The organism is Burkholderia sp. KJ006, assembly GCF_000262695.1.
GTDB lineage: Bacteria > Pseudomonadota > Gammaproteobacteria > Burkholderiales > Burkholderiaceae > Burkholderia > Burkholderia vietnamiensis.
The window spans coordinates 2,006,840-2,122,182 of sequence record NC_017921.1 but is presented as its reverse complement, the minus strand read 5'-3'; the positions used below and the strand labels follow the sequence as shown (position 1 = coordinate 2,122,182).

Below are 115,343 nucleotides of genomic sequence, written 5' to 3'. Positions count from 1 at the left end.
GCGTCAATTCGGTGCTGCCCGGCTTCATCGACAGCTGGCCGGAGACGCCCGAGATCGTCGCGCGCATCCCGGTCGGCCGGTTCGGCAGGACCGACGAGATCGCGCAGACGGTGACGTTCCTGTTGTCCGAAGGCGCCGGCTACATCACCGGGCAGAACCTGCGCGTCGACGGCGGCATCGTGCGCGCGCTCTGAGCGGCCGCGCGAGCGCGCGCCGCGGGCGGCACCACGCGACGCCGCCGCGCGGCGCGCGTCAGTTGTGCCGTTCGCCGATCCGGTTTTCTTCCGGGCTCCACACGCTCAAGCCCTCGGTCGGATCCATCGGCCGTTCCCACGGCCGCGCGGCGATCGCCTGCATCGTCGCGTCGAAACCGGCCTGGCGGCGCGCGGCAATCCCGTCCGGCGTGAAATCGATGTCCTTCCACTGATCGTCGCCGTCGAGTCGCGGCGCCGCGAGCTTGATGACGCGCATCGTAGTCTGACAGCCCCATGCGGCGAGCGCCTGCACGTCCGCCGACGCGCGCTCCGGCTCCGGTACGCGCATCACCAGTTCGTTGATCACGTGACGCAGCCGGTGAATCTGCTGCTGCCGCGCGATGTTGCCGTCGGTGCGGCTCGCATACTGGATGTCCTTCTGCCGTTCCGACACCTGCCAGATGCTCTGCGGCTCGGGGCCGACCGGATTCCACATCTGCACCGAGAAGATGATCGAGCTGCGGCGCGGCGCATCGTCCAGCACGACCTCGACCGGCGTATTCGAATAGATGCCGCCGTCCCAGTACGGCGCGCCGTCGACGCGCACGGCCGGGAACGCGGGCGGCAGCGCGCCGGAGCTCATCACGTGGTCGAGGCCGAGCCGGCGCTCGCGGGAATCGAAATAGCGCATCGCGCCGGTGCACGCGTTGACCGCGCCGACGGTGACGCGCGGCCGGCCCGCATTCAGCAGCTCGACGTCGATCAGCGAAGCGAGCGTGTCGCGCAGCGGCTCGGCCACGTAGTACGACGCGTGCTCGACGCCGACGTGCGCGAGCGGCCCGAGCCACGCGGCAGGGTTCGGCCGAAAAAATCCGGGCAGCCCCGCGCCGATCACCGCGAACTCGGCGCCGATCTTGTTCCAGGTCGTCGGCAGGCCCGGCACGTTCACCGCGGGGCGTTCGGTCACGTGACGCCAGAACTGTGCGATCCGCTGCGCGCGCTGCGCCGGCGCGTTGCCGGCGATCAGCGCCGCGTTGATCGCGCCGATCGACGTGCCGATGACCCAGTCGGGCTGGATGCCCGACGCGTTCATCGCTTCGAACACGCCGAGCTGGTACGCACCCAGTGCGCCGCCGCCTTGCAGCACGAGCACGACCTGGCCGGGCAGTTTCGGGTGTGCGGGTTGACTCACCGTCATCGTTCGCCTCGCGGTCGGTGACGGCCGGCGGGCGCCGGCCGGATGGAAGCAGTGTAGGCGATGGCCGGCGGCGCCTGCGCTGCGCGGTGCGTTGCCCGATGCCGCGGCGTACGAAGGGGGCGAGCGCATTCGAGTGGCGGATGCGCGTTTCGCCGATGGCGCGAGGCGGCTTCGCATCGAAGTGCTTCCTGCTGCCGTCATCGGCATCGAAGCGGACCTGCGATCGCGATACGCCGAATGCATGCCGGCCGGCCACTTCGACGGGCGGATCGTGCGCGCACTGGCGAGCGCCACGTGGCTTCTGTCTGCGACGTTCAATGCGAAGCGAAAGCTGTCGCGCTGCGCCAACGTTTGCGACCGGTTCCGCGACCGGCAATGTGTTGCATGTCAATGTCCTGTAAGTGACACGTCACATTTGCGTCATGCCGGCCCGATAGCCTGCGACACCGAATCGTCACTCCGGAGCCCATGATGCCGAACCTCGCGGCAACGGAACCCCGCGCCGCGGCTCGCTGCCGCGCGTCCGCCGTTGGCGTCTGCCGACGGCCTGCCTGGGGCCACGCACGCTGACGCGGCCATCGGCTGCGCGCGCGGCCGCTCCCATCGATTTTCAATTCCACCCACACGCTACCGATGGATATCCGCTTCTTCGATCCGAATCGCACCGCCAATGCGTCCGCGTGGCGCGTGCTGCCCAACCGCTGGGACGCGGTCGCGTTTCCGCTGATCATCGGCATCCTCGCGATGGCGATCGTTGGCTTCCACGAAACGATGGCGCCGATCGCGACGCTGCAGACGCAGAAGATCTCGCTCGATCCGTCGAACCTGCCCGAATACGCGTTGCGCACCACGCTGCGGATGCTCGCGGCGATGGTCGCGTCGCTCGTGTTCACGCTCGGCTACGGCACGCTCGCCGCGAAGAGCCGCCGTGCGGGCATGGTGCTGATTCCGATCCTCGACATCCTGCAGTCGGTGCCGGTGCTCGGCTATATCTCGTTTACGGTCACGTTCTTTCTCGCGCTGTTTCCGGGCCGCGTGCTCGGCGCGGAGCTCGCCGCGATCTTCGCGATCTTCACGAGCCAGGCGTGGAACATGACGTTCAGCTTCTACCAGTCGTTGCGCACGGTGCCGCGCGATCTGAGCGAGGTGTCGCGCGGCTTCCACCTCACGCCGTGGCAGCGCTTCTGGAAGCTCGAAGCGCCGTTCTCGATGCCGGGCCTGATCTGGAACATGATGATGTCGATGTCGGGCGGCTGGTTCTTCGTCGTCGCGTCGGAGGCGATCACCGTCGGCAACCGCACGATCACGCTGCCGGGCATCGGCGCGTATCTCGCGCAGGCGATCGCCGACAAGAATCTCGCTGCGGTCGGCTGGGTGATCGTCGCGATGTCGGTCGTGATCCTCGCGTACGACCAGTTGCTGTTCCGGCCGCTCGTCGCATGGGCCGACAAGTTCCGGATGGAGAACACCGCGTCGGGCGACGCGCCGCAATCCTGGCTGCTCGACATGATGCGCCGCACGCACCTGATCCATCAGCTGCTGGTGCCGGCCGGCTGGCTGCTGTCGCAGGCGGCGCGCGTTCCGCTGCGCGCGCCGTCGGTGACGCTCGCGCGGTCGCGCGGCAAGTCGTCGCGCCGGTCGTCGCGCGTCGGCGACCTCGTGTGGGCCGCCGTCGTGATCGCGCTGACGCTGTATGTCGCGTGGCGTGTCGTCGGCTTTGTGGCGACCGGCGTCACGCTGGCCGAGGTTGGCCACGTGCTCGTGCTCGGGCTCATCACGCTGCTGCGCGTGCTGGTGTTGATCGCGATCGCATCGGTGGTGTGGGTGCCGCTCGGCGTGCTGATCGGGCTGCGTCCGAAGCTCGCCGAGAAGATCCAGCCGCTCGCGCAGTTCCTCGCCGCGTTCCCGGCCAACCTGCTGTTCCCGGTGTTCGTGATCGTGATCGTCCACTTCCACCTGAACGCGGACATCTGGCTGTCGCCGCTGATCGTGCTTGGCACGCAGTGGTACATCCTGTTCAACGTGATCGCGGGCGCGATGTCCTATCCGAACGACTACAAGGAAGCGACGAAGAACTTCCGCATCCGCGGCTGGCAGTGGTGGCGTCAGGCGATGCTGCCGGGCATCTTTCCGTACTACGTGACGGGCGCGATCACGGCCTCGGGCGGCGCGTGGAACGCGAGCATCGTGTCCGAATTCGTGCAGTGGGGCGACACGAAAGTCGTCGCGCACGGCCTCGGCTCCTATATCGCACAGACCACCGCGGCCGGCGACTTCCCGAAGATCATCCTGGGCATCGCGGTGATGTCGCTGTTCGTTACGCTGTTCAACCGTCTGCTGTGGCGTCCGATGTACGCCTATGCGGAATCCCGGCTCCGTCTCGATTGAGAGTAAGCGCGATGCAAAACCCCACCGTAATCAACGCCCCCGTCCAGACGTCCCAGCCGCTTCAGCCGCCGCGGCCCGGCGCCGAAATCCTGCGCGTCGACCACGTGAGCCGCGGCTTCAACAAGACGCAGGGCGAATTGCTCGTGCTCGACGACGCGAACCTGTCGCTGCGCGAAGGCGAAATCGTCGGGCTGCTCGGCCGTTCCGGCTCGGGCAAGTCCACGTTGCTGCGGATCATCGCCGGGCTGATCGAGCCGACCGGCGGCGAAGTGACCTATCTCGGCAAGCCGCTGACCGGCCCGGCCGAGGGCGTCGCGATGGTGTTCCAGACCTTCGCGCTGTTCCCGTGGCTGACCGTGCTGCAGAACGTCGAAGCCGGCCTCGAGGCGCTCGGCGTGGGCGCGCGCGAGCGCCGCGAGCGCGCGCTGGCCGCGATCGACCTGATCGGCCTGGACGGCTTCGAAAACGCGTACCCGCGCGAGCTGTCGGGCGGCATGCGTCAGCGCGTCGGCTTCGCGCGCGCGCTCGTCGTCGATCCGACCATCCTGCTGATGGACGAGCCGTTCTCCGCGCTCGACGTGCTGACCGCCGAGACGCTGCGTACCGACCTGCTGGACCTGTGGACGCAAGGCCGCATGCCGATCAAGTCGGTGCTGATCGTCACGCACAACATCGAGGAAGCGGTGTTCATGTGCGACCGGATTCTGGTGCTGTCGTCGAATCCGGGGCGCGTGATCGCCGAGATCAAGGTGCCGTTCAAGCATCCGCGCAACCGGCTCGATCCTGAGTTTCGCAAGCTGGTCGACGATATCTACGCGAAGATGACCGCGCGCCAGACCGGCGAGGCGACCAAGAAGGGGCTCGAACTCGGCAGCTGGTTGCCGCAGGTGTCGACCAACCTGATGGCCGGTTTGATCGAAACGCTCGCGATGGCGCCGTACCACGGCCGCGCCGACATGCCCGAAATCGCGCGCACGCTGCATCTGGAGATCGACGATCTGTTCCCGATCGCCGAAGTGCTGCAGTACCTGGGCTTTGCCGACGTGCGCGAAGGCGACGTGTTCCTGACGCCGCCGGGCCGCGTGTTCGCCGAATTCGGCACGCAGGAACGCAAGCTGATGTTCGCCGATCATTTGCTCAAGCACGTGCCGCTCGCCGCGCGGATCAAGAAGGTGCTGAACGAACGGCCGGGCCATCGCGCGCCGCGCGTGCGCTTCGAGCAGGAGCTGGAGGATTTTCTGCCGGACGACACGGCCGAGGAAACGCTCGACGCGGTGATCGACTGGGGGCGTTACGGGGAAGTGTTTTCGTACAACGACAAAACCGAGGTGTTCAGCCTCGAGGACGTCGAGAGCTGACGCTTCATCGCCGCTGATGCGCGGCGCCGCTCACTCCGGCAGGTCCCACCGGTCGGCATCCTGCGCGCCGCCGCCCGTACCGAGCCGCTCGATCTTCTCCATGCGCTGCCGCGCGAGTTCCGGCAGCCGGTTCGTGACGCCGATCACGAGCGCCTCGGCGAGCGCGAGCGCGGGCACGTTGGTCTGCAACATCGCGAACGGCCGCCCGAGGATGCGCAGCACGATTTCGGCGAACGCGCTGATCGGCGAGCGCCATTCGTCGGTGATCAGCAGCACGCGCACGCCGAGCGCGTGCGCAGCCTGCGCGAACCGGACGCTGTCCTTCTGATAACGGCGAAAGTCGAAGATCACGAGCACGTCGCCCGGCTCCATGTCGGCCAGCGACACCGACGCGACGTTTACGTTCGGCTCGACGTAGTGCACGTGCGGCCGCGCATACGCGAGCGTGAACGAGAACAGCGAGGCGAGCGGCGCCGTATAACGCCCGCCGCCGCAGAACACGCGCACCTCCGGCGCCGCGAGCAGCGCCACCGCGGCGTCGAACGCGGCCGCGTCGAGCCCGTCGATCGTCGTCGCGAGCGATTGCGACAGCCGCTCGAAGATGGCCGCATGACTGTCGCGCATGCCGGTTTTCGAATGAAACGCGTCCATGCGCGCGAGCGGCGAGTTCATCGCCGCGTCGATCTCGTCGTGCAGCGCTTGCTGAAACGACGAGTAATTCGGAAAGCCGATCCTGACGACGAAGCGAAACACGGTCGGGTCGCTCACTTCGGCTTGCTTCGCGAAGCTCGCGATCGGCCCGAGCCCGAGGCTCGGGTAGCGATCCAGCAGCGCATGCGCCACCTTCTGTTCCGACGGCGTGAAGCTGTCCATCTGCGATAGCAGCAACGCCCTGATGCTTGTCCCCATGGGCCCCCCGGCTGGCTCGTGGCTGAACGACGAACGGCAGAACTGCGTCTGCCGGCGAGCGTGCATGGTAGCCGATGGACGCCGCGCGAGGCGGGCGGCCCGACCGTTCCGACGCAAGCATCCAGACGACGCGCCGCTCCGCCGATCGTGTAACGAATCAAACATTCTCCGATCTCGCGCGCGGGTTTCGCGCAGAAAGCACGGTAAATCCCCTAGTTTTTGACGGAAAAATGCCGATGCTATGATCCCAGCCTTGCTGAAATGTATCGTTCATTACATTCGACCGGAGCCGGATCGGCCGGCCGCCCGGCGCATCGCGCATCCCGGCATCGCCGGTCAATCGTCTGGAGGATTCCGTCATGAGACGGCTCGTCGTACTCACCTTGTTGTCGGCCGTCGGCGCATGCGCGTTCGCGGCTTCGGAGCCCGCGGTGGAAGCCACCCACGGCATGGTCGTGTCGTCGCAGCATTTCGCGTCGCAGATCGGCGTCGACATCCTGAAGGCCGGCGGCAACGCGGTGGACGCGGCCGTGGCGGTCGGCTACGCGCAGGCGGTGACCAATCCGTGCTGCGGCAACATCGGCGGCGGCGGTTTCATGACCGTGCATCTGGTCGACGGCCGCGACCGCTTCATCAATTTCCGCGAGACGGCGCCGGCCGCGGCGTCGGCGAACATGTACCTCGACGCGAACGGCAACGTGATTCCGAACCAGAGCCTGTACGGCTATCGGGCGGTCGGCGTGCCGGGCACGGTCGCCGGCCTCGACCTCGCGCAGCGCAAGTACGGCAAGTTCACGCGCAGGCAGGTGATGGAGCCGGCGATCCGGCTCGCGCGCGACGGCTTCGTGCTGACGCGCGGCGATACCGACATCCTCGACACGACGATCGAGCGCTTCAGGAAGGACCCGGAGGCCGCGCGCATCTTCCTGCGCGCGGACGGCACGCCGCTGCAACCGGGCGACCGCCTGGTGCAGAAGGACCTCGCGCGCACGCTCGAGCGCATCGCGGAGCAGGGCCCGGACGCGTTCTATCACGGCGAGATTCCGAAGCTCGTCGAAGCCGCGTCGACGCGCGGCGGCGGCGTGATCACGGCGGCCGACTTCGCGTCGTATCGCGCGCAGGACATCGCGCCGCTGACCTGCACGTATCGCGGCTACGAGTTCGTGTCGGCGCCGCCGCCGAGTTCGGGCGGCGTGACGATGTGCGAGACGCTGAACGTGCTCGAAGGCTACGACCTGCGCAAGATGGGCTACCAGTCGGCGGCCGTCGTCCATTACATGACCGAGGCGATGCGCCACGCATACGAGGATCGCAACACGCTGCTGGGCGACCCGAACTTCATCGACAATCCCGTCGCGAAGCTGACCAGCAAGCAGTATGCGGCCGAGATCCGCAAGCAGATCAGCGACGACGCGGCGACGGCGTCGGTCGACGTGCAGCCCGGTATCGGCGTGCACGAGAAGCCGGAGACGACCCACTATTCGATCGTCGATCGCGACGGCAACGCGGTGTCGACGACGTACACCGTCAACGGCCGCTTCGGCGCGGTGGTGATCGCGCCGGGCACCGGCTTCTTCCTGAACGACGAGATGGACGACTTCACCGTCAAGGTCGGCGCGCAGAACCTGTTCGGGCTCGTGCAGGGCACGCGCAACTCGATCGCGCCGGGCAAGCGTCCGCTGTCGTCGATGGCGCCGACGATCGTGAAGAAGGACGGCAAGGTGTTCATGGTGGTCGGCTCGCCGGGCGGCTCCCGGATCATCACGATCACGCTGCAGACCGTGCTCAACGTGATCGACTACGGGATGACGCCGCAGGATGCGGTCGGCGCGCCGCGCATTCATCATCAGTGGCTGCCCGACGAGGTCTATTACGAAACCCGCGGCCTGTCGCCCGACACGCTGTCGATCCTGCGCAAGATGGGCTACAAGATGGTCGAGCAGACGCCGTGGGGCGCCGCCGAGCTGATCCTGGTCGGCCTGCCGGGCACCGAGGTGGCGAGCCGCCAGAGCTCGGGCAACGACGCGTCGGTGTCGGGCAACGTGCGCGTCGGCTATCTCTATGGTGTCAACGATCCGCGCCGTCCGGCCGGAGCCGCGATCGGGTATTGATCCTCGGTGTCGACACGTTTCTCGACATGGGGCGCTCGGTTACCACCGCGGTCGGAAGCTGGATCGCGAGTGAGGTGGTCGCGAAGGGGGAAGGGGAACCGATGACGGAGTCCGAGGCGCTTGTGCATGCCGCGCATTTCGACGCGGAACTCGAACGGCGCAACGGCGACGTCGGCTATGGAGGCGGGCGCGCGGCGTCGGTTTGAGCGGGAGGTTTGCGTTGGCGGTGGGCGGTCGCTGGTCGCTGGTCGCCGGGTGCCGCGAGCAGCACCGCGCGGTATCGCTTTCGGCGTTGCGTCCGCCGACCGCGCCGACGCCTATCGCCAGCCACCTTCGACGTAGACCCAGCCCGGCCCCTGGCGTCTCCAATAGCCAGGCACCCAGCGATGTCCCGGGCGGCGCGCGACCCAGCGTCCCGACACCCAGATGTATTGGCCGCGCTGCCAGCGCCAATACCCGTCGGTCCAGACGTAGCCATGCGGCTGAGGCGGCGGCGGCCGGCGATCGCGTCGCGGCGCCGGCGGCGCGAAGCGCGGGCGATCGGCGTAAGGCCGGCCGCCGGGCCCGTGATCGGGGCCGGGCCGGGGCGGAGGGCGATAGCCGGGCGGCGCGGGTTGCGCCGATGCGCCAGGCAGCCAGCCGCCGATGCCGGCCACGGCCGCGGTCAGTCCGATGGTGCGCAGCCACGAGCGTCGATTCATTTGCGGGTCCTCTTTATATGCAACAGAAGTGGGCCTTACCTTAGCGCGCAGCTTCGGTCCTCGGGTTACGGTGGCCGTTAAGGCTGTTACCGCATGTCACCGCCTCCTGCGGACCGCGGCCCATGGCCGATGCGGGTTTCGTTTGAGGACTTCGCCATGTTGATTGCCTCGCTCGAGGCCGTCTCGGAGTGTTTACCGTTCGATGGTTGGGTGTTTAGCCCCCGCAACCCCAATATTTGAGATCAGAATGGGTAAAAATTACCGTTTTTAGGTGTATCCACGGATTCCGTTTGTTGTTTCTATGCAACCGTCAAGACGATGACACGAAAGAATGATGGGATGAAAGGCTCCAAAAAGAAGTCGTCAAGAGGTCAAAAAAATCCTTTAAAACAAATACTTATGAAGTGCCCCCGATTTGATTATTTCTAGTTCAGGAAAAGGTTATTTCTTTATTTGCGGATCGCTGCCCTAGGGTACACCCCTAAACTCACGGTTCCCAAACGGGCAACTCTCCGGGCGCAGCCAGCAGGACCGATGGCGTTTCCGGGCGGTTGCAGACCGTTTATGAACAAGGTCGCGAGACCTGCCTCTTTTTAGAAGGGAGCTCCACGAATGAACAAGACTCTGATCGTTGCAGCAGCTGCAGCATCGTTCGCTACCGTTGCTCACGCGCAAAGCAGCGTCACGCTGTACGGCGTGCTGGACGCTGGCATCACCTACCAAAGCAACGTTGCAAGCAAGTCGCTGTGGTCGATGGGCTCGGGCGTTGACCAAAGCCGCTTCGGCCTGCGTGGTTCGGAAGACCTCGGTGGCGGCCTGAAGGCAATCTTCACGTTGGAAAGCGGCTTCGGCATCGGTAACGGCAAGCTGTCGAACAACGGCGGCATGTTCAACCGTCAAGCGTTCGTCGGTCTGTCGAGCCAATACGGCACCGTCACGCTGGGCCGTCAGTACGACTCCGTCCAGGACTACCTGGCACCGCTGACCGCAACGGGCACCTGGGGTGGTACGTACTTCGCGCACCCGTTCAACAACGACAACCTGAACACGAACGGCGGCTTCGCGTCTAACAACTCGATCAAGTTCACGAGCGCGAACTACGCTGGCCTGCAGTTCGGCGGCACGTACTCGTTCTCGAACGACGCGAACTTCGGCAACAACCGTGCATACAGCGGCGGTCTGTCGTACCAGTTCCAAGGCCTGAAGCTGGGTGCAGCGTACTCGCAAGCGAACAACCCGAACGCTACGGCGAACGGCGCGAACGCGGGTAACTTCACTGGCGCGTTCGGCGCACAAGAGCGCGTCCGTACGTACGGCGCGGCTGTCGGCTACGCATTCGGCCCGGCACAAGTCGGCGCAGCTTGGACGCAATCGCGTCTGGACAACACGGCTATTGCTGGCCAGTCGGTTCGCGCAGACAACTACGAAGTCAACGCAAAGTACAACCTGACGCCTGCTCTGGGTCTGGGTGTTGCTTACACGTACACGAACGCTCGCCTGTCGAACGTCATCGATGGTCTGAACAGCGTCCACTTCCACCAAGTTGGCGTGCAGGCAGACTACTCGCTGTCGAAGCGCACGGACGTCTACGCACAGGCTGTGTACCAGCGTGGCAGCGGTCTGAACGCATCGATCTACAACGGCGACCTCAGCACGCCGACGAGCTCGTCGATGAACCAAACCGCAGCAACGGTTGGTCTGCGTCACCGCTTCTAAGCGTGACGGCTGGGTAACCAGCTTCGCAGCATCGAAAAAGGCGCCTTCGGGCGCCTTTTTTTTCGCGTACGAGATGGGTGTACCGGAAGCGATCACGACATTGCGAAGCGTCGGAGCGTAAAAAAGCGAGGCGGTGGGCCTCGCTTTTTGCGTTGCTGCGGCCAGGATGTGCCGGCGGTCGGCGCGGGCCTCAGCGCATCGTCAGCGCGTGTATTCGCCGTTGGCTTCCGGCTGGAACACGATCGCGGCGACCTTCATCAATTTTTCAATACCGCTCGGCTGCATCACTTTCACCGACTGGCCGCGTTGCGTACCGAGCAGCGCCATGCCGACCGGCGAGAACACGTTCAGGCGCCCGAGTTCGAGATTGGCGGCATCCGGATAAACGATTGTCCAGGTGGTTTGCTCCTGCGACGTTTCATCCAGCAGCGTGATCTGTGAATTCATCGTGACGACGTTCGCTTTGACGGCGTTTGGCTGCACGATGTCGGCACGCTCGAGCAGCGTGTCGAGCATCGTCTGGAAGCGCGGGTTGTGCTCGGCGTGCTTCTCGAGACGAGCCACGTCGAGTTCGGTCAACTGATAAAGGCGAGGTTTCATGGTGGATCTCCAAATGATCGGCATGGGGCAGGCGTGGCGTGCCTATGAGGATCGCCCGGAGCCTGTCTGAACTGGCTCCGGAAGGAGGCCGAGCTGTCAGATCAGACGCCGGGCGAGGGCGAGCGGCGTCTGGGCCGTGCGTCGAACGCTGGGTCGTGTCGGATGGCCGGCGCGCGCACGCACGCCGGCCGGGCCGGATGGCGAAACGAACAGCAGCTCGGGCGCGTACATGATGGCGGGAAATAGACGGACGAAAAACCTTACGATTCTACAACACAACCTTTGAACTGATGGTTCTGCTGTCGGCAATTCGACAGCTATTGTTTCCGAAATGATCGAAGTGGCCGGGATCTCGATGCGCGTCGACCGCCGATTTTTTCCAGAAACGCAACGCTGTATGTTCAAACCAAGGGTTTCCCCTTGGTTCGGCGCGGCCTACACTTGATCCATCGCTTCGGACAAGTCCCACCGAAAGCGACGTCAAAACAGAACACATTTCGGAGGTCCATCATGAAGTCGATCATCTACGCAGCGATCGCTGCATCCGTTCTTGCCGCGCCGATTGCCTCGTTTGCACAGTCCGAGCAAGGCTTGACCCGCGCACAGGTTCGCGCCGAGCTCGTGCAGCTCGAGCAGAACGGCTACAAGCCGCTCGCGAGCGACGCGCAATACCCGCAGAACATCGAGGCGGCCGAGCAACGGATCCAGCCGAACCAGCCGGTGCTCGCGCAGGCCGATACCAGCGGCTACGGCGCCGTCGCGACCGGCGCCGGCCAGTCGGGCCGTCGTAGCACGCATGAAGCGCCGAATCCGGTGAACTCCGTCTACTTCGGCAACTGAACGATTCCGGGTCTGCCCGAGCACAGCATGTGACCGACGAGGCGCGCGCGAGGCGCGCGTCCTTGTCAGCAGAGCAGAACCTCCGTCGCCGCATTCCGGCGGCTTTCCAGCCCAGACGCTCGTGCGTTTGGGCCTTTTTTGCTGAGGTTGGTCAGGCGGACGTGATCGCCGGTGTGCCGTGGATATAGTGTTCGAGCTGGCTGATCGTGAACTGCTGATCGGCGATCACACTCTTGACGAGGTCGCCGATCGAGATCAGCCCGATGAGCTTGCCGCCGTCGAGTACCGGCAGGTGGCGCATACGGTGTTCGGTCATCAGCGCCATACACTCGTCGCTGGATTGCGATGGTTCGACGTAGCGCACCTTGGACGTCATGATTTCGTCGACGCGGGTGGCCTTTGACGACCGGTCCTGCAATACGACCTTGCGCGCGTAGTCGCGCTCGGTGACGATTCCCGCGATTTCGTCGCCCTCCATCACCAGCAGCGCACCGATTCCTTTTTCGGCCATCAGCTTGACGGCGTCGTAGACGAAATCGGCTTTGGTGACGGTGTAGATGGTGCGGCCGGAATCCGGCTTGGCTTTGAGAATCTGCGCGACAGTCGTGCTCATATGCTTCTCCGTGTGCGTGACGATGCAGGGAAGGCAGGGCGTGATGCGCGACACCCGACGGGCTCAGTATAGCGGCGCCCGCTGCGGCAGTCGCGTGACGTTTCCAGATTAGCGGTAAACTCCGGTCACGCACTATCCACACAACTCCTACATTCCTGATCGTTTCCACTGAATTCATGATGTCTTCGCGTCCCCAATCGCCCGTGCCGGGCAATGGCCAGGCCGACGAGTGCGTCACGCTCGTCGCCACCGCGACGCTGCCCACGCGCTACGGTACGTTCACGTCGTATGCATTCCGCGTATCGGGCAGCGATGCCGAACATCTCGCGCTCGTGATGGGTGACGTCGGCGGCGCGCAGTCGGTACTGACGCGTCTGCATTCCGAGTGTCTGACCGGCGACGTGTTCGGCTCGTATCGCTGCGATTGCGGCGAGCAGCTGGATCTCGCGCTGCGCTACATCGCCGCGGAGGATCGTGGCGTGCTGCTGTATCTGCGTGGTCACGAAGGGCGCGGCATCGGCCTGAGCAACAAGATCCGCGCTTATGCGCTGCAGGAGCAGGGGCGCGATACCGTCGAGGCGAATCTCGACCTCGGCCTGCCCGACGATGCACGGGAATACGATTCGGCCGCGGCGATCCTGCGCATCCTGGGCGTGACGTCGGTGCGGTTGATGAGCAACAACCCGAAGAAGTTCGATACGCTCGTGAAGCACGGGATTCCTATCTGCGAACGCGTGGCGCTCGCGGTGCCGATGCGCGAGGAAAACGAACGGTATATCCGGACCAAGCAGGTCAAGTTCGGGCATTATTTCGAAGAAAACGAGTAACACGATCGAGAGGCTCCGGGGAGCTGGAACCAACGAATCAAAAAATTGTAGATCGTGAAGCTTTCTCGAATTCCCGAACTTGACCTGCTTCGGTTCGTCGCCGCACTTGCCGTAGTGTTTTTTCACTTTGCATTTCGGGGCCATGCAGCCGACGACCTGACCATCATGCATTATCCGCCGCTGGAGCCGATTTCTCGGTACGGTTTCCTCGGCGTGCATCTGTTTTTCATGATCAGCGGGTTCGTAATCCTCATGACGGCCGGCGATGCGAGCATCAAAAAATTCATTGCGTCCCGTGCGGCTCGTCTGCTGCCGGCGTTTTGGGTTTGTTGCACGGTCACTTTCTTCGTGACGCTCGCAGTTGGCGGGAACAGGTTTACGGCGACATGGCCCCAATACATCGTCAACATGCTGACGCTCGGCGGCGGGTTTGGGGCCGATCCGATCGACGGCGCATATTGGTCGCTCGGTGCAGAACTGCGGTTCTACAGATTGGTCGCGATTCTGATCATCGTCGGCCAAATTGGCCGTTCAGAGCGATGGCTCTTTGTATGGTTGATCGGCACGGTGCTCGTGGAGATATTCCCGTTCATCAAGCTCAAGACTTTCCTGGTGACGGATTACGCTGGCTTCTTCATCGCTGGCGCGGCGTGCTTTCTCATTCGGGCGCACGGGCTATCGCGCTCACGTGTCGTGCTGCTGTGTGCCTCGTGGGCACTATCGCTGTATCACGAATTCCAGTTGCTGCCATCCTTTAGCGAACACTTTCGATTGGACCTGAGCCCGGTGGTCATCGGTATCGTGATGACGTCTTTTTTCGTGGTACTGCTCGGGCTCGCGCTTCGTCGAACGCCGATCCTTCACGGTTCGCGATGGGCCTGGTTCGGTGCAGTTAGCTATCCGCTTTACCTGATTCATCAGAACGTCGGTTACATGCTATTCAACTTGACCGACGCAACGGCGAATAGCGACGTGCTGTTTTGGAGCGTTATCGCGGCGGCCATCGCGTTTGCATTGATGGTGCATGTAGCCGTCGAGAAACCGCTCGCACGGCCGCTGAGGAGCGGAATCGTGCTTGGGCTTGATGCGCTTCGCAACTGGGCTTTAACTGCGCAACGGAGCCGAATGCGCCAGTAACGCTCTGCGTTTCTGCATGAGATTCATTTTGCCGCCTTCGGGCGGTTTTTTCGTTTACGGGGATTCGAGGCAAGACCACGAAAAGACGATTCTGGAATGGACCATCATCGGCACATTGATTGGTGTCGCGAAGGTGCCGGTCGGCAGCACGCAGCAGGATTCGGCTGGTTATGTGGCAGGGCGGCATTGAGGCCAGAAGGTGACTGATCGTCCTTTGGAGCGGCGTGAGATTTGGCTAGGTGTGATGTTCTACCTTTGAATAACAAGCCCGGCATTACTTCGAGGACAATGAATCCTGAAACGGTGGCGCAGTACGGCGGGACGGTTCAATCGACCAACATCACGGCCTATCGCGTCGACGGTGGCATATTGACCGGGCTTCAGGAAGGGCGGCTCGGACCGATCGGTGACGGTACTGCGCAGCTCATGCCGAAAGCGGTCGGTACTCCCGTCACGCTCGATGGTCAGAGCATCACGACTGTTGGCCGTCACTTGATGGGTGACGTGACGAACGGGATCAACCAGCAGGTCGCGACGGATCAGTTCGGCCTGGTTTCACAGATGAACTCATCTCACTGATGCGATACAAGAAAGCGATAACCGCCGGCGCGATTGCCGCACTCGTTGGAGTGACCTCACCGCTCTGGTGGTCCACTCAAGCCCAAGGGACCAACATGACTGGCTTCCAACGTTACGCACCGGAAGATTTCTTTTCGGGGCAGCAACTCACGTTGGCTCAGGCCATTCATGACGGCGATCTCGGCCGGGTTCAGCAACTCGCGCCGAAGACCGATCTGAATGCGCGCGGCGCGAAGAACACGACGCTGCTGTCGTACGCAGTGCAGGAAATCGTTCCGGTCAAGAACGATGCGTCTAATCCGCGGTACCAGATCATTTCGGTGCTCGTGAAGAGCGGTGCGGATCCGAAGGCCCCGGTTGGCAGCAGCGGTGGATCGGTGGTCGATGTCGCATTGCGGGCCGATACGCCCAACCTTCTGCGCGTGTTGTTGAACAGCGGACTCGATCCCAATTGGCTGTACAACGGCGACACGCCGATGATCTTCGCGGTTGCAGAGAACCGGCTGCTGCCCCAGCTGAAGCTGCTGGTCGAGCACAAGGCGAACGTGAATGCGCGCGACTCGCTCGGAAAGACCGCATTCTTCGAGGCGACGATGATTCAGCAGTGGGACGTCGTCGACTACCTGCTCGCGCACGGCGCCGATCCGAAGACTGCCAGCCAGCTCGGGGTGTCGTACGGGTGGGTGCTGCAGAACGAATTGAAGAACCATACGACCGCGGATTCGTCGGCGCGTACGCGTATCGAGGGGATTCGTCGCAAGATCGTCGCGGCCGGCGCGCCGTGGCCGCCGCTCGATCCGAAGGCGCAACGCGCAGCGATGCGCGCTCGCGGCGAGAAGGTCGTGACGCCGGCAGGCCAGACGGATTGAACGCACGCGGGACGGTTGAAGCGTCGCACGCCCGACTCTCATCGCTTTGCGAAGCTACAAAACCGCCACGCCGCGGGCAGCCGGACTGCATCCCCTCATCCGTCCCCATCAAAATATCGCAGGCAAGAAAAAGCCCGCTACTTGAGCGGGCTGAATCCATGCTTGGAGACATGGAGGAGACAGTTCGAACTTTAAGGGAAAACCCGAGGCCTGGCAAGCCCTAGTTGTAATTGTGCAACGCAACGTTCCCCGAGAACCCGCCGAACCGCTCCTGCGCGACCGGCACCGCGTACTTGTCGCGCATTTCCGTCTCGATCCAGGCGCAAGCTTCTCGCGCGCAATCGGTCAGTGCGTGCCGGGTCGCATGCCCATTGACGTCATAGACGAACCGTACGCCGACCTCGTCGTCGGCCACCTGCCGCTGCAACTGATTGAGGTGCAATTGCGGGCCGCGCTCCTGCGCCAGCGCATGCAACTCGTCGAAGTGATATTCGAGCCAGTCGGCGAAGAAGAGGGCGTCGCTGTGGCTGCGTAGACGGAACGCCGCCGAGCGCGACGGACGCTGCGCGGCATCCGTTACCTGTCCGTCGCCGCCCGGCGCGATCGCGGTGACGATAGCGGGGTCGATCGGCGCGAGCGGCTCGCGAATCCGACGGTACGGTTCGCGCTCGCGCAACGCGTGCCACAGCAGTTCGTCGCCGGCGGCGCCGGACGGCTGCATCGTCAGGTCGTGCCGGCCGTCGCCTGCAGCACAGACGTCGCGAATCACGAGGCGCAGCGAGCAGAGCGGCTCGTCCGCAATCAGCAGCGTGGCGGGGCGCGGCAGCCCGCAGACGAGCGGCGCGGCGCCGCTCGCGCGGAACACGAGCCCGCGCCGATCGAGCCGCACGAGCGGCAGCGTGCGCGGGAACAACGGGTACGCGAGCGTGATGCCGGCGCCGGCAGCGCCCGTCAATCCGGGCATCATCGCGCGAAAGACCTGAGACTGATCCACACTGATTCTCCTTTGTTACGATTCCGTCCGGCCGGACTACGCGCGTTCCGGCTCAGGCGGCGATGGCTTGCCGGGCAGCCCGTCCCGGCATAATTCCAAGTGCAGCAAACGTTTGCGGGTCGATATCGATCCAACATGCGACCACCAGACGGCCATCCACCTGTTTCGGCGGTCCGGCGCGGTGCGCGTGCACGCCGATCCGGCGGAACAGCCGCTCCATGCTCGCGAACGTCACGCCGATCAGCTGCCGCGCGCCGAGCTGCGCAGCACATTCGACGACGGCTGCCAGCATCGGCCGCACGGCCCAGTCGGCATTGCCCGCGCCGCCTTCGTCGCCGGTGGCCGCGAATCGCGACAGCTCCCAGACGGCCGCCGATTGCGGCAGGGCGACGTCTTCGGCGATGAGATCGGCGAACAGCGACTCCAGCAGATACGGACGCGTGGTCGGCAACAGGCGCGCACAGCCGCACACGTCGCCAGCAGCGTCCCTCGCGAACACGTAGACCGTATCGTCACGATCAAACTGATCATGCTCGAAACGCTCGTTTGCAGACGGAAGTGCCCAGCCGAGTTGCTCGATGAACACACGGCGCCGATAGCGCCCCAGTTCCGCTGCAAGCTCGCTTGGCAACCGCCCTTCCTCGTGAACGAAGGTCCGCATGGTGTCCTCGGATCGGTACTTTGGGATGCACGCATTACATCGCGCGGCCCGAGGAGGCTGTAACTGGTAACTCTTACAGGGTGGCGGCTTACCGGTATCATTCGACCGGTGGTAACGGTTTCTTGATCGGCGGGATTGAAATACGGGCGGCTTTTGCTTATAAAGAGCGCCAGTCTTGCGGAAAAGTCAGAGGAAAGCCGGGACGGTTGTCACTGGAGCGTGGGACCGGCATGATAGGCGTCGTTGCGACCCAGTACCGATGCAGCGACCGCGGCGGCCCAGTCGAGATCCGTGAGCCGGGTGGCGAGCGCGGCCGCGGTGCGGAACATGCCGAGATCGGCGCCCGTCGCGTCGACGGCCATGATGTTGCTGCGGACGTCGCCGTATGCGATCACGAAGGTGCTCGTCGCGCGGTCGAGATACCAGTCCCACCCGACCGTCAGGTATGCGACACCGACGCTCGCCGGGCGGTGCCATTCGGTATAGCCGGCCAGGCGCGCGTCGATGCCGCCTTCGCGCAATTCGTCGAGCAGCGAGGCATCGAGACCGCTCGCGACATGGTTGAGCGCGAGCGCGGCCAATGCGCTTGCGGACAGGCGCACGTAGCCGTCCGGAGACGGACTGCGGACCGGGTGCAACAAAGGTGAAGTCATGCGCGGAATGTATCAGCCCCCAACCGGTGCTGGCACCTGACAGGTATGACAGCGTGACGTTGTCGGAGAAAGAATGGAACTGCGCTGGCAGGATGCCTACCAACAATTCAGCGCCGCGGAAGACGAGCAGCAGCTCTTCCAGCGGATCGCCGCCTATTCTAAACGGCTCGGCTTCGAATATTGCTGTTACGGCATTCGCGTGCCGCTGCCCGTATCGAAGCCGGCGGTCGCGATCTTCGATACCTATCCGGACGGCTGGATGGCGCACTATCAGGCGCGCAACTACATCGAAATCGACTCGACGGTGCGCGAAGGCGCATTGAGCACCAACATGATCGTGTGGCCGGACGTCGACCGGATCGACCCGTGTCCGTTGTGGGAGGACGCGCGCGACTTCGGGCTGGCCGTGGGCGTCGCGCAGTCGAGCTGGGCCGCGCGCGGAGCGTTCGGGCTGCTGAGTATCTCGCGTCACGCGGACCGCCTCACGCCCGCCGAGATCAACATGCTGACGCTGCAGACCAACTGGCTCGCGAACCTGTCGCACTCGCTGATGAGCCGCTTCATGCTGCCGAAGCTGTCGCCTGCGGCGGGCGTCACGCTGACCGCGCGCGAGCGCGAAGTGCTGTGCTGGACGGCCGAAGGCAAGACCGCGTGCGAAATCGGCCAGATCCTCAGCATCTCGGAGCGCACGGTGAACTTCCACGTGAACAACATCCTCGAGAAGCTCGCGGCGACCAACAAGGTTCAGGCGGTGGTCAAGGCGATCGCTGCCGGCCTCATCGACACGCCCTGACGCGGCACCGCAGCCGCCTGCATGCCCGCATGCACGCGCGCATCGGGCGGCCGCCGCTCACTCCATCATCGGCTCCGCCTCCTTCGCGGTCCAGCTCACGCTTGAAATGCTCTTCTCCATACTGATCCGGCTCGCGATCTGCTCGAGTTTCTGCTGATCTTTCGGATGCAGCTTCAGCGTCGCGGTGACCTTCAGCCGGTCCGGCTGCTCGGGCACGTCCTCGCTCGTCAGGCTCTGGAACGACAGCGGCTTCGTGTACATCGCGTTCGACAGCAGCGTGCGGATGTGCACTTCGTCGGCGGCCAGGCAGATCACGGTGATCCGGTATTCGCGCACCAGATCGGCATTCGACACCGGCGTTGCGTTGATCGCCTGACTGACGCCGCGCAGCACCGTGTTGGCGAGCAGCACCACGCCCGTGCCGGCCAGCGCAGGCACGAAGTGGCCGGCGCCGGCGAGCACGCCGACGGCGGCCGAGCACCACAGCGTCGCGGCCGTGTTGATGCCCTGGATCGAGCCCTTGTCGCGCATGATCACGCCGCCGCCGAGAAAGCCGACGCCGGACACGACGTACGCGGCGATCTGCGTGACGCCGGCCACGCCGTTGCCGGTCAGCACGCCGAGCGTCACGAACAGGCAGGCGCCGCTCGCCACCAGCGTGATCGTGCGCAGGCCGGCCGTGCGTTGGCGCATCTGGCGTTCGAGGCCGATCGCGACGCCGCAGGCGAACGCGGTGAAAAGACGGAGTGCGAAATCGAGCGTCATGTTGGTCCTGCCGTGTAAAGCGCGCTTGCCGGCCCGCATCGCGGCGGCGCTGGGCGAGCGCGATGCGATGGCCGTCATCGCGCGGTACTGTACCGCGCGAATGCGTCATTCAGTGTGAAACGGGAAGCGTGCGGACTCGCGGAACGCGAGTCGCGGCAGGATGGCTGCGTGGGACAGGCGTTCAGGCGGCGAGCGGCGCACGCAGCGAAGGGCTGCAACTGTCCACGATGGTTCCTGAAGGAGGGATGGGCGGCATTCTAGTGGGCGGCTCGCGCGTACGTCAATCGCGTCGGCAGCGTCGGCGGACGGCCGCCGCATGCGGTAATGCTCATTGCGCCGCGTCGATCGTCTCCGTCATGAGCGCGGCCGCCGCCGCCCGCTCAGGTACGCCCGACGCGCGTCCCGTCGTGCCGCCCGGTATCTGTGTACCATCGGACATAGGGCGCGCGACGCCGGACACAACGTGAGCCGACGTCATGTTCACGTCCGGCGCGCGGCGCGCAATCGATATCCCGATCAGGACGAGCATTCCATGCGAAGTTTCTTTGTCCGATTCATTGCAATCGGCGTGCTGTTGCATCTGTATGTCGGGATGCGGATCATCCCCGACGCGTTCACGTCGCCGCTCGCGCGAACCGTAGCGGCGCTCGTGCTCGCGAGCTTCGTCGTGCTGATTCCAGTCGGCATGTTCTCGCGCCGCTTCGACGAGGGCTGGGCCGCCACGTTGTTCGGCTGGACCGGCGCGCTCGCGATGGGCTTCTTCTCGTCGCTGCTGGTGCTGACCTTGCTGCGCGAACTGGTGCTGCTCGGCGTGGTCGCCTGGCGGCAATTCGTGCATCCCGGCGCGTGGAGCGATGCGGCGTCCGCTACGGCGCTCGCAGTGTTGGCAGCCGCGGTACTGGTCAGCGCGATCGGTTTCGTGGGCGCGCGGCGCACCGCGGCGGTCAAGCGCGTGTCGATTCCCGTCGACGAGTTGCCGGCTGCGCTCGACGGGCTGACGATCGTGCAACTGTCGGACATTCACGTCGGGCCGACCATCAAGCGGCCGTTCATCGAGCGGATCGTGCGCGTGGTCAACGCGCTCGATGCGGATCTGGTCGTCGTGACCGGCGACGTGGTCGACGGCTCGGTCGAGCGGCTGCGCGAGCATACGGCGCCGCTCGGCAGCATGCGCTCGCGGCACGGCAGCTTTCTCGTCACCGGCAATCACGAGTATTACGCCGGCGCGCATGCTTGGATCGACGAGTTCCGGCGGATCGGCCTGACGGTGCTGCTCAACGAGCACGTGCTGATCGAGCGCGACGGCGCACGCGCGGTGCTCGCGGGCGTCACCGATTTCACGGCGGGCGGCTTCGATCCCGCGCATCGCAGCGATCCCGAACAGGCGCTCGCGGGCGCGCCGCCCGACGTCGCCACCAGGATCCTGCTCGCGCACCAGCCGCGCAGCGCGCAAGCGGCGAGCCGCGCCGGTTTCACCGTGCAGTTGTCCGGCCATACGCACGGCGGCCAGTTTCTGCCGTGGCCGCCGTTCGTGCGCCTGCAGCAGCCCGTGATCGGCGGGCTGAACCGGATCGGCGCGATGTGGCTCTACACCAGCCGCGGCACCGGCTACTGGGGGCCGCCGAATCGCTTCGGCGTGCCGTCCGAGATCACGTTGATCCGTCTGACGCGCGGGAGCTAGAGCGCGTCGAGCGTTAGGGGCGATGTCGTCCGGATCGACGCGTGGGATGTGCGCGAGCATACGTGCCGGTTCGGCATGCCTGGCGCCAACGACGCAGCTCGTGCGGATCGGGATGTTCGGCAGGGCTCACCGGTCTGCATGGCGACGCGGCCGCACGCTTGACATGGGCACCGCGACGATCGCGCATGGCGGCGCGAGGCGGCGTTGGCTACCATGCATGGATGATTCGCTCCCGTCCTTCGCTCTCTGTCTGATCCCGCCATGTCGACGCCCGATCTTTTCGCCGATACGCCGGCTCCCGAGGTGGACTGGTATCCGGACTGGCTCGCCCCGGCCGATGCCGACCGCCTGCTGGCCGCGCTGATCGACGAGGTCGCGTGGCGACAGGACACGATCCGCACGCCGCGCGGCCGCATTCCGCTGCCGCGGCTGACCGCGTGGCAGGGCGAGCACGATGCTGTCTACGTTTATTCGGGGATCCGCAACGTGCCGGCGCCGTGGACGCCGGCCGTGCTCGAGCTGAAGCGCGCGGTCGAGGCGACCAGCCGCGCGCCCTTCAACAGCGTGCTGCTCAATCGTTACCGCAACGGCCAGGACAGCCTCGGCTGGCATGCGGACAACGAGCGCGAGCTGGGCGAGGCGCCCGTCATCGCGTCGGTGAGTCTCGGCGCGATGCGCGTGTTCGACCTGCGTCATCGCGCGAGCGGCGTCACACATGCGTACCGGCTCACGCACGGTAGCCTGCTGGTGATGCGCGGGCGCACGCAGGCCGAATGGCTGCACCGCGTGCCGAAGGCGCCGGCCGTGCAGGGCGAGCGCGTCAATCTCACGTTCCGGTTCGTGACGCCGACCGCGCAGTAGCAGCCGGAGGCTCGTGCCGGAGTGCGGTCGCTGCGTTCGGGCACATCTGGCGCGCCCCGATTACGTATGTCGCGATTGGCTGGTCGTCGATGTGGCACGTTGACGCACGGCGCGCTGGCGCGCCGCGGAGGGCGGCCCGCGAGGCCCGTGCCGCTTGACTTGCGAACAGTTTCGATCGACTGGCCGGTTCCGATAGGCAAGTGTAAGCCCTGATGGTGCGTCGCAACATTCTTTGACTAGACTGGCGAATGGCAGGATCGCGTCGGGACTCGGCGCAATTTTTCGACATGCCCGGCGGCGCCGATGCGACGCGCAGGGCAGGAGCACAATCCGTGATCGTACTGGACTCATCCCTCGAACCCTCGCTGCACGTCTTCGAACAAGACGGCGGATGGCAATGGGCGCTGACGGTGAAGCGGACGTCCGGCGTGGGCGTGAAAGTCGTCGCGTTCAGCACCGAGGGCTACAACCGCGAAGCCGACGCGTACGCGGCCGGACAGCGGGCGCGCGCCGAGTATGACGACGCCGTGACGACGTGAGCGGCTGACGCTGCCGCGTCGGGCAGTATGCGGGCAGGCGTCCGTTCGTCGTCTCCGTTTTTTCTGCTTTCCCGATTTTCTTAGCTCTCTACCCCGCATCGCGCCAGACACCGGCGTGACCTCGGGCCGCGCGCCAATCGAGCCAAATAATCCGCACGCTTCGATACACCGCTGCAATACGCGGTGCTCGTCGCCGATTTCCTCCATTCGCTGCCACGCATTGCGTCACGCGCACGCGTGCCTCAGGCCGCCCGCGGTCCGACCGAAACGATCCGGACCCTTCGAATTTCCTCTGTTCCTCGCGACGCATCGCGTCATGCAACGACGTGGTGCCGGGGCATGCGTCGCCCGAAATGATTCGTAGCTTTCGCCACGCATCTGCCATACGTGCCGCTTTCCCCACTTTGCTGCGCTCCCCGTCACGCATTCGCGTCACTTACCGGCGTGATCCTGGCGCGTGCGCCGCCCAAAATGATCCGTACCTTTCGACACGTCCGTGCCATACGCTCCGCTTAACGTGCACGGGTGGCGTCCGCCATGGCGACGCTGCGCGACGCGTCGCGTGCCCGGCGCACGCCGCGCGGCGGCGACTCACCGACTCGAACGCAGCTCATGTGCGATGACAGAACCGACACTTTCCGCGCTGCTCGGGCATCGCGACGGGGCTTCACATTGATCGAGGTGCTGATCGCGCTGGCGATCGTCGCGGTGGCGCTCGGCGCCGTGATGCGCGCGATCGGCGCGCTCGCCGCGGATACCGACACGACCCGCATGCGGCTGCTCGCGCTCTGGAGCGCAGACAACGCGCTCGGCGAACTGCGCATCGCGTCGAGTTGGCCGGACGCCGGCACGCAGACGTTCGCGTGCCCGCAAGGCCGTTACCGGTTCGTCTGCCGACAGTCCGTCGCCACGCTGCCGAGCCCGCTCGTGCGGCGCGTGACGGTCAGCGTTTATCCGTCGGCATCGAGCGGCACCGTGCTCGCCGAAGTCGTGACGGTGATCCAGAATGAAGCACGGCGCTGATCGGCCCGCGCGCCTCCATGCGCGCGGCTTCACGCTGATCGAGATGCTGGTCGCGATCGCGCTGCTCGCGGTGATCGCGCTGCTGTCGTGGCGCGGCCTCGATGCGACGATTCGCGGCCGCGACGACATCGCGTCGAATCTGGCGCAAACGCGTCTGCTCGGCCGCTACTTCTCCCAGCTGCAGTTCGACCTGATGAACCTCGTGACGGCCGACGAGGTGTTCGGGCCGCCGCTGCGCATCCGGCCGAACGAGCTCGTGATGGTGCGCCGTCTCGGCGTCGGCAGCGGGCCGACGCACGTGCAGGTCGTGCGCTACCGGCTGAACGGGCGCGCACTCGTGCGCAGCGCGTCGCAGCCGCTCGCCACGCTCGCCGAGGTGGACGCGGCGCTGCGGCACATGGACGATTTCGCGCAGGTCGTCGTCAGCAGCGATGCACGCGCGATGCAGCTCGCGGTGTGGATCGCCCCCGGCGGCTGGACGACCAGCCAGGCCGCGATCGAGCAAGCCTACGCGCAGTTTCTCGCGCAGCACGGCATCAGCAATTCAACGTCGCTCGGGATGCCGCTGCCGCGCGGTGTGCGCTTCGCCGTGACGATCGGCGCGCCGCCGATCGAATACGTGAGGACGATCGCGATCGGTCAGTGACGGCGGCGGCAACGCCCTGCGGCGCCGGCACGGCCGCGGTCGGCCGCAGCCGACCGCGCGCTGCGTGACCCGGCAAAAATGGTCCGTAACTTTCGTCATACGGCTGTTATCGGGCGTCCGTTAGTCTCGTGCCGAACATGACCGCCGCGACCGGCCGCTTCGGCCCGTCGCCGGCATCGGCAAACGGGAAGGGGGCGAACGTGACGGTCGAGCACCGGCATGATCCACACGCGGGCGCGCCGGCGAACGGTGCGTCCGGGCAATGGCAAGCGGCGGCGCTCCTCGGCCGCGCGCAGCAATGGCACGGCGCCGGGCGCTTCGACGACGCGGCACGCGACTATCTTGCCGTGCTCGCGAACGAACCCGATCATCCGCAGGCGCTGCACCTGTACGGCGTGCTGCAGTTCCAGCGCGGTGCGGCCGATCAGGCCGAAGCGCTGCTGCGCCGCTCGATCGCGCTCGACGCGAGCGCACGCGCGTTGTCCGACCTCGGCGCGCTGGTAGGCGAGGAGGGACGCGTCGACGAGGCGCTCGACCATTTCGCGGCGGCGCTGCGGGCATCGCCCGACGACGTGCAGACGCTCGTGCGCCGCGGCAACACGCTGCTCGGGCTGCGGCGCTACGACGACGCGCTTGCGTCGTTCGATCGCGCGCTGGCGCTGTCGCCGCTCGTGCTCGATGCGCTGTGCAATCGCGGCGGTGCGCTGCGGGCGCTCGGCCGCTTCGACGAAGCGCTCGACACCTACGAGCGCGCGCTGATGGTCGACCCGCAATCGTGCGAATCGTGGTTCAACCGCGGGCTCGTGCTGCGCGAGCTGCAGCGATCCGTCGACGCGCTGCACTGCTTCGAGCGCGCGCACGCGCTGCGGCCGGGCGTGGCCGCGATCGAGGCCGAGCGCGGCCGCGCACTGGCCGATCTTGGCCGCGACAACGAAGCGCTCGCCGCGTTCAACGATGCGATCGCGGCCGACCCGGCGCGGCTCGACGTGCTGCGCGACAGCGCGGCCGTGCTCGAACGGCTCGGTCGCGCGGACGAAGCGCTTGCCCGCTGGGAGCGCGTGCTGGCGTCCGATCCGGATCAGGTGCGTGCGCTGGCGGGTGGCGGCAATGCATTGCCGCCACTTCGCCGCGACGACGACGCGCTCGACGGCCGCGCGAGGTCCTCGAACCTGGAACGAGCGCCACGCGCGAGCGCGCCGGCCGCGCCGCGATCGGCCGATGGCAGTCAGCACGATGGCAGCGCGTCGGTTGGTCATCAGCCAGATGCCAGGCGAGCCGATGCCGGCCGGTCCAATGGCAACCGGTCCGATGCGAGCTCGCCCGACGACAGCGCGCCCATTGGTAACCAGCCCGATGCCAGGCGAGCCGATGCCGGCCCGTCCAGTGGCAGCCGGACCGATGCGAGCTGGCCCGACGACAGCGCGCCCATTGGTAACCCGCCCGATGCCAGGCGAGCCGATGCCGGCCGGTCCAATGGCAGCCGGCCCGGTGCGAGCCAGCCCGATGACAGCGCGCCCATTGGTAACCCGCCCGATGCGAGCCGAGCCGATGCCGGCCCGTCCAATGCCAGGCAACCCAATCCCAGCGCCCCCGAAGCGCTCGCCCCCGACCAACTACTCGCCGGCGCACGCGCCGCGCACCGCGACGGCGCGCTGCAGCAGGCCGAGCACGCGTACGCCGCGCTGCTCGCAGCCGATCCCGACCATCCGGAAGCGCTGCACCTGCTCGGCGTGTTGCGTTTCCAGCAGGGACGGCTCGACGATGCCGAGCCGCTGATGCGGCGCTCGATCGAGCGCCAGCCGGCGCCGCTAGCGCTCGCGAACTACTCGGCGGTACTCGCTGGGCTCGGCCGCACACACGACGCACTCGCACGGCTCGACGATGCGCTCGCGATCAATCCGACGCACGCGCGCGCACTGTTCCAGCGCGCGGGCCTGCTCGCGGAACTTGGCCGGCACGACGAAGGCCGCATAGCCTACGACCGGCTGCTCGAACTTACCCCGGGCTTCGCCGACGGCTACGTGAAGCGCAGCGACACGCAGCGCGCGCTCGGCCACCACGCTGCGGCGGTGGCCGACTGCGATCGCGCAATCGCGCTCGCGGGCCGCACGTTCGACGCGATGCGCACGCGCGGTCTCGCGCTGCGCGAACTCGGCCGCCATCGCGACGCGGCCGACAGCTACGACCATGCGCTCGCGCTGGCGCCCGGCAGCGCCGACGTGCTGTTCCTGCGCGGCGTCGTTCATCTCGATCTGCACGATCCCGAGCGCGCGCTCACGGATTTCAACGCGGCGATCGCGACGAAGCCGACCTTCGTCGATGCGCTCATCAACAGCGCAATCGCGCTCGAGCAGCTTGGGCGCCACGACGAAGCGCTGCTGCGTTGCGACCGCGCGCTTGCGCTCGAGCCGCGCCACGCGTGCGCGCTCGCCACCCGCGGCAACGCGGCGAGCCAACTCGGACGTCACACGGACGCAATCGATAGCTATGCGCGCGCGCTCGACGCAGATCCGCTCAGCACCGTCGTGCTGTGCAACTTCGCCGATGCGCTGATGCGCGTCGATCGCCACGCCGACGCGCACGCGCTGTGCGAGCGCGCGCTCGAGCTCGACCCGCAGTGCGCGCCGGCGTGGTTCACGCGCGCACGCGTGCGGCTCGAAACGCATCGTTACGACGATGCGCTCGACGATCTCTCACGCGCAATCGCGCTCGCGCCGCTCGACAAGCTCGCGCACTTCCATCGCGGCCACGCGTTGCGCGCGCTGCGCCGGCACGACGACGCGCTGCACGCCTACGCGCGCGTGCTCGACATCGATCCGGACGATGCGGCCGCCCACTGCACGCGCGCCTTCCTGTGCCTGTCGACCGGCGATTTCGAAACCGGCTGGGCCGAGTACGAATGGCGCTGGCGCGACAGTCAGCTCGACGCCAGCCGGCGCGATTTCGCGCAACCGCGCTGGACGCGCGGCATGCCGCTCGACGGTCGCACGATCCTGCTGTATCCGGAACAGGGGCTCGGCGACACGCTGCAGTTCTGCCGCTACGTGCCGCTGGTGAAGGCGCTCGGCGCGCGCGTGGTACTGGAGGCGCCGGTCGAGCTGACGACGCTGTTCGCCACGCTCGACGGCGTCGACGTGCTGGTCGCGCGCGGCGAGCCGCTGCCGCCGTTCGACCTGCATTGCCCGCTGCTGAGTCTGCCGCTCGAATTCCGCACGAATCTCGCGTCGATTCCCGCGGGCGCGCCGTACCTGCGCGCCGATCCCGAGCGGGTCGAACGGTGGCGTGCGCGCCTCGGCGACAGCGGTCGTGCACGCATCGGCCTCGTATGGACCGGCAACCCGCTGCACCTGAACGATCGCAACCGTTCGATGACGCTGGCTGACCTGCTGCCGCTGCTCGACGATCGCTACGACTGGATCAGCGTGCAGAAGGTGATTCGCGACGACGATCGCGCGGTGCTCGACGCGAGCGCGATCCGTTTCGTGGGCGACGACCTGACCGATTTCGCCGAGACGGCCGCGCTGATCGGCGCGCTCGATGCGGTGATCAGCGTCGATACGTCGGTTGCGCACCTGGCCGGCGCGCTGGGCTGCCCGCTCGCCGTGCTGCTGCCGCACACGCCCGATTTCCGCTGGCTGCTCGATCGCGACGACAGCCCGTGGTATCCGCGCGCGACGCTGTTCCGGCAACCGGCCGGCGGCCAGTGGGTGCCGGTGGTCGAGCGCGTGCGCGCCGCGCTGCCGGCGCTGCTTGCGCGCGCGACGCGATGAGCACCGTGCCCGCGCCGCCGCTGCGGGCGGCCGTCGACGACGCGCTGCGACACGCGCGCGCGAAGCTCGCGCAGCGCGATTTCGCCGGCGCGGCGCGGCTCTACGAAGGTGTGCTCGCGATGCTGCCCGATCACGTCGAGGCGTTGCACCTGCTCGGCGTCGTGCATCTGGAACGCGGCGACCCGTCGCGCGCGGAGCCGCAGATCGCGCGCTCGATGCGCTTCGGGCTCGATCAGCCGTGGAATTTCACCAACCATGCGGCGGCGCTGACCGGAATCGGCCGCCATCGCGACGCGCTCGACGCGGCCGCGCAGGCGCTCGCGCGCGATCCCGGCCATGCGCGCGCGCATGCGGTGCGCGGCGACGCGCTGCTTGCGCTCGGCCGGCATGCGGAAGCGCTCGGCGCATACGACCTCGCGCTGCTGCGCGAGCCGGGGCGCGTCGCGACCTGGGTGCGGCGCGGCGAGGCGCTGCGCGTGCTGGGCCGTCCCGCCGACGCGCTGATCAGCGTCGAACGCGCGCTGCGGATCGACGCGCACGACGCGGACGCGCTCGCGCAACGCGGCCATGCACTGCGCGCGCTGGGGCGCGGCGACGAGGCCGTGCATTGCTTCCGGCTCGCGATGGTGGTGCGCGGCAAGACCGCCGAACTCGTCTACGCATGCGGCCATGCGCTGATCGAACTGGGCCGCCCGGCCGACGCGCTCGCATGCATCGACGAAGTGCTGACGCGCATGCCCGACGACGCCCAGCTGCTGTTCGTCAGCTGCGTCGCGCTCGATCTGCTGCATCTGCACGACGAATTGCTGAAGCGCGCCGACCGTCTGCTCGCGCTCGACCGCGACAGCGTCGGCGCGTGGCTCGGCCGCGGCAACGCGTTGCTCGGACTGCGCCGTCACGACGAAGCGGTGCGTGCCTACGACGAAGCGCTGGCGCGCGCGCCGGGCGACTTCGACGCGCTGCGCAATCGGGCGGGCGCGCTGCGCACGCTGGGCGCCTGTGAAGACGCGCTTGCCGATTACGATGGCGCGCTCGCCGCGCGCGGTCCGCATGCCGAAGTGCTGTGCAATCGCGCGATCGCGCAGCAGTTGCTCGGCCGTTACGACGATGCGCTCGCGAGCTACGCGGCCGCCGCCGCCGCGCCCGGCAGCACCGCGCAGGAGCTCTGCACGCGCGCGGTCGCGCGCCAGCAGCTCGGCGACTACGCGGGGGCGCTCGCCGATTTCGCGCTGGCCTGCCGGCACGACCCGAATCACGGCATCGCCCGCCGTTCCGACGCATTCTGCCGTCTGCTGACCGGTGACTTCGCCACCGGCTGGCGGCTGCACGAGGCGCGCTGGGACGCCGCCGACGTGACGTTGCACCGGCGTCATGCGGGCCGCCCGCAGTGGATCGGCGACGCACCGCTCGCGGGCCGCACGCTGTTGCTGCACGCGGAGCAGGGCTTCGGCGACACGCTGCAGTTCTGCCGCTACGCGAGCCTCGCGCACGATCGCGGGGCCACCGTCGTGATCGATGCGCCGGCTGCGCTGGCCGAGTTGCTCGGCACGCTGCGCGGCGTGAGCCGCGTCGTCGCCGCTGGGCAGCCCGCGCCGGCGTTCGACCTGCATTGCCCGATGATGAGCCTGCCGTTCGCGTTTCGTACGACGCTCGACACGGTGCCGGCCGACGTGCCGTATCTGCATGCCGACCCGCGGCGGCGCGCGGCCTGGCGCGCGCGGCTCGACGCGGCCGCGCCGTCGCGGCGCCTGCGCGTCGGGCTTGCGTGGTCGGGCAATCCGCATCACGCGAACGACGAGAACCGGTCGATGTCGTTGGCGGCGCTGGCGCCGCTCATGGCGCTCGACGCGACCTTCGTCAGCCTGCAGGTCGACGTGCGCGCGCGCGACGCCGCCGCGTTCGCGGCCGGCGGCGTGCTGTCGTTCGCGAACGCGTTGACCGATTTCGCGGAAACGGCCGCACTCGTCGACGTGCTGGATCTCGTGATCGCCGTCGACACGTCGGTCGTGCATCTGGCCGGCGCGCTCGGCCGGCCGGTGTGGGTGCTGCTGCCGCGCGTGCCCGACTGGCGCTGGCTGCTCGAGCGCGACGACAGCCCGTGGTATCCGCACGCGACGCTGTTCCGCCAGCGCCTGCCGGGCGACTGGCCGGCGGTGGTCGAGCGCGTGGCCGATGCGCTCGCCGCGCGTGTGCGCGCCCACGCGGCCGGCCGACTGTGACAAAAGCTACGGACCATTCGCGCGCGGCCGGAATGGTCCGTAACACCCGCCATGTCGCTGCCATCGGGCCTTCGTATGTTCTCGGGATTCCCGCGGCCGGGTTCCGGCCGACGCGCAACGACCAGGCGCGGCAACGGATCGGCGTCGTGGGCGGCGCGATCGTCGCCGAGCGCCATTTCATAGGATTCGGGGTGACGAATGGCAGCACGCGCACGTACGGCACGACAATCTGACGCGACGGGGTCGCGCTCGACCCTCAACTCGGAACTGCGGCCGCTGGTGCGCGCCGCTGCGCTGATGTTGCTGGCCGCGGCGTCCGCGCATGCGCACGCGGCCGGCATCATGAACCTCGGCGCGGCCACCGCGCGCGCCGCGGGCGGCGGCAGCGGCGCGGCCGGCGGCGTGCCGGGCATGCCGAACCTCGGCGTGTCGCCGCAGCAGGCGGCGCAGGCGAGCCAGCCGTCGATCCGCAACCTCGGCTACGCCGCGCATGCGATCGCGGCCCAGATCGCCGCGCAGCAGAACGCGGCCGCCGCCGCGGCGAAGCTGCCGTCGAGCGTGCCGAACGGGCTCGCGCCGGGCGGGCTGCAGGTGGCGGCCGGCGCGACGGCCGACACGAGCAACCCGGTGCTGTGGTTCAACGCGAACGCGCCGACGCAGAGCGTCGACGCGAACGGGCACGTGAACGTCGACGTCAAGCAGACCGGCCAGAATGCGGTGCTCACGTGGGAGACGATGAACGTCGGCCGTCAGACCACGCTGAATTTCGACCAGTCGGGCGGCACGCAGACCAACGGTGCGAACAACTGGGCAGTGCTGAACCGCGTCAACGATCCGAGCGGCCGGCCGAGCCAGATCCTCGGCAACATCGCCGCGCAGGGCGCCGTCTACGTGATCAACCGCAACGGCGTGCTGTTCGGCGCCGGCTCGCAGGTCAACGTGCATTCGCTGGTCGCGTCGTCGCTGAACCTGCTCGACATGAAGAAGCAGTTCGTGCCGACCGCGGACGGCATCGTCGCGAGCAACCTGCAGTTCCTGAGCGTGCAGCCCGGCAAGACGGGCGGCCTGGCCTATCCGCAATCGGGCAGTTCGAGCGGCGTGGCGGGCGCCATCGGCCGCCCGAACGAGGTGCTCGGGCTCGGCGGCCCGGTGCTGCTGAGCGGCGCGTATCAGGCGCCGGGCGACGTGACCATCGAGCAGGGCGCGTCGATCACGACGCACACCAACGGGACGGCGAGCGACGGCGGCTTCGTGCTGGTCGCGGCGCCGAACGTGACGAACGCCGGCAGCATTTCCGCGACGGCCGGACAGGTGGTGCTGGCGGCGGGCGTCGGCGTGAGCCTGCGCCCCAACACCGCCGGCGTGACGGCTAATCCGCAGGTGCTGTTGCCGGAGTTGAGCGGACAGATCGTCAAGACCGACCTGCAGACCGGCGGCACGATCGACGTCACGCCCGCCGGCACGCTGACCAACACCGGCATCGTCCAGGCCGCGCGCGGCAACGTGAACCTGCTCGGCAGCCGCGTCGCGCAGAACGGCGTGGTCGGCGTGACGACGAGCGTGAACACGCCGGGCACGATCACGATCTCGACCGCGGACGAATATGCGTCGAACGATCCGCTCGGCAATCCGTACCCCGGCTCGGGGCTGGTCTCCAGCGGGACCGGCGGCGCCGACAACGTCAATCGCGCGGGCCTGCTGAGCTTCGGGCCGCAATCGGTGACCACCGTGCTGGCGGACAGTGCCGGCCAGACGGCGACGTCGACGCCGGGCACGACCTTCACGCCGGGCGGCATCGCGATGACGGCCGGTTCGGTGTGGTTCCAGCGCGGCTCGCTGATCGAGGCGCCGGGCTCGAACGTGTCGGTGACGGCCTATGTGCCGTCCGTCGTGTCGAATTCGACGCCGGGGCAGAGCGCGGTGCCGGGCCGCATCTACGTGGACGACGGCGCGACGATCGACGTATCGGGGCTGGCCGACGTGCACGCGCCGATCTCGCAGACGCTGCTGACCATCGACCGGATCGGCCAGAACGAGCTGGCCGACTCGCCGTTGTTGCGCAACAGCTTCCTGTTCGGGCTGAAGGGCGTGGTCGTCGACAGCACGCTGACCGGCACGCGCAGCGACGGCGTGCAGTGGGTCGGCAGCCCGATCCTGAACCTGTCCGGCTACGTGAACCTGATTCCGCGCACCGTCGATCAACTGCTGACCAACGGCGGCACGATCACGCTGTCCGGCAACGAGGTGATGACCGCGACCGGTTCGTCGATGAACCTGAACGGCGGCTACGTGCATTACGACGGCGGGATGGTGAACACGACGCGGCTGGTGGACGCCAACGGCGCGATCGTGCCGATCGGGCAGGCGAGCCCGTACGAGCGCTATGTCGGCATTGCCGGGCAGTTCGTCGAAAGCCATCCGCGCTGGGGCGTGACGAAGTCGTGGTTCAACCCGCTGCAGACGGGCGCCGCGTACCAGGCCGACTACATCGTCGGCGGCAATGCGGGCACGCTCGACCTGTTCGCGTCGCAGGCGCTGGTGCTCGACGGCGACGTCAGCGCGCAGGCGTTCGGCGGCGCGAAGCAGACGCAGGGCAACAGCCTGCCGTCGGGCGGTACGTTCAACCTCGGCGCGGACCCGAAGCTGGCCGGCGGCGCGCTGGCCGGGATGGCGTGGAACGCCGCGGCCAGCACGTCGCTCACGATCAACGGCATCGCAGGCCTCGTGATCCTGCAGAACGAAGCGCCGCAGCTCGGCGCGTTGATGCCGGGCTTTTCGATCGACACGCGGCTCGACCCGAGCGCGTCGGCGGCGCTCGCCGCGAACGATCCGGACAATCTGCCGGCCACGCAGGTCGTGCCGGTGACGACGCTGAATCGCGGCGGCTTCGCGAGCCTGAACGTGACCGGCGACAAGAACGCCGGCAAGGGCATCGAGGTCGCGCAGGGCACGCAGCTGAACCTGCAGCCCGGCGGCTCCGTTTCGCTCGACAGCTCGGCGATCGGCGCGGACGTGAACATCGCGGGGCGTGTCTCGGCGCCGTCCGGCAAGATTTCGGTCACGAGCGGCGGCAATGTCGTGGTCGGCCCGCACGGCGCGCTCGACGCGGCCGGCCAGTGGGTGAACAACGACGTGCAGGCCGCGCCGGGCACCACGCCCGGCAACAGCCAGTTCGTCGACGGCGGCAGCATCTCGCTGTCGGCGATGCAGGGCTCGACGCGCGTGAACGGCGCCGACGTGGATGCGACCGGCTCGATCGTGCTGCAGCCGGGCAGCGTGCTCGACGTGTCGAGCGGCGGCGAGATGCTCGCGAACGGGCAACTGCTGATGCGCGACGGCGTGCCGGTCGGGCGCGGCGGCAACGTCACGTTGCAGACCTATGCGGCATCCGGCGCGACCAGGCAGTTCGGTCACACGCTCGACGGCGGTGCGCCGCTGCCCGCCACGCAGCCGAGCGCCGGCACGATCGCGATGGGCGGCACGATACTGAGCGAAGGCTTTTCGGGCGGCGGCACGCTGACGCTCGAGGCGCTCGGCTTGCGGATCGGCGGCGACCGCTCGGCCGCCTCGCCGTGGGACGTGTACCTGCCCGACAGCTTTTTCGCGCAGCAGGGCTTCGGCAAGTACGTGCTGAACGCGTACTACGACTCGGCCATCGCGCCGGGCGCGACGCTCGCGCTGACGCAACGCAACCGCATGCCGGACGCGCTCGCGCTGCAGCGCACCGGTTCGGGCGCGAATCTCGCGTCGGCGGGACTGACGACGATCGGGCAACTCGACGCCTATCACCGGCAACCGACGAGCCTCGTGTTGACGGGCGGCAACTATCTGACTTGGCAGAGCACGCCCAATGGCCCGCCGCCGTCCTATGCGGACGTGACCGGCGCCGTGACGCTGGCGTCGGGCGCGTCGATCCATGCGGATGCCGGCGCGAGCATCGGCTTCGGTTCGCCGCTGCAGGTGACGGTGCTCGGCTCGGTGGTCGCGCCGGGCGGCTCGATCACGCTGAGCGCCGATACGGGCGGCGGCCCGTTTGCGCAGCCGGGGCAAGCCACCGTGTTCACGCCGAGCGCCGGCCGCTCGGTGTGGCTGGGCGCCGATGCGACGCTCGACGCGGCCGGTGTCGCGTTGGCCGATCCGCTGGCCGCGCCGGTCAGGATCGGCGCGACGACGGTCACGCCGCATACCGGCAAGGTGTTGCCCGGCGGCTCGGTGACGCTGTCGAGCGATGCCGGCTACGTGGTCGCGCAAGCCGGCTCGACGATCGACGTCTCGGGCGCGTCGACGAACTTCGACCGCCCGCAGGCGAACGGCGCCTATGCGTCGCAACCGGTGTGGAGCGACGCCGGCTCGATCACGCTGTCGGCCGCATACGGGCTGTTCGCGGACGGCAAGCTGGCGGGCCACGGCGGCGCGTCGCAAGCGCGCGGCGGCACGCTGACGATCCTGCCGCACCAGAACGGCGGTTCGCCCGGCGCGACCGCGCTCGTCGTGCGGCAGAGCGGCACGTTGCTGCCCGCCGGGTTCGCGCCGGGCGCGGCTGTCCCGACGCCGGCCGATAGCGCGGCCGGCCAGCCGAGCGGCGTGATCGAGTTCGCCGCGGATCGCCTCGACGGTTCGGGGATCGCGAATCTCGTGTTGGGCGACAGCACGCCGTCGCCGCTTTCGGCGCCGGTGCCGACGATCGCTTTCGCGGGCAACGTGAGCCTCGCGCTGCCCGAGTCGGTGACGCTCAATGGCGGGCGCATCGCCGCGATCGGCATGGACCAGCTGCAGACGCTGCTGGCGACGCCGCAGCAGCCGGGCGCCGCCGGTTCGGCGCTCGACGCCCTTTTGTCGCAGGCGCCGGCTCACCCGCTCGGCACGAAGGTGACGATCGACGCGCCGTACGTCGCGCTGGCGGGCCCGACGGCAACGTCGTCGACGCCGCAGTTCGCGCCGGTCGAGACGCTGTCCGATGCGACGCTGAACGTCAATGCGTCGTTCGTCGATCTGCGCAACCAGATCCAGCTCAACAACTTCGGTCACGCGAACCTGAGCAGCCGCGGCGACATCCGTCTGAGCTCGACGAGCGTGTCTCAGCAGGGCAATGCGCTGCTGCCGGGCGTGCTGTACACGCCGGGCAACGTCACGTTCAATGCGGCGAGCCTGTATCCGGCCACCGGCAGCACCTTCATCGTCGATGCGGTCGGTCCCGTCGATCCGGTCACGGGCCAGCGTGCGCCGACCACCGTCACGTTCGGCTCGACCGGCGCGTCCGGCACGCCACCGTCGGCGGGCGGCACGCTGCTCGTCGACGCCACCGACATCGTGCAGGGCGGCACCGTGCGCGCGCCGTCGGGCGCGCTCGTGTTCGGCGTCGGCGATCCTGCGAGCGGTGCGACGCAGAAACAGTTCGGCACGCTGCCGCTCGTCGCGACCGATTCGGTGACGTTCGCGAACGGCAGCGTCACGTCGGTCTCGAACGGCACGTCGATCATTCCGTACGGCACGACGATCGACGGCGTCGAATGGCAGTTCAATCCGCTCGCCGGCGCGTCGGCGGGGGACCTGAACGCGCCGCCCGCGAAGTACGTGGGCGTGAACGGCGCGCGCGTCGCGCTCGGCAAGGGCGCGACGATCGACCTGTCGGGCGGCGGCGATCTGCAGGCCGCCGAATGGGTGCCGGGCACGGGCGGCACGCGCGACGTGCTGGCGCAATACAACGTGAGCTATGCGAGCGGCAACGGGGCAACGGCGGTGCCGGTCAACGCCGGCGCCGGGAACGTCTACGCAATCGTGCCGGGCGTCCAGTCGCCGGTCGCCGCATACGATCCGATGTTCGCGCAGACGCTGCAGCCGGGCGTCGCGAGCAACGGGACGCCGACGACCACGACCGCGACGCTCGATGTCGGCCAGGCCGGCTTGCACGACGCGATCGGCAAGGCTGTGTACCTGTCCGGCGTGCCGGGCCTGAAACCCGGCTACTACACGCTGCTGCCGGGCAAGTACGCGACGCTGCCGGGCGCGTACCGCGTGACGGTGTCGGGCACCGGCGGCAACGTCGTTCCGGGCGCGACGCAGGTGCGGCCGGACGGCACCGTGACGACGGCCGGCTACTTCGCCGACGCGGTCACCGGCGGCCGCAGCGCGACGCCGACGCTGTTCGACGTGCAGTCGGGCGCAACCTGGCAGCAGTATTCGCAGTACACGCTGAAGGGCGCGAACGATTTCTTCGCCGCGCAGGCCGCGAAGCAGGGCAACGTGACGCCGCCGCTGCCGGTGGACGGCGGTCAGCTCGTGCTCGCCGCGACCAAGGCGCTGGCGCTCGGCGCGACGCTCAACGCGGCGCCCGGTGCACTCGGCGCGCCGGCGGAGGTCGACATCGCGTCGCGCGACATCCAGATCACCGGCAGCGGCAGCGCGGCATTGGCCGGCTATCTGCAGATCGGCAGCGATGCGCTCGATTCGCTGAATGCCGGCAGCCTGCTGATCGGCGGCACGCGTGCGGCGACCGCGAACGGCGTGACGATCACGCCGATCGCGAACAGCGTGGTCGTGTCGAACGACGCAAGTTCGTCGCTGAAGGGCCCCGAGATCCTGATCGCGACGAGAACCGACTCGAGCGGTACGGATCCGAATGCGGCGAACGGCTTGCGCGTCTACGCCGGGGCATCGATCGCGGCGGCGGGCGACTACCCGGCGGCCAAGGATCAACCGATCACGATCGCAGGCGACGGCGCGCTGCTGCGCGTATCGAACGGCGCGATGGCGCCGCTCACGCGCAGCGGCGCGACCGGCGCCGGGCTGTTGACGGTCGGCGCGGGCGCGACGCTGTCGGGCGGACAGGCGCTGCTGCTCGATTCGTCCGGCACGCTGAAGGCCGACCCGAGCGCGCTGCTGTCGGCCAAAGCGATCACGGTGGACGGCTCGGCGATCACGTTCACGAATGCGGGCGGCGCAGCCGCGGCGGGCCTGCCCGGTTTCGTGATCGATCCGTCGGGCCTCGCGCAGTTCGCGAACGCCGATCTCGTGTCGTTGCGCAGCTATGGCGCGATGGGCTTCATCGGCGACGTGAATGCGACGTTCGGCAAGCACGTCGACCTCAGCGCGGGCACCTTCACGAGCGACGGCGGCCGCGTGACGCTGAACGGGCAGCAGATCGCGTTCACCAACGAGACGGGCGCGCCGAACGGCGCCGTCACGCCGGGCCGCGGCACGCTGACGGTCAACGCGCAGGAGATCGATTTCGGCGCCGGCACGAAGTCGCTGAGCGGATTCGCGTCGGCGAACCTGAGCGCGAGCGCCGGCATCGTCGGGCAAGGCACGGGGACGTTCGATTTCGGTGCGCTGCCGGTGACGCTGAACGCGCCCGTGTATCTGGCCGATACGCGTTCCGCGTCGACCGTGAAGACGGCCGGCGCGCTGACGTTGAACGGCGCGGCGGGCGCCGCGTTGCCGCAGACGCCGGTCGGCGGTGCATGGCACTTCGTCGGCGCCACGCTCGCCGACAACGGCGCGACGATCGCGGCGCCGGCCGGCAACGTGAGCCTCGAGGCGACCACCGGCAATCTGACGATCGGCAGCGGTTCGACGGTCAGTTCGGCAGGCGTGTCGAAGCAGTTCTTCGACGTGACGCAGTACGCGCCGGCCGGTTCGATCACGCTGACCGCCGATGCGGGGACGGTCGACCTGCAGCCGGGCGCGACGCTCGATTTCTCGGGCGCGAAGGGCGGCGGCGCGGCGGGCTGCCTGACGCTGTCGGCGCCCAAGCAGGTCGTGAACCTGAACGGCACGATCAAGGGCGGCGCGGCGAGCGGCTATGCGGGCGGCTCGCTGTCGCTCGACACGGCCGGTGCGGCCGACCTCGACGCGCTGGCGAAGACGCTCGCGTCGAGCGGCGTGAACCAGTCGATCGACATTCACACGCGCTCGGGCAACCTGACGCTGTCGGCCGGCAATGCGCTGTCCGCTCACGCGGTGTCGCTGACGGCCGACGGCGGCGCGGGCAACGCGTCGGATGCGGCGAACGGCAACGTCGACGTGCTGGGGACGATCGATGCGTCCGGCAAGGCGGGCGGGCAGATCAGCCTGTACGGCAAGAGCGGCGTCGATATCGAGGGCTCGCTGCTCGCGAAGGCAACCGATGCGAGCCAGCGCGGCGGCAAGGTCGCGATCGGCACGAGCGCGACGTTCGATCCGGCCGTCGCCGATCCGTACAACGCGAGCTACGGCTACGAGAACGTGTCGGCCGCGCAGTCCGGCGCGATCCGGCTCGGTTCGAATGCGTCGATCGACGTGTCCGGCGGTACGCCCGGCGGCACGCTGGACGGCACGGTCGATTTCCGCGCGCCGCTGCTGCGCGACGGCACGGTCAACGTCGTGCTCGACGGAAGCCGCGTGCGCGGGTCGCGCAAGACGACGGTCGAAGCGTATGCGGTGTGGAGCACCGCCGATGCGACGACCGGCTCGCAGCATTTCGACGGCCTCGTCGATCCGGCCGGCTGGTACGACGGCAGCGGCCATCTGCTGGCGGGCACGTTCACGGTGCCGGGCAGCACGCCGGCGACGTACAGCTATACGCCGGGCGGCGCGGGCGGCGGAACGCTCGTCAACGACGCGACCGGAGAGTCGACGGCGGTGACCGAGGATCAATTGCGCAACGGGATTTCCGGCAGCGGCTTCACCGGGCTGTCCGGCGCGTACTTCGCCGCCGCGGCCGCCAACGCCGATCATGTCGCGTTCTACGGGTATCGCGCCGACGCGTCCGGCGCAGCGCCGGGCACGCTGATGGCATTCGTCCAGCATGGACCGGATGGCGTCGCCGGCCAGTTCGCCGCTGCATCGCTGCAGAATTTCAGCGTCGCGCCGGGCATCGAGCTCGCCAATCCGGGCCATGCGGTCAACGGCGGCAATATCTCGGTGCTGTCGAACTGGAACCTCGGCGCGGGCGCACCGAACAACAGCGGCAGCATCACGCCGGATTTCCGCTATCGGTCGACGATCGCGCCGACGCTGACGTTCCGCGCGGCCAACGATTTCGATGCGTACGCAAGCATTTCGGACGGGTTTTATCAGAGCCAGGTGGCGTCGATCCTGGGCGGATCGGGGCCGGCTACGGCAACCGGCACTTATACGGACGCGAAGCAGCAATTCGACCAGTTGGTGTCGCTTGACGATCCGACGCAGGTGACCGTGACGTTTACGAACGGGGGAACGGCGGGCCTCACGTCGCTGGATCCGAATGCAATGCTGGTATCGCCGCTGACGGGGCAGACCGGTGGCTATTACTCGGCATATCTGTCATATACCGGCGCGTGGCAACAGGATATCGAAGCGTGGACGTCGCCGAATTCCTCATCGATTTACACCGGGCACATTCTGCCGGTCAGGCCGTCGGTTACGCCGGCGCCGGTACTGGCCGATCATTCGACCTACAGCGACTATCTGACGGCCTATTGGGGCTCTGACCTCACGAGCGGCCCCGCGCCCGGCACTTACATGAATGGGTACACCCCCAGGACGGTTACGAGTTTTGGCACACCTGCCGCACCGACTCCGCCGACCGGCCTGGCCGCGAACGCGACGTTGTCGGAGCAGCGTGCCTACCTTGCCGATTACGCGAACTATATGCTCGCATATTCACGCTATTTCAATCGTCGGCTCCCGAGCCTGTTCACACCGCCCGTACGTGCATACAACGTGTTCTATGCGCCCATTGCGCCTTCGTCGGTGCCGGATACCGGCGTCGTGAATATCGGCGCGCTACCCGGCAACGCGGCGGCGAACGTGCCGACCGCGAACAATCCGCTACCGGTCGCTTTCGCGACCTTGCTCGGCGGCGAAAGCTCGTCGTACCGGATCGTGTCCGGCGCCGATGTGTCGAGCGCGAACCCGCTCGCGTTGCAGCCGGCTTCGACGTCCACGAACGCAGCGGCGGCTTCCGCCAACCTCGGCAACGTGGTGCTGAGCGGGCACACGGGCTACGTGGACAGCAACGGCTTGACGCTCGTCGAACCGGTAACGATCCGGACCGGCAAGGGATCGATCGACGTGGCGGCCGGCAACGACGTGTCGTTGTTCGACACGTCGCGGGTCGCCGATCCGTCGACGCTGATCATTCCGGGCGTGATCTATACGGCCGGCGCGCCGGCGGCAGGCGCGCCGCCGGTCGGTTTGACGACCGCGATCGCGCATGGCAACGTCGCCGGCCTGCAGGACGTTCTGGTGACTTCGGCAGTGAATCCCGATTCGGCCGGCGACATCACGATTCATGCGCGACGTGACATCAAGGGCATGCAGAAGGTGATCGACGCGAACGGAACCGTGACCGGAAATGCCGGTAACTCGATCGACCAGTATTGGTGGCAGTGGATGCAGATCACCGGCGCGAAAACGGCCGACGGCAACACACTCGTTGCTCCGCTGGCCCGGACCTCGATCGATTTCGGCGCCTTCGACCAGGGCGTGATGAGCGTCGGCGGCAATGTCTCGCTCAGTGCCGGCGGGAATATTTCGGATCTCGCGGTGTCGTTGCCGACCACCTGGTACAAGGACGCAACCGGCCAGCCCGTCACCGTCGGCGGCGGCAATCTGTCGGTACGCGCCGACGGCGACATTTTGAGCGGCACTTACTTCGTCGCGAAAGGCGCGGGCGTGATCTCGGCAGGCGGCAGCATCGGCTCGGACATCGCGGTGCCGGTGTCGATCCCCGGGCAAGCTCCAGTAGCGGTATCGACGATCCTGGCGACCCAGGACGGCGTGTTCGACGTGACCGGCCGACAGGGGGTCGAGCTCGGCGCGGTGCTCGATCCGTCGTATGCGAGCGCGTTCCCTCAGGCAGGCGATTCGCCGACCCACCAGATCAACCTGCAGTACTACGGGCAGTACGCCGACAGCCAGGGCTACTCGCCGACCTCGTCGGTGAACGTGTCGTCGACGACCGGCGATATCCGGCTCGGCGCAATCGGCAGCCTGTTGACCGGTGCGAACGGCGTGCTGCCGGCCAGCGTCAATCTGACCGCATTCAGCGGCGGTATCGACGTCGAATCGGGCGGTACGCTGTTTCCGTCGGCGCGCGGACAACTGAACCTGATCGCGGATCGGTCGGTGCGCCTGTCCAACGCCGCGGCGTTGTCGGTCGGCAGCGACACGGCGCCGGCGACGCAATTCGGCCTGTCGGACGCCGATCCGTCGACGATGCCGTCGCCGACCAACCCGCTGCCGGTCGCCGCGATCCCGGCGCTGACCGACGCGACGCTCGCCGCCCATGCGCGCACGGCGCTGCACGGGGACGACGCGACCCCGGCGCGGATCTACAGCGTGAACGGCAGCATCGTCAACGGCGTCGCCGACACGTCCGCCGACGGCGACGGCTTCTATCGCAACCTCCTCACGCTGTCGATCGACAAGCCGTCGCTCGTGCAGGCCGGACAGGACATCGTGAACCTCGCGTTCTGGGGGCAAAACCTGCGCGGCTCGGACGTGACGCGGATCGTTGCCGGCCGCGACATATACGACACGCCGACGCCTCAGAACGGCAGCGGCGTGGTGCCGGTCCTGTCGGTCGGCGGCCCTGGCTGGTTCGATGTCCAGGCCGGCCGCAACATCGGCCCGCTGACGAGCCAGGCCGAGCTCTACAACCAGCACGCCAACACAGGCGGAATCGCGCACGTGTTCACGGGCATCGACGCGGTCGGCAACGCGAACAACCCGAATCTGCCGCACCAGAGCGCGAACGTCGACGTGCTGTTCGGCGTGGGCCCCGGCATCGATGTTCCCGGTTTCGTGGCGGCCTACGTCGCGCCGGGCAGTTCGGTCGCCGGCGTGCCGAGCGCGACGCCGGCGTTGATCGCGTTCATGGAGCAGTACGACGCGGGGCTGCGCGTCGATACGGGGCTGCAGGCCGACCACGACGCGGCGCTCGCGAACGTCGGCCGGCTGACGGCCGCCGAAGCGTGGAAGCAATTCCAGGCGTTGCCGTCGTATGTGCAGCAACGCTTCGCGCAGAAGGTGCTGTTCGGCGTGCTCGCGCAGGTCGGGGCCGACTACAACGATCCGTCGAGTCCGTACCGCGGCCAGTATGCGCGAGGCTATCAGGCGATCAACACACTGTTCCCCGGTTCGCTGGGCTATACGGCGAACAGTCTGGGCGGCGGATCGAACGGCGCGAACCGGCAGGTCGCGACCGGCAATCTCGACATTCGCAGCACGACGATCCAGACCCAGCAGGGCGGCGACGTGACGATCCTCGGCCCCGGCGGGCAGGCGCTCGTCGGCAGCACGACGGCGCCGCCGCAGATCGTCGACGGCACCGGGAGCGTGGTCGCCGGCCCCGGCACGATGGGGATCCTGACGCTCGAGAAGGGCAACGTCGACATCTTCACGGACCAGAGCGTACTGCTCGCGCAGAGCCGGATCTTCACCGAGCAGGGCGGCGACATGACGATCTGGAGTTCGAGCGGCGACATCAACGCGGGCAAGGGCGCGAAAACGGCGGCCGACACGCCGGCGCCGCAGTACGTGTGCGACGCGAACCATTACTGCACCGTCGACGCGCGCGGGCAGGTGACGGGCGCCGGCATCGCGACGCTGCAGAGCATACCGGGCGCGCCGAAAGGCACGGTGAATCTGATCGCGCCGCGCGGCACCGTCGATGCGGGCGACGCCGGCATTCGTGCGGGCAACCTGAACGTTGCCGCGTTGCACGTCGTGAATGCGGACAACATCCAGGTGACGGGCACCGTGAACGGCATCCCGCTCGTGCAGGCGGTGAACACCGGGGCGTTGACCGCCGCGAGTTCGGCCGCCTCGGCCGCGAGCCAGGCCGCGCAGGACATTGCGAAGAACAACGCGTCGGGCGTCGCGCCGCGTCGCTGGACGATCAGCGTGCAGGTCGAGGGCTTCGGCGACAACGGTCCGGATGGCGGATCGAAGCGGCGCAGGCCGGAGCAGGTCGGCTACGATTCGTCGAATTCGGTTTCGCTGCTCGGCTTCGGCGCGCCGGGGGCGACGCAGAAGACGCTGCTGAGCAAGGACGAGCTGGCGAAGCTGAACCGGTTCTGAAGCGCGCGTCGCAGCGGGACGCGCGCTGACGGGGCGGCGACGGGTGACGTCGGTCGCCGGCCGCGGAAAGTCGACATCGAGATCGACCATGTGACGCGCGTAGTGCTTGGCGGGATTTCATCGACGCTGGGGCAGTCGCAGACGCCGTGTGCTTCGGCCCCAGAGTGATCGGTTATCGGCTCACTGTGCCGCATCGGGCAGCGCCGTATCGCGCAGGCGCTCGGCTCTCTCCTTTCGGTTCGAACCCGATGCATCGCTTCACCACGGCTCGCGTGAATCGCTGCGCTGTCCGCAATGAAAAACCCCAAAGGTCGGCTTCCGACCTTTGGGGCTCCGTCCGTCACTCGACGCGCTTCATCCGCGCGCCGATTCGGAAGCGATCCGGCTTACCGGCCCGCGTAGCCACCCGAACCGCAGATGGTCGAGTCGTTGATGTCGAGGAAGTTGCCGCTCGAGTTGCTCAGGAAGTTCGCGGAAATCGCGGTCTGGAAGCTCGACGGAACGGTGTCGAAGCCGTTGCCGTGCACGACCGACGCGTAGCTCGCGTTCGTGTAGTGGTTGTTGAGGAAGTCGTGGATCGCCGTAGCCGCGGCGCCGTTCGCATAGCACTGGCTCAGGATGATCTGGCTCGTGCCGGAGACCGGATAACCGGATGCAGGGTTCGCCAATGCGGTATACGCCGAGCCCGACACCGGCACCCAGTTGGTCGGATCGCTGGCGGCAATGCCCGAAGGCGGAGCGATCGTGCCGAGCGCCGTCTTGGCGTTCGTATACGTCGGGGCGTAGTACGCCTTGGCCGCCGTGTTGTACAGGCTCGCGATCGGCAGTTGCAGCGCGCCCGACGACGTGACGACCGAGCTTTGCGACGCGAGGAACGTGTTCGTGTAGTCCGGGCTCAGATACGCGACGGCGGCCGTACCGGCAGCCGACAACGACGCGAGCGAAGCGCGCACGCCGCCGCTGCCCGACGCCGCGACGAAGTTCGCCGGCACGCCGGACGGGAATGCGACCGTGTTCGCGAACGTCAGCGAATCGACGAACGACACGCCGGTCTTGGTATTGGCCGTCGTGCAAACCGCGTGCAGATGGCGGGTCAGCAGTTCGGTCGTGCCGCTGCCGTCCGCACGGTAGACGACCGAGATCGCCTTGTTCAGCGGATAGGCCGAGCCGGTTTCCGGGTTGGTGACCTGGTTCCAGTTCGTCAGCTTGCCCGAGAAGATGCCGCACAGGTCGTCGTCGTTCAGCGCGACGCTGTGCGCCTGACCCGGCGTCGTTTGCGGCGTCGTCGTGCTCGTCACGGCCGGGCCGTTGACGACCGGCACCGTGATGGCCGTCACGATGTACGGGATCTGGATCAGCGGGCCGTTGGTGGTGCCGAGGCCCGTGTTGTTGTACGCGGTGACCTGAGCGGTCGTGAGCGCGGCATCGCTGTTGGCGAAATGCACGGTGCCGGTCACGCCCGAGCCGAAGAAGGTCGGCTGGTTGTTCAGGAACGCGTTCTGGCCGGCGCCCGAGCCGACCGAGTAGTACGTGAACGTGCCTTCGGACGTGCCGAACAGGCCGATTTCACCGGACGCCGGCGACACGGCGCCGATCGTCGGTGCGACGAGCGACGAGCCGCCGCCCTGAAGCACCGGGCCGGCGGCCATCGCCACCGATGCGCCCATGCCCGCGACGACGAGAGCCAGGACCTGACAGATCTTGCGCTTGCTGGATTTCATGAGAAATTTCCTTGGACGAAGATAAACGGGAACCCCTGCTACTGCGGTTGGAATACTTGTGGACCGCCGGGTAAATGTAGGTGTAAATCGAAAATGTCCGTGTGAATTTTTCATAACGAATGATGCGTAACATTTTGAGCGAATACGGCATTGCGTTACTGGAATTGGCGATGCCGTTATTTCGCCTGCGTTCGCTGCGGACCGGCGTCCCGGATGTTGGGCATCGCATCGACGCATCGTCGCAATGCTCGCCCGGGCGCCGCGCTTGCGCCGAGCCGGCGCACGGCAAAGCGCTAACCCAATGCCAAGTCGGTTTCATGTCGAATGGTGCGTAACATTTCACGCGTCGTCGCTTGAACGACGTTTTCGTCGGCATATTTAAATCGGCGAAACGTATTGAATCGAGTATTCGATCTACATTATAAGAGCGAGTGATTTAGAGATTCGGAGATTAAGGTGCGTGTTATGAAATCGTTTTTTTGTGAGGCGAGTTGAATCATATCGGCCGATAATCGGCCGCGATCAAAAAGGTAGCCCAACATCGGTCACAAATTTGCGCCGGTTTGCGCCTTAGTCTTGCGCGGGCGACGCGATCCGCCTTGCCGTCTCAAGTCATCGCGGGCGGTCGCGCACGTGACAGGAGAATCCCGGCATGTCGGCATTCCGCTACGAAGCGATCGATCCCACCGGCCGCACGCTGAAGGGCGTGCTCGAAGCCGACAGCGCGCGCGCCGGCCGCAGCCAGTTGCGCACGCAAGGCCTCACCCCGCTCGTCGTCGAACTGGCCGCGCAACGTCTGAACGGTGCGCGTCAGCGGCGTCTGTCGCTAGGCCGCAAGCTGTCGCAGCGCGAACAGGCGATCATCACGCGCCAGCTCGCGAGCCTGCTCGTCGCGGGGCTGCCGCTCGACGAATCGCTGTCGGTGCTGAGCGAGCAGGCGGAGCGCGAATACGTGCGCGAACTGATGGCGTCGATCCGCGCGGAAGTGGTCGGCGGGCATTCGTTCGCGAATGCGTTGACGCAGCATCCGCGCGACTTCCCCGACATCTACCGCGCGCTGGTCGCGGCCGGCGAACACACCGGCAAGCTCGGCGTCGTGCTGGCGCGGCTCGCCGACTACATCGAGCAGAGCAACGCGCTGAAACAAAAGATCCTGCTGGCCTTCACTTATCCGGGCATCGTCACGCTGATCGCGTTCGGCATCGTCACGTTCCTGCTGAGCTACGTGGTGCCGCAGGTGGCGAACGTGTTCACCAGCACGAAGCAGCAGCTGCCGACGCTGACGGTCGTGATGATGGCGCTGTCCGGTTTCGTGCGGCACTGGTGGTGGGCGTCGCTCGCGGCGACGGTCGCGATCGTCTATGCGATCCACAAGGTGCTGTCGCGCGATGCGCCGCGCCTCAGGTTCGACACGTGGGTGCTGACCGCGCCGCTCGCCGGCAAGCTCGTGCGCGGCTACAACACGGTGCGCTTCGCGAGCACGCTCGGCATTCTGACGGCGGCCGGCGTGCCGATTCTGCGCGCGCTGCAGGCGGCCGGCGAGACGCTGTCGAACCGCGCGATGCGCGCGAACGTCGACGATGCGATCGTGCGCGTGCGCGAAGGCTCGGCGCTGTCGCGCGCGCTGGCCCATACGAAGACGTTTCCGCCGGTGCTCGTGCACCTGATCCGCTCCGGCGAAGCGACCGGCGACGTGACGACGATGCTCGATCGCGCATCCGAAGGCGAGTCGCGCGAGCTGGAGCGCCGCACGATGTTTCTGACCAGCCTGCTCGAACCGCTGCTGATCCTCGCGATGGGCGGCGTGGTGCTCGTGATCGTGCTGGCGGTGATGATGCCGATCATCGAGCTGAACAACATGGTGCAGTGATGGGCGTGTCAGCGCGCGAACGCGTCGGCGTGCCCGGCCGCGGGCAGCGTGATCTCGCGGCGCAGCCCGTTGCGCTCGACGACGATCGAACGCGCGCGCACGTCGGCGAGCGTCGCGGTTGCGCCGATCGGCGCGCCGCGCGACACGACGCGGGCCGCGTCGCCGCCGACGCCGACGATCGCGGCCGCGCGGCGTGCGTCGAATGCGATCACGCCGAGCACCCGGACCGCATCGCGCCCGTCATCGGGCGGCGCGCCGAACAGCCGTGCGCCGGCCGTGACGTCGGGCGGTGCGGGCAGCATCGGCGCGGCAACCGGCGCTGCGGTCGTGCCGAGCACGCGCACCGCATACAGCGATACGGCGACGAGCGCGGCCGCGGCGGCCAGCGTCGCGACGACGGCGACGGGATCCGCGCGGGACGCGACGGTGTGGAGCAGCGTGAGCGGTTTCATGGCGATCGGGCGGTTCGGGCGGCGCTTTCCATTCTTTGACGCAACGGTGAATCCACGATGACGCGGCACGAAAACCCACGAACCACGGACGCGCGGCGGCCGCGCGCAGGCACGCAACGCGGCTTCACGTTGCTCGAGATGCTGGTCGTGCTCGTGATCGTCGGGCTGCTGGTCGCGGTCGTCACGCTCACGCCGTCGCGCAATCGCCGTACCGATCTCGCCGAGGAAGCGCAGCGGCTCGCGAACCTGCTCGAATCGGCGGGCGACGACGCGCAGGTGCGCTCGATACCGATCGCATGGCAAGCGGTCGGCGGCGGCTACCGGTTCGTCCAGCGCACCGACGGCGGCGGCTGGGCGCCGATGACGGACGACCTGTATCGCGCGCGCCGCTGGGGCGCCGCGGTGACCGGCGTCACCGTACGCTACACCGGCGGCGGCGACGCACCGTCGCCGGTCGTGCTCGGCAACGAGGGCATCGACGTGCCCGTCACGATCACGCTGTGGTCCGGCGACGTGCGGATGGCGGTGGTCGGCACCGGTATTGGCAACTTCGTCGTGCGCCGGCCGTGAGCGATGCGGCGCATGAGGCGGGCCGGTTTCGCGCGACCGCACGCTTCACCTGACTGTCACAGTGGCCGCTCAGAATCTGACGTTCGCTCGCGACGGTACGGCTGTCGGCGGGATGCGTTCCGGCACGCGGCGTGCAACTCCACTTCCGACCAGGGATTCATGACTCGTTCACGGGCGCCGACCGGTGTCGTGGCGCTCGTCGCGTGGCTCGTGTTCGTCGTGCCGTGCCTGCGCGGCGCGCTCGCGCAGGAGGCGGGTGTCGCGGGCCGCCCGCCGGGCAGCGTCGCGCACTTCGCGCTGCGCGCGCAGCCGCTCGCGAAGGCGCTGCAGGATTTCGCGCGCTTGACCGAGCTGCTCGTGCTCGCGCCGGCGCCGCTGCTCGACGGCCGCACGAGCGCACCGGTGCAGGGGGACTTCGCACCGCGCGACGCGCTTGAGCGGATGCTGACAGGAACGGGGTTGCGCGCGGAATTCGCGCGCCCGGACGAAGCGATCATCGTCGCGCAGCCGGCCGCCGACGCGGCGCCGTCCGCGGCCGACGCATCGGACGCCGCGCTGCCGATCGACGGGCTCGGCGAATCGGGCGAGCGGCGTGCGTTCGCGGGCATGCTGCAGGCGCATCTGATCGATGCGCTGTGCGCGCAGCCCGCGGCGGTGCCGGGCAGCTATCGACTCGTCGCGCAGGTGCGCATCGACAACAGGGGGACGGTGGTGGCAGTCAACATGGTGGCATCGAGCGGTTCGGCCGCCCGCGACGCGGCGGTGCTGCACGCGTTGCGCGCGCTGAAGCTGGACGATGCGCCGCCGGCCGACCTGCCGCAGCCGGTCACGATCCTGCTGCGGCCGGAGGGCAACGGCGTGCATTTTCGCTGTCCGCCGGCGGCGTCGCGAGGCTAGGGCGACATGTCCGATACGTCAGATACGTCCGACACCACGCGCGGCGGCCTCCGGAAGCTGCTGGCAGCGCGCTACGCGTACCTGGTCAGGCGTCTGGAGCGCGTGACCGGCTCGAAGGACGGCGCGACCGACGCACTGCACGAGACCTGGCTGCGTCTCGAGAACGCCAACGTGTCGACGCAGGTGACGAACGCGGACGCCTACATCCTCGGGATGGCGAACAATGTCGCGATCGACCAGCATCGCCGCGAGCGCCGCCATCTGCACGACGACGATGTCGAAACGCTGCTCGAGACGCCCGACGAGCTGGCCGACCCGGAGCGCATCGTTGCGGCGCGCCGCAAGGTCGACACGCTGAAGGACGTGCTGCTCGGCCTGCCGCCGCGGCGCCGTGCGATCCTGCTGGCCGCGCGCGTGGACGGGCTGCTGAACCGCGAGATCGCCGAGCAGTTCGGCATCTCGTTGCGGCTCGTCGAAAGCGAACTGAGCGCGGCGATGAAGTACTGCCTGCAACGCATGCAGGAAGACGGCGATTCGTACACGGGCTCGCGAGGCGGGCCGCGAAAATTTTGAGTACCCGGATGATGACGAAAGCCCAGGCAGAACCCGCCCACGACGCCCTCGACGAAGCGAGCGCGTGGCTGCTGCGTCTGCGCTCGGGCGAAGCGAGGCAGGCCGACGCCGACGCGTTCGAGCGCTGGTGCGCGCAGCGTCCGCAGGCGGCCGCGCTGCTGCGCGACACGTGGGGATCGTTGCGCACGGCGGCCGCCGAACTCGCGCAGGAAGAACGCACGAGCGCCGCGTGGGCCAGCGTCGCGAAGCGCGAGCGCACGATGCGCACGGGCCGCCGCGCGTTCATCGGCTTCGCGGTGGCCGCGGGCGCGTCGTGGCTCGCGGTGCGCCCGCCGCTGCAGCTGTGGCCGTCGCTCGGCGACCTGACCGCCGATTACCACACGGGCACCGGCGAGCAGCGCAGCGTCGCGCTGTCGTCGCGCGTGACGGTCGCGCTCAACACGCAGACGCGCATCGACATGCTGCCCGCGAGCGATGTCGCGCACGGTGTCGAAGTCGTCGCGGGCGAGGCTGAGATCGACGCGGCCACGCCGCCCGCCGGCCGCGCGACGCCGCTGCAGCCGGTGACCGTGGTCGCCGGCCACGGCCGCATGCAGGCCACGGTCGCGCGCTTCAACGTGCGGCGCACCGGTGCGCAGGTGTGCGTGACGTGCCTGTCCGGCACGGTCGCGCTCGCGCATCCGCGCGGCGCGCGCACGCTGAAGGCCGACGATCAGGTGGTCTACGACGATCGCGGCGTGCAGCCCGTAACGCGCGCCGATCCGGGCGCGATCAGCGCGTGGCGGCGCGGCATGCTGGTGTTCAACGACGTGCCGCTGTCGAGCGTCATCGACGAAATCAACCGCTATCGTCCCGGCCGGGTCGTGCTGCGGCGCACCGCGCTCGGCGCCAACCGGATGCAGGCGCAGTTTCCGATCGCGCGGCTCGACGACGTGATCGACATGGTCGGCCGCCTGTACGGCGCGCACATCACGCGCCTGCCCGGCAACATCGTGTTGCTGAGCTGACCGGCGCGTTCTTCGCCTTCTTTCTCCTTCTTTCTCCTTCCTCTGCCGCAACGGCCGGCGTGCTCGCGCTGCCGCGCGCGCGTTGCGGGTTACCGTCGTCCGATACGACCTGATCAATGAGGGCCGGCAAACGTCGGGCCGCCGTATGCGGCTGCCCGGTGGCGCGTGGTCGGATCCGGGGCGTGGATGGCGGGCGCCCCGGCCGTGCAGCGATGCGCGGCGCGGGGGATCGGTGTCGAGGCAGCTTCGGGCGGTGGCGTGATGATCGACGAATCGCAACGGGATGCGGATTCCGGCGACGCGCACGCGCGCGCCGACGCGATCCGCGAAGGCGCGGTGCGCTGGCTGCTGTGGCTGCGCACCGGCGAGACCACGGAACACGAACTCGACGCGTTCCGGCGCTGGCGCGCGCAGAGCGACGAGCATGCGCGCACCGTGCGCGAGCTGATCTGGATGTGGGCCGTGCTCGCGGCGATCGGCGGCCCGGAGCGGGGCGGCTCGACGCGTACGCATTGAGCGCTCGGTCCATGCGGCATGCCGGGCCGCGGCGGAATCGTTTTCGTCTGCGCGGCAGCGCGTCGTGCGCGAAATTCTGCGGGTTAGGCGCGCCCGCTTCGACCTTGTATACGAGAGAGCGAGGGGGCCGTGAAGCGGGACCGGAGGCCGATGCGGGCCTGCGGATCGCCGCCGCGTGGGGCGTGGGGTGTGGCGCAGTGAGCGGCCGGCCGCGGGCAGTCGTACGTGCCACGCCGCGCGGCGTCTAGCCGATCGTCCACGTCGCGTGGCGGTTCACACAGAAACGGGAAGCGTTCGAACAACGGGCGGATTCTTGCAGAGCAACGATATGGTCGACCATCCATTGCAGCAGCTCGCCGCCGTGCCGGACCTGCGCCGGGCGCCAGTCAGGCATCGTCGCGACGTGCGCGTAAGTGAAGTGCGCGTCACCGCGTGCGTCGATGGCGAACCGCGCGCCGCGATGGCAGGCGGCGGTGCGCGTTCGGTCGCTCGCGAGGCGGCTGCTGCGGCCCGGCAACGGCGAGCGTGCCGGGGCGAACGATACGGAGCGGCCCGATGACGCGCGCGGTGGTCGAACGCTTCGTCGAACAGAGCCCGATGGCGATCATGACGCGGCTCATGCTGCAATGCGCGCTGCACGACGACTGGCCCGATACGCGCGACGATGCAGGCGGCGAGCCCGACGACGAGCCGATCCGCGAGGCGCTGTTCGCGCGCGCGGTCGATGCGATCGCGGCGATCGCCGCACGGGCGCGCATGCGATCCGATGCGGGCGGCAGCGCATCGACCGGCGGCGCCGCGGTCGCCGCGCTGCACGACGCGATGAGCCGGCTGCGCGCCGGCTGGGGGCGTGCGCTCGTGAAGGACAGCGCGGAGCTGCTGCAGCCGATCGCGGCGGTGCGCGCGGACGAGCGCGGATTCGAGGGGATGCGGCTGCGCGTGCTCGAGGACGCGGACGACGGATGGACGCCCGCGCCGGATGCCGGCGATGGCGGCCGGCCGCGCGACGCTGCTGCGCGCGAACGCGCGCCCGACACCGGCGCGCGCGTGCTGCCCGTCTACGATCCCGATCTCGGATTGATCGTCGATCTGCTGCCGGTCGAACGCGGCCGGCAGAACGCGCGCGCGTTCGTCGCCGCGCTGCTCGAGACGGTGCGGCCCGGCGAGCTGTGGATCGTCGACGGAGGCTTCGATGCGGACGCGATCCTGTCGGGCTGGCCGCGCCGCGGCGGCGCGTTGATCTTGCGCGAACATGGGCGCGCAAGCGGATGCCGGCCGCTCGGTGCGTGGCGCGAGGCCGGCGCATGCGGCGACGGCCTCGTGTACGAGCAGCCGGTCGCGATGGCGGGCGGCGACGATGCGGCCGGTGCGTTGCGCCGCATCGAATGGCGTCGCGCGCGGGCGGACGGCGAGCTTGCGGGGACGACCACGCTGTTGACGGACTTGTCGCCCGCCCGGTTCGATGCGGTGCAGATCGTGCAGCTGTCGCGCCGACGCTGGCGCGACGCGCTGCCGTTGCCGCTCGCGCCGGTACGGGAAGGTGCGCCGTTCGGCGACGCGCCGGCGCGCGCGTCGCTGCTCGCGTGCGGTATCGCGGCGCTCGCGTACAACGCGTTCAGCATGATGACCCAGGTGATCGGCGCGGCGCTCGACCTCGACGCGCGCAATGCCGAACGTCTCCCGGCGCATATCGCCGACGGCGTCACCGCGGTCTACGCGGGGATGATGGTCGCGCTGCCGCCCGACTGGTGGCGCCGCTACGACCAGCTGCCCGCGACCACGCTCGGCCAGCTCGTGCGGCTGCTCGCCGTGCATGTCGATCCGCGCAGCGAGCGGCGCAAACGGCGCGACCGGCTGTCCGCGAAATCGCAGGCGCTGCTGCGCGCGGCGACGCTCGAACGGCTGCTGCACGACGACGGCGACGATGCGGCCGCGAACGTGTTCAGCCTGCGCACGATCGCGATGGGGACGCGCGACTTCAGCAGCAATCCGTCGAAGGCGCTGCGGCATGCGGGCGATGCGCTCGTGATGGTCACGAAATACAACCGGCCGATCGCGCTGCTCGTGTCGATCGACGACTGGAACCGCCTGCTCGGCGAAGTGCGGGAGACGAGCCTCACACGCTTGACGTTCGAGTGTGCGATGGCCCCGCAAGCGGCGCGCACGGTCGGGTTGACCGAGTCGTCGCCCGTCTAGCGCGGCGGCGCCTGCGCAACCAGCGCGGCCCGCTTCAACTCGCGAGCCGCCGCACCCAGATCACCGATGTCCACGTGAAGTTGCCGCTGCCGTAGCGCGCGATCAGCGTGTCGACGCGTGCGTTGATCCGCGCCGAATGCACGCGGCAATGCACGATGAAGTAGCCGCTGGTGACGCCCACGGCCGCGCCGTCGGGCAGCGTCGCGTTGCCGCCCGGCGCGGGCAGCAGATATTCGGCGATGTCGCCGGTGCTGACGAAGTACGCGGTGGCGCGCCGGTCGACGAGCCGCTTTGCCTGGCTTGCCGACAGCGTCGGAATCGCCGCGACGAGCACCGGCTCGGCCGCCGTGTTCGCATTCACCATCGTCAGGTCGGGCAGCACCGTCACGAACGGTGCGACCGCATCGATCGCACGTGCGTCGTAGCCGGGAATGCGGGCGAGATCGTCGACGCTCACGAGTTGCAGCGGCCAGCCGTCGGGGCCGTTCGTGTCGCGCAGCGAGCGCAGCATGTAGTCGGCTGTCGCTTGCGCGAGCGCGGCGTCGAGCCCGAGTGCGCCGAGCAGGCGCCGATACGCGAGCACGCCTTCCGCGTTGGCCTGCCACGGCTTGCCCGGCGCGACGCGCGACACGAGGTTCAGCAGGTTGAAGCGCGCCTGCGCGTCCTCGACGTTGCCGGCGATCGACGCGCGCGCAAGCTCCGCATTGACCGCGATCGCATCCGGCGGCAGCAGGTCCGACAGCCGCACGTCGGCGAACGGCGTCGACCACGGCTGGCCGACGAAGGTGACGTTCGACGTCGCGTTCTGCGCGCGCAGCAGCGCACGCGCCCATTCGACCGCGGCGCGCTCGACCCACATCGTCTGCGTCGCGAGCCGCTGGTTCTCGACGTCGCGCGTCGCCACCTGCTGGCGCCACAGCACGCTGGCCGCGAGTGTCGCCGCCAGCGCGACGACCAGCAGCACCGTCACGATCGCGATGCCGCGCGCGCGCGGCGCGCGTGTTGCACAGGATCTTCCGTGTCGATGCATTCGCGTGCCCCCGTTATGTGGTCGCAGCCGCGTTCAGATCCTGATTCATGCCTCGAACGCCAGCCATGCGTGAGCGATGCTCGCATGCGCAGATGACGTGACGCCGAACGTCGCCGCAAGCGCCGCGACCCAGCATGCGAGCGTCGCGGGGCGCAGGTCGCCGCCGTCGACGGCGAGCGGCCCGACCAGTGCCGCGATCGCATGCGAGCGCCACATCAGCAGCACGAACAGCGTGCAGCCGATCGCCGTCGCAACGAAGAACATGAACAGCGCGACCGTCGAGCGGCGCGTGAACGGCATGCGGTGATGGCGCTGATTCGCCGCGACGATCGCGATGCCGTTCGCGACGGGCACGATCGCGATCGCGAATGCCCAGAACATTGGCTGGTCGCTCGACGCGTTGACCAGCAGCAGCGCGCCGATCGACCAGACCGGCGGTGCGAGCAGCGTCAATGCGCACCATGACAGCAGTTGCCACGCGAGCCACGGCGCCCGCCAGCGCAACGGACGCGACGGACGCGGCGGCACGGCGCTGCGGGCGACGGCCGCGCGCTGCGGGTTCGGCGGTGCGGCCACGCCGGCGATTCGACCGGCGAGCCAGCGCACGAGCATCGTGGCGAATGACATGAAACGGACCCTTCGTCGGCGTGTTGTTCTCATTTGATTAAGACGGATCGGGGCGCGCGATACCGCAGCCTTTCACGATGCGTGCGCGATCGCCGTCGCTCTGGTGGATATCTTCAGCTCAATGTCACAAAAACTTCCCGATAGCATCAGACGATGGTCGGGCTGCCCGCATGGCGCGTCGCGCATCGCGCGATGCCCGTCGGGCGGCGTACGTTTGCCGACGCTGCAAGCAAGTGCAACGCCGTAGAGCCGTGATGGCCACGCAAACGATACGCATACGAAACCGGGGGCCACGCACATTCCTGCACGGCATCCCGCGCGAGCGCGCGGGCTTCCGCCGTGCGCGCATTGCAGGCCGCATGCCGTCGACGACGCTGCTGGAGCGGCGCCGTCGGCCGCGCGTATTCGCGGGCCGAGCGGCGGCTGCACGTGTTCGGCGTCGCGCCGGCCGCTCGCACAAAAAAGTTTGCGGCAATGCGTACTTCGTTCCGTCTAGGTAGGTGAGAGCGGCAAGCCGGTGCATCGGGCACGCTCGCGACGCGGTCGAATGCGATGCGGCCGCGTCGATGGTTGCGGGTTGTGCGATGACGATTCGTCCTTTCCGATTGACACGGTCGAGGCCGTTCGACAGTGCGACGGCGGCGACACGAACGGCGCCATCGTTCGATGCTACGGCTGCGGGTATCGGAAATCTCGGCAACGCACCGCGCAGTCCACGATAAGGATGGCGAACCAAGCGTCATCAAAGTGAAACAGGCATTTGATAACGGAGCGGGCGGCGCATGCAGCACGGCCGGTCCGGGAATCGGAACCACATAGGGGAATGGCGCATGCCGCCGAGAGTAGACCGCAAGTCACGCGAACGATGGCGGCTGAGATGCCGATGCCTCGCCGGCGCCGTAATGGCCGGCGGCCTGTGCGTCGCACCGGGCGTGCGCGCACAGCAAGCCGCCGCGGCGCCGGCCGCGAGCGCCGCCGCGCCGCAAGCGCCGGCGCCGCAGACGTTCGACGTCAACGCATTCGTCGTGCGCGGCAACACGACGTTGCCCGCGCTCGAGATCGAGAAGGCCGTCTATCCGTTCGAAGGGCCGGGCCGCACGCTGGCCGACGTGAACGGCGCGCGCGATGCGCTGCAGAAGGTCTATCAGGATCGCGGCTATCAGTCGGTCGTCGTCGAGTTGCCGCAGCAGCAGGTGAAGAACGGCGTGATCCTGCTGCAGGTGACCGAGGCGAAGGTCGGCCGGCTGCGCGTCGAAGGTGCGCGATACGACTCGCCGCAGAACATCCGCGACGCGGTGCCCGCGCTCGCCGAAGGCAAGGTGCCCGACTTCAACCAGGCGCAGCAGCAGCTCACGGGCCTGAACCGCTCGGCGGACCGGCAGGTGATTCCGGTGCTCAAGCCGGGCACGATGCCGCAGACGGTCGACGTGGATCTCAAGGTCGACGATCACAGCCCGCTGCACGGCACGCTCGAACTGAACAACGACAACAGCCCCGGCACGTCCGCGCTGCGCACGAGTGCGAGCCTCAGCTACTCGAACCTCTGGCAGCTCGGCCACGTGATCTCCGGCACCTACGTGATCGCGCCGCAGCATCCGAACGATGCGCGCGTCTATGCGTTTTCGTATCTCGCGCCGATCAGGGACACGCGCTGGAGCTTCCTCGCGACCGTCGTGCATTCGGACAGCAACGTCGCGTCGGTCGGCGGCACCAACGTGCTCGGCAAGGGCACAACGTACGGCTTCACCGCGATTTATGCGCTGCCCGGATCCGAAACCTACGCGCACACGGTCAGCATCGAGATCGACCGCAAGCATTACGACGAGAACGTGAGCGTGGTCGGCCAGACCTCCACCGCGCCGCTGACCTATGTGCCGGTGACGTTCTCGTACAGCGGCCAGCTGAGCCTGACGAACTCGCAGACGTCGTTCTCCGCGTCGCTGACGACCAACATCCGCGGCCTCGGCAGCGACTGGGGTGCCTGGGACAACAAGCGCTACAACGCGACGCCGGATTTCGTGTACGGCAAGTTCGACGTCAACCATACGCAGCGCTTCGCGAACGACATGCAGGCCAACGCGCACGTGAGCGCGCAGCTGTCGAACTCGCCGCTCGTGTCGAGCGAGCAGTTCGCCGCGGGCGGGATGAACAGCGTGCGCGGCTACATGCAGGCCGAAGACACCGCGGACAGCGGCGTGATCGCGTCGCTCGAGCTGCGCAGCCCATCGCTGTCGAAGTGGCTCGGCGGCGCGGTCGGCAGCCGCGTGAACGAGTGGCGCTTCCACGCATTTTTCGACGCCGCGCATCTGTGGCTGCTGAGCCCGCTGCCGGAGCAGACGTCGCGCTTCAACCTGATGAGCGTCGGCGTCGGCACGCGGCTGCAGCTGATGAAGTACGCGAGCGCGGATTTCGAGGCCGGATGGCCGCTGAAGGCCGGCGTCTATACGCGGCAGTACAGCCCGCGTTTCGATTTCTACGTACGGCTGGGGTTCTGACGGATTTTTTTTTGACCGTGCCGGGGCGCTGCGGCGAGCGCGGCGCCCGCACATTCGGGGAGTGGATCGTGAAGCGAGTCTTGTTTTTCCTGTTGGCGGCGATGCTCGGCGTGCTGCCCGGCATTGCCAACGCATGGTGGCAGAACGACTGGTCGTACCGGAAGGCGATCACCATCGACGCGAGCCCGAAAGGCGCGAACCTCGCCGAGTCGGCCGGCCGCGTGCCGCTGCTGATTCGCCTGCATTCGGGCAACTTCCAGTTCGACGGGCTGGCCGACAACGGCGCGGACATCCGCTTCGTCGCGGCCGACGACAAGACCCCGCTGAACTACCACGTCGAACAGTACGACCCGGTGCTCGGCGTCGCGCTGATCTGGGTCGACGTGCCGAAGATGCCGGCGGGCGCGGCGGAATCGATCTGGATGTACTACGGCAACAAGAAGGCGCCGGACGGCGGCAAGCCGGCCGACACGTTCGACGCCGACTACACGCTCGTGTACCACTTCAACGGCGCGCCGGGCACGCCGCCGAAGGACGCGACCGCGTACGCGAACAACGCGCAGAACGCGACGTCGCGCGCGATCGAGGACGGCATCGTCGGCAAGGGCGCGCGCTTCGACGGCAATGCATCGCTGACGCTGCCCGCGAGCCCGTCGCTGAACGTGCCGGCCGGCGGCAGCTTCACGTTCAGCGCGTGGGTCAAGCCGGCCGCGCTCGCGCCGAACACGCTGCTGTACAGCCGCCGCGACGGCGCGAACGCGTTGCTGATCGGCCTCGACAACGGCGTGCCGTTCGCGCAGGTCGACGGCGCGGCCGGCAGCGCGGCGCCGGTGCGCACGCCGACTGCGGCGCCGCTCGCCGCGAACCAGTGGGCCTATCTCGCGGTGACAGCCGACGGCAAGAACCTCACCGTCTACGTGAACGGCAAGCAGGCCGCGCAGGTCGCGGCGGTGCTGCCGGCGCTGAACGGCGCGGCGACGGTCGGTGCGGACGCGGCCGGCGCGCCGGCCGGCTTTGCCGCGTACAACGGCGCGCTCGACGAGCTGCGGCTGTCGAAGATCGCGCGCACGCCGGCCGCGCTCGCGCTCGATGCGCTCGCGCAGGGCTCGGAATCGAAGCTCGTCGCCTACGGCGCGGACGAGAAGCAGTCGGGCTTCGGCTTCGGCTACTTCGGCGTGATCGTGCAGTCGGTGACGGTGGACGCCTGGGTCGTGATCACGATCCTGCTCGGCATGGCGCTCGTGTCGTGGGTCGTGATGTGGACCAAGGCGCGCTACGTCGGCACCGTCGACAAGGCGAACCAGTACTTCGTGCAGCGCTTTCGCGAAGTGGCCGGCCGTCATCTGGTGGGCCTCGCGCACGTCGACGAGGCGAGCGCCGACGGGCGCCGGCTGTACCAGTCGTCGCTGTACCGCCTCTACAAGGCCGGTGTGCACGAGATCCACAGCCGCGTGGACGGCAACGGCCGCACGGTGATCACCAGCGAATCGATCGAGGCGATTCGCGCGTCGATGGACGCGACGCTCGTGCGCGAGAACCAGCGGCTGTCGAAGTCGATGGTGCTGCTGACCATCGCGATCTCCGGCGGCCCGTTCCTCGGCCTGCTCGGCACGGTGGTCGGCGTGATGATCACGTTCGCCGCGATCGCCGCGGCCGGCGACGTGAACGTGAACGCGATCGCGCCGGGTATCGCGGCCGCGCTGCTCGCCACGGTCACCGGGCTGTTCGTCGCGATTCCCGCGCTGTTCGGCTACAACTACCTGCTGATCCGCAACAAGAACGTGACCGCCAACATGCAGGTGTTCGTCGACGAGTTCGTCACGCGCCTCGCCGAAGCGCACCGCACGCCGGATCACGCGGTGCTGGCCGACTGAACGCACGCAGGAGACCACCATGCAGGTTCAGGACGACGACAAGCCGTACGACGACATCAACATCACGCCGATGCTGGACCTCGCGTACGTGCTGCTGATCATCTTCATCATCATGACCACCGCGTCGGTGCAGGGCATCAAGGTCGATCTGCCGAAGGCGAGCTCGTCCGCGAGCCTCGCGAAGCCGAAGACGAAGGCGATCACCGTGGCCGATTCCGGGCAGATCTTTCTCGACGCGTATCCGGTGACGATGGACGAGCTAGAGAGCCGGCTGCGCACCGAGAAGGCGACCAACCCGGAATTCCCGATCGTGCTCAAGGGCGATGCCGCCGTGCAATACCAGAAGGTGATGGACGTGCTCGACCTGCTGCGCCGCCTCGACCTGTCGCAGGTCGGCCTCGTGACGGGCAAGGCGAAGCAGGGCGGCTGACGCGATGGAAATGACCTACAACGGCGGCCCGCCGCACAAGGGCCCCGGCCGCTACGTGAAGCCGGTCGCGATCGCGCTCGCGCTGGCCGCGCTCGCCGCGCTGATCTGGCATTTCGCGGGCGATACGGCCGGCGTGAAGCGCGCGAGCGCGCCGCAGGTGACGACGGTGATCCCGCTGCCGCCGCCGCCACCGCCGCCGCCGAAGAAGCCGCCGCCCGAGAAGGTGAAGGACGAGGTCAAGACGCCGGTCGAGCGGCCGACGATCGCGCCGAAGCCGTCCGAAGCGCCGAAGCCGTCGGACGACCAGCCGAAGCAGATGACGATGAACGCGCCCGCGCAGGCCGGCACCGACAGCTTCAACATCGGCGCGGGCGACGGTTCGGGGATGGTCGGCAGCGGCGGCGGCGGCAAGTTCGGCAATGCGAGCTACGCGCAGTACATGGTGTACGTGCTGCAGCGCGCGATCGAGCAGGACAAGGGCGTGCAGGAAGCCGGCGGCGCGCGCTTCGCGGGTAGCCTGAACCTGTGGATGGACGCGTCCGGGCGCATCACGAAGGTGACGATCGCGCAGTCGACCGGCGACGCGAAGATCGACGCGGCGGTGCTCGCGGCGGTCGAGTCGCTCGGCCGGGTCGACGAAGCGCCGCCGCCCGCGACCGCGTATCCGGTGCTGGTGCGGCTGCAGGGGCGCAAGCCCGCATGACGCACCGCGCGCGAATGGCGAATCAATCCAAGGGGCAGCTCCGTCGCACGGATGCTGCCGCACAAGAAACGGAAATTGTTCGGAGTGCTTCGATGAGTCACAAGATGAATGGACCGGGCGCGGCGCCCCGCAGCGGGGCGCTGCCCGCGCGCCTGTCGCGCGTCGGCGCGGCGGTGCTCACGCTCGGGCTGGCCTGCGCGTCGACCGCGCACGCGCAATCGCTGGCCACGCAAGCCGCGGCGGGCAAGGCCGCGCCGACCGAGAGCGTGGTGATCAACCTGATCAACCTGCTCGTCAAGCGCGGCGTGCTCACGCAGCAGAACGCGAACGAGTTGATCAGCGAGGCGCGCAGCGAGGCCGTGCAGGCGCGCGCCGCGCGCGGCGCCGGCGTGCCGGTCGCGGCCGCGGCGGGCGTCGTGAACCCGCCGACGCAGCCGGGCGACGTCGCGGTGCCGTACGTGCCGCAGCTCGTGCGCGACCAGATCCGCGACCAGGTGAAGCAGGAGGTGATCGCGCAGGCGAAGGCCGAGAACTGGGCGCAGCCGAACACGTTCCCCGACTGGGTGTCGCGCATCAAGCTCGACGGCGACATGCGCGTGCGCGACGAATACCACTTCTACGGCAGCCGCAACGCGAACAACGTGACGAACTTCGCGGCGATCAACCAGGGCGGCGGCTTCGACATCAACTCGAACACCAACACCACGCAGCTGCCGACGCAGAACACCACGCAAAACCGCAACAACCTGCTGCGCTACCGTGCGCGGCTCGGCGTGACCGCGACGCTGTCCGACGAGATGATCGCCGGCCTGCAGCTCGCGAGCGGCAACGACAACGGCCCGGTGTCCACGACGGGGACGGCCGGCGGCGGCTGGGGCAAGAAGAGCATCTGGCTGAACAAGGCGTTCTTCGCGTACCGGCCCGCGCCGTGGCTGAACCTGACGGCCGGCCGTTTCGACAATCCGTTCTTCAAGTCGGACCTGGTGTTCTCCGACGACCTGATGATGGACGGCTTCGCCGCGAACCTGCAGCATGCGCTGCCGTGGAATCCGGACGTCACGCTGTTCGGCACGCTCGGCGTGTTCCCGATCCAGTACACGGGCGAGAACTTCCCGTCCAACAGCACCGACAAGGCCGGCAGCGATACCAAGTGGATGTTCGGCGCGCAGTTCGGCGCGGACTGGAAGATCGACGCGCGGAACCGGCTGAGGGGCGCGGTTGCGTACTACGACTTCCAGAACATGCGCGGCACGCTGTCGTCGCCGTGCGCGCTGTATCTCGGCGCGACCAGCTGCAGCACCGACAACGAGGCGCCCGTGTTCATGCAGGGCGGCAACACGCTGATGGCGCTGCGCAACATCGTGCAGAACCCGAACCTCGCACCGGGGATGACGCCGCAGCCGCAGCTGTTCGGTCTCGCGTACAACTACCGGCTGCTCGACCTGAAGGCGCAGTGGGATACGGTCGTCGCCGATCGCATCAAGCTGCGCCTGGACGGCGAATACGTGCGCAACCTCGCGTACAACGACAACAAGGCGTTCGCGGCGGCGTCGCTGCCGGTCAACAACTACGAGTCGACGTCGGTGAACGCGACGCGCGCCGACTATCGCAGCGGCCCGAACGGCTTCCTCGCGAAGGCGACGATCGGCGAGCCGGAGCTGCGCGAGAAGGGCCAGTGGAATTTCTCGATCGCATACAAGTACCTGCAGCCGGACGCGGTGCTCGACGCATTCAACGATTCCGACTTCCATCTCGGCGGCACCAACGCGCGCGGCTACGTGATCGGCGCGGCCTATGCGGTCGCGCGCGATACGTGGGTGTCGGCCCGCTACCTGAGCTCGAAGGAAGTGTACGGGCCGCCGGTGTCGATCGACGTGCTGCAGCTCGAGCTCAACGCTCGTTTCTGACCGGAGCCGCGCATGAACACGACCTATCGCACGATGCTCGCGGGCGTGCTGCTGCTGGCGGCCGGCGCAGCGCATGCGCAGAGCATCGACGACAAGCTGCGCAGCCAGCTGCGCTCGACCGTGCAGGAGTTGCGCCAGCTGCAGGACAACCAGGCGCAGTTGCAGGCCGACAAGGCGGCCGCTGAGAAGCAGCGCGACGACGCGCTCGCCCAGTTGAAGGCGGCGCAGGCCCAGCTCGCGGCCGCACGCGGCGACACGGGCGCCGAAGCGGCCGCGAAGCGCGCGCTGGCGGCCGAACGGGCGGCGCGCGAGCAGGATGCGCGCTCGCTCGCGAAGTACAAGGCGTCGTACGACGATTTGCTCGCCGTGTCGCGTACGCGCGATGCGCAGCATGTGCAGGCGCAGCAGGATCTCGCCGCGCGTGACACGCAACTGAAAACCTGCGAGGCCCACAATGCGGCGCTGTATCGCGTCGGGCACGAGATCCTCGACGCGTACGAGCATGTCGGCATCGGCACGTTCTTCGCGTCGCGCCAGCCGTTCGCGCAGTCGGCGCGCGTCAGGTACGACGAGCTCGCGCAACGCTACGGCGATGCGCTGTATGCGGGCAAGTACGACGCGGCCGCACGCGCGCCGGCTGCGGCGCCCGCGTCGGCGGCCGCCGCATCGGCCGCGAGCGCCGGTGCAAGTGCGAGCGGGCAGTGACCGCGAGCCGGCGCCGGCCCGAACCGATCGATTCGTTGAATACCGGGAACACAGACATGGAACATGAGCAAACCAACACCGCCGACGAACGCGCGGCACACGATGCGCCGATCGAAGCCGTCAGCGCCGAGCGGCTCGCCGAGATCCTGCGACGCGCGGGCTATCGCGTGACGGTGGCCGAACAGAACGGTGCGATGCAGCTGATGAGCGCGAGCCAGGGCGTCGGCTTCGCGGTGCGCTTCGGCAATCCGGCCGTAGGCGTGCCGCCGGCCATCGACGCCGCGCGGATCGTCTACCTCGACTACACGCTGTCCTGCGTGTTGCAGGTGCAAGGCGAGTTGCCGGCCGAACTGGTGGCGAACTGGAACCGGACCAAGCGCTTCGCGCGTCTCGCGAGCCACGGCGCGTTTCTCGCGCTCGAGATGGACGTGGTGGTCGCGGGCGGCGTGTCCGAGCGCCATCTGCGCTCGACGGTCGAGCTGTGGGACCGGCTGATCCAGGAATTCCTGCTGCATCTGCGCGACCGTCCGACGCTCGCCGAGCAGGAAGCGGCGGCCCGTGCGGCCGACGCCGACCGTCCGGATGCGCCGGCTGCCGTGACGGCGTCGTCCGGGGCCGCGGTGCCGTCATGATCGCCGCGAGCGCACGCGTGGGACGTCGGATCGGTGCCGCGCTGCGTGCGCTGCTGCCGCCGCATGCGCTGCCCGCTGCGAGCGACGCGGCGCCGGCCGTCTGGGTCGCGTATGCGGAGTGCGTGTCGCGGCGCCTGCAGGCGGTGCTCGACGGCGACGATGCCGTCGCGTGCCGGGTGCGCGCGGATGTCGGGCGCTGGGCCGATCGGCTCGCCGATACCGGCGACGACCGGCCGGTGCTGCCGATACGTGCGTGGCTCGACGGGCGCGGGCACGTGACGCGCGTCGATAGCGTGCCGGCCGGCGATCCTGCGGTCGATGCCGCGCTGCGCGACGCGCTCGTGGGCCGCGCGGTCGGCAGTGCGCCGCCGCACGGCATGACGCAGCCGATCGTGTTGCGCATGACGCTGTCGAGCGTGCGCTAGGGCGATGCGGCGATGAACGTGGCGACGCGCATGTCGTGCGACCGGCGGCGTGCGCACTTGAACAGCAACCGAGAGGGCGGTGCAGCGATGATGACGAAGATGAAGACGCGGGCGCTCGTGACGGCCGGCTTGCTGCTGGCCGCACCGCTCGCCGCGCATGCGCAGGACGACGTGATCGCGAGCGTCGCGCAGGCGTCGGTCACGCAGGCCGATATCGCCGGCGTGCTGAAGGCGGTGAACGCCGAAGGCCGCGAGCGGCTCGCTGCCGACCCGGCGGCGCTCGACCAGGTCGTGCGCGCGACGCTCGCGCAGAAGGCGGTGCTCGCCGAGGCGAAGTCGAAAGGCTGGGAGAAGGACGCGCAGGTGCAGGCGGCGATCGAGCAGGCGCGGCGCGACATCGTCGCGCGCAGTTATCTCGCATCCGTCAGTGCGCCGCCTGCCGACTATCCGTCCGATGCCGAGATCCAGTCCGCATACGAGCAGAACCGCACGGCGCTCACTACGCCGCGTGCGCTGCACGTCGCCCAGATCTACCTCGCGGTGCCGTCGAACGCGGACGCCGCGACGCTGGAAGCCGCTCGCAAACGGGCGGCCGATCTCGCGAACCGCGCGCGCAGCGGCGATTTCGCGGCGCTTGCGCGGGCGAATTCGCAGGACGCCGCGAGCGCGGCGAACGGCGGCGATCTCGGTTTCGTACCGGATTCGCTGATGCTGCCGGCCGTGCGGCAGGCGGCCGACGCGCTGAAGCCCGGGCAGGTGTCCGCGCCGGTTCGCACGCCGTCGGGTTTTCATGTCGTGAAGCTGATCGACGTGCGCGCGGCTGCGCCGCGTCCGCTGGCCGACGTGAAGGAGCCGCTGCGCACGATGCTGCGCGCGCAGCGCACGCAGCAGAATGCGCGCACGTATCTCGCGAACCTTGCCGCGAACGCGCCGATCAACGAAGACGCGCTGAAGAAAGCGCTCGCCGCTGCCCGGTAGGCCGCCATGGCAACTGTCCGTCCGACGCCGCCGGTCGCGGCTCCCGATGCGCGCACGCCGGAGCGGCGGCGCGCGGCCGTCGCGTCCGATCGTCCGCGCCTGCCGAAGGCGACGCCGTGGCCGAGCCGCCGCGGCGAATGGCCGACGCATTGTCCGCTGTGCTTCGGCGCGCTCGAGCCGCTGCCCGGCGCGGGCGGCTATGCGCGGCACCGCAGCGCGCGTTGCTCCGCGCAATGCGTGCTGACGACGCGGCAATATCAACCGGATGAGCTCGCGATCCGCGGGTCGCGCGATGTGGAGGTCGCGGCGCGTCATCGCGCGCGGTTCGTCGCGCGGTGGGCGTGTCATTACGCATCGATGCGGCATGTGTGGCCCGCGCTGACGATCGAGCGCTTCATCGCGGTGATCGCGTGCGCGGACGTCGCGGATCTGTGGTCGTACCGGATGTTGCGCGACGACGATCTGGCGGCCGTGCTGCTCGTGCTGGCGGGGTTTATGCGCGTGCCGGAGGTGGTGGGTGGGGATGCGGTGCGGGCGGATACAGCGGCTGGTGATGTGGCGTGTGCTGTTGCGCGGTTTGCCGATGCGTCGTCCGCTGTCACGCCGTCTTCTGGTGCGCGATTTGCCGATGCGCCGTCCGCTGTCACGCCGTCTTCTGGTGCGCGGTGTGCCGATACGTCGTCTGCCGTCGCGCCGTCTGCGGATACACCGTCTGCCGACACACCACCGGCCGTCGCGCGCGGCGCTGCCGCGCTCGCCCCGACGGCGCGCTGGGTGCGTTTCTGGTTCGACGCGAGCGTGCGTGACGTCGGCGATTTGTGGACCGCGGGCGGCGATGCGCCGCGGCTCTTTCGCGTCGACTATCGCGAGCCCGTCGTCACGCCGTATCCGACCGGCGCGCAGGTGCTCGCGTGGCAACCGATCGACGGGATGCGCGACGTCTGGGTGCAACGCGCGGATGCGCACGAGCCAGCGGTCGGCGCGGCCGAGCGCGCGGCGTTCGCGCGCTTTCTGGCGCAACCGGTCGCGCGCGCGGTGCGCGCATGAGCGCGCGGATGCAGGCGAACCGGCCACGATCCACGGAGGACGGATGAACAGAAGACTTGGAGTGACGATGACGATCGCATGTGTGCTGCAGGCCGCGGGCGCGCACGCGCAGGGCGGCGGCGCGGCGGCTGCCGAGCCTGGTTCAGCTGGGAAGCCGGTGTGCGTCGATGCGGAAGTCGACGGCAAGCGCGCGCTGTCCTATGACTGCCTGAGCCGGCAACTGAAGCCGGCGTCCGACGCGCAACCGGGCGGCGCACCGCAGACCGATGCCGAACGGCTGTCGAAGCAGCCGTCGAACCGCCTCGGCACGTTCAACCTGTCGACCGAACGCAACCGCTTCGGCTCGAACTGGGGCCGCTCGGCGACGCCGCAGCGGCCCGACGCGCCGGTCGCGGTGCCGCCGAAGCGATGATCGCGCGGTATCGGCGGCCGGCGCGCAGCGATGCCATGCGCATGCGCATGAAGGCGGGCCGCGCCACGTTGCTGCGAGCGCTGACGGGTGGGCTCGTGCTCGCGTGCGCGGGGATTGCGGCTATCACAGTTGGCAGGGCTGCCACGGTTGCCACGGCTCCGACGACTTCCACGACTTCCACGACTTCCGCGATTTCCGCGATTTCCGCGATTTCCGCGGCTTCCGCGGCTTCCACGGCTCCCACGGCCGCCACGACGACCGCGCCAACCGAGCGCAGCCCCATCGCCACGAACAACCGCACATCCGCAACCGTCGCACTGCCGAACTTCGCGGCGCTCGTGCGGCGCGTGGGCCCGACCGTCGTCAACATCAGCGTCACGCGCGAAGTCGCGCAGATGGGCATCCAGCTGCCGCCCGGCATCGCACCCGACCATCCGCTCGCGCCGTTTCTCGCGCGGCGCGTGATCGGCAACCGCGAGGAGGTGAGCCTCGGCTCCGGCTTCATCGTCGACGCGGACGGCGTGATCCTCACGAACCGGCACGTAGTCGGCGACGCAACGAGCGTCGACGTGAAGCTCACCGACAAGCGCGAGTTCACGGGCCGCGTGCTCGGCAGCGATCCGCTGTCCGACGTCGCGGTGATCCGTATCGACGCGCACAACCTGCCGGTCGTCGCGACCGGCGATCCGGCACGCACCGAGGTCGGCGACTGGGTGATGGCGATCGGATCGCCGTACGGGTTTGCCAATACGGTCACGCAGGGCATCGTCAGCGCGAAGTCGCGCTCGTTGCCCGGCGAGCGCGCGATTCCGTTCATCCAGACCGACGTGCCGATCAATCCCGGCAATTCGGGCGGGCCGCTGTTCGATCTCGACGGCCGCGTGATCGCGATCAATTCGATGATCTTCTCGAAGACGGGCGGCTATCAGGGGCTCGCGTTCGCGATCCCGATCGATATCGCGCTCGACGTGAAGGACCAGTTGCTGCGCACCGGCAAGGTCGTGCGCGGCCGGCTCGGCGTGGCCGTGCAGGAAGTGAGCCGCGCGCTCGCGCGCTCGTTCGGCCTCCCGGGCCCGGACGGTGCGCTGATCACGATGGTCGAGCCCGACGGCCCGGCCGCGCAGGCGGGATTGCAGGCGGGCGACGTCGTGCTCGCGGTGGACGGCAACGCGGTCGCCGAATCGGCGGATCTGCTCGGCACGATCGCCGGCATGCGGGCCGGGCGGCAGGTCGATCTGCTCCTGTGGCGCGCGGGGCGGGCGATGCATGTCGGCGCGACGGTCGGCGCGTTCGACAGCGGGGCGGCGCCGGCCGGCGTCGCGCGCGGACCGGCCCGCTTCGGGCTCGTGCTGCGCGCCGCGACCGACCGCGAACGGCGGCGGCTCGGCGTGGGCCAGGCGCTCGTCGTCGAACGGGCGAGCGGTCAGGCGGCGCGCGCGGGGTTGCAGCCGGGCGACGTCGTGCTGTCGGTCAACGGCGCGACGGTCGCGAGCATCGACACGTTGATGGCCGCGATGGACGCCGCGCACGGCAACGTCGCGCTGCTCGTGCAACGCGGCGGCACGCGGCTGTATGTGCCGATCGGGGCAGGATGAACGCGCAGGCCGACGCGGTGCGATGCGCGCCGTTCGCGCACGCGAGCGATACACATGGAACGGGAGGCGGGATGACGCGAACGCGGGTAGGGACGGTATCCGGATGGTTGCGCGCAGGCGTTTGCGCGGCGCTGCTGGCCGTGTGCACGTCGGTCGCCGCACAGACCACCGACGTGCCGCAGTCGTGGGTCACATATGCCCAGTTGGTCGGGCATCAGTTCGAGATGTGGCTCGAAGCGGGTGGAGACGCGTCGCAGCGGCTGCATCGTTATCTCGAAGCGCGCGGCCCGGATGTGAGCGCCGATGCGCCGTCGCCGATCGCGATACGCGCATGGATCGGTGCGAACGGCGTGGTCACACGAGTGGATTTCGCGACGCTCGGCTCGGCCGATGCGGACGCGGCGCTGCGTCAGTTGCTCGTCGCGCGAGCGCTCGCCGAAGCGCCGCCGCCGGACATGCTGCAGCCGCTGCGCGTGCGCTTGCAACTGATCGCGAATCCGCAAGCCGTGGCGGCGTCGGACACGCGTACGCCGTGACGAGACGTCGCGCGACATGACGAGCGCGGTCCATCCTGAGCAACACCGAAACGGCCTCCGCACGCGCCATCGATCCCGCCTCTGCGCTGCGAACGAATGTCGCATCGGCATCGTGCGGTGTGCGTACTAGAGTCGGACGGTAGCGTACCCACCGACTTCAGGACAACGCATCATGGCCAAGAAATTCGCGCTGCACCCGGCGCATCCGGAGCGGATCTGCTGGGGGTGCGACAACTACTGCCCGACGGATGCGATGCGTTGCGGCAACGGCTGCAGTCGCACGCAGCATCCATGCGAATCGCTCGGCGAAGACTGGTATCGCTACGGCGACTGGGGCATCGAATTCAGCGAAGGCGAAGCCGACGACGCGCCCGCCGAACCGGCCGGCGCGCAGTCATAGCGACAAGTTGTCCCACACGTGTGCTTTTTTGATCTGCGTCAGGGTGGCAGATGCTGCGCCGAAAGATCATGAAAAAGATGCATAAAGAACGCATCTTGAAGCGGGCGTAGCGCCCGGCGGCCGAAACACGATTTGCGGCGCCGACGCACCGACCCGCGTCCCCATGATCGACAAAGGAGAGCACCGTGTTTTGCTATCAATGCGAACAGACCGACCGGACCGGCGCACGGCCCGGCTGTGCAACGGCGAAGGGCAACTGCGGCAAGGACGAGACGACTGCCGACCTGCAGGATCTGCTGATCCATGCGGTGAAGGGCATCGCGCAGTACGGCGCACTCGCGCGCACGATGGGCGTGCGCGACCGCGAAGCCGACCGGTTCGTGCTGTACGCGATGTTCACGACGCTGACCAACGTGAACTTCCACGCCGCGCGCTTCGTCGCGCTGCTGCGGGAAGCGGCGCAGACGCGCGACCGCGTGAAGGCCGCATGCGACGCGCAGGCGCGCGCCACGGGCGCGGCGCTGCCGGCGCTGCAGGGTCCGGCAGCGTGGCAGCCGGCGGACGATCTGCCCGGTCTGCTGAAGCAGGCAGCGGCCGTCGGCATCGACGCGGGCCTCGATACGGTGGGCGCCGACATCGTCGGGCTGCGCGCACTGGTGCTGTACGGGCTGAAGGGTGTGTGCGCATATGCACACCATGCACGCGTGCTCGGCTACGAACGCGACGACATCTACGAAGGCATCGAAGCGGCGCTCGCGTTTCTCGCGACCGACCCGACCGACGTGAACGCATTGCTCGAGCAGGCGCTCGATCTCGGCCGGCTGAACCTGACGGTGATGGAGCTGCTCGACAGCGCGAACACCGGCCGCTTCGGCGCGCAACAGCCGAGCGCCGTGCGCGTGTCGCCGGTGGCCGGCAAGGCGATCCTCGTGTCGGGCCACGACCTCGGCGATCTGCATGCGCTGCTCGAACAGACGGCGGGCACCGGCATCAACGTGTACACGCACGGCGAGATGCTGCCCGCGCATGCGTATCCGGCGCTCAAGGCGTTTCCGCATCTGGTCGGCAACTACGGCGGCGCGTGGCAGGATCAGCAGAGCGATTTCGCGCACTTCCCCGGCCCGATCCTGATGACGTCCAACTGCATCATCGAGCCGCTGCCGCAATACCGGCAGCGGATCTTCACGACGGGGCCGGTCGGCTGGCCCGGCGTGCGGCACCTCGAACATCACGATTTCTCGACGCTGATCCGTGCCGCGCAGGCGCTGCCCGGCTTCCCGGCCACCGCGCCCGAGGAGACCATCACCGTCGGCTTCGGCCGTCATGCGGTGCTCGGCGTGGCCGACAAGGTGATCGACGCGGTGAAGGCCGGCCAGATTCGCCACTTCTTCCTGATCGGCGGCTGCGACGGCGCGGCGCCGGGACGCAACTACTACACCGAGTTCGCGGAGCAGGCGCCGGACGACACGGTCGTGATGACGCTCGGCTGCAACAAGTACCGCTTCAACCGGCACGCGTTCGGCGATATCGGCGGCATTCCACGTCTGCTCGACGTCGGGCAGTGCAACGACAGCTATTCGGCGATCCGCATCGCGACGGCGCTCGCGGACGCATTCGAATGCGGCGTGAACGACCTGCCGCTGTCGCTCGTCATCTCGTGGTTCGAGCAGAAGGCCGCGGCCGTGCTGCTGACGCTGCTCGCGCTCGGCATCCGCAACATCCGGCTCGGACCGACGCTTCCGGCGTTCATCACGCCCGGCGTGCTCAACGTGCTGGTCGATCAGTTCGGCATCCAGCCGATCGGCGACGCCAGTGCGGACCTCGCCGCTGCGCTGTCGCGCCAGGCAGCGTGAGCGGGATGATTCGATGAGCTATCGGATCGAGATCACGACGCGCGACGGCGAGCCGTTCGGCTTCGACTGCGAACCGGGCCAGGACGTGCTCGCCGCCGCTGCGCAGGCCGACATCACGCTGCCGTCGCAATGCCGGCGCGGCAGTTGCGGCGCGTGCCAGGCCACCGTCGTCGACGGCCCGTACGAGATGCAGGGGCACAGCGCCGACGCGCTTGCGGCAGGCCAATCCGGCGCGGTGCTGCTGTGCCGGACGACGCCGCTCGGCGATCTGCGGGTCGCCGCACCGTACGACCGCAGCAAGGTGCTGCTGCAGCCGGTGCCGGTGCGCACGGCGCGCATCGTGACGCTCGACACGATCGCGCGGGACACGATGCGCGTCGAGCTGCAGATCGAGCCCGACGACGTGTTCGGCGCGGCGGCGGAATTCGAGGCCGGCCAGTTCGCGGAGCTGGAGGTGCCGGGCAGCGGCCTGCGCCGCCCGTATTCGCTCGCGAATACGAGCAACTGGGACGGCCGCCTGGAATTCCTGATCCGGCTGCGGCCGGGCGGCTGGTTCTCCACCTATCTGCGCGAGCGCGCACGGCTCGGGGATGCGCTGACGGTGCGCGTGCCGATGGGCGGCTTCGGACTGTTCGCGGATAGCTTGCGGCCGCGCTGGTTCGTCGCGGGCGGCACGGGGCTCGCGCCGATCCTGTCGATGCTCAGGCGCATGGCCGAGTATCAGGAGCTCGCAGACGCGCGGCTGTTCTTCGGCGTCAATGAGGAAAGCGAGCTGTTCCTGCTCGACGAGCTGGAGCGGCTGCAGGCCGACTTGCCGCAGTTGCGGGTCGACCTGTGCGTGTGGCGGCCCGGCCCGCAATGGGCCGGACTCCACGGCACGCCGGTCGATGGATTGCGCGCGGCGCTCGCGCAGGCCGACGTGTCGCCGGACCTCTACGTGTGCGGGCCGCCGCCGCTCGTCGAGGGCGCGCGTGAAGCAGCCGCAGCGGCCGGCCTGCCGGCCGCGCAGTTCGCCAGCGAGCGCTTCACCGTGTGATGCGCGTACGTCGTGCGGTCCGGCAGCGGCTTGCCGGATTGCGCGGGCGCACGTACGCTGCGTCGATACCGAGGCTCTCGAGCAGGTGATCGACCATGCAAGCCCTTCCTTTACGTCTGTCTCCCGGTGACGATCTGCGCGCGTCGATCGAGCACGCGTTGCGTCGGCTCGATGTTCATGCGGCGTTCGTGCTGCAGGGCATCGGCAGTCTCAGCGTCGCGCGCGTGCGTTATGCGGGCGTCGATTCGCCGGCCGAGTTGCACGGCGACCTCGAAATACTGACGCTGGCCGGCTCGGTGTCGCCGGACGGCGCGCACCTGCACATGACGGTTGCCGACGCATCCGGGCGCGTGTCGGGCGGACACGTCGCGAGCGGCTGTGTCGTGCGTACGACCGTTGAACTGCTCGTTGCATCGTTGCCCGCGCATCGATTTTCGCGCGAACGCGATGCGCGTACCGGCTTCGACGAGCTCGTGATTCGGCCGGCGAGCGGTTGATCGGGTGGGGTGGCCGGCTGGGTCGATCGTGTGCGATACGGTGGGGCCGGGCCGCGCGCGAGCTGGTGCGGTCGTGCGCGACACGACACGACATGGCGCGGCCCGAAGCGGCACCGTGCTACACCGCGCATCGCGTGATCCCGCGGCCACGATTCAGCGCCCCGTCCTCCGCAGCACATGGCGACGGCAATGCTCCAGATACGCCTGCTCATGCGCGGCCATCAATTCGATGATGCTTCGCCACAGCCAGGACGGTGCGTCGACCGTCTTCGGACGCCGGCTCCGCAACTCGTTACGCCATGCCCGTTGCGTCGCGTCGTCCATCTGTATCGCATGTGCGTGTCCGACCACGCGCGCAAGATATCGCGCCGCGTCGATCGCGTCCGCTTCCGACAGGCGTTCGGCGTCCAGCTTCAGATCCTGCGGCATCAATTCGCGCATGACGACCGGGCGCCCGTCGAGGCGCGCCGCGCACATGCGACTTCCGAGCATCGGCGACACGTGCCGCGCGCCTTCGAGCACGCGCTGCGCGGCATCCTGCGGCATGCGTATGCCTCTCTGTTTCGGCGCGTCGGCCGTGGTGGCCTCCTTGATGTCGATCAGATAGGGGCGGCGCTCATCGGGACACCCGTCGTCGATCTCGAGCATCACCGCGAAGCGGCGCCGGCCGAGCGAGCTGCATCCCTTGACCCAGTAGGCGGCGTCGAGCACCGTCATGCGCGCGTTGGCGCAAGCCGCATGACTGAGCGCGGCGCTGACCGGAGACACCGGAGCCGATTCGAACAGCACGTGAATGGCGCGCCGCTCGGCTTCGGACAGCGGCCAGAAGCGCTTGCCGAGCGGAATGTGCGGCGCGCGTTTGCGCAGCGTCTGCCGCTCGAGCTTGCGCCACGATCGGTGCAGCGCCGCCTGCATCGCTATTTTCACTGCGGTCGGGCGCTTCGTTCGGGCGAGTTCGTCGCGACGCCGCGGATCGAACGCGAGCGCATAGCCGTCGATCAGCGCTTCCATCATGTGCCACGTGATGACGCCGGGCAGATCCGAGCTGCGCGCCGCGGTCGCCAGCGAGAAGCCGAGCCGCAGCAGGTCGTGCACCGGATTGCCGATCACGCTCTGGTCGAGGTCGCGTATCTGCACGGCGACTTCGCCCGTCTTCGCCGCGACCGGCCCGAGGTTGCCGAGATGGCAGTCGCCGCAGATCCACACCGCGGGGCCGTCGGGCAACGTGCCGGTTCGATGGTCGGCCAGCCACGCGTAGAAGCGTTCGGCGCTGCCGCGCGTGTACGTGTGGATCGAGCGCGCCATCTTGCGGCTGCGCAGGCGCTCGAGAGTGCGCGCGCGTTCGTCGCTCGCGGGCAGCCGCGCGGATGCTGCGCTTTGTTTCGCCACGATGCTTCCTCCTTCTTCCACACGGCGCCGGCCTGTCGGCAGGCAGGTCGGCGCACGAGACGTCCGCCGAGCGCGCCGGGATCGGCCTTGCGGCTCAGCCCGGCACGAACACGCCGGTGGCGGCGATCGCCATCGCGGCCGTCGCGATCCAGCCGCCCCAGGCCAGCACGCCCCGGACCGCGAACTCGCCCATGATGCGTCGGCTGCGCGCCATCAACATCATCACGATCATGATCGGCACGGCGGTCACGCCGTTGATGACCGCGCTCCAGTAGAGCGCGCGGATCGGATCGAAATGCATGAACGTGATCGCGACGCCGCCGATGATCGCCAACGCGATCACCGCATAGAACTCGGGCGCGACACCGACCTTCAGCGCGAGACTGTTGCGCCAGCGGAACGTGCCCGCGGCCGCGTAGGCGGCCGATCCGGCGAGTACGGGCAGCGCCAGCAGGCCCGTGCCGATGATCCCGAGCGCGAACAGGATGTACGCGAAGTGGCCGGCGATCGGTTCGAGCGCGCGCGCGGCATCCGCCGAGGTCTTCACGTCGATGTGATGCCGGTTCAGCGTGGCCGCGGCCGTGAGCGTGATGAAGAACGCGATGACGTTCGATACGCCCATGCCGACCCAGGTGTCGAAGTTGATTCGTTGCAGTTGCGCGGGCGCCTGGTGTGGCGCCCGCCGCAACGACTTCTGGTTCGGTTTCGCGCGCAATTCCTCGACTTCCTGCGACGCCTGCCAGAAGAACAGGTAGGGGCTGATCGTCGTGCCGAGCACGGCGACGACCGTGGTCAGGTACGCCGCGGTCAACTGGAACCGCGGCCGCACGAGCGCGCGGCCGACTTCACCCCAATCGACCGGCACGATCAGCGCGACTGCGACATACGCGAGCAGCGCCAACGCGGTCCATTTGAGCAGGCGCGCATAGCGGTCGTACGGCACGAAGATCTGCAGCAGGGCCGACAACGCGCCGAGGAAGACGACATAGAGTTCCTGCGGACCGTGCAGCAGCAGATTGACGGCTGCGCCCATCGCCGCGAGGTCGGCCGCGATGTTGATCACGTTCGCGACGATCAGCAGCACCACGGTGGCGTAGAGCAGCCACGGCGGATAGTGGGCGCGCATGTTCGAGGCGAGCCCCTTGCCCGTCACGCGACCGATGCGCGCGCTGACGAGCTGGATGGCCGTCATCAGCGGATAGGTGAGCAGCAGCGACCACAGCAGTTCGAGGCCGAATTGCGCGCCGGCCTGCGAGTAGGTGCCGATGCCGGAAGGGTCGTCGTCGGCGGCGCCGGTGACGAGACCGGGGCCGAGGCGACGCAGCCACGAGCCGCGATGCGGACGAGTTTGGGCGGAATCGAGTGAGTTGTTGTCGTTCATGTAGGTTGGCGGCCCGTGGGGATATGGCGATCGGGGAGCAATCGGTGTACCTGGGGTACGCGGTCGCTGCGAGGGGCTCGGGACGAGCGATGCGGTGGGCTGTCGACAACAAACGATGGGGATCGGGGACGCGGCGCGGCGGAGGCGCGTGGCCGTCGTGTTGTGAGCGTCGCGGGCGTTGGTTGCGGCGCGGAACGGCAGCGGCGGCCGTGTCGGCCGAGGGATGCGGCGTGCGTGTCTATCGACCGCGTCGGGCGCAGTAGGGTAGTGGGGCGAGTATCACCGCGATGTGGGTGTCGGCTCCATCAGTCGCAAGCCGCGGAAGCCGAAAGCCGAAAGCCGAAAGCCGGAAGCCGGAAGCCGGAAGCCGGAAGCCGGAAGCCGGAAGCCGGAAGCCGGAAGCCGGAAGCCCGAAGCCCGAAGCCCGAAGCCCGAAGCCCGAAGCCCGAAGCCCGAAGCCCGAAGCCCGAAGCCCGAAGCCCGAAGCCCGAAGCCCGAAGCCGACGAAAAGCGCCGATCGCTACTGAAGTCCGCGCGAGAGCCGCAGCGGACGCCGCGCACCGAACGTCAACGGGACGCGGTAGTCGCATCCATATCGGCGCGCCCGCTCACGAGGCATCCCGACATGAACGCCTCGCTTTGGCTGCCGGCAGCCGCGGCGCCGAAGCCGCGGCTGAGCGCGTCGTATTTCACCTGCTCGGCGCGCTGCGAGCACGCACTCGGCGTGGCGTCGCGGCCTTGCGCGTGCAGCAGCGCGCGATCGCCGATCAGGTATGCCAGCAGCGCAAAAAAAGCGATGTGCACGACTCGTCTCATGATTCGTCTCCTCGTTGCCCGAGCGTAACGCGGGCACGGCTCGCGCCGCACTTGGGGCTTCCCCCGGTAAACGTCTGCGGAAACGGCTGGCCGGAATCGGTCGTGTCCTTTTTTCACCGGCAGCGCAATCGGGCGCGATCGTCCCGGCAGCGGCGCGAGTGACGCGAGTTTGACCAATATCAGGATGCGCGCGCGGGCTGACGGTCGCGCGCGCGTTCAAAGCGATAGCATGAATGCATGTTTGTGGAACACGATGCGCGGGCGAGTGAGCGCGCAGCGGCTCCGCTCCGGGCACTGCGGTCATTCGTTGCACACCGCTATCGAAATGGTGAGGAATCCAAATGCTAAACGTCTCTTCCGTACTGATCAGCATGGCGCCGTTGTGGGTCATCCTGCTGGGCGCGTCTTCATTGGCAACCTATCTGCTGTTCGTCCGCAAGGTCATCAAGTAAGCACGCCGGCGCTGCGCGCACGCATACTCAGGCGCAGCGCAGCGGTGTAGACGGTGCGGTACGGCATCGCGTCCGTCACGGCGCATCGCCGCGCCGACTTGAATCGAAAGTCCAGCCGAATCCGGTCCACGACCGATTCGTCGCGCCGCGCACCGATGCTGCCGGCACAGTTCTCTTCAGCGGCTTATCGGACGGCCGTCACCGGCACGTTCGAGATCCGGACCAGCCGGCTCATCACGCTGCGGCGAAACATCGACAGCAGGGCATGAATCGGGTCGTGCCGCGGCGCGACCACGACGATCTCGTCGCAGCCCGTCTCGGCCGCTGCGGCCGCGATCGTGTCGGCCACCGGCCCGACCTTCTTCACCACGCTGTATCTGGCGCCGGCTTCCCGCAGCACGCGCTCGGCCATCGCCAGATCGTCGCACGCAAACCTGTCCTCGATCGAGCGCAACCGCGACAGCGGGTGAAACGCCTCCAGCCGTGTCGCTTCGAGCGGCGGCTGCACATTGATCAGCACGATTTCCGACGCACAACGTTCGCGATACAGAAAGGCCGCGTGGCGCACCGCGTGCAGCGAGCGGGGCGAATGACCGATCGGAACCAGCAGCTTGAGCATGGCGAGCGCCCGGAAGTGGTGACGGTTGCAGCGTAGCGCGCGCCAGGAAGGCACGCGCTAAAGAAAGCGGCCGGCCGCGTAAAAATGTCGTCAACGCCGGCCGGCTTGCCGCTCTTATTAGAGATATAAGAAATTTAAGTTTATGCGCATAAACGTTTTCACTGATCGCGGAGCGGGACGGGGATTTCAGTGACGTGGCGGTCGGTCGGTAGGTCAGTCCGGCGCTTCGTCGAGGCGGGGTACTGCGTGCGCCGAGCATCGCTGCGCACCGACATTCGTCGCATGAACGGTTCGGCGCGCCTCACTCAGGGCTGCGAGTCGTCCATGCGCAATTGAAGCTGCCGTATCGGCCGGTCGGTCGCCGCGTTCGAGATCACCCGCCGCGTCACCGTGCGCGGGCGCTTTGCAACGCCGATAGCAACGACGGCTTCGAGCCGCGACGTGCAACTTCGCGAATTTCCACGGCTACTCCATGCTGCCGCCTCTATCGACAGCGGGCGTGACGCCTGTACGGCTCAAACGCTAATGACTCTGCCGATCCACGAAATCATCGAGCCGGTTCCTCGCATCCGATTCGTGATGACTCGCATCGTGGCCCACGCCGGCGTCCAATTCGAAACCCTTCCGAACGTTGATTGAATTGCGCGCACTACCGGCGACGCGATTTGATGGATTCGATTGACTTATTTTATTCGACCGAATTCGAATCGCCGTCATAGTCTGGGTCAATTGAAGGAATAAATACTACCGATTGGCCGACGAATTCCCTACAAGATCACAATCCTCCCGCATTCCAACATTACGTTCAATTGTGGAGAGGTCATATGCAAAGAAATCGTATCGCAAAATCGGTGCTGGCTGCGGTCGCCGTTATCGCGATGAGCGCCGGTTCCATTTCTGCCCGCGCGGACGGAGCGCCGCGCGCGAATGGCTTCTGGTGGCCGGAGACGCTCGATCTTTCGCCGCTACGTCAGCACGATGTCGAGTCGAATCCGTACGGCAAGGATTTCGACTACGCGCAGGCATTCCAGAAGCTCGATATCGAGGCCGTGAAGAAGGACATCCGGACGACGCTCACGACCTCGCAAGACTGGTGGCCCGCCGACTACGGCAACTATGGTCCGTTCTTCATCCGCATGGCCTGGCACGGCGCCGGCACCTATCGCACCTACGACGGCCGCGGCGGCGCCGGCGGCGCACAGCAGCGATTCGAACCGCTGAATAGCTGGCCGGATAATGCAAATCTCGATAAAGCTCGCCGTTTGTTGTGGCCGATCAAGAAGAAATATGGCCAGAATATTTCGTGGGGCGACCTGATGGTTCTGACGGGCAATGTTGCGCTCGAATCCATGGGTTTTCAAACCTTCGGATTCGGCGGCGGCCGTGAAGACGATTGGCAATCGGATCTGGTTTATTGGGGCGCGGGGCCGAAATTCATGTCGAATAACCGCGACAAGAACGGCAAACTCGAAAAGCCGCTCGCTGCGACCCAAATGGGTTTGATTTACGTCAATCCGGAAGGTCCGAATGGCAATCCTGATCCCGTTGCGGCGGCGCAGGACATTCGCGAAGCCTTCGGCCGCATGGCGATGAACGACGAGGAAACCCTCGCCCTGATCGCCGGCGGCCACACGTTCGGCAAGGCGCATGGCGCGGCTTCCCCGGACAAATGCGTCGGCGTGGCGCCTGCCGGCGCGGGCGTCGAAGCGCAAGGTCTCGGCTGGGCCAACAAGTGCGGCACCGGCAAGGGCGCCGACACGATCACCAGCGGCCTCGAAGGCGCGTGGTCGGTCGATCCGGTGCATTTCACGATGCAGTACCTCGACAACCTGCTCGGCCACGACTGGGTGCTGACGAAGAGCCCGGCCGGTGCGCACCAGTGGATGCCGAAGGATGCGCAGAGCATCGTGCCGGACGCACACGATCCGTCGAAACTCCATCCGTTGATGATGTTCACGACCGATATCGCACTGAAGGTCGATCCCGCGTACAGCAAGATCGCGAAGCGCTTCGAGGAGCATCCCGACGAATTCAAGCTGGCCTTCGCCAAGGCCTGGTTCAAGCTGACGCATCGCGACCTCGGGCCGAAGGCGCGCTATCTGGGCAAGGACGTGCCCAAGGTCGACCTGATCTGGCAGGACCCGCTGCCCGTCGCCGGCTACCAGACGATCGGCGCTGCCGACATTGCGGATCTGAAGAGCCGAATCCTGGCATCGGGGCTGCCGAAGTCGGAGCTGATCAAGACCGCGTGGGCATCGGCGGCGTCGTTCCGCGGCACCGACTACCGAGGCGGCGCCAATGGCGCGCGCATCCGTCTCGCGCCCGAGAACGGCTGGGCCGTGAACGATCCGGCGAGCGTGGCGAAAGTGCTGAAGTCGCTGGAAGCCATCCAGTCCGGCTTCAACAAGGGCAGAACGGACGGCAAGCAGGTGTCGCTCGCCGACCTGATCGTGCTGGGCGGCAGCGCCGCCGTCGAGGATGCGGCCCGCAAGGCCGGTTACGACATCACCGTGCCGTTTGCGCCGGGACGCGTGGATGCGACGCAGGCGCAGACGGATGTCGCGTCGTTCGCCGTGCTCGAGCCGACCGCCGATGGGTTCCGCAACTACTACCAGAAGGGCAATGAGCGCTCGCCGGCCGAATTGCTGGTGGACCGCGCGAGCAAGCTGGATCTGACCGTGCCGGAGATGACGGTGCTGGTGGGCGGCCTGCGTGCGCTCGACGCGAACACGGGCCATTCGAAGCTGGGCGTCCTGACGAATCATCCCGGCACGCTGAGCAACGAATTCTTCGTGAATCTGCTGGACATGTCGACCGAATGGAAGAAGTCGCCGAGCGCCGACGGGACTTACGAAGGGCGCGATCGCAAGACGGGTGCGCTCAGGTGGACGGCAAGTCCGGTCGATCTGGTGTTCGGGTCCAGTTCCGAGCTGCGCGCCGTCGCCGAAGTCTATGCGTCGGACGATGCGCACGAGAAGTTCGTGCGCGACTTCGTCGCTGCGTGGACCAAGGTCATGAACCTCGATCGCTTCGATCTGAAGCGCATCTAATACCGTGATCGGACCGGCCGCGGAAGCGATTTCGTGGCCGGTCCATCGGAGGACGAAATGAAGAAAATCGGATGGCTGCGCCTGATCGCAGGTGCGGGGCTACTGGTATCGATGGGCGCGCATGCGGCCGACGTCGAGGTTCGGATGCTGAACCGCGCGTCGGACGGTCAACGGGGCTTCGAGCCGGCCCTCGTCCACATCGACGTGGGCGACAGCGTGCATTTTGTTGCCGCGGACAGCGGGCATGGCGTCGAAAGCATTCCCGGCATGGCGCCGGCCGGAGCCGGGGCCTTTTCCGGAAAGATCAGTGAAGATCTGACCGTGAAGTTCGACAAACCTGGCGTCTATGGCTATCGCTGCATCCCGCATTACATGTTGGGGATGGTCGGCTTGATCGTGGTGGGACACCCGACCAACGAGGCCGCGGCGCGCAGCGTCGCGCAGCCGCGCGACGCGAAGGCGCGTTTCGATCAACTGTTCGCGACGCTGGACCACGAGCAGCCCACGCAGAAGTAGCCGATGCATCGGCCGGGGGCGGGGCGCGCCAACCCGGCCGCGCTCGAAACGGTGTGGGGTGCCGGATCGATGACGGTTCGGTCGCAGCGAGCGCGCGCAGGCGTCGGACGCGCGATGGGCAGGATCGCTTGCCCGGCGTCGGATAGCCCGGCCGGCCATGCGGTCATGGCCGAGACGCATGCCGTCTGAAACACAAGCGCCGACGGGCACCGTATCGATGCGGCACGCCATGAGCCGTAGCCACTCACGCGTCGAGCAACCCGCGACGAGTCGCGTACAGTTGAGCGTCGGCCGCAGCGCGCCTCCATTCCGGCTGTCCGGAACGGAGCGCCGCCATCGCGCGGCCCTCGGCCCATCCCGATCCCAGGAGAACCCGCATGCCGCACCGCGCCCCGTATCTCGCTCCCGCCTCCATCCCCGTCGATCCGCTCGTGCGCCTGTCGGCCGGCGAGCTCGCGTCGGCGATCCGCCGCAAGGCGGTCTCGTGCGTCGAGACGATGCGTGCATATCTCGATCACATCGAGCGGGTGAACGGTGCGGTGAACGCGCTGATTTCGCTGCGCGATCGCGCGACCTTGCTCGCCGAAGCCGCGGAAAAGGACGCGGCGCTGGCCCGTGGCGAATACCACGGCTGGCTGCACGGGATGCCGCAGGCGCCGAAGGATCTCGCGATGACGAAGGGGCTGCGCACGACCTACGGCTCGCCGATCTTCCGCGATCACGTGCCGCAGGCCGATTCGATCGGCGTCGGCCGCATGCGGGCGGCCGGCGCGATCTTCATCGGCAAGACCAACACGCCGGAGTTCGGCCTCGGCTCGCACACGTTCAACGACGTCCATGGCGCGACGCGCAATCCGTACGACCTGACGCGCAGCGCCGGCGGCAGCAGCGGCGGCTCGGCCGCGGCGCTCGCGGCGCGCATGCTGCCGGTGGCCGACGGCAGCGACTTCGGCGGCTCGCTGCGCAATCCTGCGGCATTCTGCAACGTCTACGGCATGCGCCCGTCGCAGGGCCGCGTGCCGCGCTGGCCCGCCGTCGACGTGTTCATGCAGCAGCTCGGCACCGAAGGGCCGATGGGCCGCACGGTCGGCGACGTCGCGCAACTGCTGGCGATCCAGGCCGGCTACGACGCGAACGATCCACTGTCGCTCGCGGAGCAGCCGTTGGTGTTCGCGACGCCGCTGGACACGGATCTGCGCGGCCGGCGCATCGCGTGGGTCGGCGACTGGGACGGCTATCTCGCGACCGAGCCCGGCGTGCTCGCGCAGTGCGAACAGGGTCTCGCGACGCTGCGCGAGATCGGCTGCGACGTCGATGCCGCGCTGCCGGCCTTCGCGCCGGAGCGCATCTGGCGGCTGTGGCTCGCGCATCGGCATCTGCTCGCAGGCGGCGGGCTGCTCGCGCACTATCGCGACCCGGCGCGGCGTGCGCTGCTCAAGCCCGAGGCGATCTACGAGGTCGAAGGGCTGCTTGCGATGGGCGGCGCGGCCGTGTTCGACGCGAGCGTCGAGCGCACCGCGTGGCATCAGGCCGTGCTGCGCTTCTTCGATCGCTACGACTTCATCGCGGCGCCCAGCGCGCAGGTGTTCCCGTTCGACGTCGAGCTGCGCTGGCCGCAGGCAATCGCGGGCCGCCCGATGGACACCTATCACCGCTGGATGGAAACGGTCGTGCCGTGGACGCTGGCCGGCTGTCCGGTGATCAGCGTGCCGGTCGGTTTCAACGACGATGGATTGCCGATGGGGATGCAACTGATCGGCCGGCCGCGCGCGGATCTCGCGGTGCTGCAGCTCGCGCGCGGCTACGAGCAGGCGGCCGACTGGGTCGGCCGGCGGCTGCCCGGCTGGATGGCCGCGTAGTGAGTGCGTAGTGGGCGCGTAATGGGCACGTAGTGCGCGCCGCGCGATCGTCTCGCGAAGCCGCCGACCCGCGACATTGATGCGCGTGAGGAACGAATTCCGGCGATAGCGGCCCATCGCGCGGCCGCTGCCGACGAATGCGCGCGACCAACGGCACGCGCGGCGCAATTGCAAGCGATGGCCGCGTGCGATTTCGTTTCGATGTGTTTCAGTCGTTGCGGCGGCGCGCGACGCGCTTCGACAATATCGGCCTCAATCATTCGGCACGAGGGAAACTGATGAAGCACATTCGCGCGACGGGCAAGCAGCTGGCAGCGGCCGGCATCGCATTCGGCATGCTGCTCGGCATGAACGGTCACGCCGATGCGCAGCTCGACCTTCAGTCGATCGGCTCGGCGCTGCTCGGCGGCGGTCAGCAGCAGGCCGCGCCTTCGCAGGGCGGCATTGCGCAGCTGATGCAGGCCTACCTCGGCGCGAACCAGCAGGTGCTGGCCGGCCAGTCGTCGCTCGCGTCGGCGATGGGGCTCACCGGTGCGGCCGGCCAGGCGCAACAGGCCGCCAGCCTGCTGGGCGGCGGCAATGCGCTGACGCCGGCCGTGCTGTCGCAGATGGGCGGCGCGCAGCAGTCGGTGTCGCAGGCGCTCGGGCAGGCGTTCGCGAGCGGCGGCGCGACGCATGGCGCGGTCGACAAGCAGGCGTTCAGCAACGGCCTCGCGTCGCTCGGCCAAGGCCTCACGCAGTACTCGCAATTGCAGTCTGGGCTGAACGGCCTCGGTTCGACCAGCGCCGCGTCGCTGCTGCAGGCCGGGCTCGATCCGCAAAACATGCAGGCCGCGTCGTATATCGCGCAGAGCGCGCCGAGCCAGTTGCAGTCGCTCGCGTCGACGCTCAGCCAGGCCGTGCAGTTCGCGACGATCCAGGGCATTTCGGTGCCGCCGGTGGCGTCTTCCGCGCTGAAGCTGCTGCCGTAACGCCGGCGGCGCGCGCCGCCGCTGCGCGCGATGGCCCCGTGCAACCGGGGGATTTCGCGCGATGCTATCGTGACGTGTTCTCCGCTTCCGGTGCCGCTTCATGACTGACTCGTTCGACCTTTCGCGCTACTTCGCCCGCATCGGCTACGACGGCCCGGCCGAGCCGACGCTCGACGTGCTGCGCCGCCTGCATCTGCTGCATCCGCAGGCGATCCCGTTCGAAAACCTCAATCCGCTCACCGGCGCGCGCGTCGCGCTCGACGTGCCGGCGATCGTCGCCAAGGTCGTCGCGCGCCGCCGCGGCGGCTATTGCTTCGAACTGAACAAGCTGTTCTACACGGCGCTCACGACGCTCGGCTTTCGCGTCACGCCGCTGATCGCGCGCGTGCGCTGGATGCGGCCGCCCGAGGCCGTCACCGCGCAGACGCACATGCTGCTGCGCATCGATCTGGACGGCGCGGCGTGGCTCGCCGACATCGGCTTCGGCAGCGCGACGCTCACCGCGCCGCTGCGCTTCGCGCCGGGCGAGCGGCAGCTGACGCCGCACGGCGCGTTTCGCGTCGTCGACGCACCGGTCGACGGCGAGTTCGACATGCAGTTCGAGATTCCCGACGGCTGGCAAACCACCTACCGTTTTTCGCTGAAGCCGGCCGAGTGGATCGATTACGACGCCGCGAACTGGTTCACGTCGACCTATCCCGAATCGATCTTCGTGAACGACCTGATCGCGTGCCGCGTGCTGCCGACCGGCCGCGCGGCGCTGTTCAACACCGTGCTGACGCTGCGCGACGCGGCCGGCGCCGGGCGCACCGTCACGTTCGACGACGCGGCCGCGTGGGGCGCGTGCCTGCGCGACACGATCGGCATCGACACCGCCGGCTTCGATCTCGACGCGCTGTTCGCGCGGGTCGCCGCGCGGGCCGGCAATATCTGAACGCGGATTGCGCGGCCGTGGGGCCGCGCCTCCGCGTTTGACTTTTGCTATTTTGCTAGCACGCTGGCAAGCATGAACGACGAAGAAGGGAAGCAATTCAACGTGTACCTGCCGCTCAGCCTGATCCGGCGGGGCAAATTCCGGGCCATCGAAGCGCAGCAGTCGTTGTCCGCGCTGGTGGCCGACGCCTTGCGCGCCTATCTGGCCGCGCCGCAGCCGGGGCGGCCGCCTACCGAGGAGGAATGACGTGTCGTCCGAGCGAATCGAAGCGGCGTATCTCACCACGCACAACTGGGGCAAGTCGGCGAAGTTCTTCCAGGCGCCGGCGTTCACGCTGGAATTCGAGACCGATCACAACATCTCGCTTGCCGGCGCCGCGCCAGCCGGCCGCGTGAGGGGACGGCGATGAGCGATTGCGAAGCAGCACCCGACAGCACCGCCGCGCGCGTCGCGCTGTGGCGCGCGCTGCACGTCGAACTCGACGCGCCGCCGCACGTGCTCGCCGACGAAATCGGCTTGCGCCTGCTCGCGCCGGCGCCCGGCTGGCAGCAGCGCGGCGACATGGACCCGCAGTTCACGCGGCCGTTTCGCGCGTCGATCGTCGCGCGGGCGCGCTTCATCGAAGACCTCGTCGTCGAGCAGGCCGCGCAGGGCGTGAGCCAGTACGTGATCCTCGGCGCGGGCCTCGACAGCTTCGTGCAGCGCCGGCCGGAGATGGCGTCGCGCGTGACCGTCTTCGAAGTCGATCCGCCCGCGCCGCAAGCGTGGAAGCGCCGCCGGCTCGTCGAGCTCGGTTTCGGCGTGCCGGACTGGCTGCGCTTCGTGCCGGTCGACTTCGAGGCGAAGCAGTCGTGGCGCGACGCGCTGGTGCGCGCCGGTTTCGACGCGGGCAAGCCGGCGGTCGTGGTGTCCACCGGCGTCAGCATGTACCTGACGCGCGAAGCGAACGCGGCGGCGTTGCGCGAAGTCGCGTCGCTCGCGCCGGGCACGACGTTCGCGATGACGTTCCTGCTGCCGCTCGAGCATGCGGACCCGGACGTGCGGCCGGGGCTCGAGATGGCCGAGCAGGGCGCGCGCGCGAGCGGCACGCCGTTCATCAGCTTCTTCATGCCGGACGAAATCCGTGCGCTCGCGACGGCCGCCGGCTTCGCGCGCGCCGAGCACGTGTCGGCCGACGCGCTCGCGCGCCGCTATTTCGCCGGCCGTGCCGACGGCCTGCGGCCGCCGAACAACGCCGAAGAGCTGCTCGTCGCAACGGTCTGACGCCCGTCGCGTTGCCGCCCGTCACGCGCGTTCGAGCACCGCGATCTCGCGCACGACGACGAGCAGCACCGCGAGGCTCGCGCCGCCCGACGCCCGCAGATCGGCGAGCAGGTGGTCGTAGCGCTGCAGCGCGGCGTCGCGCCGCTCGCGCCATGCGTGGACGATCGTCTCGGGTGCCGTCGAGTCGGCCGATTCGGCGAGCGCGCTGGTCGCGAGCGTGCGCTTGAGCCGCGCGATCTCGGCCAGCGCGGCGGCGCGCGCGAGCATGTCCCAATGCGTCGGTGTGGGCAACGTGGCGGCCCGTTCGGCGATCCAGCCGTAGTTCAGCAGCGTGCCGAGCGAGAAGTACACGCCCGCGACCAGTTCGAGACTGCGCTCGCAGGTGGCCGCCACTTCGGCGATGTCGAGCAGCGCGGCCGAGATGTCGCCGCTCGCGACGCGGGCGGCGAGCGTGCCGTCGACGCCCGCGTCGACCAGCACGCGTTGCCGCTCCGACAGCGCGTCGAGGTCGCTCGCCGGCAGCAGCGACGGCAATTGCGGCGCGATGCGCTGCACCGCGTCGCGGCAGCGCGCGATCAGCCCGGCCACGCTGCCGTCGGCCACCGCGCCCGACTGCAGGTGCCGCAGGAACCACAGCGCCGCGCGTTCGAGCAGCCGCGCGACGTCGACGAACATGCGCGCCTGCACGTCGTCGGCGACGCGGTTGTCGAGCGCGTCGATGTCGCGCCACACCGCATCGAGATCGAACACGTCGCGCGCCATGATGCACGCGCGCACGATGTCGCCCGGCTTCGCGTCGGTTTCCTCCATCAGCCGGTGCACGAACGCGCAGCCGACCCGGTTGACGAGCGCGTTGGTGAGATGCGTCGCGAGAATCTCGCGGCGCAGCGGGTGGCGCTGCATCGGCTCGCTGAAGCGCTGCTGCAGCGGCTTCGGGAAATAGTCGACCAGCATCGCGGCGACGAGCGGATCCTCGGGCACGTCCGACTCGAGCAGCGCGTCGTACAGCCACATCTTGCTGTACGCGAGCAGCACCGCGCGCTCGGGCGACGTCAGCCCCTGTTTCGCCGCGTGGCGTTCGGCGATCTCGTCGTCGGTCGGCAGGAATTCGATCACGCGGTTCAGCCGGCCTGCGCGCTCCAGCCAGCGCATCAGCCGCGCCTCGGCGTCGAGCAGCTCGACGCCGTAGCGGCCCGCGATCGACAGCGCCTGCGTCTGGTAGTAGTTGTCGCGCAGCACCAGCAGCCCGACTTCGTCGGTCATTTCCGCGAGCAGCGCGTTGCGCTGCTTGTCGGTCATTTCGCCGTCGCCGACCACGAGCCCGAGCAGGATCTTGATGTTGACCTCGTGATCCGAGCAATCGACGCCGGCCGAGTTGTCGATCGCGTCGGTGTTGATGCGCCCGCCGCGCTGCGCGAACTCGATGCGGCCGAGCTGCGTGCAGCCGAGGTTGCCGCCTTCGCCGACCACCTTGCAGCGCAGCTCCGCGCCGTTCACGCGCACCGCGTCGTTCGCGCGGTCGCCGACCTGCTGGTGCGTCTCGTGGGTCGCCTTCACGTAGGTGCCGATCCCGCCGTTGTACAGCAGGTCGACCGGCGCCTGCAGGATCGCGCGGATCAGCTCGGTCGGCGGCAGCGCGTGCGCGTCGATGCCGAGCGCCGCCTGCACGGCGGGCGACAGCGTGATCGTCTTCGCGGTGCGCGGGTAGATGCCGCCGCCCGCCGAGATCGTCGACGCGTCGTAGTCGGCCCAGCTCGAACGCTCGAGCGCGAACATCCGCTGGCGTTGCGCGAAGCTCGCCGCCGGATCGGGATCCGGATCGAGGAACACGTGCCGGTGATCGAACGCGGCGACGAGCCGGATATGCGGCGACAGCAGCATGCCGTTGCCGAACACGTCGCCCGACATGTCGCCGATGCCGACCACGGTGAAGTCGGTCGCCTGCGTGTCGACGCCCATCTCGCGGAAATGCCGCTTCACCGACTCCCACGCGCCGCGCGCGGTGATCGCCATCTTCTTGTGGTCGTAACCGACCGAGCCGCCGGACGCGAACGCGTCGTCCAGCCAGAAGCCGTATTCGTGCGAGATCGCGTTCGCATAGTCGGAGAAGGTGGCCGTGCCCTTGTCGGCCGCGACGACGAGATACGGATCGTCGGGATCGTGCCGCACCACGTCGGGCGGCGGCACGATCGCGTTGCCGGCGAGATTGTCGGTCAGGTCGAGCAGCCCGCGCAGGAACGTCTGGTAGCACGCGATGCCTTCGCGCAGCCATGCTTCGCGATCCGTCGGCGGCGGCGGATTCTTGACGACGAAGCCGCCTTTCGAGCCGACCGGCACGATCACGACGTTCTTCACCATCTGCGCCTTCATCAGCCCGAGCACCTCGGTGCGGAAGTCCTCGCGCCGATCGGACCAGCGCAGGCCGCCGCGCGCGACGCGCCCGCCGCGCAGATGCACGCCCTCGACGCGCGGCGAGTACACCCAGATCTCGAACATCGGCTTCGGCTCCGGCAGGCCGGGCACCTTCGCGGGGTTGAACTTGAACGACAGGTAGGGCTTCGCTTCGCCGTCGCCGTCGTGCTGGAAGTAGTTGGTGCGCTCGGTCGCGTTGATCACGCCGAGGAACTGGCGCAGGATGCGGTCTTCGTCGAGGTTCGGCACCTGGTCCAGCGCCGTCTCGATTGCCTTCAGCATGCGCTCGACCTGCACCTCGCGCGTGCCGCCGGTCGCCGGGTCGAAGCGCAGCAGGAACAGCTCGACGAGCTGGCGGGCGAGCGCCGGGTTGCCGGTCAGCGCGCGCTCGATGTACGCGTCGCTGAACGTCGAGCCGACCTGACGCAGGTATTTCGCGTACGCGCGCAGGATCGTCACTTCGCGCGCGCTCAGATGCGCGCGCAGCACGAGGCGGTTGAAGTCGTCGTTCTCGATCCGGCCGCTCCAGATGCGGTCGAACGCGTCCTCGAACAGATCCTTCACGCGCTCGATGTCCAACTCGGTCTCGTCGGCGAGCTCGAGGCCGAAGTCGTGCACCCACGCATGCGCGCCGTCCTGCGTGTGGATCCGGTACGGGCGCTCCTCGTCGACGCGCACGCCGAGATGCTCGAGCATCGGCAGGCTGCGCGACAGCGCGATCGGGTCGCCCGCGCGATACACCTTGAAGCGGAACGCGCGCGCGCCGGCCTCGATCGGCCGGTACAGGTTCATCGCGAGCCGGCCGGACGCCTTCACGCGCTCGATCAGCTCGATGTCGCGCACGGCGGTGCGCGCCGGATAGTCGTCGCGATAGCCGGCCGGGAACGAGTCCGCATAGCGCTGCAGCAGCCGGTTGCCTTGCTCTTCGCCGAACGCGTCGAGCAGCGCATCCGCGAGGTCGTCCTGCCAGCGGCGCGTGACCTGCACGAGCCGCGTTTCGAGCTCGCGCGTGTCGACGTCCGGCATCGTGCCCGGTTCGGCATGGACGACGAAGTGAATCCGCGCGATCGCCGATTCCGACAGCAGCGGCGTGAACTCGACGTTCACGCCGTTGTACGCGTTGACGAGCAGCTTCGCGATGCGGCGCCGCAGGTCCGTGTTGTACTTGTCGCGCGGCACGAACGCGAGACAGGACACGAAGCGGTCGAAGCGGTCGCGCCGCACGAACAGGCGCGTGCGCTGATGTTCCTGCAGTCGCAGGATGCCGAGCGCGATGTCGTAGAGCTCGTCTTCGTCGGCCTGGAACAGTTCGTCGCGCGGATAGGTCTCGAGCACGGTCACGAGCGACTTGCCGAGATGCCCGTTCGGCAGGAAGCCCGCGCGCTGGACGATGTTCGCGCATTTGCGCCGCACGATCGGGATGTCGGCGTACGAACCGAAATAGGCGGTCGACGTGTAGAGGCCGATGAAGCGGCGCTCGCCGCTGACCTTGCCGTCAGCGCCGACCAGCTTCACGCCGACGTAGTCGAGATAGCCGGGGCGGTGGACCGTCGCGCGCGAATTCGCCTTCGTCACGAAGATCGGCCACGCGCCGGTGATGATCTCGGCGGCGGCCGGCGGCAGCGGCGTCACGTCGGTTGCGCCGGGCGGGCGCAGCGATTCGCGCAGCAGGCCGAAGCCCGAGCCTTCGACGCCGCGCAGCGCGAAGCCGTTGCCGTCGGCCACGAGCGCGTAGTCGCGCTGGCCGAGGAAGGTGAAGTGATCGGCGACCATCCACTCGACGAACGCGCGCGCCTCGAGGTCTTCCGCGCTCGATTCGCGCGCCTTCATGTCCTTGATCGTCGCGCGGGCGATGTCGACGATCTTCGGCCAGTCCTCGACCGACGCGCGCACGTCGCCGAGCACGCGCGCGATGTCGTTGCGCAGCGTCTCGAGCAGCGTCGCGTCGCCGCAGCGATCGACCTCGAAATGGATGAACGACGCGAGCTGCGAGCTGCCGTCGCCGGGCGTCGCGCCGCCGGCGTCCACGCGCTCGATCGTGCCGTTGCCGCCGCGCCAGATACGGAACACCGGGTGCAGCGCCGAGTGCAGTGCGAGGCCGAGGCGGTTCACTGCCATCGTCACCGAGTCGACCAGAAACGGCATGTCGTCGTTGACGATCTCGATCACCGTGTGATCGGAATGCCAGCCGTGCTGTTCGAGGATCGGGTTGTAGACGCGTAACCGCTCGCTGCCAGGGACGAATTTCTGCGCGGTCTGCCAGTGCGCCATCGCGGCGCCGTAGAGATCGGCGATGCTGCGGTTCTGCAGATCGTCGGCGTCGACGAAATCGTAGTAGTGGCGCAGGAACGGCTCGACGATCCGGAACGTGGCTTCGGGCAGGCGGGCGCGCGCGAATTCGACGACGTCGGAGAGCAGATGTGCGACCACTTCCTCGTTCTTCGCTTCCATGGCGGTCTCCTGGACGGGTGGCCATCGGCTGCTGCGGGTGTGTTCGGCATTATGCGCCGATTGGTGTGCCGATCGCGTCACCGCGCAATGTGCGGACGCACAACGGCGGCCTGCGCAGAGCGCCGCATGCTGCGTGCCGGCCGATAGGGTCACGCGGCCGCGCGGCGACTGTCAGCGCGCGTCGCTCGACAGCCGAGATCGGGCCGCCACGCTTCACGGCGTCAGGACGGTGTGCGAACGACGACATCGGTTTCTCCGAGGGGGAAGCGCCGCGCGACGGCCACCGTGACCCACGATGCGAGCGCGAACGGCGCGGTGAGCGCGACGAGGCCCGCACGCATCGCGAGCCACTGGAGCAACGCGGCGAGCGCGGCTGCGGCGAGCGCCGTGCGGGTGCCGCGCGACATCAGCGCGAGCGCCGCGAGTGCGCCGTTGACGCCGAGCTGGCCGGCGTCGAACGCCGCGCCGCTGGCGCCGAACGCGACCAGCAGCACGCTCGACACGATCGCGCCGCCGAGCGCGAACGCCGCTGCGCGGCGCGATGCGGCCGCGATGCCGGCGACGATCAGCGCGGCGGGCCATGCGCCTTGCGCGAAGGTGGTCTGCGCCATCCCTGACGACAGTGCGCACGCGATCGACGCAGGCGTCAGCGTCGCGCTCGTCGCCGCGTCGATCGGGTGTTGCACCGCGACAAGCGGCATCCATAACGCGGTGGCCGCGATGTACGGGGCGGAATACGGGCACTGCCGCCATTTGGCGAGCGGCGTGCGCAGCGCACGCTGCACGAGCGCTGCGCCGAGCGCGGCCGACGGCGCGAGCGCGAGCGCCGCGAGCGGAGCAGGCGCAAACGAAACGGCCGCCAGCGCGGCCAGCGCGCCGTTGAAGCCGTGCCGGCCCTGTTCGACGTGGCAATGCGCGGCGCCGCTCAGCGCCGCCGTCAGGTTCGCGACGGCCGCGCCGACGAGTGCCGCGCCCGCGAGCCGCAAGTCGGTCAGCGCGAGCGCGGCGATCAGCATGACTCCGGTGAACGCGTTGGCCTGCAGCACGATCTGCCCGATGCTGCGCAGCAGAATGCGCAGGGCGGTCGACGGGCTGGCTGGATGGGCGGTAGGCATGGCAGCGGACGAACAGGGCGAGCCGCGAGCATAGGACACCAACCGCCGCTTCGGAACGGGGTATTCCGGATACCGGGAATTTGTCGTCGAGCACAGACGTGGCCGATTACGACACGCCTGGCGGCACTGAATTGCCGCTACCGCTCATCGTCCGCCGGTGCGCCCCTGCGCCCCCTTATGCGACCGTGGCCGCGCGCTTTTCATGCATGGTCGCGAATCGGTCGATCCGCGCCGCGATCAGATCCGGATGGCGCAGCACGACCCAGTGCGCGCCGTCGATCTCCTCGCGCACGTACTCTGCGAGCCAGCGATCGAGACCGACCGACATCTCGGGCGTCACGTAGCGATCGCGCACCGGCACGAGAATCTGCACGGGCGCCTGCGCATATCGCTCGCGCGGCCGTCGCGCCGTGGCGATGAAGTTCGCGCGGTACAGCTGCAAGCCGTTCAGCGCATTCTTCAACTGCGCGGGATCGCGCGCGGGCCGCACGCGCTCGGTCAACTGCAGCCAGCGCGGCCACAGTGCGGCGCCGCCGAGCCGCCACACCAGCGACGGCACGACCGGCAGATGAAAGAACGCGATGTACCACGATTTCAGGCTTTGCTCGAGCCGCATCTTCGCGCGGAACACGTGGTCGAGGCATGGCCCGGAGATCGACGTATACGACGCGATGCGGCCGCGCCACGCCGGATCCGTGACGGCTTCCCAGCACTGGATCGAGCCCCAGTCGTGTCCGACCAGATGGAACGGCCGGTCGCCGCAGGTCGCGGCGGCGACGGCTTGCAGATCGTCGGCGAGTCGCGCGAGCGCGTAGTCCGCGCGCCGGCGCGGCGCATCGGACGCGCCCGCGCCGCGTACGTCATAGGCGATCACGCGGTAGCGCGTCGCGAGCCGCGCGCGCACCGGCGCCCATACGGCCGCGGAATCGGGATAGCCGTGCACGAGGATCAGCGGCGGCGCGCGTCGCGGGCCGCTGACGTAGACGGCCAGTTTCACGTCGCCGGAGCGAACGGTCAGCATCTCGCTTGCGCGCGCCATCGCGTCATGCCTGTGCGGCCGGGTGCAACGGCACGCGGCGCGGCGCGGCCTGCGCCGAGTAGCGCGCATTGGTCGCATCGATGTTCGCGAGCAGCGTGTCGAGCCCCTGCAGATACTGATGGTTGTCGTGGTCCCACGGATGGAAGCCCGGCCGGAAGTAGTCGAGCCATTCGCGCGCGATGCTCGGGAACACGCCCGTTCTCGGGCCGTACAGATACTTGACGAGGCGGCCCATCCCGCCGAACCGCCCGTGCTTGCGACGGTGCGCGAGCATCAGCCGCACGTGGAAGTCGAACACGATGGTCCAGAACATCGCGGTGGTCAGCAGCATCGTGCCGGTGCGCAGCAGGTAGCTGCCGATTCCCGGCTTCATCACCGCGTTCCATACGTCGTACGACACCGCCTTGTGCTCCGTTTCCTCCATCGCGTGCCACATCCACATCTGCTGATAGCCTTCGACCGAGCCGTCGATCCGGTGCTCGTGGCCGGACAGCAGCTGGTTCGCGAGGATCGCCGTGTAGTGCTCGAGCGCGATGGTGATCGCGAGCTGCATCGAATGCGGCAGCACCTTCTTGAAGAAGCCGAGGATCGCCCACAGCCGCTTGTCCAGCTTGTGCGCGGGCAGGCCGGCCGACTGCAGCAGGTCGTTGTACTCGATGTGCTCGCGCGTGTGCATCGCTTCCTGGCCGATGAAGCCGAGCACCTGCTTCTTCAGCTGCGGATCCTCGATGCGATCGCGGTAGTTGCGCACCGAATCCATGAAGAAGCGCTCGCCGGCCGGAAACAGCAGCGACAGCGCGTTCATGAAGTGCGTGACCGGCACGCCCTGCACGTGCCAGTCCTTCGCGCGTTCGGGCGGCAGCGCGAAACGGATGTCGCGCCGCACCGGCATCATGTTCGGGGTCGTCATGATTGTTCTCCTCCCTGATTGCCTGCGTTGTTGTAAGTCGCGTTCAGCGGCGCGCCGGCCGCGGCGCCGTAGCGGGCCGCCGCGCGGCGCGCCTTCGCGGCCTCGCGGCGCGTCGCGAGCACGACGAGTGCCTGGTATGCGGCCGGCAATACGCGCGCCATCCAGTCGGCGGCCTTCGCGTCGCGGCCGATCAGCACGCGGCGCTTGTTGCCGCGCACGCCCGCGAGGATCGTGCGCGCGGCGTCGTCCGCGGTCGTGATGAAGAACTTCTCGAAGCTGTCCTTGCCTTGCTGCTCGCTTTCGACGATGAAGCCGACCATGTTCTTCGCGACGCGGCTCGACTGCGCGATGTTGGTGCGGATGCCGCCCGGATGCACGCAGGTGGCCGACACGCCGCACTTGATCATGTCGAGCTCCTGGCGCAGCGATTCGGTGAAGCCGCGCACCGCGTACTTCGTCGCGTTGTAGCCGCTCATCCCCGGCTGCGCGAAGATGCCGAAGATGCTCGACGTATTGATCACGTGGCCTTCGCCCGACGCTTTCAGATACGGCAGGAACGCCTTCGTGCCGTGCACGACGCCCCAGAAGTTGATGTTGACGATCCACTCGAGGTCGGCGTAATCCATTCCGTCGATCGTGCTCGATAGCGCGACGCCCGCGTTGTTGAAGATCAGGTTGACCTTGCCGTGTTCCTGCGCGGTGTCGGCGGCCCACGCGTACATCGCGTCGCGGTCGCCGACGTCGAGCACGCGCGTCGACACGCGCACCTTCGGCGCGATCGCGCGCACGATCCGCTCGGTTTCGGCGAGGCCGACGGCGTTCTTGTCGGCGAGCGACAGATGGCAGCCGGCCTGCGCGAGCTGCACCGCGAGCGAGCGGCCCATCCCCGAGCCCGCGCCGGTGATCGCGGCGACCTTGTTGGAGAAATCTCTCATGTCGGTTGCTCCTTGTCTGTCTCAGGCCGCTTCGGCGGAAGTGGATGCGGAAGTGGATGCGGAAGCGGCCGGCGCTGCTGCGGGCCGCGCGCCCGCAGCGTGCTGCGGCGCGCGGTACGCGTGGTAGTCGGCGATCGAGAAGTGCGCGGTCGCCTGCCGGAAGCGCCACGTGAAGCCTGGCCACAGCGTCGTGTTCTTGCCGGTGCGTGGATCGAGGTACCAGCTCTTGCAGCCGCCCGTCGACCAGATCGCCTTCTTCAGCTTGCCCTGCAGCGCGCTGTTGTACTGCGCCTCGACGAGCGGGCGCACCTCGATCGCGTCGGCGCGTTCGCGCTGCATCGCGCGCAGCGCGCCGAGGATGTACTCGATCTGCGATTCGATCATGAACACCATCGAGTTGTGGCCGAGCCCCGTGTTCGGGCCGACGATCATGAAGAAGTTCGGGTAGCCGGGCAGCGTCGTGCCGAGATACGCATGCGCGCCGTCGCGCCACGCATCGACGATGTCGAGGCCGCCGCGGCCGATGATCGCGCCGCGCGGATACGGGTCGGCGACCTGGAAGCCGGTGCCGTAGATCAGGCAGTCGACCTCGTGCCGCTTGCCGTCGGTCGTCACGACCGCATCGGCTTCGATGTGGTCGATGCCGGCCGTGATCACGTCGACGTTCTTGCGCGACAGCGCCGGGTAGTAGTCGTTCGAGATCAGCACGCGCTTGCAGCCGAGCGTGTAGTTCGGCGTGACGGTCTTGCGCAGTTCCGGATCGGGGATCTGCTTGCGGATGTGCCGCAGCGCGAGCTTCTGCACGTTCTTCATCAGCGACGGATGGATCGCGAAGCCGAGCACGCGCGATTCGAGCATCCAGTAGATGCCGCTGCGCACCAGCTTCTGCGTGAACGGCAGCGTGCGGAACAGCCACTTCTCGACGCGCGTCAGGTTGCGGTCGGGCTTCGGCATGATCCACGGCGGCGTGCGCTGGAACAGCGCGAGGCTTTTCACGCGCGGCGCGATCTGCGGCACGAACTGGATCGCGCTCGCGCCCGTGCCGATCACCGCGACGCGCTTGCCTTCGAGCGGGTAAGCGTGGTCCCACTGCTGCGAGTGGAACGCGCGGCCCTCGAAGGTTTCGATGCCGGCGATCGCGGGCAGCGCGGCGCGCGACAGGCCGCCCATCCCCGACACCAGCACGCGCGCCGACAGGCGCTTGCCGTTCGCGAAGGTCAGGCGCCAGCGCTGCGCGGCTTCGTCGTACTCGGCGCGCTGCAGCTCGTGGTTCATTCGCAGATGCGGACCGATGCCGAAACGCTGGACGCAGTCTTCGAGATACGCGCGGATTTCCGGCTGAGGCGCGAACATGCGCGTCCAGCGCGGGTTCGGCGCGAACGAGAACGAGTAGACGTGCGATTGCACGTCGCAGGCACACCCGGGGTAATGGTTGTCGCGCCACGTGCCGCCGACCGACGCGGCCTTCTCGAGGACGACGAAGTCGGTCGCGCCCGTCTGCCGCAGGCGAACGGCCATCCCGAGACCGGCGAAGCCGGTGCCGATGATGGCGATGTCGGTGGTTTCGTCCGGGCCGTCTTGACCGTCATGGCCGGGCGGGCCGAAAGGCAACGTGCGAGCATTCATCCGGGTGTCTCCGATCTGGCTCATTTTTGAATGTTACATTGGTTGATGTAACGATAGGGCGTGAACCGGGAAACCGCAAGCGCCTAGAACGCTCGCTCTAATGGCCGGAAGCCGCGTGGCAGAAGGGTTTTCGCCGTTTGGAACGGTATGGTGTTGCGGCGGTGCGGGAGGGCCGCAAGCACCCGCCGGCGGTGTTCGGCCGCGCGGCCAGATGAGAGCCGGTCGGCGGCCGCCCGTTTGAAACACGCTCAGGGCCGGATCGTTGCGCCCGTCGTCTCATGGAAAACCCCGGCCACGATCGTGAGCTGCGCGAGCGCATAGAGGCCCCAGATCAGCAGCTCGATACCCGGAAACACGCCGATGAAGCGGCCGACGCCGATCAGCGTGTCCGAGCCGACGAAGATCAGGCTACCGAGCGCGACCAACGGCCCGCGCGTGCGGGCCGCGAGCGCGAGGCTCGCCATCGTGCACAGCGCCAGCATGTAGACGGCCACCGGTACGAGCAGATCGCCGAGGTGTGCGAAGAACGCGACGTAGCAGGCGGCCGCCGCGATCCACAGCGCGATCGAAGCGCCGACGCGCCAGCCGCGCGGCCGCGCGCGCCAGCGCAAGAACAGCGCGCAATAACACAGGTGCGTGAGCAGGAACGCGCCGAGGCCCAGCACGAACGACGGCGGCCACGCGGGCAGCGCGAGCAGCACGTCGCCGAGCACGGCGGTGGCGAGCGCCGCGCACAGCCACGCGCGCTCGCGCGGCGCGGGGCACGCACTGCCCGCGGCGAGCAGCAGGATGCCCATCGCCGCTTTGGCGACGGGTTGGCCGGGATAGGGCGCGGTGACCAGCGACAGTCCGTACAGCAGCGCGGCGACGGCGGCGAGCGGCCAGAGCCGGCGATAGGGGGCGGGAAGCGTGGCGATCAACGCGGTGTCTCCGGATCGTGGTGGTCTGCGATGGTTTGCGATGGACGGCGCGCGGGCGAGCGCGCGGCTGCACGCATTATCGGGAACAAACGGCGCGCGAAAACCGGCGAATCCTTCTAGGAAACGACGGCGCGCGAGCGGCGTGACCAAGCGGTTTTTTTGCACGTTGCCCCGGTCGCGCCGGGGCAAGGGTTGCGGTCCGCCTTGCTATGCTCGCTTCCGGTATTGACGTTGTCCCGCCCGGCCGTGCGTAGCGATGCGCGCCGGTGCGAGCCCGATGAACCCGTGCCCGGCCCGCGCCATTGCGCAGGACGGCCTCCACGCATTCCACGCATGACAGGTTCCACCATGACCGAACTTCTGCATGGCGACGGCGCGATCCGTCGCACGACGCCGTACGGCTCGTCGATCGAGAACACCTACGCGGGCGTGCTGTCGTTCATGCGCCGCAACTATTCGCGTGTGCTCGACGGCGTCGACGTCGCGATTTCCGGCGTGCCGCTCGATCTCGCGACGACCTATCGCTCCGGCGCGCGGCTCGGGCCGGCCGCGATCCGCGCGGCGAGCGTGCAGCTCGCGGAGCTGCATCCGTATCCGTGGGGCTTCGACCCGTTCGACGATCTCGCGGCCGTCGACTACGGCGACTGCTGGTTCGACGCGCACAATCCGCTGTCGATCAAGCCGGCGATCGTCGAGCATGCGCGCACGATCCTGCGCTCGGGCGCGAAGATGCTCACGCTCGGCGGCGATCACTACATCACGTATCCGCTGCTGGTCGCGCATGCGGAGCGCTACGGCCGTCCGCTGTCGCTGATTCATTTCGACGCGCACTGCGATACCTGGGCCGACGACGAACCGGACAGCCTCAATCACGGCACGATGTTCTACAAGGCGGTGAAGGAAGGGCTGATCGATCCGGCGACGTCGGTGCAGGTCGGCATCCGCACGTGGAACGACGACTTCCTCGGCATCGAGCGGCTCGATGCCGCGTGGGTGCATGACCATGGCGCGCGCGCGGCGGTCGAGCGCATCGTCGGGATCGTCGGCGCGCGGCCCGCCTATCTGACCTTCGATATCGACTGTCTCGACCCGGCGTTCGCGCCCGGCACGGGCACGCCGGTTGCCGGCGGGCTGTCGTCCGCGCAGGCGCTGGCGATCGTGCGCGGGCTCAGCGCGGTGGATCTGATCGGCGCGGATGTGGTCGAGGTCGCGCCGGCATACGACCATGCGGACATCACGGCGATCGCGGCCGCGCACGTCGCGTGTGATCTGCTGTGTCTGTGGCGGCAGAAGAAGGTGGCTGGACGCTGAGGTGGCGCGTCGTGCGCGCGTCGCGCAGCCGGCAAGGTCGGTGGCCGCGAGCGTTCGCCGATGGCGGCTTGCGTGCGACGTCCGCACAGCAGACGCAGAGCGCGTGTATCGCAGCGCGCGGCACCGATGAAGCACGAAGGCCGACGGGCAGCGCGCCCGTCGGCCTGATTCGAGCGGATGCCGCCGCGTGTATTACTTCGCCGCCAGCGCGCCTGCCACCCGCTTGTCGGTCCACGCATTCTCCGCCACGCTCAGCTTCTGCGGAATCAGCTTCGCTGCATAAAACGCGTCGGCCACGCGCTGCTGCACGGCCACGATGTTCTCGTCGATCGGCACCGCGCCGAACGGTACGCGCTGGATCCACGTCTGCACGAGCGGCAGCGGCAGGCCGACCTTCGGGGCGATCAGCGCGGCCGTCTCGGCCGGATGGCCGTTGACCCACAGGCCCGTCTCGCGCACCTGCTTCAGGATCGTGCCGACCACGTCCGCGTGTTGTTCGGCGAACGTGCGCGTAGCTTCGTAGAAGTTGTACGCGGGCGTGAGGCCCGTATAGTCTGACAGCGTGCGCACCTTCAGCGAATTCTGGGCGGCCGCGTAATACGGGTCCCACACGGCCCATGCATCGACGTTGCCGCTTTCGAATGCGGCGCGCGCGTCGGCAGGCGGCAGGTAGACGGGGCGAATCTCGTCGTAACGCACGCCGGCCTTCTTCAGCGCTTCGAGCAACAGATAGTTCGCGCTCGAACCCTTCTGCAGCGCGACCTTCTTGCCGCGCAATTCGGACAGCGAGCGAACCGGCGAATCGGCCTTCACGAACACCGCTTCGTTGTGCGGCGACGGCGGTTCGGCGGCGACGTACACGAAGCGCACGCCCGCGGCCTGCGCGAACACCGGCGGCGGTGCGCCCGTATAGCCGAAGTCGATGCTGTTCGCGTTCAGCGCCTCGAGCAGTTGCGGGCCGGCCGGGAATTCGAACCACTGGACGTCGTAGCCGAGCGGCTTCAGCCGCGCCTCCAGCGCGCCCTGGCTTTTGAGCACCGACAGCAGGCCGGCCTTCTGATAGCCGATGCGTACGACCTTGTCGGCGCTGCCTTGCGCGAGCGCCGATGTCGCGGCGGCGACGGCGAGCGCCGTCACGGCGATGCGGGCGATCCAGCGGGTGAAACGAATCATCGAACGGACTCCATGCGAGACGTCTTCGGAAAGCGGCGTGTGCCGCTCGGTTGGAAGAATCGTCGCACGGGCGACCGGGCCCGCAAACCAAGCATTGCCGATATGAATATGACCGCGGCGGTCCTATGCTTTGTCGCCGTTGCCTTTCTTGGGCGAGTGGCCGGCGTGCTCGGAGCGGGCGGATGCGCCGGCCTGTCGCGCGGCTTCGTCGCTGAGCTTCTTGTCGAGGATCGTCGCGACGCGGCCGCCCAGATAGGCGCTGGCCGCGTTCTCGAGCGCGCGGTTGGTCTCGGCTTCGACGAACACGGCCGCGAGCGGACGCAGCCGCCAGATGGCGTCGACGAGCGCCGGCACGTCGGTGACCGGCGGCAGCGTGCCTTCGTCGTAGCGGTCGAGCCGCTTCACGACGAGATCGACGAGCAGCCGCGCGATCGCATCGAAGTGCGGTCGCGCGACGCTGATCACGTCGAGTAATTCACGCGGCGGGATGCCTTCCTTCGTCATCGCGGCCGCTGCCTCGAGCAGCGCGGGGCTTTTGGCGACGAACGACAGGCCGTGCCGTTCGAGCAGCCCGAACTCGGTTACGCGCGACAGCTGGGACGCCGTCTGCGGGCCGAACATCTGGGCGAGCGCGGCCAGCGAGTAGGTCTTGGGCCGTTCGTGCGACCACCGTCCGCCGATCGCGGTTTCCAGCCCGAGGATCGAGCGCAGGTCGTGGCCTTCGTCGATCGCCATGATCAGATCCTGGATGTTCGACAGCGTGTAGCCACGCGCGAGCAGGTGGTTGATCAGCTTCAGGCGGGCGACGTGGGTGTCGTCGTAGATGCCGACGCGCCCGCGCTTCTCGGGCGGCGCGAGCAGCCCGCGATCCTGGTATGCGCGGACGTTGCGCACGGTCGTGTCGGATACGCGCGCGAGTTCGTCGACCGTGTACTCGTTGCGGGAATCCGCTGCGGCCTCGTCAGGCGTGTTGGGAGTCTGTTTTGGCATGCGGCCATTCTAGCGCGACGCGCCGGCGTCGGGCGTCGCGGGGAGCGTGCGCGCGCCGTCGCCGAGCGCGCGTTGCAGCAGCGCGGTATCGATCCAGCGGCCATGCTTGTAGCCGACCGCCTTCAGCACGCCGGCCGGCTCGAAACCGAATGCGCGATGCAGCGACGTCGAGCCGCCGGTGCCGCCGTCGGCGATCACGGCGATCATCTGCCGCCACGGGCCGGCCTCGCAACGCGCGATCAGCGCGGCGAGCAGCGCACGGCCGATGCCGCGGCCGCGCTGCGCGTCGTCGATGTAGATCGAATCCTCGATCGTGTGGCGGTACGCGCTGCGCGTGCGATACGGCGTCGCATACGCGTAGCCGGCCACGCGGCCGTCGCATTCGGCGACGAGATAGGGCAGGCCGTGGCGCAGCACCGCGTCGCGGCGTGCGCGCAATTCGGCGACGTCGGGCGGGGCTTCCTCGAACGACGCGACGCTGTGGCGTACGTGGTGCGCATAGATCGCGTGAATGGCGTCGAGATCGGCATCGGTCGCGTCGCGGACGGTGCAGGCGGGAGCGTCGGGCATGGCGGCAAGGCGGGCGGATGAAAACGCTACTATGCCGGCCGTCGGGCGGCGCGGTAAAGGCGGTGGTCAGCGGGCGCGCTGCGTGCGGCGCCGGCTCTACAGATGGCCATCCGCGTCGCGGACCGCTTCAGCGATCGCATCGGCGACGCGTTGCACGCGTGGCGAACGGCGCACGTCCGGGTGGACGACCAGCCAGATCTCGCGCTCGATTTCGCAGCGCGGGGCGGATGTCAGTTCGATTAGGGCGGGTGCGTGGGCGGTGGGGCGATTGGTTGAAGTGGTTTTGGTGATCGAAGCGGTTGTCGCGATCGAAGGGGGCGAAGTGGTCGAAGCAGGTAAAGCACCCGAAGCACCCGAAGCACCCGAAGCACCCGAAGCACCCGATGCACCCGATGCGCTCGATGCGCTCGAAGTGGTCGAGGCGGGCGGCGCAGTCGAAGTGATCGAAGTGCCAGGCGCACCCGAAATGCCCGAAGCGACCGAACCCGCCTCCATCCCCGGCAAATCGACGAGAAACCGCGGCAGCAGCGCGATGCCAGCGCCCGCCACACACACGCGATGCAGCGCGGCGAGATCGTTCGAGATGAACGCGAAACGGCGCCCGGCCGCGAAGCGTTCGAGCCACTGCTGCTGCGGCATTTGCGCGAGCGCGTCGTCGTAACCGACGAACGCCCACGTATCGGGCGGCGCGGCGGCCCAGTCGGGCGACGCGCACAGTGCGAAGCGCATCGTGCCGAGCCGGCGGGCGGCCAGGCCCGGCTCGCTCGGCCGCGACAGGCGCACCGCGAGGTCGGCTTCGCGCGCGTACAGGTTGGCCGCATGCATGTCGCCGATCAGGTCGATCCGTAGCGCCGGCCACGCGCGCTGCGCGCGGGCGAGCCGCGGTGCGAGGAAATGACTTGCGAACACCGGCGACGCCGACACGCGGACGACGCCGTCGAGCGTCGCCGCGCCCTGTGCGGCGCGCGCGAACGCATGCACGTCGGCCTCGACGCGCGCCGCATGCTCGGCCAGATGCAGACCTTCGTCGGTCGGCGGCCAGCCGCGCGGCAGCCGGTCGAACAGCCGGATGCCCAGCGCCGACTCCAGCGCGTCGATGCGCCGCGCGACCGTCGAATGCTGGACCTGCAGTGCGCGTGCGGCGGCGGACAAGCTGCCGCCGCGCATTACCGCGAGGAAGTAACGCAGATCGTCCCAGCTCATCGCCGGCGCGGAACCGCTGGATGGATCGGTCGAATTTTGCACAGGAAGTGGGCGGGAAATGGGAATTCCGCTCGATTATGCACGATGGGATGATCGCGTCACTTCATACGAACGCGAGGAATGCCATGACCCGAACTGAAACCGCGATCCGCATCGGAATCGACCGCTACGGCGACGCCGGTGCGCTGCGCCGCGTCGATGCGCCCGTCGCGCCGCCCGGCCCCGGCGAAGTACGGATTCGCCAGACCGCCGTCGGCGTGAATTTCGTCGACATCTATTTCAGGACGGGCGCGCATCCGTTGCCGGCGCTGCCGGCTGCGCTGGGCGTCGAGGCCGTCGGCGTGGTGGACGCGGTCGGGCCGGGCGTGGACGCCGTCGTCGCCGGCCAGCGGGTCGCCTATGCGGGGTTGCCGACCGGCAGCTACGCGAGCCTGCGCACGCTGCCCGCCGAGCGCGTGGTGCCGGTGCCAGACGGCGTGAGCGACGAAACGGTGGCCGGCGGCCTGTTGAAGGGGATCACCGTCTACATGCTGTTGCACCGCGTGCGGCAGGTGGCGGCCGGCGATAGCGTGCTTGTCCACGCGGCAGCGGGCGGCGTCGGCCTGCTGGCGACGCAGTGGGCGCACGCGCTCGGCGCGCGCGTGATCGGCACGGTCGGCTCGGCGGCCAAGGCCGCGCTGGTGCGCGCGCATGGCGCGCAGGCGGTGGTCGATTACCGTGACGAGGATTTCGTCGCGGCCGCCCGCGCATTCGGCGGCGGCGCGGGCGTCGACTACGCGATCGACGGGATCGGCGGCGACGTGCTGACCCGCACGCTCGGCGCCATCCGCCCGTTCGGGATGGTGGCGAGCATCGGGCAGGTGGCCGCGATCGGCGCGCGACAGACGATCGATCTCGACGAGCTCGGCCCGGCGCGCTCGATCGCATTGGCGCGGCCGAGCGTGCTGGGCTTCATCGCGCGCGACGTGGCCGGCTATCGGGACGCGGCGCACGCGACGCTCGAGCGGTTCGCGCGCGGGATGCACGTGGAGGTCGCCGCGCGGCTGCCGCTAGAACAGGCTGCCGATGCGCACCGCCTGCTTGAATCGAGGCAGACGACCGGCGGCGTGGTGCTGGTGCCGTGAGCGCGGGCGGCAGGGCTGCCGCTCGAATAGGCCGCCGACGCGCATCGCTTGCTCGAATCGAAGCAGACGACCGACGGCGTAGTGATGCTGCCGTGAGCGCGTGCGGCGCGACTGCCGCTCGACCAGGCCGCCGCCGCGCACCGCTTGCTCGAAATGCAGCAGACGACCGGCGGCATGGCGCTGATGCCGTGAGCGCGGCAGGCGCGGTTACCGCTCGACCAAGCCGCCGACGCGCACTGCTTGCTCGAATCGAGGCAGACGACCAGCGGCGTGGTGCTTCCGCCTCGCGCACTTTCCCGCCTCGCGCGCCGCCACCGCCGATTCAACGCCGCGTCCGCAGCGGCGCGCGCTCGACGAACCACGCGAGCACGAATGCGATCGCGATCACGCCCGTCGCTGCGAGGTACACACCGTGCAGCGAGCCGGCGAACGCATGCAGGTACGCGTCGCGCACGGCGGCCGGCAACTGCTGCACGGCCGTCGGCCCGAGCGCGGCCGGCAGCGTCACGTCGGCCGGCAGCGCTTGCTCGAGCCGCGACTGCAGCCCGTGCGAGAACAGCGCGCCGAACGCGGCCACGCCGAGTGAGCCGCCGATCGAGCGGAACAGCGTCGCACCTGAGGTCGCGACGCCCATGTGCCGGAATTCGACGGTGTTCTGCACGGCGAGCGTCAGCACCGGCATCACCATGCCGAGCCCGATGCCGAGCAGCGCCATGTACGCGTAGATCGTATGCAGCGACGTGTCGAGCGACAGCGTCGACAGCAGCGCCATCGCGACACCGCCGAGCAGCGTTCCGGCGATCGGAAACGGCCGATAGGTGCCGAGCCGCGCGATCAGCCGGCCGCTCGCGACCGACATCGTCAGCATCCCGCCCATCATCGGCAGCAGCTGCAAGCCGGCCTGCGACGGCGTCGAGCCCTTGACGACCTGCAGATAGAGCGGAATGAACGTGACGGAGCCGAACAGCGCGATGCCGACGACGAAGCCGATCAGGCTCATCAGCACGAAGGTGCGCTGACGGAACAACTCGAGCGGCATGATCGGCTCGGCCGCGAGCCGCTCCTCGTAGACGAAGCCGCCGATCGCGATCGCGCCGAGCACGAGCGTCAGCCACAGTTGCGGCGACGACCACGGCAGCAGCGAACCGCCTTCGCTGGTGAACAGGATCACGCAGGTGAGCGCCGTCGCGAGGAACGCGGCGCCCATGTAGTCGATCCGGTGCTTGACGGGCGCCGCCTGCGGGCGGAACGCGACGCCGATCACCGCGAGCGCGAGCGCGCCGAGCGGCAGGTTGATCGTGAAGATCCAGCGCCACGACAGGTGCTCGACGAGGAAGCCGCCGAGCAGCGGCCCGACGATGGTGGCGAGGCCGTAGACGCCGCCGAACATCCCCTGGTAGCGCGCACGGCGATCGGGCGGCGCCAGGTCGCCGATCGCCGCCATCGTGACGACCATCAGCCCGCCGCCGCCGAGCCCTTGCAGCGCGCGCAGCACGATCAGCTGCGGCATGTCCTGCGCGATGCCGCATAGCGCGGAGCCTGCGAGGAACAGCGCGATCGCGGCCTGCAGCACGACTTTGCGGCCGTAGAGGTCGCCGAGCTTGCCGTACAGCGGCAGCACGACCGTCGACGACAGCAGGTACGCGGTGACGACCCACGACAGCCGGTCGAGGCCGCCGAGCTCGCCGACGATGGTCGGCAGTGCGGTCGACACGATCGTCTGGTCGAGCGCGGACAGCAGCATGACCAGCAGCAGCGCGGCGACGATCGGCCCGCTCGGCGCGTCGCGGCCGGCCGCGGCGGTGGGCGGGACAGCAACGAGAGTATTGGTTTCCATTGAAATATCTGCCTTGGCAGTGAATCGGTCGAAATATAGGCGTATTCCGTTGTCCGATCAATGATCGTCGTGGCTCGAATTGTTGCAGCGGTAACGGGAGATTTCAGGTCAGATGAATTGACCGAGATCAGTGTGCAAGCACACTTCGCACTCAAGTTTTTTGCAGGGAAACCGTAATAAAGAATGCCGCGGTCCGATTGCCGCGGCATTTTTCATCGCTCACTCCCGACATGATGAACCTGAACGCCCTGTTTTCCCGCTTTTCGATCCGTACGCGGATCTTTTCCACGCTCGGTCTGGTGGCCGTGCTGCTCGTCGTGTCGGGCCTGATCGGCCTTGCCGGGATGCAGAGTTCGAACCGCGCGCTCGACGAGGCCTATACGCGCCAGATGGTCGCGAAGACGGCGCTGTCCGCGGCGAACCTGAACCTGATGATCGTGCGCACCACGCTCGACCGCGCGCTCGTGCATCCGGACGCGCCGGAGGTGCCCGATCTCGTCGGCAAGGCCGAAGGTTATCTCGCGAAAGCCGACGCGGCGTGGCGCACCTACGCGGCGATGCCGCACGACGGCGACGAAGCTCCGCTCGCGAGCCGGCTCGACGCCGCCCGCCAGGCGCTGATCGGGCAGGCGCTGAAGCCGATGATCGACGCGATGCGCGGCGGCCGCCGCGACGACGCCGACCGGCTGCTGATGACGGTCGCGCCGCCGCTGTCGGTCGCGCTCGCGCAGGCGACCGATGCGCTGGACGCATACCAGGCGGCGCGCGGCAAGGACGTCTACGACACCGCGCAGACCTATTACGGCTGGATGCGCATCGGCGCGCTCGCCGGCATCGCGTTCGGGCTGGCCGCCTGCTTCGGCTGCGCGGTCGGGCTGCATTTCGCGATCACGCAGCCGGTGAACCGGCTGCTCGCGCATTTCCGCCGCCTGTCGGACGGCGATCTGACGGCCGAGCTGCACTGGTCGTCGCGCGACGAGATGGCCGAGCTGGTCAAGGGCGTGACGGGGATGCAGCGCAGTCTCGCCGATACGGTGCGCCAGGTCAGCCGCGGCTCCGAATCGATCTCGACCGCCACGCACCAGATCGCGGCCGGCAACACGGACCTGTCGCAGCGCACCGAGGAGCAGGCGTCTGCGCTGCAGCAGACGGCCGCGAGCATGGAACAGCTGACGGCCACCGTGAAGCAGAACGCCGATCACGCGGTCGAGGCGCAGGCATGCGCGGACAACGCGAGCGAGATCGCGACGCGCGGCGCGACGGTCGTCGGCGAGGTGATCGGCACGATGAACGAGATCGACCAGAGCTCGCAGAAGGTCGCCGACATCATCGGCACCATCGAAGGCATTGCGTTCCAGACCAACATTCTCGCGCTGAACGCGGCGGTCGAAGCCGCGCGGGCAGGCGAGCAGGGCCGCGGCTTCGCCGTGGTCGCGGGCGAGGTGCGCACGCTCGCGCAGCGCTCGGCGTCGGCCGCGAAGGAAATCCGCACGCTGATCGGCGAGTCGGTCGAGCGCGTCTCGACGGGCTCGAAACTGGTCGGCGTGGCCGGTGCGACGATGCAGGACATCCAGCAGGCGATCGGCCGCGTGACCGGCATCATGACCGAGATCGCGGCAGCGTCGAACGAGCAGCGCGACGGCATCGAGCAGGTGAACCGCGCGGTGTCGCAGATGGACGAGGTGTCGCAGCAGAACGCGGCGCTGGTCGAACAGGCCGCGGCCGCCGCGGCGTCGCTCGAAGAGCAGGCGGAAGGTCTGCGTCGGGCGGTGGGGACGTTCCGGGTCGCGTGACGCATCGGGCGCCGGCGCATGCAGCGGCCGGCGCGGCTGCCGGCGTGCCGTTGTTGGCGTCGCCGGGGTCGCCGGGGCAGCCGTGCGTCAAGCGGCCGGCAGTTGCGCAGCCGCGCGCGCCGACGCGACGAGCAGCAGCTTCATCGTCGCGCGGGTCGCGCCGACGAACAGCTTGCGGGCCGCGCGCGCATCGAGCGTGTCGAAGTCGACCTCGGTGAGGATCACGCAGGGCGCCGATTGCCCCTTGAACCGGTAGATCGAATCGAGGAGCACGTCGCCTTCGCGGTATTCAGGGTTGCCGAACAGGTCGTACTTCCCCGTGAACCGTTTCAGCCGGTGCGGGCCGAGCTGGTCGAGCCGCGCCAGCACCGAGCTCTCGCGGCCGCGATACGACAGCACGGCGATGTCCTGCTTGCGAAAGCCGAGCGACAGCGCGTGCGTGATCGCGCGCTTGGTCGCGTCGATGCACGCGTCGGCGAGCGCGTCGTCGGACGCGCCGGCTTCCCCGTATGACGACACGGCCGGATCGGAACCGTCGAACGGGCTGCCGGAGCGCAGCTCGGCCGCGAGTGGCTCCACCCGGCCGACGACGTCGCGCACGAATTCGAGCAGGTCGCGCGGGCTGCGATAGTTGGTCAACGCCTTCAGCGTGACCCAGCCCGGCAGCGCGACGGGCTCGCGCAGATACAGGTTCTGCAGCGGATCTTCCAGCCACCACCAGGCGCCGTTCGGCGCGAGCAGGCGCTCGAGGGCCGTCGCCCATGGCGCGTGGAAATCCTGACCTTCGTCGACGATCAGCACGTCGAAGCGCCAGCGCTCCGTCACGGGCGTTTCGGCGAAGCGCGCCTCGAGCCGTTCGAACGCGCCGGGCGCGTCGAAGTCGGGCGTATAGCCGCCGTCGCGGGCGACCCAGTCGCACAGCTGATGGTAGTTCGCGATCGTCGCGCCGGGCGGCGCGATGCGTGCGATGTAGTCGGCGAGCGGCCGGTTGAAGCACACGTAGAGCACGCGCTTGCCGGCCGCGAGCGCGTCGCGCATCGCCTGCACCGCGAGCTGGGTCTTGCCCGAACCGGCCGTGCCCGTCACGCGCAATCGGAACGGCGTGAACTCGAGCTGGCGCGCCCATGCGGCGAGCCCGCCCGACAGCCGCGTGACCAGCGTGCCGGCCTGGCCGACGAGCGCGCTGGTATCGGGTGTGAGCGCGAGCTCGTCCGCGAAGAAGTGATGCAGCTTCGCGGCGTTCGGCAACGGCGCGTCGTCGTCGGGGAGAATCTGCTGGATGACCTGCGCGAGCTGCGCCTTGCGCGAGGCATCGACGATGCGGTCCGCCGGGACGCCGGCGATCGCCGTGTCGCGGATCGCGTAGTCGGGGCAGTACAGCAGCGCATCGACGCCGTAGACGCCCGCGCCGAGCGCGGCCGTCAGCCGCCGGTGCAGCGTTTCCTGCGTGCGCGCGAGCTGGATCGGGACGTTGCGCTCCTTCTGCAGGTAGACCTTGACGAGGCCCTTCGGCGTTTCGCGCAGGAAGCCTGCCTTCTGCTCGATCAGCAGCACGCGGCCCGCTGCGCTGACGACCACGAAGGCCGCTTCGCCGAACACCGAGAAGCCCTGGTCGGCGCGCGTCCAGTGGACGCCGTGATAGACGGTGTAGGTGTCCGGCAGCGCGTGTTCGAGTGCGGCGAGCGTCTCGCGCTCGCGTTCGGCCGCGCCGGTGGCGGCAAGGCTTTTCCAGTCGTCGGGAATCAGGCGGGCCATGAGGTCGGGCGGCGAAGGCCGGTCGTGAACGGAATCCGGCCATTGTACTGACGAACCCGTGCGCCACCGCCGAGCGGCCTGCGCCGGCTGCCCGTCAGCGCAGGCCGGCGCTCAACTGCGGGCTAGCCGCTTCGCGAGATCGGCGCTGAGAATCGCCATGCGCGCGGGCTTTTCGTAGCAGACGACGTCGAACGCGCGGATCACTTCGCTGATGTCCGCCTCGCTCGCGCGGCCGGTCAGCAGGTCGCCGGTCAGCACGAAGATCGGGGCGCCCGGATTGTCGGACGTGCGCACCGCCTTGATCGCGGTGGCGGCCGTGCCGTCGTCGAACCGCCATTCGGTGACGACCGCATCGAACGCCTGGCCCTGCAGCGCGTCGACGAACGGCGCGAGGCCGTCGAACGCGGCGGTGGCGAAGCCTTGCCGTTCGAGATAGCGGCACAGTTCGGTCGCGCTGACGCGGTCGGGATCGATCACCGCGACGATCAGCTTGTCGCTTTCGGCGCGGCGCGGATATATCTCGATCTTGTGCACGTCGTACGCGTTTTGATACAGCACGCCGGTGTGGCGCAGCACGCGCCAGCGGCCGTTCTGTTCGTAGGCGACGAATTCGGGGCGGGCGCCCGCTTCGAGCGGCGCGCCGATCCACGCGGTGCATGGAATTTCGGCGACGCCCGCATAGAGCACGGCTTCCTGTGAACAGGCGCCGACCATGCCGGGGTCGAGCGTCTGCGCGCCGAACAGTTGGGCGGCGGGCTCGCCATAGGCTTCGGCGACTTTCTTGATCTGCGAGAGCGTCCAGGGGCTGCTGCCGCGCAGTTTGCGGTGACCCTGCGAAAAACTCAGGTCGAGGATGCGGCACAGCTCGGTGGTCTGCTGGCGCTTGCCGATGCCGTTGCGGGTCATCAGCTCGCGCACGCGCTCGGCAACCGCGAGGGAATCCGTGGTGATTGCTTCAGTGGTCATGCTACGGGAACGGATCGTGACGTTCAGAACGACGCCTTGCGGCAGTCTCGGCGGACAGTCTTGAGGACGTCCAGGGGCGAGCCGACCGGCCACGCGCGGAAACGATAACTTTACCGCAAAACTGCGGCCATTCCGTGGCCGAAAAGATGGGTTTCTGTGAAAGGTGTGTCACGACGTTACGCGATGCGCACCGCTTCGGGGCATGCATAACGGTCGGCGCCGGGCCCGGGTGCGCCGCGTAGGCCTCGGCGCGCAGCGGCGCAGCATGCGGCCCTTTTTCGATGAAATCCTCTAGCGCAACCGATGAAGTTACAGTTGTCGGGCGCTGCCTGCACGAGCCGCACGCCATGCTACGATTTCGCTCGTCTCAAAACAGATCGAAGCGATGCAGAGAAAGTTTGTGATGCGCGGGTATGAGATGAACTGCGAGCCGCGCGTGACCGAGAACGGCAAATATGCCGCGCAAGTCGAGGTGACGAAGCTGGGTTTCAGCCGCGAGGCCGCATTCCGCAAGCTGGGCGAATTCGACACCGAAGCCGAAGCCGTCGCCTACGCGAAGAAATTCTCGGAAGAATGGTTGAGCCGCTACGCATAGCGTGCCGACGGGTTGCGGAACCCTCGGGCAGTACGCTCTCCTGACAGCCGAACGCGTTCAACGAAGCCAGCCATGCCAGGCGTGCCACGTGCGATCGCCTTGATTCATTCCATATGGTTGCGAATGGCGACGTAAATTTGTAGATTGATCGGATGAATCGCCGGTATCGGCCGATGATTGGTAGAACGACACGCAACGGGAGACCGTCAATGTCAGCCTTGTGCATGCAGACCATCGTTCACGGCAGGACCGTCCAGGTCGTGCTCTCACCCGAGCGGCGAACCGCCAGGATCCACATCGTCGACGACGAATCGGGCAGCTATCCCCCGCGCACGATCAGCATCGAACAGTATTTGAGCGCCGGGATGACCGACGAGCAGATCGCGCGGCATGTTCTCGAAGTCGTCACGATGTCGGTCGAGCAACTCGCCAGATTGCAGCCGTTCGACCGCGCGAGCGGAAACTGCAACCGCACGCGCCATAGCCACTGATTCGGGTCGCGCCCGACTGCCGGCGTTTGCCGCCGGAGACCCTTTCCACGATTCATGCGCATCGCCGTATGCGGCACCGCATACGGCGAGCATTGCCGCGACTATCAGGTCTGCGTCTGCGGCTGCGCGCTGCCGGCATCGGCGGCCGCCGCGCCGAACCATTGACCGCACTGCGCGTATGGCTCGTCGCGGTCGTGCGCGAGCGCGGGCGGACGACCGCTCGTGCGGCGGCGGCGGGCGCCACTCGCGCCGAACGCGTCGAGCATCGCGAGCCCGCGCGGCGTCAGATGCGCGCGCCGATCGCCGTCGGCGCGGTGTTCCAGCATGATCAATTGGCGTGCGAGCAGCGTGTCGATTTCGGCACGGCCGTTGTCCAGCTGATCCGGCGCATGACGGATCAGCATCAAGGTCGCGAATTCGTGTGGACTCAGCATGTTCGTCTCTCATGTCAAAGCATCGCCTGGCGGCAACCCGATGCGCGACGAACCGGTGCGCTACCGTGCCGTTGCCTGCCTGGCCGATAACCCATCGAAGCACGCAGCGCGAGAACCGCGACTGCGTCGAGCGACACCTAAAATAGGTCACGCGTTGCGAATTTCAAGGGGCCGGCCGCTTTCGAAAGAATGGGAGGTTTCATGGACCTTTTCGACATCGTGAACGAGCAGATCGACGCCGTTCGACTGCCGCTCTATGCCGTGACCGTGACCGCCGCCGCACGTGCCGACACGCCGTTGATCGCGATCCTGCACTGGCATGGCTTGCTGCGCGAAACGCCGCTCGCGCTGCCCGGCATCGACGTGCCGCCGCGCCCGGTGCCCGGCAGCGCGATCCAGTTCGAGCGCCCGGGGCCGGCGCTCGAATCCGTCGAGGCGATGCTGCTCGACGCGGCATGGCGGTTGGGCGCATGGGAGCTCGAGCGCGTCGAGCGGCGCGCGTGCAATACGCTCGGCGCGTCGGCCGGCGAAGCGCTCGCGTGTCGCCAGGCGTTGGGCGACTACGGCGATTATGGCGACGACGCGTGCGCCGAACGTCATCTCGTCGACGGCGCGCCGGAGCGCGACGCGCTGATGCAGCTGGCGGCGCGCAAAGGCTACGCACGCTGGATGTTCCGTCCGGTCAAGGGCGGCCTCTGGCGCACGCTCGACGAACCCGACGACACACTCGATGCGGACGGCGGCCGACAGCCGCCGTGCCCGATCTTGCCGCGGCCATAGCGGCCGTCGCTGCAGCGCGCGGCGCCTGTTCGCTACCGGCTGGGCGAGGTGCGCCGCATCCTGATCCGTTGAAACATTTTGTTACAAACGCATCGTGCGCGCGGGTCTTGAAGCGCGTTCGCTCGCCACTATTTCGCTTTTCGCCGATCGACGGCACGACAGCGCATCGCGGCTTTCGCCGGTGGCTGCGCTGCCGGATTCCCTTATTCAGGTGATCTCATCGCTCAGGAGATGAAAATGCAGATTCGTCCCCTCTACGACCGGGTTATCGTCAAACGAATCGAACAGCAGCGGACGACGGCCTCGGGCATCGTCATTCCCGATTCCGCCGCGGAAAAGCCCGAACAGGGCGAAGTCATTGCAGTCGGCAGCGGCCGGCTGCTGCAGGACGGCTCGCAGCAGCCGTTGCAGCTCAAGGTGGGCGACCAGGTTCTCTTCGGCAAATATGCAGGCCAGACCGTCGAGGTGGACGGCGAGGAACTGCTCGTCATGCGCGAAGAGGACGTGATGGGCGTGCTCGAACCGGCATCGCCGGCTGCCCGCAAGGCGGCCTGAAGCGCGATGCGTCCGCGCCGCGCCGGCAGGCGGCCGGTGAGCGCGGCATTCCGTTCAACGACTTTACCCGGAGCAACGAAATGACTGCAAAAGACGTGAAATTCCGCGACGGTGCGCGTAGCCAGATCGTCAAGGGCGTGAATGTCCTCGCCGACGCGGTGAAGGTGACGCTCGGCCCGAAGGGCCGCAACGTGGTGATCGAACGCAGCTTCGGCGCGCCCGTCATCACGAAGGACGGCGTGTCGGTCGCGAAGGAAATCGAGCTGAAGGACCGCTTCGAGAACATGGGCGCGCAGATCGTCAAGCAGGTCGCGTCGAAGACGGCCGACGTGGCCGGCGACGGCACGACGACCGCCACCGTGCTCGCCCAGGCGATCGTGCAGGAAGGGATGAAGCACGTCGCGGCCGGCATGAACCCGATGGACCTGAAACGCGGCATCGACAAGGCCGTCGGCGCGGTGCTCGATGAGCTGCGCACACTGTCGCGGCCGATCTCGACGCACAAGGAGATCGCGCAGGTCGGCGCCATTTCCGCGAACGCGGACGACGCGATCGGCAAGATCATCGCGGACGCGATGGAGAAGGTCGGCAAGGAAGGCGTGATCACGGTGGAGGACGGCAAGTCGCTCGACAACGAACTCGACGTCGTCGAAGGCATGCAGTTCGATCGCGGCTACATCAGCCCGTACTTCATCAACGATCCGGAGAAGCAGGCCGCGTATCTCGACGACGCGCTGATCCTGCTGCACGACAAGAAGATCTCGAACATTCGCGACCTGCTGCCGATTCTCGAGGCGGCGTCGAAGGCCGGCAAGCCGCTGCTGATTGTCGCCGAAGACGTCGAAGCCGAAGCGCTCGCGACGCTCGTCGTGAACGCGATGCGCGGCATCCTGAAGGTGGCCGCGGTCAAGGCGCCGGGCTTCGGCGACCGGCGCAAGGCGATGCTCGAGGACATCGCGATCCTGACCGGCGCGACGGTGATCTCGGAGGAAACCGGCAAGCAGCTCGACAAGGCGACGCTCGACGATCTCGGTAGCGCGAAACGCGTCGAGGTGCGCAAGGACGACACGATCATCATCGACGGCGCCGGCGACGCCGCGCGTATCGACGCGCGCGTGAAGTCGATCCGCGTGCAGATCGACGAAGCGACGAGCGACTACGATCGCGAGAAGCTGCAGGAGCGTGTCGCGAAGCTCGCGGGCGGCGTCGCCGTGATCAAGGTCGGCGCGGTCACCGAGGTCGAGATGAAGGAGAAGAAGGACCGCGTCGACGATGCGCTGCATGCGACGCGCGCGGCGGTCGAGGAGGGCATCGTGCCGGGCGGCGGCGTCGCGCTGCTGCGTGCGCGCGCGGCGCTGACCGACCTGAAGGGCGCGAACGGCGATCAGGATGCCGGCATCCGCATCGTGCTGCGCGCGCTCGAAGCGCCGCTGCGCGTGATCGCGTCGAACGCGGGCGACGAACCGTCGGTGGTGATCGCGAAGGTGCTGGAAGGCAGCGGCAACTTCGGGTACAACGCGGCGACCGGCGAGTACGGCGATCTGGTGGAGGCCGGCGTCGTCGATCCGACCAAGGTCACGCGCACCGCGTTGCAGAACGCGGCGTCGATCGCCGGCCTCGTGCTGACGACCGATGCGACCGTCGCCGACGCGCCGAAGGACGAACGCGCTGAAGCCGCGCCGTCCCCCGAGCTCGGTTACTGAACGCGCCGACACTGGCGCCGCCGCTGGCCGGCGCGGCACGGTTCGGTGCGCGCGATATGCGCGCGCACCGTCTTTTTCATGTTGCAGAGACCGATCATGAAACTTCAGCTGTCGATCGATTCGAAGCCGCTGCACATCGAGATCGACGATGTCGTCGCGGGGCTGCTCGCCGCGCGGCTCGGCCTGCCGCCGGACGGCGACCACCGCGATGCGCTGGCCCGCTACCTCGGCGACGCGGCCGGCCCGTGGACCCTCGACGACGCGCACATGCGCAAGCGCGTGATGCGTCGCCTGATTCTCGACGTCGCGGATCCGACGCTCGTCATTCGGTACCTGATGGCCGACCAGTCCGAGCAAGGCGCAGCGGGTGCGTGATCGCGACGCTCGGCGCCGTCAGCGTTTCGCCGGCGCGTCGGTCTCATCGCGGGCGAGATAGGTGCGCACGACGCCCGCCATGTTGTGTTCGAGCCACGCGGCCATCGCCTGCTCCTCGGGCAGGATCCGCTCGCAGATCGTCATCGTCTCGCGGTCGCCGACGAAGCGCGCCGCTTCGATCAGGTTGCGATACGCGGCGATTTCGAAATGCTCGAAGGTGTAGCTCGCCATGCCGCCCTTGACGATCTCGTCGGAGGCGAACATGCCCGCGAGGCCCTGCACCCACGCCATCGTCTTGGCGCCGACGTCCTTCATCGTCGACACCGATCCGCCGCGCCGTTCGATGCAGCCGCGTAT

97 protein-coding genes and 2 pseudogenes (2 of these 99 running past the window's edge) are annotated in these 115,343 nt (G+C 68.3%); 63 read left to right on the top strand and 36 right to left on the bottom strand.

The features are described 5' to 3' along the window. On the top strand, positions 1-194 hold the end of the coding sequence (locus MYA_RS23250) for an SDR family oxidoreductase (RefSeq protein WP_014725324.1). The gene continues 511 nt to the left of window position 1, outside the view; only the last 194 of its 705 coding nucleotides appear in the window; its start codon lies off the left edge, out of view; it ends in the stop codon at positions 192-194. Positions 195-252: 58 nt separating this feature from the next. On the opposite strand, the gene MYA_RS23245 is transcribed toward MYA_RS23250, so the two are convergent. Next, on the bottom strand, positions 253-1,392 hold the full coding sequence (locus MYA_RS23245; protein WP_011882551.1) for a patatin-like phospholipase family protein: 1,140 nt from the start codon (positions 1,390-1,392) through the stop codon (positions 253-255). Between the two features lie 633 nt (positions 1,393-2,025). On the opposite strand from MYA_RS23245, the gene MYA_RS23240 reads away from it, so the two are divergent. Next, on the top strand, positions 2,026-3,780 hold the full coding sequence (locus MYA_RS23240) for an ABC transporter permease (RefSeq protein WP_011882550.1): 1,755 nt from the start codon (positions 2,026-2,028) through the stop codon (positions 3,778-3,780). Between the two features lie 11 nt (positions 3,781-3,791). Then, positions 3,792-5,138: an ABC transporter ATP-binding protein gene (locus MYA_RS23235; protein ID WP_014725322.1), complete on the top strand. Its 1,347-nt coding sequence runs from the start codon at positions 3,792-3,794 to the stop codon at positions 5,136-5,138. A 30-nt stretch (positions 5,139-5,168) separates the two neighbouring features. Here MYA_RS23235 and MYA_RS23230 read toward each other — a convergent pair whose 3' ends face one another. Next, positions 5,169-6,047, bottom strand: a complete 879-nt coding sequence (locus MYA_RS23230; protein WP_011882548.1) for a MurR/RpiR family transcriptional regulator — start codon at positions 6,045-6,047, stop codon at positions 5,169-5,171. A 157-nt stretch (positions 6,048-6,204) separates the two neighbouring features. Then, complete coding sequence (locus tag MYA_RS31445; RefSeq protein WP_148278594.1) at positions 6,205-6,408, bottom strand: hypothetical protein; 204 nt, start codon at positions 6,406-6,408, stop codon at positions 6,205-6,207. On the opposite strand from MYA_RS31445, the gene ggt reads away from it, so the two are divergent. Both ggt and MYA_RS23220 read left to right on the top strand, forming a co-directional pair. Further along, positions 6,407-8,158, top strand: a complete 1,752-nt coding sequence (gene ggt / locus MYA_RS23225; protein WP_041494203.1) for a gamma-glutamyltransferase — start codon at positions 6,407-6,409, stop codon at positions 8,156-8,158. The genes MYA_RS31445 and ggt overlap by 2 nt on opposite strands. Beyond that, positions 8,152-8,364: pseudogene (locus MYA_RS23220) on the top strand (dicarboxylate/amino acid:cation symporter); the annotation flags it as partial. The gene ggt and the pseudogene MYA_RS23220, both read left to right, overlap by 7 nt. A gap of 111 nt (positions 8,365-8,475) precedes the next feature. Here the strand turns inward: MYA_RS23220 and MYA_RS23215 are convergent. Then, positions 8,476-8,859, bottom strand: a complete 384-nt coding sequence (locus tag MYA_RS23215; RefSeq protein WP_014725317.1) for a YXWGXW repeat-containing protein — start codon at positions 8,857-8,859, stop codon at positions 8,476-8,478. Positions 8,860-9,471: 612 nt separating this feature from the next. Here MYA_RS23215 and MYA_RS23210 point away from each other — a divergent pair. Next, positions 9,472-10,575, top strand: coding sequence for a porin (locus MYA_RS23210; protein ID WP_014725316.1), 1,104 nt, complete (start codon positions 9,472-9,474; stop codon positions 10,573-10,575). Positions 10,576-10,776: 201 nt separating this feature from the next. Here the strand turns inward: MYA_RS23210 and MYA_RS23205 are convergent, their stop codons facing one another. Beyond that, positions 10,777-11,175 (bottom strand): GreA/GreB family elongation factor, encoded by a 399-nt coding sequence (locus MYA_RS23205; protein WP_011882544.1) that lies wholly within the window; start codon positions 11,173-11,175, stop codon positions 10,777-10,779. Between the two features lie 510 nt (positions 11,176-11,685). On the opposite strand from MYA_RS23205, the gene MYA_RS23200 reads away from it, so the two are divergent. Further along, complete coding sequence (locus MYA_RS23200) at positions 11,686-12,015, top strand: DUF4148 domain-containing protein (protein ID WP_011882542.1); 330 nt, start codon at positions 11,686-11,688, stop codon at positions 12,013-12,015. 151 nt (positions 12,016-12,166) lie between these two features. Here MYA_RS23200 and MYA_RS23195 read toward each other — a convergent pair whose 3' ends face one another. Beyond that, entirely contained in the window at positions 12,167-12,628 is a 462-nt protein-coding gene (locus tag MYA_RS23195; protein ID WP_014725314.1) for a CBS domain-containing protein, read from the bottom strand. A 176-nt stretch (positions 12,629-12,804) separates the two neighbouring features. On the opposite strand from MYA_RS23195, the gene ribA reads away from it, so the two are divergent. The 5 genes from ribA to MYA_RS23175 all read left to right on the top strand — a co-directional run bounded on the left by ribA (position 12,805) and on the right by MYA_RS23175 (position 16,040). Continuing rightward, positions 12,805-13,455, top strand: coding sequence for a GTP cyclohydrolase II (gene ribA, locus MYA_RS23190; protein WP_014725313.1), 651 nt, complete (start codon positions 12,805-12,807; stop codon positions 13,453-13,455). A 54-nt stretch (positions 13,456-13,509) separates the two neighbouring features. Then, a complete protein-coding gene (locus MYA_RS23185; RefSeq protein ID WP_014725312.1) occupies positions 13,510-14,592 on the top strand; it encodes an acyltransferase family protein in 1,083 nt (360 codons plus the stop codon). A gap of 16 nt (positions 14,593-14,608) precedes the next feature. Next, positions 14,609-14,782 carry a hypothetical protein gene (locus MYA_RS31760; RefSeq protein WP_155121977.1) on the top strand — a complete coding sequence of 58 codons (174 nt, stop codon included), beginning with the start codon at positions 14,609-14,611 and terminating at the stop codon, positions 14,780-14,782. 98 nt (positions 14,783-14,880) lie between these two features. Beyond that, positions 14,881-15,171, top strand: a complete 291-nt coding sequence (locus MYA_RS23180) for a VgrG protein (RefSeq protein WP_224019468.1) — start codon at positions 14,881-14,883, stop codon at positions 15,169-15,171. After that, positions 15,171-16,040 (top strand): ankyrin repeat domain-containing protein, encoded by an 870-nt coding sequence (locus MYA_RS23175; RefSeq protein WP_041494201.1) that lies wholly within the window; start codon positions 15,171-15,173, stop codon positions 16,038-16,040. Before MYA_RS23180 ends, MYA_RS23175 begins: the two co-directional genes overlap by 1 nt. Positions 16,041-16,260: 220 nt before the next feature. Here the strand turns inward: MYA_RS23175 and MYA_RS23170 are convergent, their stop codons facing one another. The 3 genes from MYA_RS23170 to MYA_RS23160 form a co-directional block, all read right to left on the bottom strand. Beyond that, entirely contained in the window at positions 16,261-17,034 is a 774-nt protein-coding gene (locus MYA_RS23170; protein ID WP_014725308.1) for a hypothetical protein, read from the bottom strand. A 52-nt stretch (positions 17,035-17,086) separates the two neighbouring features. Next, the gene (locus MYA_RS23165; protein WP_041494199.1) at positions 17,087-17,695 is read right to left on the bottom strand and encodes an acyl-homoserine-lactone synthase; all 609 of its coding nucleotides are present in this window, start codon (positions 17,693-17,695) and stop codon (positions 17,087-17,089) included. Positions 17,696-17,904: 209 nt separating this feature from the next. After that, positions 17,905-18,348: a DUF4902 domain-containing protein gene (locus tag MYA_RS23160; protein ID WP_011882533.1), complete on the bottom strand. Its 444-nt coding sequence runs from the start codon at positions 18,346-18,348 to the stop codon at positions 17,905-17,907. Between the two features lie 73 nt (positions 18,349-18,421). Between MYA_RS23160 and MYA_RS23155 the strand changes: the two genes are divergently transcribed. Continuing rightward, positions 18,422-19,141, top strand: coding sequence for an autoinducer binding domain-containing protein (locus MYA_RS23155; protein ID WP_011882532.1), 720 nt, complete (start codon positions 18,422-18,424; stop codon positions 19,139-19,141). 57 nt (positions 19,142-19,198) lie between these two features. Here MYA_RS23155 and MYA_RS23150 read toward each other — a convergent pair whose 3' ends face one another. Both MYA_RS23150 and MYA_RS23145 read right to left on the bottom strand, forming a co-directional pair. Further along, positions 19,199-19,906: an MgtC/SapB family protein gene (locus tag MYA_RS23150; RefSeq protein ID WP_014725305.1), complete on the bottom strand. Its 708-nt coding sequence runs from the start codon at positions 19,904-19,906 to the stop codon at positions 19,199-19,201. A 328-nt stretch (positions 19,907-20,234) separates the two neighbouring features. Beyond that, positions 20,235-20,435, bottom strand: a complete 201-nt coding sequence (locus MYA_RS23145) for a hypothetical protein (RefSeq protein WP_034195251.1) — start codon at positions 20,433-20,435, stop codon at positions 20,235-20,237. A gap of 3 nt (positions 20,436-20,438) precedes the next feature. On the opposite strand from MYA_RS23145, the gene MYA_RS23140 reads away from it, so the two are divergent. The 9 genes from MYA_RS23140 to MYA_RS23100 all read left to right on the top strand — a co-directional run bounded on the left by MYA_RS23140 (position 20,439) and on the right by MYA_RS23100 (position 43,689). Continuing rightward, positions 20,439-21,587, top strand: a complete 1,149-nt coding sequence (locus tag MYA_RS23140) for a metallophosphoesterase (protein WP_011882530.1) — start codon at positions 20,439-20,441, stop codon at positions 21,585-21,587. 261 nt (positions 21,588-21,848) lie between these two features. Next, positions 21,849-22,448, top strand: a complete 600-nt coding sequence (locus tag MYA_RS23135; protein ID WP_014725302.1) for an alpha-ketoglutarate-dependent dioxygenase AlkB family protein — start codon at positions 21,849-21,851, stop codon at positions 22,446-22,448. 332 nt (positions 22,449-22,780) lie between these two features. After that, positions 22,781-22,987 (top strand): hypothetical protein, encoded by a 207-nt coding sequence (locus MYA_RS23130; RefSeq protein ID WP_014725301.1) that lies wholly within the window; start codon positions 22,781-22,783, stop codon positions 22,985-22,987. Positions 22,988-23,599: 612 nt separating this feature from the next. Continuing rightward, positions 23,600-24,010 carry a type II secretion system minor pseudopilin GspI gene (gene gspI, locus MYA_RS23125; protein WP_063710896.1) on the top strand — a complete coding sequence of 137 codons (411 nt, stop codon included), beginning with the start codon at positions 23,600-23,602 and terminating at the stop codon, positions 24,008-24,010. Next, positions 23,994-24,656 carry a PulJ/GspJ family protein gene (locus MYA_RS23120; protein WP_014725299.1) on the top strand — a complete coding sequence of 221 codons (663 nt, stop codon included), beginning with the start codon at positions 23,994-23,996 and terminating at the stop codon, positions 24,654-24,656. Before gspI ends, MYA_RS23120 begins: the two co-directional genes overlap by 17 nt. Before the next feature lie 137 nt (positions 24,657-24,793). Next, entirely contained in the window at positions 24,794-28,426 is a 3,633-nt protein-coding gene (locus MYA_RS23115; protein ID WP_443101903.1) for a tetratricopeptide repeat protein, read from the top strand. After that, on the top strand, positions 28,423-30,645 hold the full coding sequence (locus tag MYA_RS23110) for a tetratricopeptide repeat protein (protein WP_041494316.1): 2,223 nt from the start codon (positions 28,423-28,425) through the stop codon (positions 30,643-30,645). Before MYA_RS23115 ends, MYA_RS23110 begins: the two co-directional genes overlap by 4 nt. Positions 30,646-30,677: 32 nt before the next feature. Next, positions 30,678-30,878 (top strand): hypothetical protein, encoded by a 201-nt coding sequence (locus MYA_RS23105; protein WP_014725296.1) that lies wholly within the window; start codon positions 30,678-30,680, stop codon positions 30,876-30,878. Between the two features lie 64 nt (positions 30,879-30,942). Then, a complete protein-coding gene (locus MYA_RS23100; protein WP_041494315.1) occupies positions 30,943-43,689 on the top strand; it encodes a filamentous haemagglutinin family protein in 12,747 nt (4,248 codons plus the stop codon). Between the two features lie 386 nt (positions 43,690-44,075). Here the strand turns inward: MYA_RS23100 and MYA_RS23095 are convergent, their stop codons facing one another. Further along, complete coding sequence (locus MYA_RS23095) at positions 44,076-45,410, bottom strand: substrate-binding domain-containing protein (RefSeq protein ID WP_014725294.1); 1,335 nt, start codon at positions 45,408-45,410, stop codon at positions 44,076-44,078. 652 nt (positions 45,411-46,062) lie between these two features. On the opposite strand from MYA_RS23095, the gene gspF reads away from it, so the two are divergent. Further along, a complete protein-coding gene (gene gspF, locus MYA_RS23090; RefSeq protein ID WP_014725293.1) occupies positions 46,063-47,280 on the top strand; it encodes a type II secretion system inner membrane protein GspF in 1,218 nt (405 codons plus the stop codon). Positions 47,281-47,288: 8 nt separating this feature from the next. On the opposite strand, the gene MYA_RS23085 is transcribed toward gspF, so the two are convergent. Continuing rightward, a complete protein-coding gene (locus tag MYA_RS23085; RefSeq protein ID WP_014725292.1) occupies positions 47,289-47,732 on the bottom strand; it encodes a general secretion pathway protein GspC in 444 nt (147 codons plus the stop codon). Positions 47,733-47,789: 57 nt separating this feature from the next. Between MYA_RS23085 and MYA_RS23080 the strand changes: the two genes are divergently transcribed. The 5 genes from MYA_RS23080 (at position 47,790) to MYA_RS23060 (ending at position 51,295) form a co-directional block, all read left to right on the top strand. Beyond that, positions 47,790-48,302 carry a prepilin-type N-terminal cleavage/methylation domain-containing protein gene (locus MYA_RS23080; RefSeq protein WP_014725291.1) on the top strand — a complete coding sequence of 171 codons (513 nt, stop codon included), beginning with the start codon at positions 47,790-47,792 and terminating at the stop codon, positions 48,300-48,302. A gap of 159 nt (positions 48,303-48,461) precedes the next feature. Then, complete coding sequence (locus MYA_RS23075; RefSeq protein ID WP_041494198.1) at positions 48,462-49,199, top strand: secretin and TonB N-terminal domain-containing protein; 738 nt, start codon at positions 48,462-48,464, stop codon at positions 49,197-49,199. 6 nt (positions 49,200-49,205) lie between these two features. Further along, positions 49,206-49,772 (top strand): RNA polymerase sigma factor, encoded by a 567-nt coding sequence (locus tag MYA_RS23070; protein WP_011882516.1) that lies wholly within the window; start codon positions 49,206-49,208, stop codon positions 49,770-49,772. Positions 49,773-49,780: 8 nt separating this feature from the next. Further along, positions 49,781-50,779: a FecR family protein gene (locus MYA_RS23065; RefSeq protein WP_014725289.1), complete on the top strand. Its 999-nt coding sequence runs from the start codon at positions 49,781-49,783 to the stop codon at positions 50,777-50,779. A gap of 261 nt (positions 50,780-51,040) precedes the next feature. Beyond that, positions 51,041-51,295, top strand: coding sequence for a FecR/PupR family sigma factor regulator (locus MYA_RS23060; protein WP_014725288.1), 255 nt, complete (start codon positions 51,041-51,043; stop codon positions 51,293-51,295). Between the two features lie 244 nt (positions 51,296-51,539). Here the strand turns inward: MYA_RS23060 and MYA_RS31855 are convergent, their stop codons facing one another. Then, a complete protein-coding gene (locus tag MYA_RS31855) occupies positions 51,540-51,812 on the bottom strand; it encodes a hypothetical protein (RefSeq protein WP_014725287.1) in 273 nt (90 codons plus the stop codon). Positions 51,813-51,850: 38 nt separating this feature from the next. On the opposite strand from MYA_RS31855, the gene MYA_RS23050 reads away from it, so the two are divergent. Further along, positions 51,851-53,491 (top strand): type II toxin-antitoxin system Phd/YefM family antitoxin, encoded by a 1,641-nt coding sequence (locus MYA_RS23050; RefSeq protein ID WP_014725286.1) that lies wholly within the window; start codon positions 51,851-51,853, stop codon positions 53,489-53,491. 34 nt (positions 53,492-53,525) lie between these two features. Here the strand turns inward: MYA_RS23050 and gspK are convergent, their stop codons facing one another. Beyond that, positions 53,526-54,521 (bottom strand): type II secretion system minor pseudopilin GspK, encoded by a 996-nt coding sequence (gene gspK / locus MYA_RS23045; protein ID WP_014725285.1) that lies wholly within the window; start codon positions 54,519-54,521, stop codon positions 53,526-53,528. Positions 54,522-54,566: 45 nt separating this feature from the next. Beyond that, entirely contained in the window at positions 54,567-55,148 is a 582-nt protein-coding gene (locus MYA_RS23040; protein WP_014725284.1) for a hypothetical protein, read from the bottom strand. A 902-nt stretch (positions 55,149-56,050) separates the two neighbouring features. On the opposite strand from MYA_RS23040, the gene MYA_RS23035 reads away from it, so the two are divergent. From MYA_RS23035 to MYA_RS22955, 17 genes are all read left to right on the top strand, one after another. Next, positions 56,051-57,643, top strand: a complete 1,593-nt coding sequence (locus MYA_RS23035) for a ShlB/FhaC/HecB family hemolysin secretion/activation protein (protein WP_014725282.1) — start codon at positions 56,051-56,053, stop codon at positions 57,641-57,643. 68 nt (positions 57,644-57,711) lie between these two features. Continuing rightward, positions 57,712-59,517: a DUF2341 domain-containing protein gene (locus tag MYA_RS23030; protein ID WP_041494313.1), complete on the top strand. Its 1,806-nt coding sequence runs from the start codon at positions 57,712-57,714 to the stop codon at positions 59,515-59,517. Positions 59,518-59,536: 19 nt separating this feature from the next. Next, positions 59,537-59,947: an ExbD/TolR family protein gene (locus tag MYA_RS23025; RefSeq protein WP_014725280.1), complete on the top strand. Its 411-nt coding sequence runs from the start codon at positions 59,537-59,539 to the stop codon at positions 59,945-59,947. Between the two features lie 4 nt (positions 59,948-59,951). Then, positions 59,952-60,650 carry an energy transducer TonB family protein gene (locus MYA_RS23020; RefSeq protein WP_011882506.1) on the top strand — a complete coding sequence of 233 codons (699 nt, stop codon included), beginning with the start codon at positions 59,952-59,954 and terminating at the stop codon, positions 60,648-60,650. Between the two features lie 92 nt (positions 60,651-60,742). After that, a complete protein-coding gene (locus tag MYA_RS23015; protein ID WP_014725279.1) occupies positions 60,743-62,557 on the top strand; it encodes a putative porin in 1,815 nt (604 codons plus the stop codon). Between the two features lie 12 nt (positions 62,558-62,569). Then, the gene (locus tag MYA_RS23010; RefSeq protein WP_014725278.1) at positions 62,570-63,262 is read left to right on the top strand and encodes a hypothetical protein; all 693 of its coding nucleotides are present in this window, start codon (positions 62,570-62,572) and stop codon (positions 63,260-63,262) included. 56 nt (positions 63,263-63,318) lie between these two features. Then, the gene (locus MYA_RS23005; protein ID WP_014725277.1) at positions 63,319-63,894 is read left to right on the top strand and encodes a YbjN domain-containing protein; all 576 of its coding nucleotides are present in this window, start codon (positions 63,319-63,321) and stop codon (positions 63,892-63,894) included. A 17-nt stretch (positions 63,895-63,911) separates the two neighbouring features. Continuing rightward, positions 63,912-64,319, top strand: a complete 408-nt coding sequence (locus tag MYA_RS23000) for a hypothetical protein (RefSeq protein WP_238539589.1) — start codon at positions 63,912-63,914, stop codon at positions 64,317-64,319. Between the two features lie 87 nt (positions 64,320-64,406). Beyond that, positions 64,407-65,297 (top strand): peptidylprolyl isomerase, encoded by an 891-nt coding sequence (locus tag MYA_RS22995; protein ID WP_014725275.1) that lies wholly within the window; start codon positions 64,407-64,409, stop codon positions 65,295-65,297. Between the two features lie 6 nt (positions 65,298-65,303). Continuing rightward, positions 65,304-66,344: a hypothetical protein gene (locus MYA_RS22990; protein WP_014725274.1), complete on the top strand. Its 1,041-nt coding sequence runs from the start codon at positions 65,304-65,306 to the stop codon at positions 66,342-66,344. 67 nt (positions 66,345-66,411) lie between these two features. Then, positions 66,412-66,756, top strand: coding sequence for a hypothetical protein (locus MYA_RS22985; protein ID WP_014725273.1), 345 nt, complete (start codon positions 66,412-66,414; stop codon positions 66,754-66,756). After that, positions 66,753-68,351 (top strand): Do family serine endopeptidase, encoded by a 1,599-nt coding sequence (locus MYA_RS22980; protein WP_014725272.1) that lies wholly within the window; start codon positions 66,753-66,755, stop codon positions 68,349-68,351. The genes MYA_RS22985 and MYA_RS22980 overlap by 4 nt, the downstream gene beginning before the upstream one ends. Positions 68,352-68,458: 107 nt before the next feature. Then, entirely contained in the window at positions 68,459-68,887 is a 429-nt protein-coding gene (locus MYA_RS22975) for a YbaB/EbfC family DNA-binding protein (RefSeq protein WP_226147740.1), read from the top strand. 172 nt (positions 68,888-69,059) lie between these two features. Continuing rightward, on the top strand, positions 69,060-69,287 hold the full coding sequence (locus tag MYA_RS22970; RefSeq protein ID WP_011882496.1) for a DUF3079 domain-containing protein: 228 nt from the start codon (positions 69,060-69,062) through the stop codon (positions 69,285-69,287). 185 nt (positions 69,288-69,472) lie between these two features. Beyond that, the gene (gene hcp, locus MYA_RS22965) at positions 69,473-71,140 is read left to right on the top strand and encodes a hydroxylamine reductase (RefSeq protein WP_014725269.1); all 1,668 of its coding nucleotides are present in this window, start codon (positions 69,473-69,475) and stop codon (positions 71,138-71,140) included. Between the two features lie 13 nt (positions 71,141-71,153). Then, positions 71,154-72,176, top strand: coding sequence for a 2Fe-2S iron-sulfur cluster-binding protein (locus MYA_RS22960; RefSeq protein ID WP_011882494.1), 1,023 nt, complete (start codon positions 71,154-71,156; stop codon positions 72,174-72,176). 95 nt (positions 72,177-72,271) lie between these two features. Continuing rightward, positions 72,272-72,673, top strand: coding sequence for a PPC domain-containing DNA-binding protein (locus MYA_RS22955; RefSeq protein WP_011882493.1), 402 nt, complete (start codon positions 72,272-72,274; stop codon positions 72,671-72,673). Between the two features lie 153 nt (positions 72,674-72,826). On the opposite strand, the gene MYA_RS22950 is transcribed toward MYA_RS22955, so the two are convergent. The 4 genes from MYA_RS22950 to MYA_RS22935 all read right to left on the bottom strand — a co-directional run bounded on the left by MYA_RS22950 (position 72,827) and on the right by MYA_RS22935 (position 77,330). Continuing rightward, the gene (locus MYA_RS22950; protein ID WP_014725268.1) at positions 72,827-74,062 is read right to left on the bottom strand and encodes a DUF2252 family protein; all 1,236 of its coding nucleotides are present in this window, start codon (positions 74,060-74,062) and stop codon (positions 72,827-72,829) included. Between the two features lie 94 nt (positions 74,063-74,156). Next, the gene (locus tag MYA_RS22945; protein ID WP_014725267.1) at positions 74,157-75,443 is read right to left on the bottom strand and encodes an Nramp family divalent metal transporter; all 1,287 of its coding nucleotides are present in this window, start codon (positions 75,441-75,443) and stop codon (positions 74,157-74,159) included. Between the two features lie 567 nt (positions 75,444-76,010). After that, positions 76,011-76,259 carry a hypothetical protein gene (locus MYA_RS22940; protein WP_014725266.1) on the bottom strand — a complete coding sequence of 83 codons (249 nt, stop codon included), beginning with the start codon at positions 76,257-76,259 and terminating at the stop codon, positions 76,011-76,013. 636 nt (positions 76,260-76,895) lie between these two features. After that, the gene (locus tag MYA_RS22935) at positions 76,896-77,330 is read right to left on the bottom strand and encodes a universal stress protein (protein WP_014725264.1); all 435 of its coding nucleotides are present in this window, start codon (positions 77,328-77,330) and stop codon (positions 76,896-76,898) included. A gap of 824 nt (positions 77,331-78,154) precedes the next feature. Between MYA_RS22935 and katG the strand changes: the two genes are divergently transcribed. The 8 genes from katG to MYA_RS22905 all read left to right on the top strand — a co-directional run bounded on the left by katG (position 78,155) and on the right by MYA_RS22905 (position 85,923). Next, entirely contained in the window at positions 78,155-80,380 is a 2,226-nt protein-coding gene (gene katG / locus MYA_RS22930; protein WP_014725263.1) for a catalase/peroxidase HPI, read from the top strand. Positions 80,381-80,437: 57 nt separating this feature from the next. Then, positions 80,438-80,896 carry a pseudoazurin gene (locus MYA_RS22925; RefSeq protein ID WP_034195228.1) on the top strand — a complete coding sequence of 153 codons (459 nt, stop codon included), beginning with the start codon at positions 80,438-80,440 and terminating at the stop codon, positions 80,894-80,896. Positions 80,897-81,273: 377 nt separating this feature from the next. Then, entirely contained in the window at positions 81,274-82,755 is a 1,482-nt protein-coding gene (locus MYA_RS22920; protein WP_014725260.1) for an amidase, read from the top strand. Between the two features lie 278 nt (positions 82,756-83,033). Continuing rightward, the gene (locus MYA_RS22915; RefSeq protein WP_011882483.1) at positions 83,034-83,726 is read left to right on the top strand and encodes a hypothetical protein; all 693 of its coding nucleotides are present in this window, start codon (positions 83,034-83,036) and stop codon (positions 83,724-83,726) included. A gap of 100 nt (positions 83,727-83,826) precedes the next feature. Next, entirely contained in the window at positions 83,827-84,660 is an 834-nt protein-coding gene (locus MYA_RS22910) for an arylamine N-acetyltransferase family protein (RefSeq protein WP_014725258.1), read from the top strand. A gap of 72 nt (positions 84,661-84,732) precedes the next feature. After that, the gene (locus tag MYA_RS32000; protein WP_014725257.1) at positions 84,733-84,906 is read left to right on the top strand and encodes a hypothetical protein; all 174 of its coding nucleotides are present in this window, start codon (positions 84,733-84,735) and stop codon (positions 84,904-84,906) included. 1 nt (position 84,907) lies between these two features. Continuing rightward, positions 84,908-85,069, top strand: coding sequence for a hypothetical protein (locus tag MYA_RS31995; protein ID WP_011882480.1), 162 nt, complete (start codon positions 84,908-84,910; stop codon positions 85,067-85,069). Continuing rightward, positions 85,066-85,923, top strand: coding sequence for a class I SAM-dependent methyltransferase (locus MYA_RS22905; RefSeq protein WP_011882479.1), 858 nt, complete (start codon positions 85,066-85,068; stop codon positions 85,921-85,923). Before MYA_RS31995 ends, MYA_RS22905 begins: the two co-directional genes overlap by 4 nt. 21 nt (positions 85,924-85,944) lie before the next feature. Here MYA_RS22905 and MYA_RS22900 read toward each other — a convergent pair whose 3' ends face one another. From MYA_RS22900 to MYA_RS22870, 7 genes are all read right to left on the bottom strand, one after another. Further along, positions 85,945-90,786, bottom strand: coding sequence for an NAD-glutamate dehydrogenase (locus MYA_RS22900; RefSeq protein WP_014725256.1), 4,842 nt, complete (start codon positions 90,784-90,786; stop codon positions 85,945-85,947). 221 nt (positions 90,787-91,007) lie between these two features. Then, a complete protein-coding gene (locus tag MYA_RS22895) occupies positions 91,008-91,901 on the bottom strand; it encodes an urea transporter (RefSeq protein ID WP_014725255.1) in 894 nt (297 codons plus the stop codon). A 175-nt stretch (positions 91,902-92,076) separates the two neighbouring features. Next, positions 92,077-92,940 (bottom strand): alpha/beta fold hydrolase, encoded by an 864-nt coding sequence (locus tag MYA_RS22890; protein WP_050991237.1) that lies wholly within the window; start codon positions 92,938-92,940, stop codon positions 92,077-92,079. A 4-nt stretch (positions 92,941-92,944) separates the two neighbouring features. Further along, a complete protein-coding gene (locus MYA_RS22885) occupies positions 92,945-93,850 on the bottom strand; it encodes a metal-dependent hydrolase (RefSeq protein ID WP_014725254.1) in 906 nt (301 codons plus the stop codon). After that, positions 93,847-94,785, bottom strand: a complete 939-nt coding sequence (locus MYA_RS22880; protein WP_014725253.1) for an SDR family NAD(P)-dependent oxidoreductase — start codon at positions 94,783-94,785, stop codon at positions 93,847-93,849. Before MYA_RS22880 ends, MYA_RS22885 begins: the two co-directional genes overlap by 4 nt. Positions 94,786-94,806: 21 nt before the next feature. Continuing rightward, complete coding sequence (locus MYA_RS22875) at positions 94,807-96,411, bottom strand: flavin-containing monooxygenase (RefSeq protein ID WP_014725252.1); 1,605 nt, start codon at positions 96,409-96,411, stop codon at positions 94,807-94,809. A 248-nt stretch (positions 96,412-96,659) separates the two neighbouring features. Next, positions 96,660-97,331 (bottom strand): lysoplasmalogenase, encoded by a 672-nt coding sequence (locus MYA_RS22870; RefSeq protein ID WP_014725251.1) that lies wholly within the window; start codon positions 97,329-97,331, stop codon positions 96,660-96,662. A 348-nt stretch (positions 97,332-97,679) separates the two neighbouring features. Between MYA_RS22870 and speB the strand changes: the two genes are divergently transcribed. Then, on the top strand, positions 97,680-98,642 hold the full coding sequence (gene speB, locus MYA_RS22865) for an agmatinase (RefSeq protein WP_041494197.1): 963 nt from the start codon (positions 97,680-97,682) through the stop codon (positions 98,640-98,642). 192 nt (positions 98,643-98,834) lie between these two features. Here speB and MYA_RS22860 read toward each other — a convergent pair whose 3' ends face one another. The 4 genes from MYA_RS22860 to MYA_RS22845 form a co-directional block, all read right to left on the bottom strand. Further along, positions 98,835-99,815 (bottom strand): sulfonate ABC transporter substrate-binding protein, encoded by a 981-nt coding sequence (locus tag MYA_RS22860; RefSeq protein ID WP_014725249.1) that lies wholly within the window; start codon positions 99,813-99,815, stop codon positions 98,835-98,837. A gap of 123 nt (positions 99,816-99,938) precedes the next feature. After that, on the bottom strand, positions 99,939-100,805 hold the full coding sequence (locus MYA_RS22855; RefSeq protein ID WP_014725248.1) for a MerR family transcriptional regulator: 867 nt from the start codon (positions 100,803-100,805) through the stop codon (positions 99,939-99,941). A gap of 9 nt (positions 100,806-100,814) precedes the next feature. After that, positions 100,815-101,375 carry a GNAT family N-acetyltransferase gene (locus tag MYA_RS22850; RefSeq protein ID WP_011882469.1) on the bottom strand — a complete coding sequence of 187 codons (561 nt, stop codon included), beginning with the start codon at positions 101,373-101,375 and terminating at the stop codon, positions 100,815-100,817. Positions 101,376-101,471: 96 nt separating this feature from the next. After that, positions 101,472-102,578 carry a LysR family transcriptional regulator gene (locus tag MYA_RS22845; RefSeq protein ID WP_014725247.1) on the bottom strand — a complete coding sequence of 369 codons (1,107 nt, stop codon included), beginning with the start codon at positions 102,576-102,578 and terminating at the stop codon, positions 101,472-101,474. Positions 102,579-102,703: 125 nt separating this feature from the next. Here MYA_RS22845 and MYA_RS22840 point away from each other — a divergent pair, with 125 nt between their 5' ends. Next, complete coding sequence (locus MYA_RS22840) at positions 102,704-103,702, top strand: quinone oxidoreductase family protein (protein ID WP_041494196.1); 999 nt, start codon at positions 102,704-102,706, stop codon at positions 103,700-103,702. Between the two features lie 322 nt (positions 103,703-104,024). Here the strand turns inward: MYA_RS22840 and MYA_RS22835 are convergent, their stop codons facing one another. Next, positions 104,025-105,539, bottom strand: coding sequence for an MDR family MFS transporter (locus MYA_RS22835; RefSeq protein WP_014725245.1), 1,515 nt, complete (start codon positions 105,537-105,539; stop codon positions 104,025-104,027). A gap of 233 nt (positions 105,540-105,772) precedes the next feature. Here MYA_RS22835 and MYA_RS22830 point away from each other — a divergent pair, with 233 nt between their 5' ends. Continuing rightward, positions 105,773-107,332 (top strand): methyl-accepting chemotaxis protein, encoded by a 1,560-nt coding sequence (locus MYA_RS22830; protein WP_041494308.1) that lies wholly within the window; start codon positions 105,773-105,775, stop codon positions 107,330-107,332. An 87-nt stretch (positions 107,333-107,419) separates the two neighbouring features. Here MYA_RS22830 and MYA_RS22825 read toward each other — a convergent pair whose 3' ends face one another. Continuing rightward, a complete protein-coding gene (locus tag MYA_RS22825) occupies positions 107,420-109,087 on the bottom strand; it encodes an ATP-binding domain-containing protein (RefSeq protein ID WP_014725243.1) in 1,668 nt (555 codons plus the stop codon). Positions 109,088-109,198: 111 nt separating this feature from the next. Beyond that, positions 109,199-110,053 (bottom strand): helix-turn-helix domain-containing protein, encoded by an 855-nt coding sequence (locus tag MYA_RS22820; protein WP_011882463.1) that lies wholly within the window; start codon positions 110,051-110,053, stop codon positions 109,199-109,201. A gap of 385 nt (positions 110,054-110,438) precedes the next feature. Here MYA_RS22820 and MYA_RS22815 point away from each other — a divergent pair, with 385 nt between their 5' ends. Next, a complete protein-coding gene (locus MYA_RS22815; RefSeq protein ID WP_011882462.1) occupies positions 110,439-110,648 on the top strand; it encodes a hypothetical protein in 210 nt (69 codons plus the stop codon). 209 nt (positions 110,649-110,857) lie between these two features. Beyond that, entirely contained in the window at positions 110,858-111,139 is a 282-nt protein-coding gene (locus tag MYA_RS22810) for a hypothetical protein (protein WP_041494195.1), read from the top strand. Positions 111,140-111,243: 104 nt separating this feature from the next. Here MYA_RS22810 and MYA_RS32270 read toward each other — a convergent pair whose 3' ends face one another. Beyond that, the gene (locus tag MYA_RS32270; protein WP_011882460.1) at positions 111,244-111,573 is read right to left on the bottom strand and encodes a hypothetical protein; all 330 of its coding nucleotides are present in this window, start codon (positions 111,571-111,573) and stop codon (positions 111,244-111,246) included. Between the two features lie 201 nt (positions 111,574-111,774). Between MYA_RS32270 and MYA_RS22800 the strand changes: the two are divergent. The 4 genes and pseudogenes from MYA_RS22800 to MYA_RS22785 all read left to right on the top strand — a co-directional run bounded on the left by MYA_RS22800 (position 111,775) and on the right by MYA_RS22785 (position 114,986). Then, positions 111,775-112,425, top strand: a pseudogene (locus MYA_RS22800) (diguanylate cyclase). Between the two features lie 165 nt (positions 112,426-112,590). After that, complete coding sequence (locus MYA_RS22795) at positions 112,591-112,908, top strand: co-chaperone GroES (protein WP_014725239.1); 318 nt, start codon at positions 112,591-112,593, stop codon at positions 112,906-112,908. A gap of 80 nt (positions 112,909-112,988) precedes the next feature. Further along, positions 112,989-114,611, top strand: a complete 1,623-nt coding sequence (groL, locus tag MYA_RS22790) for a chaperonin GroEL (protein WP_014725238.1) — start codon at positions 112,989-112,991, stop codon at positions 114,609-114,611. Positions 114,612-114,707: 96 nt separating this feature from the next. Next, positions 114,708-114,986 (top strand): hypothetical protein, encoded by a 279-nt coding sequence (locus MYA_RS22785; RefSeq protein ID WP_041494194.1) that lies wholly within the window; start codon positions 114,708-114,710, stop codon positions 114,984-114,986. An 18-nt stretch (positions 114,987-115,004) separates the two neighbouring features. Here the strand turns inward: MYA_RS22785 and MYA_RS22780 are convergent, their stop codons facing one another. Next, on the bottom strand, positions 115,005-115,343 hold the 3' portion of the coding sequence (locus MYA_RS22780) for a ferritin-like domain-containing protein (protein ID WP_011882455.1). The gene runs 180 nt beyond the window's last position; only the last 339 of its 519 coding nucleotides appear in the window; the start codon falls outside the window, past its right edge; its stop codon occupies positions 115,005-115,007.

Coding starts and splice junctions, on each gene's coding strand:
- MYA_RS23115 (WP_443101903.1), top strand. CDS start 24,794: ATGACCGCCGCGACCGGCCGCTTCGGCCCGTCGCCGGCATCGGCAAAC.
- MYA_RS22970 (WP_011882496.1), top strand. CDS start 69,060: ATGGCCAAGAAATTCGCGCTGCACCCGGCGCATCCGGAGCGGATCTGC.
- ggt (WP_041494203.1), top strand. CDS start 6,407: ATGAGACGGCTCGTCGTACTCACCTTGTTGTCGGCCGTCGGCGCATGC.
- MYA_RS22980 (WP_014725272.1), top strand. CDS start 66,753: ATGATCGCGCGGTATCGGCGGCCGGCGCGCAGCGATGCCATGCGCATG.
- MYA_RS23095 (WP_014725294.1), bottom strand. CDS start 45,410: ATGAAATCCAGCAAGCGCAAGATCTGTCAGGTCCTGGCTCTCGTCGTC.
- MYA_RS22825 (WP_014725243.1), bottom strand. CDS start 109,087: ATGGCCCGCCTGATTCCCGACGACTGGAAAAGCCTTGCCGCCACCGGC.
- MYA_RS23035 (WP_014725282.1), top strand. CDS start 56,051: ATGGCCGGCGGCCTGTGCGTCGCACCGGGCGTGCGCGCACAGCAAGCC.
- MYA_RS23100 (WP_041494315.1), top strand. CDS start 30,943: ATGTTGCTGGCCGCGGCGTCCGCGCATGCGCACGCGGCCGGCATCATG.
- MYA_RS23150 (WP_014725305.1), bottom strand. CDS start 19,906: ATGACGCTCGATTTCGCACTCCGTCTTTTCACCGCGTTCGCCTGCGGC.
- MYA_RS23165 (WP_041494199.1), bottom strand. CDS start 17,695: ATGCGGACCTTCGTTCACGAGGAAGGGCGGTTGCCAAGCGAGCTTGCA.
- MYA_RS23010 (WP_014725278.1), top strand. CDS start 62,570: ATGAACACGACCTATCGCACGATGCTCGCGGGCGTGCTGCTGCTGGCG.
- MYA_RS23120 (WP_014725299.1), top strand. CDS start 23,994: ATGAAGCACGGCGCTGATCGGCCCGCGCGCCTCCATGCGCGCGGCTTC.
- MYA_RS31445 (WP_148278594.1), bottom strand. CDS start 6,408: ATGACGGAATCCTCCAGACGATTGACCGGCGATGCCGGGATGCGCGAT.
- MYA_RS22880 (WP_014725253.1), bottom strand. CDS start 94,785: ATGAGAGATTTCTCCAACAAGGTCGCCGCGATCACCGGCGCGGGCTCG.
- MYA_RS22955 (WP_011882493.1), top strand. CDS start 72,272: ATGCAAGCCCTTCCTTTACGTCTGTCTCCCGGTGACGATCTGCGCGCG.
- MYA_RS22840 (WP_041494196.1), top strand. CDS start 102,704: ATGACCCGAACTGAAACCGCGATCCGCATCGGAATCGACCGCTACGGC.
- MYA_RS23175 (WP_041494201.1), top strand. CDS start 15,171: ATGCGATACAAGAAAGCGATAACCGCCGGCGCGATTGCCGCACTCGTT.
- groL (WP_014725238.1), top strand. CDS start 112,989: ATGACTGCAAAAGACGTGAAATTCCGCGACGGTGCGCGTAGCCAGATC.
- MYA_RS32270 (WP_011882460.1), bottom strand. CDS start 111,573: ATGCTGAGTCCACACGAATTCGCGACCTTGATGCTGATCCGTCATGCG.
- MYA_RS23135 (WP_014725302.1), top strand. CDS start 21,849: ATGTCGACGCCCGATCTTTTCGCCGATACGCCGGCTCCCGAGGTGGAC.
- MYA_RS23155 (WP_011882532.1), top strand. CDS start 18,422: ATGGAACTGCGCTGGCAGGATGCCTACCAACAATTCAGCGCCGCGGAA.
- MYA_RS22920 (WP_014725260.1), top strand. CDS start 81,274: ATGCCGCACCGCGCCCCGTATCTCGCTCCCGCCTCCATCCCCGTCGAT.
- gspF (WP_014725293.1), top strand. CDS start 46,063: ATGTCGGCATTCCGCTACGAAGCGATCGATCCCACCGGCCGCACGCTG.
- MYA_RS23215 (WP_014725317.1), bottom strand. CDS start 8,859: ATGAATCGACGCTCGTGGCTGCGCACCATCGGACTGACCGCGGCCGTG.
- MYA_RS22960 (WP_011882494.1), top strand. CDS start 71,154: ATGAGCTATCGGATCGAGATCACGACGCGCGACGGCGAGCCGTTCGGC.
- MYA_RS22915 (WP_011882483.1), top strand. CDS start 83,034: ATGAAGCACATTCGCGCGACGGGCAAGCAGCTGGCAGCGGCCGGCATC.
- gspK (WP_014725285.1), bottom strand. CDS start 54,521: ATGCATCGACACGGAAGATCCTGTGCAACACGCGCGCCGCGCGCGCGC.
- MYA_RS23085 (WP_014725292.1), bottom strand. CDS start 47,732: ATGAAACCGCTCACGCTGCTCCACACCGTCGCGTCCCGCGCGGATCCC.
- MYA_RS32000 (WP_014725257.1), top strand. CDS start 84,733: ATGAACGACGAAGAAGGGAAGCAATTCAACGTGTACCTGCCGCTCAGC.
- MYA_RS22875 (WP_014725252.1), bottom strand. CDS start 96,411: ATGAATGCTCGCACGTTGCCTTTCGGCCCGCCCGGCCATGACGGTCAA.
- MYA_RS31760 (WP_155121977.1), top strand. CDS start 14,609: ATGAGATTCATTTTGCCGCCTTCGGGCGGTTTTTTCGTTTACGGGGAT.
- MYA_RS22815 (WP_011882462.1), top strand. CDS start 110,439: ATGCAGAGAAAGTTTGTGATGCGCGGGTATGAGATGAACTGCGAGCCG.
- MYA_RS22850 (WP_011882469.1), bottom strand. CDS start 101,375: ATGCCCGACGCTCCCGCCTGCACCGTCCGCGACGCGACCGATGCCGAT.
- MYA_RS22895 (WP_014725255.1), bottom strand. CDS start 91,901: ATGCCTACCGCCCATCCAGCCAGCCCGTCGACCGCCCTGCGCATTCTG.
- MYA_RS22945 (WP_014725267.1), bottom strand. CDS start 75,443: ATGAACGACAACAACTCACTCGATTCCGCCCAAACTCGTCCGCATCGC.
- MYA_RS22830 (WP_041494308.1), top strand. CDS start 105,773: ATGAACCTGAACGCCCTGTTTTCCCGCTTTTCGATCCGTACGCGGATC.
- MYA_RS22905 (WP_011882479.1), top strand. CDS start 85,066: ATGAGCGATTGCGAAGCAGCACCCGACAGCACCGCCGCGCGCGTCGCG.
- MYA_RS23080 (WP_014725291.1), top strand. CDS start 47,790: ATGACGCGGCACGAAAACCCACGAACCACGGACGCGCGGCGGCCGCGC.
- MYA_RS23070 (WP_011882516.1), top strand. CDS start 49,206: ATGTCCGATACGTCAGATACGTCCGACACCACGCGCGGCGGCCTCCGG.
- MYA_RS22890 (WP_050991237.1), bottom strand. CDS start 92,940: ATGGCGCGCGCAAGCGAGATGCTGACCGTTCGCTCCGGCGACGTGAAA.
- MYA_RS22925 (WP_034195228.1), top strand. CDS start 80,438: ATGAAGAAAATCGGATGGCTGCGCCTGATCGCAGGTGCGGGGCTACTG.
- MYA_RS23025 (WP_014725280.1), top strand. CDS start 59,537: ATGCAGGTTCAGGACGACGACAAGCCGTACGACGACATCAACATCACG.
- speB (WP_041494197.1), top strand. CDS start 97,680: ATGACCGAACTTCTGCATGGCGACGGCGCGATCCGTCGCACGACGCCG.
- MYA_RS22855 (WP_014725248.1), bottom strand. CDS start 100,805: ATGCCAAAACAGACTCCCAACACGCCTGACGAGGCCGCAGCGGATTCC.
- MYA_RS23180 (WP_224019468.1), top strand. CDS start 14,881: ATGAATCCTGAAACGGTGGCGCAGTACGGCGGGACGGTTCAATCGACC.
- MYA_RS23040 (WP_014725284.1), bottom strand. CDS start 55,148: ATGTCATTCGCCACGATGCTCGTGCGCTGGCTCGCCGGTCGAATCGCC.
- MYA_RS23140 (WP_011882530.1), top strand. CDS start 20,439: ATGCGAAGTTTCTTTGTCCGATTCATTGCAATCGGCGTGCTGTTGCAT.
- MYA_RS23245 (WP_011882551.1), bottom strand. CDS start 1,392: ATGACGGTGAGTCAACCCGCACACCCGAAACTGCCCGGCCAGGTCGTG.
- MYA_RS23200 (WP_011882542.1), top strand. CDS start 11,686: ATGAAGTCGATCATCTACGCAGCGATCGCTGCATCCGTTCTTGCCGCG.
- katG (WP_014725263.1), top strand. CDS start 78,155: ATGCAAAGAAATCGTATCGCAAAATCGGTGCTGGCTGCGGTCGCCGTT.
- MYA_RS22990 (WP_014725274.1), top strand. CDS start 65,304: ATGGCAACTGTCCGTCCGACGCCGCCGGTCGCGGCTCCCGATGCGCGC.
- MYA_RS22810 (WP_041494195.1), top strand. CDS start 110,858: ATGTCAGCCTTGTGCATGCAGACCATCGTTCACGGCAGGACCGTCCAG.
- MYA_RS23210 (WP_014725316.1), top strand. CDS start 9,472: ATGAACAAGACTCTGATCGTTGCAGCAGCTGCAGCATCGTTCGCTACC.
- MYA_RS23235 (WP_014725322.1), top strand. CDS start 3,792: ATGCAAAACCCCACCGTAATCAACGCCCCCGTCCAGACGTCCCAGCCG.
- MYA_RS23075 (WP_041494198.1), top strand. CDS start 48,462: ATGACTCGTTCACGGGCGCCGACCGGTGTCGTGGCGCTCGTCGCGTGG.
- MYA_RS23230 (WP_011882548.1), bottom strand. CDS start 6,047: ATGGGGACAAGCATCAGGGCGTTGCTGCTATCGCAGATGGACAGCTTC.
- MYA_RS22985 (WP_014725273.1), top strand. CDS start 66,412: ATGACGATCGCATGTGTGCTGCAGGCCGCGGGCGCGCACGCGCAGGGC.
- MYA_RS22935 (WP_014725264.1), bottom strand. CDS start 77,330: ATGCTCAAGCTGCTGGTTCCGATCGGTCATTCGCCCCGCTCGCTGCAC.
- MYA_RS23205 (WP_011882544.1), bottom strand. CDS start 11,175: ATGAAACCTCGCCTTTATCAGTTGACCGAACTCGACGTGGCTCGTCTC.
- MYA_RS22900 (WP_014725256.1), bottom strand. CDS start 90,786: ATGGAAGCGAAGAACGAGGAAGTGGTCGCACATCTGCTCTCCGACGTC.
- MYA_RS22995 (WP_014725275.1), top strand. CDS start 64,407: ATGATGACGAAGATGAAGACGCGGGCGCTCGTGACGGCCGGCTTGCTG.
- MYA_RS22845 (WP_014725247.1), bottom strand. CDS start 102,578: ATGAGCTGGGACGATCTGCGTTACTTCCTCGCGGTAATGCGCGGCGGC.
- MYA_RS22860 (WP_014725249.1), bottom strand. CDS start 99,815: ATGATTCGTTTCACCCGCTGGATCGCCCGCATCGCCGTGACGGCGCTC.
- MYA_RS23005 (WP_014725277.1), top strand. CDS start 63,319: ATGGAACATGAGCAAACCAACACCGCCGACGAACGCGCGGCACACGAT.
- MYA_RS23060 (WP_014725288.1), top strand. CDS start 51,041: ATGATCGACGAATCGCAACGGGATGCGGATTCCGGCGACGCGCACGCG.
- MYA_RS23065 (WP_014725289.1), top strand. CDS start 49,781: ATGATGACGAAAGCCCAGGCAGAACCCGCCCACGACGCCCTCGACGAA.
- MYA_RS23145 (WP_034195251.1), bottom strand. CDS start 20,435: ATGCTCGTCCTGATCGGGATATCGATTGCGCGCCGCGCGCCGGACGTG.
- MYA_RS22785 (WP_041494194.1), top strand. CDS start 114,708: ATGAAACTTCAGCTGTCGATCGATTCGAAGCCGCTGCACATCGAGATC.
- MYA_RS23020 (WP_011882506.1), top strand. CDS start 59,952: ATGGAAATGACCTACAACGGCGGCCCGCCGCACAAGGGCCCCGGCCGC.
- MYA_RS23015 (WP_014725279.1), top strand. CDS start 60,743: ATGAGTCACAAGATGAATGGACCGGGCGCGGCGCCCCGCAGCGGGGCG.
- MYA_RS23110 (WP_041494316.1), top strand. CDS start 28,423: ATGAGCACCGTGCCCGCGCCGCCGCTGCGGGCGGCCGTCGACGACGCG.
- MYA_RS22910 (WP_014725258.1), top strand. CDS start 83,827: ATGACTGACTCGTTCGACCTTTCGCGCTACTTCGCCCGCATCGGCTAC.
- MYA_RS22820 (WP_011882463.1), bottom strand. CDS start 110,053: ATGACCACTGAAGCAATCACCACGGATTCCCTCGCGGTTGCCGAGCGC.
- MYA_RS22940 (WP_014725266.1), bottom strand. CDS start 76,259: ATGAGACGAGTCGTGCACATCGCTTTTTTTGCGCTGCTGGCATACCTG.
- MYA_RS23050 (WP_014725286.1), top strand. CDS start 51,851: ATGACGCGCGCGGTGGTCGAACGCTTCGTCGAACAGAGCCCGATGGCG.
- MYA_RS23160 (WP_011882533.1), bottom strand. CDS start 18,348: ATGACTTCACCTTTGTTGCACCCGGTCCGCAGTCCGTCTCCGGACGGC.
- gspI (WP_063710896.1), top strand. CDS start 23,600: ATGTGCGATGACAGAACCGACACTTTCCGCGCTGCTCGGGCATCGCGA.
- MYA_RS23195 (WP_014725314.1), bottom strand. CDS start 12,628: ATGAGCACGACTGTCGCGCAGATTCTCAAAGCCAAGCCGGATTCCGGC.
- MYA_RS22835 (WP_014725245.1), bottom strand. CDS start 105,539: ATGGAAACCAATACTCTCGTTGCTGTCCCGCCCACCGCCGCGGCCGGC.
- MYA_RS22885 (WP_014725254.1), bottom strand. CDS start 93,850: ATGACGACCCCGAACATGATGCCGGTGCGGCGCGACATCCGTTTCGCG.
- MYA_RS22795 (WP_014725239.1), top strand. CDS start 112,591: ATGCAGATTCGTCCCCTCTACGACCGGGTTATCGTCAAACGAATCGAA.
- MYA_RS23105 (WP_014725296.1), top strand. CDS start 30,678: ATGGTCCGTAACACCCGCCATGTCGCTGCCATCGGGCCTTCGTATGTT.
- MYA_RS23240 (WP_011882550.1), top strand. CDS start 2,026: ATGGATATCCGCTTCTTCGATCCGAATCGCACCGCCAATGCGTCCGCG.
- ribA (WP_014725313.1), top strand. CDS start 12,805: ATGATGTCTTCGCGTCCCCAATCGCCCGTGCCGGGCAATGGCCAGGCC.